Source organism: Kitasatospora sp. NPDC001159 (assembly GCF_053598235.1).
The window spans coordinates 1-111308 of sequence record NZ_JBSFJV010000010.1 but is presented as its reverse complement, the minus strand read 5'-3'; the positions used below and the strand labels follow the sequence as shown (position 1 = coordinate 111308).

Sequence of the window (111308 nt, the reverse complement as noted above, 5' to 3'; positions counted from 1 at the left end):
GAACTTCGGGTCGGGCGGCAGACCGTAGAAGGGGACCACGGCCGCCACCTTGTCCCCGGACCGGGCGGCGAGCAGCAGGGCGAAGCCGCCGCCCATGCAGAAGCCGACCACGCCGACCGCGTCGCCGACCGTGCCGTCCAGGGAGAGCAGGTGGTCGACGGCGCCGGAGAGGTCCTCGACGGCCCGTTCGACCGGGAGTTCGCGCTTGAGGCGGGCGGCTTCGGCGCGGTCGTGGGTGGTGGCGCCGCCGAACAGGTCGGGGGCGAGGACGGTGAACCCCTCGGCGGCGAAGCGGTCGGCCATGTCCGCGACGTGCGAGGTGAGCCCCCACCACTCCTGCACGACGACCAGGCCTGGCCCGACCCCCTGCGGAGGGCGGGCCAGGTACCCGTGCGCGGTGCGGCCGTTGCTCGGGAAGGTGACGTTCTGCCGGGAGCCGCCCTGGTCAGGCATGGCTTCCTCTCGGTGGGTCGGGCCGCGTGCGGCGTGGGTGCGGAAGGGAGCGGCTTCTCAGCCCATCTCCTCCAGGGCGCGGCCCTTGGTCTCCTTGATGCAGAAGGCCACGAACGGGATGGAGAGCAGCGCGAAGGCGGCGTAGATGACGTACGTCGCGGAGAGGTTCCAGTCGGCGAGGTCCGGGAAGCTGACGGTGATCGCCCAGTTGGCAATCCACTGGGCCGAGGCGGCGACCGACAGCGCCAGTGCCCGGATCCGGTTGGGGAACATCTCGCCGAGCAGCACCCAGACCACCACGCCCCAGGAGAAGGCGAAGCACAGCACGAAGACGTGCGCGGCGATCAGGGCGACGGTGGCGTGGGTGTTGTCGAGGGTGGCGGTGTCGCCGGTGCCGTGCCGGTAGGAGAAGGCCCAGGCGGCCGTGCCCAGCGCGACCGCCATGCCGACGGAGCCGGCCAGGGCGAGCGGCTTGCGGCCGATCCGGTCCACCAGGACCATCGCGATCACCGTACCGATCACGTTGATGATCGAGGTGGAGAGGCTGATCAGCAGCGAGTTGGACTCGTTGATGCCGACCGACTGCCAGAGGAAGGAGGAGTAGTAGAAGATCACGTTGATGCCGACGAACTGCTGGAACACCGAGGCGCCGACACCCACCCAGACGATCGGCAGCGGACCGAAGCGGCCGCCGAGCAGGTCCTTCAACCGGGGCTTGTGGGCGGACTCCAGCACCGCGCGGATCTCCGCCACCCGGGCGTCCAGGTCGACGTCCTCGCCCTCGACCTCGACCAGCACCTCGCGGGCCTGCGCCTCGCGGTGGTCGGCGATCAGGAAGCGCGGCGACTCCGGGATGGACAGCGCCATCAGGCCGTACACCAGGGCCGGGACGGCCTCGACGCCGAGCATCCACTGCCAGGCCTGGATGCCGCCGAGGTGGCCGGTGGACTCGCCGCCGGCGGCCTGGTTGAGCGCCCAGTTGGCGAGCTGGGAGACCGTGATGCCGAGCACGATCGCCATCTGCTGGAAGGAGGCGAGCCGGCCGCGGTAGGCGGTGGGGGCGATCTCGGCAATGTAGGTCGGTGCGATCACCGAGGCGATGCCGATCGCGACGCCGCCGACCACGCGCCAGATGGCGAGCATCTCGATGTTCGGCGGGAACATCGAGCCGATGCCGCTGGCCGCGAAGAGTACGGCGGCCAGCAGCATCGTGCGCACCCGGCCGAGGTGGTCGGCCAACCGGCCGGCGACCACCGCGCCGGCGGCCGAGCCGAGCAGCGCGATGGCCACCACGAAGGCGGTGGTGCCGTGGCCCACCCCGAAGTGCTTCTGGATGCCCGTCACCGCACCGTTGATCACCGCGCTGTCGTAGCCGAACAGGAAGCCGCCCATGGCGGCCGCCGCGGAGATGAACACCACGTGCCCGAGGTGGGCCTCGCAGGAAGCCCGCGGACTGTGGACTGTGGACACGCGCGCTCCCCGAGGTGGACGGGCCCGGACTGACGGCGGGGCAGGACTCGTCTCACATTCGAGCAGCGCGGCGGCCGATCTGCCCGAGTTGATGGCCGATCGGGTGATCCGAAGTCAGTCAGCGGCGCGCGCCGTGGCCGTGCGCCGTTGGTGGCGCCGCAGCAGCTGGGTGCGGGCGGCGGCGTCCTGGTCGCGGCGGCGGGCGGGGCCGCTCGCGCGCTCGGTGAGGCGCTCGGCGATGGCGTGCTGCTCCTCGGCGGGCTTCTTGTCGTCGTACTTGAACTTGGCCCGCACCTCGCGGACCGTCAGACGGAGCCCGCGCAGACCGGGCAGCAGCCGGGCGAACTCGCCCTCGCCGGGGACCACCCGGACCTCCGGGGTCTCCGGCTGGAAGTGCGCCAGCTGCCGGTTGAGGATCTCCGCCTTGCCCGCGGCCGACTCGACGATCTCGGCAGTGCAGTGGAAGTGGACCGAGGCGTAGTAGCTGGTGGGCGTGCCGGGTGCGCCGCGCCAGTGGCCGGGGGCGAAGGCGTAGCCGTCGGTTACCGCGAGGGTGACGTTCGGGTCGGCCCGGATGGCGGCGAGCAGAGGGTTGGGCGCGGCGAGGTGGAGCAGGATCTCGCCGAACTCGGCGTCCAGCAGGAAGTGCGTGGGGACCAGCACCGGGCCCTCGTCGGGGCGGCCGTTGGCGGCGAGCAGGCCGAAGTCGCGGCCCTCGGCCAGCCAGGCGCGCCACTCGTCCTCGTCGCCGCGGTCCCAGGACCTGATCAGCATCGGTGCGCCTCTCCTCAGCGGGGGTAGCCGCGCAGGTGCGCGGGCAGCGGAACGGACTCGTCGTGCGGGACGGGGCTGCCGTGCACGGTGGTGACGGGGATCAGGCCGGACCAGTACGGCAGGTCGGCGTCCGAGGGGTCGTCGTCGGCGCCGTCCTCGCGGGTCTTGGCCGAGACCTCGTCCAGCTCCAGCCGGATCACGGCGGTGGCGGCGAGCTCCCTGGCGTTGGCCGGGCGGACCTCGCCGGAGCGGCCAGGGATCGCATGGTCGACCAGGGCGGCCAGTGCGACGTCCAGCTCCTCGGGGTCGGTTACCTGGTAGGCGGTGCCGTGGGCGACCACCGAGCGGAAGTTCACCGAGTGGTTGAACGCGGACTTGGTCAGCACCAAGGCGTCGACCTGGGTCACGGTGACGCAGACCGGCATGCCGTGCTCGCCGGAGGCACCGCGCAGCGGGCGGCTGCCGGTGGAGCCGTGGACGTAGAGCCGGCTGCCGACCCGGGCGAAGATCGTCGGCAGTACGACCGGCGCGCCGTCGGCGACGAATCCGAGGTGGCAGATGTAGGCACTGTCGAGGATGGCGTGGATCGCCTCCTGCTCCCAGGTGGCCCGGTCCCTGTACCGGGTGGGGGTGGTGCGGGGGGTGCGGGAGTAGACGGCGTCGCTGGTCGGCGTCGTGGCGCTGGGTGTCGGCGTGTCCGGCATGACAACCTCTATGTACTAGTGCATAATCTTCTTTGTGCTAGGAGACTATCCGCTGAAAGGGCGACGCGCCAGCGAAATCGCGGCCCACATCGAACAGGGCGTGAGCAGCGGGCGGCTCGCGCCCGGAACCGCGCTGCCCCCGCTGCGCGACCTCGCCGCTGAACTCGGCGTCAACCCCAACACCGTGGCCGCCGCCTACCGACTGCTGCGCGACCGGGGCGTGATCGAGACGGGCGGCCGCAAGGGCAGCCGGATCCTGCCCCGGCCCGCGCTCACCCCCCGCGACCAGATCCGCATCCCGGTGCCGCCGCACGCCCGCGACCTGTCCGCCGGCAACCCCGACCCGGCCCTGCTGCCCGACCTCGCCCAGGCCCTCGCGGCCGCCGCCGAGGCAGCCAAGGCCGAGCCCGTGCTCTACGGGCACCCGAACATCGACGCCGGACTGCTCGCGCTCGCCCGCACCTCCTTCGAGGCCGACGGGCTGCCCGGCGGCCCGATCGTGGTCGCCTCCGGCTCGCTGGACACCATCGAGCGCACCCTCGGCGCCCACCTGCGCCCCGGCGACGCGGTGGCGGTCGAGGACCCGGGCTGGGGCAGCCTGCTCGACCTGCTGCCCGCGATGGGGCTGCGGCCCGCGCCGGTGCGGCTGGACGACGAGGGGCCGCTGCCGGACTCGCTGGCCGCGGCGCTCGCCGAGGGGGCCCGCGCGGTGGTGGTGACCAGCCGGGCGCAGAACCCGACCGGCGCGGCGCTCACCGCGCGGCGGGCCGAGGAGCTGCGGCCCGTCCTGGCCGGGCACCCCGGGGTGCTGCTGATCGAGGACGACCACGGGCACGGCATGGTCGACCAGCCCTACCACCCACTGGTCGGTGCCGGCTCGCGGCACTGGGTGGTGGTGCGCTCGGCGGCCAAGGCGTACGGGCCGGACCTGCGGGTGTCGGTGGCAGTCGGCGACGAGGAGACGATCGGACGGGTGGCCGGACGGCTGCGGCTGGGCGCCGGGTGGGTCAGCCACCTGCTGCAGCGCGCCGTCGCCGAGCTGTGGCGCACAGATGCGGCGCCGGTCGCGCGGGTGGCCGCCACGTACCGGGCGCGGCGGGACGCGCTGCTGGGCGAACTGGTCGCGCGGGGGATCGCGGCGCACGGGGAGAGCGGGCTGAACGTCTGGGTGCCGGTGCCGGACGAGACCTCGGCGCTGGCGGCGCTGGTGCAGCGCGGCTGGGTCGCGGCACCCGGGGCGCGGTACCGGATCCAGTCGCCGCCCGGGCTGCGGTTCACGACGGCCCGGTTGGAGGCGGCCGACGCGCGGCGGTTGGCCGAGGATCTGGCGGAGGTGCTGGGGTCGGGCGCGGCCGGTTCGCGGCTGGTGTGAGCGGGGCGGCCGGGGCTGACGGGGGAGGGTGAATTGCGGGCGGAGTCCGGTGGCGCGGTGAACCGCGGGTGCGGGCTGGTCTGAACCCGTCGGTAACAAATGCGGAAACCTGGCGCAGACGCCTAGCGGTGGGGGGCGAGGCCATGTCATCTTCATCGCGCCACCGGCCGGCGGCCCACCCTCACCTACGCGTCTTCCCGTCCCCACGCCGCGGGGAGACCGAGCCGCAGGAGTTCCGCCGTGCCCGAAAACCGTGCGAGCATCACCCGCAGCGCCCCTCGACTCGGCCGTCGATTGCTTGCCGCAGCCTTCGCCCTGCCGCTGACCGTGGCCGGACTGGCCGTCGCCGCGCCCGCCTCGGCCGCCGCCCCGGCCGGCCCCACCGCGAGCGTCACCCTCGGAGACAGCTACATCTCCGGCGAGGCCGGGCGCTGGATGGGCAACGCCGCCGGCACCAGCGGCAGCCACAACGGCACCGACCGGGCCTGGAACGGCAGTTCGGCCGATCCGTCGGTCGTCTACGGCACCACGGCGGTGAGTGGCTGCGACCGCTCCGACGTCGCGGAGGTGCTCGGCGCCCCCACCGTGGCGCAGAACCAGATCAACCTGGCCTGCTCCGGCGCCGTCACCGCGAACATCTTCCGCGCTTCCAACGGCGGTCAGTCACTCAAGGGCGAGGCTCCGCAGGCCGACCAACTCGCCACCGTGGCACAGCAGAACGACGTCAAGCTGATCACGCTGTCGATCGGCGGCAACGACCTCGGCTTCTCCGGGATCATCTCCAACTGTGTACAGGACTACCTGTTCTGGTACTCGTACTGCCACGACTCGGCGCAGTCCCAGATCGACGCGCAGATGCCGACCGCGATGGCCGGGGTCGGCAAGGCGATCGACGAGATCCGCGCGGTGATGTCCGACGCGGGCTACGCGCAGTCGGACTACCGGCTGGTGCTGCAGTCCTACCCGTCGCCGATCCCGCGCGGTGCCGAGATGCGGTACCCGGAGAGCGGCTGGACCCGGTCGAACACCGGCGGTTGCCCGTTCTGGAACGCGGACGCCGACTGGGCCCGCGACACGATGGTGCCCGAGATCTCCAAGGCTCTGGCCGGAGTCGCGGCGTCCAAGGGCGCGCAGTTCCTGGACCTGTCCGACATGCTGCAGGGCCGCGAGGTCTGCTCGACGGCCACCGGGCAGCCGACCGCGACCAGTGGCCCGTCCGCGACCAGCAGCGAGTGGGCGCGGTTCCTGGACGGTGGGCTCAACACCACCCAGGGCGCGCTGCAGGAGTCGATGCACCCCAACTACTACGGGCAGTTGGCGCTCGGGCGCTGCCTGACCCTGCTGTGGGGCCAGACCAACGGTGACTACGCCTGCCGCAACACGGCCGGGCGGGACGCGAGCGGGATGTACCTGGCCGCGCGCTGACCGCGCGCTTCGGTGCCCCGCTGCGGTGTTCTTCGCAGCGGGGCATCGAGGTGTGCTGCTGTGGTCAGCCCTTGGCGAGCAGGGACTGGGCGTGAGCCCTGACCTGGTCCTTCGTCAGATAGGCATCGGTGTACTCGAAGTCCTGCAGCCGGGCGGGCTGGCGGGCCAGGAATCCGGTGCGGACGAAGTCGTCCCCGGCGGTCGCGTTGAGCAGCCAGTTCGCACCCACCCGGAACTTGGCGGCGTTGGTGCGCATCGCCATCAGGTGGTAGCCACGGGCCACCAACTGGGCCGGGATGCCGTGCAGTTCGACGCCGACCGGCTTGGAGACCGCGTCCTTGCCGCCGAGGTCGACCACCAGGCCCAGATCCTTGTGGTAGTACGGCTCCAGCGGCTGGTTGTGGAGCGAGGCGATCACGTTGTCGGCCACCGCGCGACCCTGCCGGGCGGAGTGCTGGGCGGTGGGCGGGCAGACCGCGCCGTCGCCCTTGGCGAGGTCCGGGACGGCGGCCGCGTCACCGAGCGCGAACACGCCCTCGAACTGCGGCACCCGCATCTCCGCCGTCACGGCGAGCCGGCCGCGGACCGTCTCCGCGTCCAGGGTGCCGATCAGTGGACTCGCCGCCACGCCGGCGGTCCAGATCAGGGTGCGGCAGGGGATCACCCGGCCGTCGGTGAACTTGACCGACTCGGCGCCGACTTCGGCCACCGAGACGCCCAGCGACACCTCGATGCCACGGTTGCGCAACACCTCCAGGGCGGCGGTGCCGAGCACGTCGCCGAGCTCGGGCATCAGCTTGGGGGCGATGTCGACCAGATGCCACTTGATCTGCTGGGCGTCCAACCGCGGGTAGCGGCGGGCGGCGGCGGTGGTGAGGCGCTGCAGGCAGGCGGCCGTCTCGGTGCCCGCGTAGCCGCCGCCGACCACCACGAACTGCAGCCGGGACTCACGCTCCCGCTGGTCCAAGGTGGCGGAGGCGAGGTCGAGTTGGGCGATCACGTGGTCACGGACGTAGGTCGCCTCGGCGAGCGTCTTCATGCCGCGGGCGTAGTCAGTGAGGCCCGGGATGTCGAAGGTGCGGGTGATGCTACCGGGGGCGAGCACCAGGATGTCGTACTTCCGCGCGACCACCTCGTCGGTGATCTTGCGGACGACGCAGACCTTGGAGGCCGGGTCCACCCCGATGGCACCGCCGGGGACGATGTGGGTGCGGCGCAGGGACCGGCGCAGGGAGACGGCCACGGACTGCGGGGTGAGGACGCCGGCGGCGACGTGGGGGAGGAGGGGGAGGTACAACTGGTAGCTGAACGGCGTGACCAGCGTGATCTCGGCCTCCGAGGGCGAGAGCTTGCGTTCGAGGCGGCGGGCGCACTCCAGGCCGGCGAAGCCACCGCCCACGATCAGGATCCGAGGTCGTTCCATCGCTCATCCCTTTGTCGTGCTGGTCGTACCGTGAAGGCCCCCATTACTGTCCGCCACACTCGCACGGAGCAGCGGGGGCTGCCACCGGGGGCGGGCGGCTGAGTGAGCGGGGAGTGGTTCGGGTCGTGAGCAGGGGCGTGGGCACCGATAAGCTGTCGAGCGTGCTCCCCGAGGTGACGGCGGTCCGCTATGTGACGCCACTGCGAGAAGGCGGCTCGATGCCGGGCCTGGTCGAGGCCGACGACCGGCGGTTGTACGCGCTGAAATGGGTCGGCGCGGCACAGGGCCGCAAGGCCTTGGTGGCGGAGGTGCTGGCCGGGGAGTTGGGCCGGCGGCTCGGGCTGCCGGTGCCGGAGCTGGTGACCGTCGACCTGGACCCGGTGCTCGCGCGCAGTGAGCCGGACCACCAGATCCAGGACCAGATGCGGGCCAGCGGCGGTACCAACCTCGGGATGGCCTTCGTTAGCGGCGCGCTCAACTTCGATCCGCTCTGCTTCGACGTGGACCCCGAACTCGCCGGTCAGGTGCTCTGGTTCGACGCGCTGATCGGCAACGTCGACCGCTCCTGGCGCAACCCCAACCTGCTGGTGGCGACCGGTGGGTTGCGGCTGATCGACCACGGCGCGAGCCTGATCTTCCACCACAACTGGGCGGGCGCCGCCGCCTGGGTGCGCCGCCCGTACGACGCCTCCGACCACGCGCTGCTGCGCGCCCGGCCGGACCTGGCGGCGGCGGACAAGGAACTGGCGCCGCTCGCGGAGGCGGCGATCGAGGCGGCCGTGGCGCAGATCCCCGAGGTCTGGCTGCTGGACGAGTTCGGCTTCGACTCGCCCGAGGAGGTCCGCGCCGCCTACCGTGCCCAGCTGACCGAGCGACTGGCCGGTCCGCGTGACTGGCTGCCGGAGGTGCCCGCATGACCGAGCCGCTGTCGGCCGCGTTGCCGGCCGTCGTCGAGCTGTACGACTACGAGTACGCCGTGATCCGCGCGGTGCCGCGGGTCGAGCGGGGCGAGTGCGTCAACGTCGGGGTGCTGCTGTACTGCCGGCAGAACGCGCACCTGGCGGCGCGGACGCACCTGGACCAGGCCCGGCTGCTGGCGCTGGACCCGGTGGCGGACGTGCAGGGGGTACGGCGGGCGCTGCAGGGGATCGAGGCGGTCTGCCTGGGCGGGCCGCAGGCCGGTCCGGCAGCCTCGGACAGTCCCGGGCAGCGGTTCCGCTGGCTGACCGCGCCGCGCAGTGCGATCGTCCAGCCGGGGCCGGTGCACACCGGGCTGACCGCGGACCCGGAGGCGGAGCTGCGGCGGCTGTTCGACCAGCTGGTGCTCTGATCCTGCTGTGGATGGCGGTCCTGTGAGGCGGCTCGCCGACGGTTGCCGTGGTCAAAGCTTGAGTTACTGAAGCACTCGGTCGTACGCTGGCCCCATGGGTTCGACCTCGACGACGACCGTACCGACCAACGCCGAGCTGATGGAGGCGTTGGCCGCCGTCGGTGCCGCGTATTTCCAGGACTTCGCGGCGGCCGCTGCCCGGCACGGACTCTCCTCCTCGCAGGCGAAGGCGCTGGGCGCGGTCCAGGAGCCGGTGCCGATGCGGGCGCTGGCCGGGCGACTGGGCTGTGACGCGTCGAACGTGACCGGGATAGTGGACCGGCTGGAGTCGCTGGGTCTGGCCAACCGCGAGGCGGCGGCTGGTGACCGCCGGGTGAAGATCGTGGTGATCACGGACGAGGGCCGGGAGATCCTGAACCGCATCCGGGGCGAGATGGGCCGCACCCATCAGGCCTTCGAGGCGATGACCGACGAGCAGCGGGTCAACCTCCACTCGATCTGTGCGCAGGTACTGCCGGTGCTGGCCGGCCGGACGGGCGGCGTGCAGCAGTAGCGGGCCGCCCGCCCGGCGACGCTCAGGGCGTCTCAGGTGGCAGCGCCTCGGCCAGTTCCGGCGGCAGCGGTCGGTGGTACAGCAGGGTGAGCGTGCGGGTGGCGCGGGTGAGCGCGACGTAGCGGTCCCGCGGGCTGAGGTCCGCGGGTTCGACCACCACGACGTGGTCGAACTCCAGGCCCTTGGCCGCCGTGACGGTCAGCGCGCCCAGCGCCGGTGCCAGCGCATCCGGCGCGATGACGCCCAAGGTGCCGCCCGGCGTCGGCAGTTCGGCCAGCGCGGTGGCGAAGTCGCGGTCCGGGACGAGGACGGCGCGCGGCCGTTCGGTGCCCGGGTGGACGCACTCGGGCGGCTGCTGGTCGGGTGCGGCGGTGCGCAGCACGGCGGTGGCGAGGGCCATGACCGGCTCCGGCGTGCGGTAGTTGACGGTGAGCCGCTCCTCGCGCCAGCGGCCGGGCAGGTGCGGGTCGAGCATCTCGGCCCAACTGCGGGCGCCGGCGGGGGACCCGGTCTGGGCGAGGTCGCCGACGACGGTGAGCGAGTTGGTCGGGATGCGGCGCAGCACGGTGCGCCAGGCCATCGCGGAGAGCTCCTGTGCCTCGTCCACCACGACGTGGCCGTAGGCCCAGGTGCGGTCGGCGCCGGCGCGTTCGGCGGTGGAGCGGTACGGGCCGTCGTCCTGGAAGCGTTCGGCCAGTGCGGCGGCGTCGAGCAGGGCGTCGTCGGTCTGTCCGGTGATGGTCAACACGCCCCGGGCGAAGTCGAGTTCATCCGGGTCGTGGTCGGAATCGGACTCGGTGGCCGGGTGGGGTTCGCCGAGCAGTTCGGCCGCCTCGTCCAACAGCGGGACATCCTCGACCGTCCAGGGGGAGTCGGCCGGGCGGAGCAGGGCGGCGGCGTGCTCGGGGGCGACCTCGGCGAGCAACTCCCGGTCGGTGAGCAGTCGTTGGACCAGCTGCTGCGGGGTGAGGGTTGGCCAGAGCGGGTCGAGCACGGCGCGGACGTCCTCGCGGGCCCACAGCTCGCGCGGGGCGTAGTGCGCCTCCTCCTCGTCGTACGGGCGGCCGAGGGCGAGCGACTGGCCGATGGCGAGGGCGTCCAGCAGGGTGCGCAGGTAGAGCGCCCGGGCCCGGTTGTGCGGTACCCGCAGGCCGCGCGCGGCGTCCCGGGCCTCGGCGCAGGCGCGGGCGGAGACCCGCAGCCCCTCGCCCAGGTCGAGGCCCTCGGCGGGGGCCGACTGGTGGGCGGCGACGGCACGTCGGAGCACCTCGGTCATCCAGGGACCGCCCTTGGCGAAGGCGGCGGCGGGGGCGTCGCCGAGGGCCGTGGTGGCGTCGGGGAACAGCTCGCCGACCGTGCGCAGCACCACCTCGGTCTCGCCCAGAGCGGGCAGTACCTCCTCGATGTACCGGAGGAAGCCCGGGTTGGGGCCGATGACCAGCACACCCCGGCGCTCCAGTGCGGCCCGGTGGGTGAACAGCAGGTAGGCGGCGCGGTGCAGGGCGGCGAGCGTCTTGCCGGTGCCGGGGCCGCCCTGGACGACCAGGGCGCCGGGCAGCGGGGAGCGGATCACCCGGTCCTGCTCGGCCTGGATGGTGGCGACGGCGGTGCCCATCCGGCCGGTGCGCTCGCGGGCGAGGGCGGCGAGCAGGGCGGCCTCGCCGACCAGGGTGCGCCGGCCGGACTCGTCCAGTGCGGCGAGGTCGAGCGCCTCGTCGTCCAGCCCGGTGAGGGTGCGGCCCGCGGTGTGCAGATGGCGGCGGCGCAGCACGGCACCCGGGCTGGCGGGGGTGGCGGTGTAGAACGGGCGGGCGGCGGGGGTGCGCCAGTCGAGCAGCAACGGCTCGTAACGCTCGTCGGTCAGGCCGACGCGGCCGATGTAGCGGACGGTGCCGTCGCGCTGGTCGAGCCGGCCGAAGCAGAGGCCGCGCTCCACGGCGTCGAGCCGGGCGGCGTGCCGGGCGGCCTCGCGGGCGCGCACCTCGCGTTCCAGCCGGGCCTGGTGGGTGCCGCCGGCGCCCGCGCCGTCGTGGGCGCTGTCCCGGGTGCGGCGGGCCCGCTCTCGGACGGTGTCCAGGCGGGCGTAGAGCCGGTCGAGGTGGGCCTGTTCGGTGCGCAGTGCCTCGGCGAGGGCACCGCTGGAGTTCCATGCAGTCGCTGGAGTTCCGTTCATTGCTGTGGTATCCTTGCGGCGAGAAGTTTGTGCAGTGCTTCCTGACGGGCGTTCAATCGGCCCAGCCTACCCCATCCGCCGACGTCCGGCGTGACCTCGGCTGTTAGGCTTGCGAAGCGTGAGCGCGAAGCCCCAGATCCCCAATGTCCTGGCCTCCCGGTACGCCTCGGCGACCCTGGCCCAGCTGTGGTCCCCCGAGCACAAGGTGGTCCTTGAGCGCCACCTGTGGCTCGCCGTCCTGAAGGCCCAGCAGGACCTCGGTGTCGAGGTGCCGGCCAACGCCGTCGCCGACTACGAGCGGGTGATCGACCAGGTCGACCTCGGCTCGATCGCCGCCCGTGAGCGGATCACCCGCCACGACGTGAAGGCCCGGATCGAGGAGTTCAGCGAGCTCGCCGGCCACGAGCAGATCCACAAGGGCATGACCTCCCGGGATCTGACCGAGAACGTCGAGCAGCTGCAGATCCGTCAGTCCCTGGAGCACGTGCGCGACCGCACGGTGGCCGTCCTGGTGCGTCTGGCCCGGCTCGCCGCCCAGCACTCCGAGCTGGTCATGGCAGGCCGCTCGCACAACGTGGCCGCGCAGGCCACCACTCTGGGCAAGCGCTTCGCGTCGATCGCCGACGAGCTGCTGGTCGCCTTCCGCCGCCTGGAGGAGCTGATCGCCCGCTACCCGCTGCGCGGGATCAAGGGCCCGGTCGGCACCGCCCAGGACATGCTGGACCTGCTCGGTGGCGACACCGAGAAGCTGGCCGAGCTGGAGCGCCGGGTCGCCGGGCACCTCGGCTTCGACAACGTGCTGACCAGTGTCGGCCAGGTCTACCCGCGCTCGCTGGACTTCGAGGTGCTCACTGCCCTCGTCCAGCTGGCCGCCGCGCCGTCCAGCCTGGCCAAGACCATCCGCCTGATGGCCGGCCACGAGCTGGTGACGGAGGGCTTCAAGGAGGGCCAGGTCGGCTCCTCCGCGATGCCGCACAAGATGAACACCCGCTCCTGCGAGCGCGTCAACGGTCTGGCCGTGATCCTGCGCGGCTACGCCTCGATGACCGGTGAGCTGGCCGGCGACCAGTGGAACGAGGGCGACGTCTCCTGCTCGGTGGTGCGCCGGGTCGCGCTGCCGGACGCCTTCTTCGCCTTCGACGGCCTGCTGGAGACCTTCCTGACCGTCCTGGACGAGTTCGGCGCCTTCCCGGCCGTGATCGAGGCCGAGCTGGACCGCTACCTGCCGTTCCTGGCCACCACCAAGGTGCTGATGGGCGCGGTGCGCGCGGGCGTCGGCCGGGAGACCGGGCACGAGGTCATCAAGGAGCACGCCGTCGCCTCCGCGCTGGCGATGCGTGCGGGCGCCCGCGAGAACGAGTTGCTGGACCGGCTTGCCGCCGACGAGCGGATCCCGCTGGACCGGGCCGCGCTGGACGCGCTGCTGGCCGACAGGCTGTCGTTCACCGGTGCGGCCGGGGCGCAGGTCGCCGAGGTGGTCCGCCAGGTGGAGGCCGTCGCGGTGGCCTACCCGGAGGCGGCCAAGTACGCGCCGGCCGACATTCTCTAAGAGCGCAGTGGGCTCTGACGACCGGTCAGCCCCCCGAGGGTCCTGCCGCCGTTCCGGTGGCGGGGCCCTCGTGCGTCCGGGCGTGTCCGGGGTCGAGCGGCGGGGTGGTGGTGGCGCAGGGCCAGTCGCAGTTCGGTTCGGCCACCGGGTGCTCCTCGGGGGCGAGCACATTGCCCCGGACGGTGGCGAAGGCGATCAGCCCGCCGCCGGCCAGCAGGCCCGCGCAGATCAGCATCGCGGTGTGGAAGGCGGAGTCCACCGAGGACGGTACCCGGTAGGCGTCGCCGCTCAGCCCGGCCAGCGCCGGGAGGGCGGCCACCGCGAGCAGGCCGGCCGCGCGGGCGGCGGCGTTGTTGACGCCGCTGGCGATGCCCGCGTGCCGCACCTCGACGGCGGCCAGCACCGTCGCGGTCAGCGGTGCGACCAGCAGGGTCATCCCGCTGCCCATCACCGCGACGGCGGGCAGCACGTCCACCCAGTAGGAGGAGCCGGGGCCGATGCGCAGCATCAGCAGCACCCCGGCGGCGCACAGCAGCGGGCCGACCGTGAGCGGGATGCGCGGGCCGACCCGCTTGCCGAGGCGCCCGGCGCGCGCCGACAGCGTCAGCATCAGCACGGTGATCGGCACCAGGGCGAAGCCCGAGGCCAGCGGGGAGAAGCCGGAGACGATCTGCAGCTGCACGACCAGCAGGAAGAACACCCCGCTGAAGGCCGCGTAGACGCAGAGGGTGACCAGGTTCACGGCGGTGAACAGCCGGGAGGAGAACAGCCCGAGGGGCAGCATCGGTTCGGGCGTGCGGCGCTCGACGGCGACGAAGGCAGCGCCGAGCAGCAGGCCGATCGCGCCGGTGAGCCAGACGGCGGGGGACAGGCCCTCCCCGGCGGCGGTGAGCGCGTAGGTGATCGCGCCGAGGGTGAGCGCGGCGAGCAGCGCGCCGGGTGCGTCGAAGCGGCCGGAGGCGGACTCGTCGCGGCTCTCCGGGACGTACCGGGAGGTGACGGCGACCACGGCGGCGGCCAGCGGCAGGTTCAGCAGGAAGATCCAGCGCCAGCCGGGGCCGTCCACCAGCCAGCCGCCGAGGAACGGGCCGACGGCCGCGGACACCCCGCCGAGGCCGGACCACAGGCCCACCGCCGCCGAGCGGTCGTCAGGATGGAAGACGGCCTGGAGCATGGCGAGCGAGCCGGGGGTGAGCAGTGCCCCGCCGATGCCCTGGACGGCGCGGGCCACGATCAGCACTTCGATGTTCGGGGCGGCGGCGCAGGCAGCCGAGGCAGCGGCGAACCAGACCACGCCGATCAGGAAGACCCGGCGCCTTCCGTAGCGGTCGCCGAGCGCGCCGCCGAGCAGGATCAGGCCCGCCAGGGTGAGCAGATAGGCGTTCAGCGTCCATTGCAGGGACGCCAGGGAGGCGCCGAGGTCGGCGCCGATCCGGGGCAGGGCGACGTTCACCACGGTGCCGTCGAGCATCGCCATGCTGGAGCCGAGCACGGTTGCCAGGAGTACCCAGCGACCCTGCGCGGTGCCCAGGCGCAGGGTGCCGGCTGTCGAGGTGGCCACGGCCCGATCCTGCGCCCGGCGGGGCGTACGTGACAAGGGTCACCGCGTGGCGTGTCCGCCGCGAGCGGTGCGTGAGCGGACGGTCGCGCTGGGGGGTGGAGATCGGCGCAGGGTCGTGGGGCAGTGGCGCTCGGTGAATGGATTGTGTACGCATCGTGTGGCGGATCGTGCGGAGTGTCACCATCCTCCGGGGAGATGCAGCCGGTTCAGGAGATCGACATTGCTTCACCCGAACGGATGGGTTTTAGTTCAGCGACCGCTCGGCCAGCCCGGGTGGATCCACCGGGTGGAACGCCGAGTCCTGCCGCTGCCCGATGGTTCGAACTGAGCTCTGTACGGCAGGAGCGGGGGACCCACAGGTAAGTCGCCGGACCGGAGTTCGCGCTTCTCAGTGCGAACGTCCAGGACCGGCTTGGGGTGAAGCCGTGCATGCGGCCGGGCAACTCCAGCCCGAACCCGACAGCTCACCTCGCAGGCGTCGGAGAGGAAACTTCCATGCCTGCTCAGGCCCGTCGTATCGCCCTGCCCCGCGTCGCCCGCATCGGCATCGGCGTCGCCGTCACCGGTGTCTCCTTCGCGCTGCCGCTCGTGACCGCGATGGGCGCCCAGGCCTACACCGCCCCGGGTGCGCCGGCCGCCTCGGTCGCGCAGCACACCGCCGCCGCGGAGGCCAAGTCGGCCGCCCCGGCCGCCGCGCTCGAGAGCTACCGCGTCGTCGGCGGCGACACCCTGTCCGGGATCGCCGACGCCAAGCAGGTCGTGGGCGGCTGGCACGCGCTGTACGAGCAGAACCGCTCGGTGGTCGGCGCCAACCCGAACCTGATTTTCCCGGGCCAGCAGCTCTCGCTCGCGGCCGACGTCGCTGCTGCGGCCGCTCCGGCCGCTCCGGCTGCTCTGGCCGCCCCGGTCACCCAGAGCGCCTCCGCCGCCGCGGACACCAAGCTGCAGGTCAAGACCGAGGCCGCCAAGCCGGGAGCCCAGGTCCAGACCCAGGTTCAGACCGCCGCCCCGGCCCAGGCCGTGACCGCCGCCCCGGTCGCCGCCACCTCCGGCTACGTCGCCCCGCTGGCCAACCCGGTGCTGGGTGAGGCCTACGGCGTGGCCGGCTCGATGTGGGCCTCCGGCCACCACACCGGCCAGGACTTCGTCGCTTCCACCGGCACCCCGGTGCGCGCGGCCGCCAGCGGTGTCGTGGTGAAGGCCGGCAACGGCGGCGCCTACGGCAACGAGGTCGAGATCAAGCTCGCCGACGGCAAGTACGCGCAGTACGCGCACCTGTCGGTGATCGGCGTGAAGATCGGTCAGACCGTCACCGTCGGCCAGCGGCTCGGCCTCTCCGGCGCCACCGGCAACGTGACCGGCCCGCACCTGCACTTCGAGATCCGTACCGGTCCGGAGTACGGCTCGGACATCAACCCGGTCGCCTACCTGCGGGCGCACGGCGTCGCGCTCTGACCCTGCGCTGACCGCGGGTCTCAGGAACCACCGCTGTTGCGGGGCGAATCGACCACCCGGGATGGTCATGTCGGGTGACCGCTCGACCGGGTGATCGCCGCATCAGCGGACATGGGCGCGGGACACGCCCAAGGCCGGCCCGGCTTCGCGAGGACTCCTCGTGGAGCCGGGCCGGCCGCTGCCGTTTCCGGCTCCGGGCGTGTTCGAGCGGTCGAACTGAGCGTCAACTCCTGCTGTTTTTGGCGAGATCCGTCGTCTTTCGGGTGCGGCCCCGGTCGCGCGATGCTGTCGGGCGGTCAGCGCCCGGCCCTTCTCCGGCGGGCGGACGGGTCTGGGCGGACGAGGAGGCCGGATGGCGGTCGGGAGCGGGGACGCGGTCGGGGAGCGGGCAGGGTCGGGCGGGGTCGACCGGCTGAAGGCGGGCTCGGTGGGCCTGACGGGCGTGGTGTTCATGGCGATCGCCACCGCCGCGCCGATCACCGCGATGACCGGGAACCTGCCGATCGTGGTCGGGCAGGGCAACGGGGTCGGCGCGCCCGCCGCGTACATCGTGGCGACCGTGGTGCTCACGGTGTTCTCGGTCGGGTACGTGGCGATGGCCCGGCACATCACGGCGGCCGGGGCGTTCTACGGGTACATCTCGCACGGGCTGGGCAGGGTCGCCGGGATGGCCGCCGGGCTGCTCGCGGTCATGGCGTACATCGTCTTCGAGGCTTCGATCATCGGTTTCTTCGCCTACTCGCTGCGCGGGCTGGTCCGTTCACAGTTGGGCGTGGACCTCGGCTGGGGCTGGTACGCGCTGTTCGGGGTGGCGGCGATCGGGGTGACGGCCTGGTTCGACCTGCATCTGACGGCCAAGGTGCTCGGGGTGGCGCTGGTGCTGGAGATCGGGGTGCTGGGCGCGGTCTCGCTGGCCGTCCTGGCCTCCGGCGGCGGGCCGGACGGGATCGTGGGCGAGGCCGTGAACCCGCTGAACGCGCTGAGGGGGGTCGGGAGTTCGGGCGCGGCGGCCGCCGGGCTGGGACTGTTCTTCGCGTTCTGGTCCTGGGTGGGCTTCGAGTCGACCGCGATGTACGGGGAGGAATCGCGTGACCCCAAGCGGGTGGTGCCACGGGCGACCCTGGTGTCGGTGGTCGGGATCGGGCTGTTCTACGTGTTCGTGTCCTGGATGATCCTGTCCGGCAACGGAGTCGAGCACGCGATCGCGGTGGCGAGCGGGTCGGTGCCGGGCAAGGACGGGAACAACCTGTTCTTCGACCCACTGGGCGCGCACCTGGGGGCCTGGGCGGTGACGATGTTCCAATGGCTGGTCGTCACCGGCTCGTTCGCCTGCGCGATGGCCTTCCACCAGTGCGCGGCGCGGTACTTGTACGCGATCGGGCGGGAGGGCTTCCTGCACCCGGCGCTCGGCCGCACCCACCCGCGACACGGCTCGCCGTACGTCGCCTCGGTGGTGCAGTCGGTGATCGCGGCCGGGCTGGTGCTGGCTTTCCGGGCGGCGGGGATGGATCCGTACGTTCATCTGTACACGTTGCTGGCGCTGTTGGGGACGATGGCGATCCTCGTCGTGCAGACGCTCTGCTCCTTCGCGGTGGTCGGGTACTTCCATGTACGGCGCAAACACCCCGAGACCGCGCACTGGTGCCGGACGCTGGTCGCGCCGCTGGTGGGCGGGGCGGCGATGGCCGGGGTGGTGGTGCTGCTGGTGGTCAACAAGGACGCGGCGGCCGGGGCGGCTTCGGGCACCCTGCTGTTTCGGCTGATCCCGTACCTGGTGATCGGGGTGTTCCTGGGCGGGATCGGGCTGGCGCTGGCGATGCGGCGCTGGCGGCCGGAGCGGTACGCGCGGATGGGGCGGATCGTGCTGGAGGAGGCCGTCGAGCGCTGAGCCGAGGGCCGGTCAGCCCCGGTGGACCGGCGGACCGAACTGCTGGCCGCCGGTACCGCCGGAGGCGGTCGCGGCGGGGGACTGGGCGGAGATCACCCGGCGGGCCCGGGTTTTCACGGAGGCGTTGGCGTCGTAGCGTGGCGGCCGGGATCGGACGAGAATCGTTGGCGCCCGGCTCAGCCCGGGCAAGCCCGGCCCCTCGGCCCGGCCCGTACGGCCCCCGGACCCGGTAGGAGGACCCACCCCATGACCTCGACCCGCCCTGGCCCGGCCTGGCTGGCCGACGCCGTCCTCTATCAGATCTATCCGCAGACCTTCGCCGACTCCGACGGCGACGGCATCGGAGACTTCGCCGGCATCACCGAGCACCTCGACCACCTCGCCTGGCTCGGCGTGGACACCGTCTGGTTGAACCCCTGCTTCGCCTCGCCGTTCCGCGACGCCGGCTACGACGTCACCGACTACCTCACCCCCGCGCCGCGTTACGGCCGCACCGAGGACCTGGTCGCGCTGGTCGAGGCGGCGCGCCGGCGGGGCATCCGGATCCTGCTGGACCTGGTCGCCGGGCACACCTCCGACCGCCACCCCTGGTTCCTGGCCGCCACCGAGGACCCGTTCGACCACCGCTACATCTGGTCCGACCGGCAGGTGGACGGCTTCGTCGCCTCGCCCGGCAGCCGCCCCGGCTGGTACCGGCCGAACTTCTTCGACTGTCAGCCGGCGCTCAACTTCGGCTACGCGCGTGGCAGTTCCGAGGAGCCGTGGCGCCAGCCGGTGGACGCCGAGGGCCCGCGCGCCAACCGGGCGGCGCTGCGCGGGATCATGGCGCACTGGCTCGGCCTCGGCGTGGCCGGGTTCCGGGTGGACATGGCGTACTCGCTGGTCAAGGACGACCCCGGCAAGGTCGAGACCGCCAAGCTCTGGACCGAGCTGCGCGACTGGCTGGACCGCAGCCACCCGGAGGCCGCGCTGCTCGCCGAGTGGGGCGAGCCCGCCGCCGCCGTCGCGGCCGGGTTCCACGCGGACTTCTTCCTGCACTTCGGCGGGGACGACCACGGCCTACCCCTGCGGTCGCTCTGGAACAACAACGCCGGGACGGTGGAGGAGTTCTGGCAGCAGGGCCCGTGCTACTTCGAGGCCGAGGGGCGCGGCACCCCGCAGCTCTTCCTGGACGCCTGGCGCTCCGCCGCCGAGCTGACCGAGGGCAACGGGCACATCGTGCTGCCCACCGCCAACCACGACTTCTCCCGGCTGGCCACCGGCCCGCGCGCCGGCGAGCAACTCGCCCCCGCCTTCGCCTTCCTGCTCACCTGGCCGACCCTGCCCGCGGTCTACTACGGCGACGAGATCGGCATGCGCTACCTGCCCGGGCTGCCGGACGTCGAGGGCAGCGTGCTCGGGCCGCGCTACAACCGGGCCGGCTCGCGCACCCCGATGCAGTGGACGCCCGGCCCCGGCGCAGGTTTCTCCAGCGGGCCGTCCGAGCGGTTCTACCTGCCGCTGGACCCGGACCCGCAGCGCCCGGACGTGCTCTCCCAGCGCGCCGACCCCACCTCACTGCTGCACACCGTCCGGCGGCTGATCGCGCTGCGCCGGACGTACCCGGGGCTGGGTGCGTCCGGCGGGGTGGAGGTGCGCAACGCCGGGTACCCGCTGGTGTACACCCGGGCCGGGCGGTACCTGGTGGCGGTCAACCCGCGACGGGAGCCGGGGGTGGTGCGGCTGGTGGGCGGCGAGCGCGCGGTACGGCCGCTGGAGGGGCAGGGCGTGCGGGTGGCGGGCGGCGAGCTGCGGGCGGACGGGTTCTCGTACGGGGTGTTCGAACTGGGCTGATCCGGGCCCGGCGGGGTCGTCCCGAGCCTTCCGGAGCCGGCCCGGCTTTCGATCGACGCCAGATGGTTGCAAGCTGCATCCATGGGTGGTTGCATTCAGCAGGGTGACCCGACCGGGCGGGGCCGCGTCGGCGCAGGGTGGGACCGGCGGCCTGCGCCCGGCCTTGGACAAGCCGGGTGCGGGCTGTGGGCGATTCAGGCTGCCCGGACGTCAGCCGTGTGAGGTCTTGGCGGTCTCGCTCAGTGGTCTCGCTTCCCGGGGGCCGGCGGTCGGGTGAAGCAGCAGTCCCCGCAGAGTCCGGCGCCTGGCCCGATCCGGTAGTAGAGGCAGCAGCTGGTGCGTCGGAAGGCCGTGCCGTGCGGGCCGGTGAGCGGGGTGCCGGACCCGGCGAGTGGCGGACGGTCCAGCAGCTCCGCGGCCAACTCCCGAGCGACGGCCGGCGCATGGGCGTCCAGCACCCGTAGGGTTCCGGCGAGGGCGGAGGCGGCGTTGCCGAGCAGCAGGCGGGCGGAGAGCGGGACGGCGGCTCGGACCGCCGCTGCCAGCGGTTCCAACTGGCCCAGCAGGACGGCCTGATGGAGCTGATCGGCGAGACCCGCGGTGGTGACGGCGGCCGGCTCCGGCGGAGTCCAGAGGTCGATCGGGCCCTGGTCGGGGATCCTCACCCAGGCGTGCTCCAGGGTCGGGACCGCCCCCAGCAGGACGGCCGAGCCGAGGCCCACCGACCAGAAGCGGGCGGCCAGCCCGAGGTGCAGGATCGAGGCCGCGACCCGGGGTTCGGCGGTGCCGAGCCGCTGTGCCACCACCCGGATCCGGGCGGCGAGCGGCGCGTCCGTCCCGGTGCCGTACAGCTCCGGCAGCGGTCGGAAGCCGGGCGGCGGGGTTCCCTCCGGGGAGGTGTCGAGTGCGAAGTACGGGCCGACGGCGGCGAGTCGGCCGTAGTCGGCGCGCCGGTCGTCAGGGCGCTGGTCGTCGGGCCGGCGGTCGTCGTCGGGCGCGGGGTTCAACGGCCCTCCCCGGTACGGTCGTTGAATCCCGCGCCACGCTCGGTCGGCCCGGCTGCGGTCGGGCGGTGGTGCAGGGGCATCGAGGCAGGCCTCCAAGGGCGCGGTCGGACACCGATCACGGGCATGAACGGTACCGCCGCGCCCCGGCCGCCCGGCACCGCCGCGTCGGGCGTGCACCGATTCTGCTCCCGGGACCACCGACCGAGCCTCCCTCCCCGGAGGGGAGTTGCCTCCCTCGCTGGGAGGAGTCCGCCTCCCCCGGGAGAGCTGCCCGCAGGCTGGGCCGCATACGCACCGACCACCAGTCCTGGTCCGTCCGGTCCCGGCGAGCGCCCGCCGCCTTCGCCGTACTCCTGCTGCTGGCGCATGGCCCGGTTCATGCGAACAGCGCGTCCACGGAGCCGAGGGGATGCTCCGTGGACGCGCGGAACCTGCGAGGTGGGGGTGGCCTCCGGACGTTGTGTCCTCACAGCCGGTAGTTCGATCGTCGACCGAGGTAGTACCAGCGGCAGACCCTGATCCGTCTCGATCTGTCGCCACTGCCTCCTGCGGTCGAACTTCCTTCAGCTACCTCGCAGGTCCATTTCCCATCATGCGCCTCCTACGCCGCGTGCGCCAGGGGTGAAAGGCTCGAATTCGGGCAAATTTCGCAAGTTGCGAGGCCTTGGCCGGGTACTACCAGCCGTCCACGAAGCTCAGCGTCCGGTGGTACGGCCCCTCCGGCCCGGTGCTGCGGTAGTCCTCGGTGCTGCTGCCGGTCCGTACGGTGCGGTCCCCGTCGTGGCGTTGGGCAGTGGGCCGCAGGGTGTGGTCCACGGTGGAGCGCTCGGTGACGTGGTTGCCGGTTGCCGTGGTGGCCTCGCGGTGGTAACCGAGGTCCATCGCGGTGCGCTGATCGGTGTTCCCGGCCGCGTCGTGGCTCACCTTGTACGTGACGTCCAGCGGCTCGCCCTCGTGCACGGTGGTGGTGCGGTGCGGTCCGCCGCCCCAGGTGGCGGTGGTGCGGGTGAGGTCGGCGCCGTTGTGCAGGGTCACGTCGTTGCCGCTGTCACGCAGTTGCTGGGCGGAGCTGAAGGCGAGGTCGTCGCGGACCTCGGTGGTGATCCGGCCGTGCGAGGTCTGCACCCAGCCCCGGGCGAGGTCGTGCCGGGCGGCGGTGACGGTCCAGTCGCCGCTGCCGCCGCCGTGGTCAGTGAGCTCGGTGCCCACGGTGGCCTCGGGGGCGACCCGGTAGTCGGCGAGCTGCCCGGAGGTGCGGTCGGTGCCGTGGTCGACCTCGGCGAAGAGGTTGACCTGGCCGGTCCAGACGTCGTTGCTCTGCGCCTCGCTCGCGTTGACCGTGATGCCGACGGTGTGCGGGCGCCCGTCCAGCAGCAGGCCGACGTACGGGGTGAGGTCGAGCCGGTAGGCGGGCAGGTCGAAGCCGAAGATGCCGGGGATCGGCCGCCACAACAGCGGGTCCCAGCCGCCGGTGTAGATCACCGGGTAGGGCCAGACCGCGCCGGCCACCCGGCCGTCCACGGTGAGTCGCAGCTCGCGGAACGGGCCCTTGCCGCAGGCGCCGATCGACGGGTTGGCGGCGACGAACGCGTCCGGCGCGGAGGCGTAGGCGAACTCCTCGCAGGCACCGCCGCCCCGGGCGTAGACCTCGGCGGTCAACCGCTCCAGGTTCTGTGGGAAGGTGAGCTCGCGACCGGCGGTCGGGGCGGCCTGGGTGAGTGCGAGCGGGCCGGTGGTGAGCAGCCGGTCGGCGCCGCGGGCCGCGGGCCAGCGGTCGTTCGCGGTGTAGAAGGTCAGGCTCGCTGTGATCTTGTAGACGCCGGTGTAGGTGGTGTCGGTGACATTGGCGAGGTCGAAGGAGAAGGGCTGCGGCCCGGCCGTGAACAGTGGGGCGTACCGGGTGAGATCGCGCTCGACGTTCCACTGGATGCCGTCCTTGGAGGGCTCCGGGGTGGAGGAGAGCAGGACCTGCACGCCGCCGACGCGGACGCTGAAGATCCGGTCGAACTGCCGTCCGGCGACCTGCCCGTGGAGGTCCATGACCACCGCCGACCAGGGCCCGGCGCACTCGGCGGGCGGGGTGAGGATGGTGGTGTAGGGGGTGTCGGGCGGGCTGCCGTACCCGTTGCGGAACTCGCGCTCGTGCATCACCTCGACGGTGCAGGACCGGGTGTCGGGGCGGGTGAGCGGCTTGGTGGCGGTGACCGGGTCGTGGTAGTCGGTGCCGAAGTCGGCGTGGGCAGGCCCGGCAGCGGTGAGGGTGCCGGCGAGGGTCAGGACGGCGGCGCCGACTAAGCGGGCGGCGCGGCGCAGGGCGGTGTGGCGGGCGGCGGTGCCACCGGCGTCGGCGCGGCGGGCGTCGGTGCGGCGGAGCAGCGGGCGCAGGGCCAAGGCGGATCCCCGGGGTCGGGCGGCCCGTCGGCGCGGGACGGGCCGGGTGGGTGATCCGGGCATCCTTCCGGCGGTGGCATGTGAGCGTCAAGAGTCGCGGCCGGGGCTTCTCGTAGGGCTCCCGCGGTTCCTCCGGTGCTGTCGCCGGTGCTCCTACAGCTCCTCCAGCGCCGCCGCCTCCTGCCGGATCAGATTGCGCAGCACCGACAGCGGCGGGCGCCGGTCGTCCGTCCGCCACTGCATCTCCAGCGGCAGGGTGGCGCGGCCCTCCAACCGTACGGTGGCCACGTCCTCGGTGAGGTGGCCGGTCATCGAGCCGGGCACCAGCGAGAAGGCGCGGTTGCGGGCGAGCAGGTAGAGGCGGGAGCCGACGATCCGCGGCGGGCTGACCAGCACCGGCGGGTCGATGCCGTGCTCCGCGCACAGGCCGAGCACGTGGTCGTAGTAGCGGGGATGCTGTTCGCGCGGCCACAACAGCAGTGGCAGGTCACGCAGTTCGGCCAGCCGTAGACCGGTCCAGCCGGCCAGCGGGTGGTCCCGGCCGAGGGCGACCCGCACCGGCTCGTCGGCGATCCGCTCCAGCCGGTAGCCGGGCACGTCCTCCAGGAACCGGCCGAGGCCGATGTCGGCGAGTTCCGCGGCCAGGGTGGTGGACACCTGCCCGGTGTCCACGGCGAGTTCGGCGGTGGCGAGCGTGGGCAGCTCCTGCTCGGCCCGGCTCACCACGGCGGGCAGCAGCCGGTTCACCACGCTCGGGGAGGCGACGATCCGGGCAGTCCCGAGCCGGGACTCCTCGTGCAGCCGGACCCGGGTGAGCAGCGCGTCGGCCTGCTTGAGCAGTCGGGCGCTCTCGGTAGCCATCACCTCGCCAGCCCCGGTCAGGGCGACGGAGCGGCGGCTGCGGTCGAACAGCTCGACGCCGACGGTCCTCTCCAGCCGGGCGACCTCCTGGCTGACCGTCGGCTGTGAGATGTGCAGCCGCTCGGCGGCCCGGCCGAAGTGCAGCGTCTCGGCGACGGTCAGGAAGACCTCCAGCTGGCGCAAGGTGAAACCCATGCCGGTCAGCCTAGTACGAACTGATAGGTGAAAGCCTGTCAGAAGCCCCAGGACTCATTCTGGATTCCGATGTGAACCGTCCATACGCTGATCGCACGTTGCCCCATCGCAGTGGCATCTCACAGGGAGCTCGCATCATGACCGGACTGCCCACCAGCACCCCCGCCATCAAGGTCTCCGAGGAGGTCGAGCAGGCCGTCGCCGGCGGCCGTCCCGTGGTCGCCCTGGAGTCGACGATCTTCACCCACGGCCTGCCGCGGCCGCGCAACCTGGCCGTCGCGCTGGAGGCCGAGCGGCAGCTGCGGGAGGCGGGCGTCGTCCCGGCGACCATCGGGGTGCACGCGGGCGTGCCCACGGTCGGTCTGAGCACCGAGCAGATCACCGAACTGGCCGACACCGACGGCCTGGACAAGGTCAGCCTGCGCGACCTGCCGGTGGTCGCCGCGCTCGGCCGGCACGGCGGCACCACCGTCGCCGCCACCGCCTTCCTGGCCCACCGCACGGGCGTCCGGGTCTTCTCCACCGGCGGCCTCGGCGGCGTCCACTTCGGTGCCTCCGAGAGCTTCGACGAGTCGGCCGACATGACCACCCTGGCCGCCACCCCGGTCACCGTGATCAGCGCCGGGGTGAAGTCCATCCTCGACATCCGGGCCACCCTGGAGCGCTTCGAGACCTTCAACATCCCGGTCATCGGCTACCGCACCACCAAGTACCCCGGCTTCTACATCACCGACTCCGGTCACGAGATCAACTACGCCGTCCAGTCGCCCGAGGAGGCCGCCAAGGTCATCGACGCCCGTGACCGGCTCGACCTGCCGCAGGCCGTCCTGATCGCCAACCCGGTCGACCCGGCCAAGCAGCTGCCGCCGGAGGAGCTGGACGGCATCCTGGCCCGCGCCTGGGCCGAGGCCGAGCGCCAGGGCGTCACCGGCAACGCCTCCACGCCCTTCCTGCTCGACTACATCCAGCGCGACACCGACGGCCGGAGCCTGGAGGTCAACGTCGAGGTCTACCGCGGCAACGTGCGCCTCGGCGGCGAGATCGCGACCGCCCTGGCCGCCGCCGCGTCGACCGGGGCCTGACCCGTGCTCGGGGTACTCGGCGACCTCGTCGAGGACATCGTGGTCTGGGTCGACGGCCCGTTGCGCCACGGCACCGACTCCAGCGCCCGGGTCTTCCGGCGGCGCGGCGGCAGCGCGGCCAACGTCGCCCGCTTCGCCGCCGGGCAGTACCCGGCCCGCTTCCTCGGCTGCGTCGGCCCGGACCCGGTCGGGGACGGCATCGTCGCCGAACTCGGCGGCCACGGCGTGGACGTACGGGTGCAGCGACACGGCCAGACCGGCAGCATCGTGGTCCTCATCGACCAGGAGGGCGAACGGACCATGCTGCCCGACCGCGGCGCCGCCACGCTGCTGGAACGCGTCCCGGACGCATGGCTGACCGGCCTCACCCACCTGCACGTGCCCGCCTACTCCTTCGACGGCGAGCCGGTCGGCGCCACGGCCGTGGACGCGCTCGCACGGGTCCGGCAGGCGGGCGGCACCACCTCGGTGGACGCCTCCTCGACCGGCATGCTGGAGCAGTTCGGACGGGAGCGGTTCCTCGCACTGCTGGCCGAGTTGGCGCCGACCTTCCTGTTCGCCAACCGCTCCGAGTCGGCCTTCCTCGGGCTGCTGGTGGACAGCCTGCCCGGGCCCGAGCGCGCCCGGATGGCGGCCACCACGGTGGTCACCAAGTCCGGCGCCGAGGCGACCACCGTCGACGTGCCCGGCGAGGGCCTGTTCACCGTGCCGGTCCCGCCGGTCGCGGAGGTGCGCGACCTCACCGGGGCCGGGGACGCCTTCGCGGCGGGCTTCCTGGCCGGCTTCCTGGACACCGGGGACCTGCACCTGGCGGCCGGGCTCGGGCACCGCAGCGCGGCCCGGGTGCTGGCCTCGCCGGGGGCCTCGCTCGGCGGGTGTTAGTCGCGGGGCGGGACGGCTGACGGGGTGGGCGGTTCCGCTGCGCGGGCCGCCTGCTCGTGCGGGGCCGCCTACGTGCGCCGGGCCGGCTACTCGCGCAGGGCGTCCTTGCGAAGGAAGCGCTTCAACTTCTGCCACGTCCAGGCGTTGATCACGTCCTCGGTGGTGAGCCAACCGCGCTGCGCCGTGCCGATGCCGAAGCGCGGGTAGGCGAGGTGGCCGGTGGCGTGCGCGTCGCTGTCGATCGAGAAGCGCACGCCGTGCCGTTTGGCCCGCAGGATGTCCTCGTCTCGCAGGTCGAGCCGCTGCGGGGAGCTGTTGATCTCGATCGCGGTGCCGGTGCGCGCCGCAGCCGCGAACACCGCGTCCAGGTCGACGTCGATCGGCCCGCGCCGGCCGATCAGGCGGGTGGTGAGGTGGCCGATGACGTGCACGTACGGGTTCTCACAGGCGCGGATCAACCGGCGGGTCTGGGCGGCGCGGTCGAGGGTGAAGTGCGAGTGCACGGAGGCCACGCAGACGTCGAAGCCGGCCAGGAACTCGGGCGGCCAGTCCACCCCGCCGTCCGGGCCGATGTTCAGCTCGGTGCCGTGCAGAAGGCGCAACTTCTGGTGGCGGTCGGCCAGTTGGTGCAACTGCTCGCGCTGGGCCAGCATCTTCTCGTCGGTCATCCGCTGCATCACCAGGTCCGGCGCGTGGTCGGTGACGGCGTAGTAGGAGTAGCCGCGCTCGGCCGCCGTGTCGATCATCTCGGTGAGGGTGGCCAGTCCGTCGGTCAGGTCGGTGTGGGTGTGCAGGTCGCCGCGCAGATCCGACTCCTGGATGAGGTCCGGGAGCTCACCGTTCAGCGCGGCCTCGACCTCGCCCCGGTCCTCGCGCAGTGTCGGGGGGATCCAGGGGAGGCCGAGCGCGGCGTAGACCTCGTCCTCGGTCTCCGAGACGACCTTGGCGCCCTCCTCCTTGCCGCCCGTCTTCGCTTTGCGGTCCTTCCCGGCTCCGCCGTCGACTTCGAACAGGCCGTACTCGGAGAGCTTCAGCCCGGCCCGCACCGCCATCGTGCGCAGCTTGATGTTGTGCGCCTTCGACCCGGTGAAGTAGACCAGCGCCGCACCCCAGTCCTCCTCGGGGACGACCCGCAGGTCCACCTGGACGCCCTGGGCGGTGCGGACCGAGGTCTTGGTCGGCCCGCTCGCGATCACCTCGGTCACGTACGGGAGTTCGGTGAGAGCGGCCATCAGCGGAGCGGAGTCGGCGGCGGTCGCCAGGACGTCGATGTCGCCCACCGTCTCGCGCATCCGGCGCAGCGAACCCGCGTACGCGCAACGGGTGCAGCCGGGGACGGCGGAGAGCGCCTCGACCAGCTGCTCGGCCAGTTCGGTGGCGGTGTCGAGCAGGGTCCGGCCGCCGGACTGCCGCATCAGTTCGATGCCGTGCAGGATCTTCTCGCCGCTGCGCTCGCCGAACCCGGCCAGGCCGGACAGCCTGTCGGCGCGGACGGCCTCGGCGAGTTCGTCGACCGAGGCGATGCCGAGGTCGCGGTAGAGGGAGAGGGCGCGCTTGGGGCCCACGCTGGGGACGGCCATCATCTCCCGTACGCCGGACGGGATCCTGGCGCGCAGAGTCTCCAGGGCGGCCATCTTTCCGGTGGCGAGGTACTCGGTGATCTTCTCGGCGGTGGACTTGCCGACGCCGGGGATCTGCTGCAGCCCCTTGACGTCCAGGTCGGCCAGGTCCTCGGGGTGGCCGCCGACCGCGCGGGCGGCCTTCTCGTAGGCGCGGGCCCGGAAGGCGTCCTCGCCGGTGATGTTGATCAGGTCGGCGTACTCCTGGAGCAGCTCCCTGACCTGGTCGTTGAGCCGGGGCATGGGGCAAGTCTAGGTTCGGCGGCCGCTGCTCGCCGTGCGGCGGGCGGTCGGTCAGTCGTACGCGACCGTCAGCAGCAGGACCACGGTCAGGCCGCCGCCGGGAGTGGGCTCGACCGCGAGCCGGCCCCCTGCCGCGAGCACCAGGCCGTGCAACGCCGGGCCCACCGGCCCGGTGGCGCGTACGCCCGCCAGCAGCCATTCGCGGGCCTCGGGCGGCTCGTACGACCCGCGGTCGGAGATCCGGATCTCCACCCGCTCCCGCTGGCGCGCCGTGGTACTCCGCCCGGGCGCCGCCCGGGGGGCCGTCGGGCCGGTGCGCGCGGCCTCGGCCTGGACCAGCACCCGGCCGCCCAGCGGGCTGCGCCGGATCGCGTGGTCGACCAGCCCGGCTATCGCGGCCTCCATCCGCCGGGCGTCCCCGGCCACCACCGGCAGCCCGGGCGCCACCCGGACCGTGACCGCCGCCGCCCGGCCACCGCCGCGCACCACCCGGCGCACCACCTCGGCGACCTGGACGTGCCGCGCCTGCGGCTCGCACCCGGCGTGCCGACCGGTCCAGCGCAGCCGCTCCATCTCGGTGCGGGAGAGTGGCCGGGGTGAGGCCATCGCGACCGGAGGGACCTGGCCGAGGCCCTCCGGCGTGACCTCGACTCCCATGCGGTCGGTGCCGCCCGCGCCGCCGAGCGCGCCGAGCGCCCGGGCTCCCGAAGCGACGTAGCCCCAGAGCTTCCCGCGTGCCATCGCCCTGCCCCTCGTGCCTGACCGGCGGCCGTCATCGGTTCCGCGGCCGACCGGGGCGGGCCGCTTCCCGGGCCCTGCTGCCAGCGTGCGCTTCCTCCGCCCGGGTGACAATCCGGCTTCGGGACGCAAACCGGGCACCGGCCCCCGCCGAGCGGCAGGTCGGGCACCCGCCGACCGGCGGGGCCCTCCGCCCCACCGCAAACCGAGCCAGACCAGCGCTTCGACCAGCTGATGCACGCCCAGCACCAGCGGGAGCGCGGCAAGGCGGTAACCGCTGCGGTCGGCGGGAGCGTCGAACACGGACCAGGCGCACCACCCCGACGCCCGCGACCACCCGCCGACCACGGCATCCGCCGGCGCGCTCCAGCACATCGGTTCGCCTACTCGCCCGTCCTGTCCTGGCCCTTCGAGTTCCTGTCCTTCCCGTCCCGGCCCTTCGCGTCCCGGTCCTGCTCGCCCTCGTCCCCGGGCTCGTCCTCCGGCAACGCCCCGACGCTCTCCAGGGTGTCCCGGACGCTGCCCGGCATTGCCGGGTGCCGTCCGATCACGATCACCCCGATCACGATGGCCAGCAGCCCGGCCGCCTGCCAGGCCAGCGCGCCCGGGGTCACCCGCAGCCGGTCGCCGAGGAAGCCGACCGCGCAGGCGATCCCGGCCAGCGGCTGGGCGGCGGTCAACGCGGGCAGGGACATCCGCAGCGGCGCGGCCTCGAAGGCGCTCTGCACCAGCAGCAGTCCGATCACGCCCGCCGCCACCACCGCGTACGGCTGCCAGGTGCGCAGCACCGCTGCCAAGCCCTCATGGCCGAGGTGCTGGGTGGTGGTGCGGGTCAGCGCGTCCTGCAGGCCGTAGAGCAGCCCGGCGGCGAGTGCCAGCAGCGTGGCCTCCTCGAACAACGGCAGCCGCCTGGCGAGCGAGACCAGCAGCAGGGTCAGCCCGACCACCGTGCCGACCACCAGCCAGTGCCGCAGCTCCCCGGCCGGTGGCCCGCCCCCGGGGGCGGGCCACCGGGGGCGGCCGGTGGCCCGCCCCCGGTGGGTTGCCCGGCCACGATGAACGCCGTCACCCCGAGGCCGAGCAGCAGCACCCCGGCCCAGCCGGAGCGGCCCAGCGTCTGACGGGTCAGCACCCGGGAGAGCGCCATGGCGAAGAGCAGGTTGGTCGCCAGCAGCGGCTCGACCAGGGACACCTGGCCCTGGTTGAGCGCGAGCGCGGAAAGGAGCAGTCCGCTGACCATGAACCCGGTGCCGAGCAGCCACTCGGGCATCCGCATCAGGTCCAGCAGCAGACGCCAGTGCAGCAGGTCGGAACGGGGGGCCCGCTGCGCCGCGTGCTGCTGGAGGACGAAGCCGAGTCCCAGACAGCAGGCCGCGCTGAGGGCAAGGAAGAAGACCGCCACGGAGGGACCACCAGGTTGTCGCTGCCCCGCGCCGCGCCGGCGGGTCCGGGTGCGGTCGGCGGTCGCGGCGCGCTTCCGTCAGCGTACCGCCGGGGCGCCGACCAGGCCGGTCGGACGCGGGAAGACCGTGGCTCGGGGCCCGGGAGAGGGAAGGCGGCCCGGGAGGCGGCGGCACTGCGGCTCGGGCTGGCGACACCGCTGGCGCGCGGGGCGGGCGGGTCCGGTCCGGCTCCCGGGTGCCGGACCGGCCGCGGGACCAGGTGCACGGTGGCTCGGGCGTCGCAACGGCCGCGCTTGCCGCTACGGGTGGGGCAGGCGCACGCTGGTGTGAGCGGCCGCCACGGGCCCTCCGTCCGTGCCGGTCCCGACAGGCGCGACGGGGGCCGGCGCCAGGAGGTGTGGCATGCACAACCAGTGGGACGTGGAGCTGAGCTTCGAGGAGGACGGCGTGCACACGGCGTGCAACGCCAGGCTGGTCGGTGCGAGGGCGCCGGGCCTGAGCGCGCACGGCGAGGCAGTGAAGAGCGCGGAGGACCGTCCGCTCGCCAGGATCGGCGAGGAGTACGCGGCCTCCCGCGCGCTGGAGGAACTGTCCCGCAAGCTGCGGGCCCAGGCCACCGGGGAGATCGAGGACGAGGGGCACCGCCCGGGCTACCTGATCTACTGACCTCGGCGGCTCTCCGCCTCATCGACTCATCGGCCTTTCCGAGGGGCCAGGGCGGCCGTGCAGGCGCGGCCGCCCGACCCGGGTACAACGGGGACCGGCTCAGCTCCAGGGGTTGGCGGCTGGTCGGGCATGGCTGCCCGCCGAAGTGGGTGGCAGTGGGGCGGCTGGGGGCATAGTCAGCCAGTGCCAAGTGTCGTGTGCACCAAGATACTTGATAGGTCGGTCGGTTTCCGGCCGCCGCCCGCTCGCTTGCTCCGTGGACTACCGGACCGGCGCCGCGTCGCGCCCCAGCCGCTCGGCGGCCGCGCGCACCGCCGCCTCCCAGACCCGGTACCCCTCGGGCGGCCCGTCCGCGAGGCGCCCGACGTAGTACTCGGGGCCGAGTTCGGCGGTGCGGTCGTCGGGCGGTGCGGTGCCACAGCCGCCGACCCCAGGCCGCGCGGGCCGATGACGCGCGACTGACGAGGGGCCGTCGCAGATGCGCTGTACGCGGTAGCGCGGCTCCGAGATCGGAGCCGCGCGGCATGCTCCGGCGGGCGGTGATCGGCTTGATGCCCCGCTTCCACGGCAGGCTGCGGTACTCGTCGAAGTCCGCAGCCGCCGTTGCCGCACCGGCAGCAGCGGTTCGATCCGACCCCAGTCGTCCGACACCGATGACGGCACCCCCTCCCCGCGGTCTACTCCACGAGCCACCGGATGAACAGGCAGGGGCACGACGCCGCTGATCGGTCGAGGGCGGCCGAACGTCCTCCTGCGTGGGAAGTCGGACCCGCCGACTTCCAGGCGGGCTTCGAGGCGCGGTGACGCGGTGAAGGAGCGCGTAGGGCGCGGCGGCGTCGGTTTGGGGCGTTTGCTCGGCTCGTTGTGATGCTGCTGCCGGGGCCGGGGCCGGGGCCGGGGCCGGGTCAGGGGCGGGTGGGGCGCAGGAAGTTCAGGACGCGGCGGTTGACCTCCGGGGCGGCGGCGGTGGGGAGGGGGTGGTGGGAGGTGTCCGGGAGGATGGCGATGGTGGCGTGGGGGACGGCGCGGCGGGTGGCTTCGGCGGTGTGGTGGGGGTTGTGGGGGCGGGAGTTGGCGGCGTAGAGGACGAGGAGGGGGGTGGTGAGGCTGTGGAGGCGGGCGGGGGCGGGGCGGGCGCCGGTGATGACGGGGGAGGCGGGGAAGTCGGCGTAACCGAGGGCGTACAGGTCGCGCCAGGCGGGGTCGAGGCCGTGGCCGCCGGCGGATTCCCAGTCGAGGTAGGAGCGGGCGCGGGCCGGAGTGCGGCGGGGGAGGAAGAGGGGGAGTGTGCGTAGGAGGTAGCCCGGGCGGAAGCCGGTGAAGCACTGGGTGGGGTCGAGGAGGGCGAGGCGGCCGACCCGGGCGGGGGCGTGCAGGGCGTACTGCAGGGCGATCCAGGCGCCGTAGGAATGGGCGCAGAAGTCGGCCTCGGGGACGTCGAGTTGGTCGAGGACGGCGTCCAGCCAGCCGAGCAGGCCGGGGAGGTCGCGGAGTGCGGCGCCGTCGTGAATGCTGCGGCCCGGGTCGCCGATGAGGTCGACGGCGAGGACGCGGTGGCCGGCCTCGGCCCAGGCGCCGACGTTGGCGAACCACATGGTGGAGGTGGCGCCGCCGCCGTGGAGGAGGACGAGCGGGCGGCCGCCGGTGGGGCCGCAGGCGTTGATCCGGGTGGTGCCGTGCGGGGTGCGGACGGCGAGGGGTTCGACCGGGACGGGCCAGCGGGCGAGCAAGGCGTCGTAGGCGGCGAGGAAGGGGGCGGTGCGGCTGGACATGATGGGCCTCCGCAGTGTGACGTGATCACCGACCGGGTCGGATAATGAATCACTTGTTGGGCGACTATCTCGCTGAACAAGAGAATAATGGCATGCGACTGCCCGAGGAAGGACGACAGGGTGTCCGAGGTTGAGGAGCCGATGCGGCTGGTCCATCTGCTGCGCGGTCTGACGGTCGAACTCGACCTGTTCGGGGCCGAGTTCGCGGCCCGCAACGGTCTGCATCCGACCGATCTGCGGGCGCTGATCCACCTGCTGGACGCTGCCCGGGCGGGGGAGGTGGTCACCCCGGGGCGGCTCGGGGAAGCGCTGCGGTTGAACTCGGCGGGGACCACCGGGCTGGTGGACCGGCTGGAGCGGCTCGGGCTGATCCGCCGTGAGCGCGATCCGCAGGACCGGCGGAAGGTCCGGCTGGTGGTGGAGGAGGGGGCGATGGAACTGGGGCAGGGCTTCTTCGGCGGCCTGATCGGGGACCTGGCGACGGAGATGGGCCGGTTCGACCCGGCGGAGCTGGCGACGGCCCGGCGCTTTCTGGAGGCGATGACCGCTGTCGTGGCCGCCGCCCGGGGCGGGAGTTGAGACGGGCTACGCGGGTCCGAGGGCCCAGCTGATGACGGACAGGGTCGCCATCGACACCAGCGTCGACCAGAGCACCGCGTCCCGGGCGAGGACGGAGCCCTGCCCGTACTCGCGGGCGTAGGTGTAAACGTTCTGCGCCGTCGGCAGCGCGGAGAAGAGCACCACGGTGAGCAGCTGATGGGGCGGCAGGTGGAGCAGCGGGCCCGCCACGGCGAGGGCGGCGAGCGGCTGGACCAGGGTCTTGACCGCGACGGTCAGCCCGACCTCGGTGCGGCGCGAACGGCCGTCGGCGGGCGGGCGGTTGTGCAGGGACATCCCGAGGGCGATCAGGGCGGTGGGTACTCCGGCGCCGCCGAGCAGTTCGCCGGAACGGTTCAGCTCGGCGGGCAGGTGCAGCCCGGTCCGGGAGACGAGGGCGCCGAGTGCGGTGGCGAGCAGGATCGGGTTGCGCAGCGGCAGGGTGAGCAGGGCCCGGCGGCCGGCCGCGCCGCTGTCCAGGACGGCGAGGACGGCGGGGGTGACCAGCAGGATCTGGAACAGCACCACGGGTGCGACGAAGGAGGCGTCGCCGAGGACCTGCAGGGTCACGGGTATGCCGAGGTTGGCGGAGTTGACGTAGCCGGAGGCCATCGCGCCGATGGCCAGTTCGCCGGGCTTGCGTCGGAAGAGCAGGCGTCCGGCGAGCAGGCCGAGGCCGGTCGCGACGGCGGTGCCGGCCGCGAAGGCGAGCATCGAGGGGTTGGCGAAACGGTCCAGCGGGGTGCGGGCGATCATCAGGAAGAGCGCGGCCGGCATCGCGACGTGGAAGACGAACCGGTTCAGCACCACCTCGGCCTGCGGCCCGAGCAGACCGGTGCGGCCGACGAGGTAGCCGATCCCGGTCAGGACCCAGATCGGGGCGAAGCCGGACAGCAGCGGATGCAGGGATGGCATGGTTCCTCGGGTCGCTCGGACGGGTCCGCCCGGTGCGGCGGCGGGGGCCAGAGAGCCGTCAACCCCCGGGGCGGTGAGGCCTGGGCGCGGTCGGAGCCCCAGGGCAGTAAACCAGCAGCCGCCACCGTGAGGATCACGGGCCTACGATGAGCCGGTGGAGCAGCAGTATCTGAGCCTGTCCGAGGTGGAGGCCGTCGCGCGTCGCGCCCACCAGGGGCAGGTCGACAAGAACGGGCACCCGTACAGCGAGCACATCGCGGCGGTCGCCGCCGGGGCGGCCGCACGTGGCGGGAGCGAGGCGCAGATCGCGGCGGGCTGGCTGCACGACACCGTCGAGGACGACCGGCTGAGCCGGGCGTGGCTGGCGGCGGCCGCGCTGCCGGCGGAGACCAAGGCGATCGTGGACGCGCTCACCCGGCGCCCGGACGAGCCGGTGGAGGAGTACACCGCGCGCATCCTGGCCACGCCCGGCGCGCTGCTGGTCAAGCGGGCCGATCTGGCGCACAACTCCAACCCGGCCCGGCTGGCGTCGCTGGACCGGGCGACCGCCGAGCGGCTGGCCGCCAAGTACGCGCGGATGCGCGAACTGCTCGGGCTCACCGGGGAGCTGTGAACCGGCGGGCTGTGAATCGGGAGCCGTGAAACCGGAGAGCCCCGAACCGGGGAGCTGTGAGTGGCACGAAACCACGGGAGGGCCCGGGCCACGCGGATCGCGCGGGCCCGGGCCCTCTCGGGTCACCCCGGTGGTCCCTGTCCGACCCCCGGGGTGAGGGAGGAGTGGTCAGGAGGCGGGTGGGAGTCGGTACGCCGGTGGTCGGTCGGCTTAGTACCAGTGGTGGGTCTGCCAGAAGGCCCAGGCGGCGTTCGGGCTGCCGTAGCGGGTGTTCATGTAGTTCAGCGCCCACTTGATCTGGGTGCGCGGGTTGGTCCTCCAGTCCTTACCCGCGGAGGCCATCTTGGAGGCCGGCAGGGCCTGGCCCAGCCCGTAGGCGCCCGAGCTCGGGTTGGTCGCGTGCACGTTCCAGCTGGACTCGTGGAAGATGATGTGGCTGAACGAGGCCAGCTGGTTCGCTGGGACGATCTGGGCGGCGATGGTCTTCGGGGACACGGTGGCGGCGTTCGCGGTGGCGGGCACCAGAGCCGCGCCCAGGGCGGTCAGACCGGCGGTGCCAGCGAGAATCGCGGCGGAGGTGCGCATACGGAGCTTGAAAGCGGGCATGTAGGGCAGGACCTCAATCAGGTTGGGCCGAGTCACGCCCCACCCGGGACCGCGGCCGGACAGGGCTGTTGCGGTGGTGGGCGTGACTCGGCGGCAAACCGTTCACCGGCGGGACAGGGGCCGGTGCGGCTGACGACGAGAGTCATTGTTGTCAGACCGGGGAGGCCGTCGCCAAGACCCTCTGGTTACGACGCCCGGTCGTACGCGCGGCGGGCGCCGTGGATTCGAAGGGGCGGCGGCGGTGGGTGCCCGGACCGGTGCTGAGCTGGGAGGGCGTCGACCGGGCGGCGTCCCGGACGGTCGCCTGTCAAGTACCCGGGAGCCACCACTACCGCCCGTCGTAGGTTCGATTCGCCTGTGAGCGCACTCACTGTTTGGGCGCGGCGGCTGTCACGGGACGGTCCGGCCGCGCCACTTTGGGTACAGACGATCTGTGCCCGGCGCCACACCGCGGCGTCACGGCCCGGAGGCGTCGCCTCGCCGAACGTCGCCCAGCCGTCGGTGCCGGGCGGCCCGGGCCGCGAGCCGGTCCGTCTCCCCGGTGGCGGCCAGGGCATCGAGCGCCGTACCGATGGCGGCTCCCATCCGGGCGCAGAAGGCCTCCGGCTCCTCGGTGGCGTCCGGCAGCTCCGGGACCACCTGGTCCACCAGTCCGACCTCCGCCAGGTGGTGCGCGCCGATGCCCTGGGCGCGGGCCAGCTCGGCGGCGTGCTCGCCGTCCCGGTGGACGATCGCCGAGGCGCCCTCCGGCGGCAGCGGCGCGAGCCAGGCGTGCCCGGCGGCGAGTACGCGGTCGGCCGGGAGCAGCGCCAGCGCGCCGCCGCCGGAGCCCTGGCCGAGCAGGACGGCGAGGACGGGCGTGCGCAGCGCGAGCAGCGTGGTCAGACAGCGCGCGATCTCCACCGCGATCCCGTCCAGCTCGGCCCGGGCGGAGAGCTCGGCCCCGGCCGTGTCCACCACGGTGACCAGCGGCAGCCCCAGCTGTTCGGCGAGCCGGGCGCTGCGGCGGACGGCCCGCAGGTCGGCGGCGGTGAAGGGGCGCTCGTGCTCCGGGCTCTGCCGCTGCTGGCCGACGACCAGGACGGGCCGGCCGCCGAGTACGGCGAGGGCCCGGACCAGCGCGCCGCCGCGGCCGCCGGGCGCGTCCAGCAGTACCAACTCCTCGGCGGTGCGGCGGAGCAGCTCGCGGGTGCCGGGGCGGTCGGGGCGGCGGGTGCGGCGGACGGAGTCCCAGGCGTCGGGGCGCTCGTCGGCCTCGACCTCCTCGACGTGAGCGGCGTCCGTACGCGCGTCCGTACGAGGGGGAGAGGTCGGGCCGAGGACGGTGAGCGTGCGGCGGAGCAGCTCGCGCAGCTCCTGCGGTGGCACCACGGCGTCCACCAGCCCGTGCTCGGCCAGCGTCTCCGCCCGCTGGACGTCCGCCGGCAGCTCCACGCCGCGCAGCTCCTCGTAGACCCGCGGGCCGAGGAAGCCGAGCCGGGCGCCGGGCTCGGCGAGGACCAGCTGGCCGAGCGTGCCCCAGGAGGCGAAGACCCCGCCCATGGTGGGGTTGCGCAGATAGGTGAGGTAGGGGAGGCCGGCCGCGCGGTGCGCCTGGACGGCGGCGGTGATGCGGAGCATGCAGAGGAAGGCCGCCGAGCCCTCCTGCATCCTGGTGCCGCCGGAGACCGGCAGGGCGAGCAGTGGCAGCCGCTCGGCGGTGGCGCGCTCGACGGCCCGGGTGATCCGTTCGGCGGTGGCGACGCCGATCGAGCCGCCGAGGAAGTCGAACTCGGAGGCGACCAGGGCGACCGGCCGTCCGCCGATCAGGCCGAGGCCGGTGAGCACGGCCTCGTCCAGGCCGGTGCGTCCGCGGGCCCGGTCGAGTGAGGCGCGGTACTCGGGGTCGGCGAGCGGCCCGGCCGGAGGTTCGTCCCAGCTGCGGAAGCCGCCCGGGTCGACCAGCAGTCCGATCAGCTGGTGCGCCGTCAGCGAAGTGCCCGCTCCCGTACCCATGTCCACTCCGTCAGAGATCGTTCCGACCCGACAAGGTGCGCCACTCTATGCGGCGTCGGCGGCGCGTCGTGGACGGGCCGTGAAGGTGTGAGCAGGCCGACAGGGCCGCTCTCGATAGTTCGACGGCGGTCGACTCAAGGGTGGCGCGGACGGTTCGTGGACGGCTACGGGGAAGGTGGCTCCGGGAGTGGGCCTACGGGTGAAGTCGCTGGTGGAACGGGTGAGTTACCCGTGGGTAAAAAGTTGACTGAGGGCTTCCGGAGTTGTCGGTGGCCCGCCACACTAATGAGCATGATCCACACTCTACGCGCGTGGAAGACCCGCGCCGCCGCCATCACCGCCGTCGCCATGATGACCCTCGCCCCCGTTGCCGTCGCCACCGACGCGCACGCCGACGTGAGCGGCACGGTGTGCCTGTCCACCCTTCCGCCGGAGGCCACGGACACCCTCAACCTGATCGCCACCGACGGGCCGTTCCCGTACTCGCAGGACGGCGTGGTGTTCCAGAACAGAGGCAGCGTCCTGCCCAGCCAGTCCTACGGGTACTACCACGAGTACACCGTCATCACCCCGGGCGCCCCGACCCGCGGCGCCCGCCGGATCGTGACCGGCCAGCAGGACCAGGAGGACTACTACACCGGCGACCACTACGCCACGTTCTCCCTGATCGACCAGACCTGCTGACACCTCCCGGCACGACCGTGGCCCCGGCGGACTTCCCCGCCGGGGCCACGGTCGCACCGGGAACGGTCCAGGGCGCGCCCTACAGTTCGGACGGCCCCCAGGCGCTCACCGCCAGCTCGTCCCCGACCCGCAGCGTGCCCGGCCGCAGCACCGCGAACTTGCTGCCGAACGCCACCCCGCCGGCCGCCGCGCGACGGTAGCGGGCCAGCGTGCGCAGCGGCTCCGGACCGGCCTTGGCGCCGGTCGACTGGTCCACCAGCGTCACCGCGCAGCGGATCGCCAGCTTGGTGTACCCCCAACCCCGTGGCCATCAATCCCCCGTACCCTCCGGCCGTTTCGGATCCGACCTCTCCGTTTCCCCTTGGGGTGGTTGTCGGCCCGGAGCGGTCGTCGATGCGGGTGTCGAGCCGCTGAACGCCGGGCGGCCGCCCGGTTGCTAGGGTCGGGGCATGGCACTGAGCAGCGCGAACCCCCCGGGACGGCTCCGGCGCGACGCGCAGCGCAACCGCGACCTGCTGCTCGCCGCCGCCCACGACATGTTCTCCCGCCACGGCCTCGACGCCCCCCTGGACCAGATCGCCAAGGAGGCCGGAGTCGGCAACGCCACCCTCTACCGGCACTTCCCGACCCGCGAGGCGCTGATCGCCGAGGTCTTCGCGGACGCCGGGGCCGGTCTGGCCGCGGCGGGGGAGGAGGCGCTCGCCGCCGAGGACGCCTGGACCGGACTGGAACGCTACCTCGGGTGGATCTTCGAACTCGTCGCTGCCGACCGGGGCATCAACGACCTGGTCACCCAGGCCATCCCCACCATCCCCGGCATGATCGAGATCAGCCGCGGGCACGCCGCCACCGTCGGCGCCCTGATCGCCCGCGCCCAGGAGCAGGGCACCATGCGGCGCGACGTCGTCACCATGGACCTGCTCTTCCTGCTCGGCCCGCTCTGCCGCGCCCTGCCCGCCGCCACCGAGCTGCGCCCCGACCTCTGGCGCCGCTACCTCGCCCTGCTGCTGGACGGCTTCCGCGCGCAGGCCACCCACCCGCTGCCGGTCCCGCCGATCGGCGAGGAGCACCTGGACCGGATGTTCGCCGACCTGTGGGAGGCGGAGCCGCCGGAGGCCTGACGGGCCCCACGCGCATCAGGGACGCGTACGGAACGTCGGGCGCGGCGTCAGAGCCGTGTCAACGGGCGGGGCCGAGCGGGTGTCGGCGGCTTTGCTGGGGTGGCACAGCACGGACCGGTCGGGTGCGGACGACACGGTTCGGTTCGGATCGGTGACGCGGGCGGAGAGGCAAGGGGCGGGCCATGGCGGACACGGGTGCGGACGGGGGCCGGATCGTGGTCGGCGTCAGCGGCTCACTCGGCAGCCTCGCTGCCCTCCACCACGCGGTCGCCGAGGCCCGGCGCGTGGACGTAGAGGTGCTCGCGGTGCTCTGCTGGACCCCGCCCGGCGACGAACTCGGATACCGCCACTCCGTCTGCCCGCCGGTGCTCAACGCTGGCCGCGACGCCGCCGTCGCACGGCTGAGGCAGGCGCTCGACGAGGCCTTCGCCGGGCGCCATGCCGGCGCCCGGCTGCGCTGCCAGGCCGTCCGCGGGGAGACCGGCCACAGCCTGGTGCGCTGCGCCGACCGGCCCGGGGACGTCCTGGTGCTCGGCGCGGGCCGCGAGCGCGGGTGCCTGTCCCGGCTGATCCGGCCGTCGGTCACCGCCTACTGCGTGCGGCACGCCACCTGCCCGGTGCTGACCGTGCCGCGGCCGCCGCTCCAGCGGGACCTGGAGGCTCTGGAACGCGGGTACGGGCTGCGGGAGTTGGTGGCGGGGAACTGAGCCCTGCGGCCGGCGGACCCGTCCTACGGTCGGTGTCCCGCGGTGCGGGCGGCGGCGTGATCCGGCGCAGCGGCCAGAGCGGATGGAGGTCCGGGCGTACCCGCCATGTCAGCCGGCCGCGACGGTTCGGCCACGGCGATCCGGCCACGGCAGTCCGGCGGCCCGGGCGAGGACGGCGGCGGTCCGGCGGCCGGCGGTCAGGGTGTCGGGGTCCGTGGCGGGGAGGCAGCGCTTGGCGTCGGGGCTATAGGTGGTCATGATCACGCCGGCGTGGTCGGTGGGGAGTTCGAGCAACTCGGCCGTCGGTACCACGGCGTGCAATTGGCGGGTGAGCTCCGCCGGAACCACCTCGTCCGCCGTCCCGTGCACCAGCCGGATAGGGACGGGGGAGGGGCTCGCGGCGAGCAGGTCCAGCGGGCGGTCGCCGGTGGTGGCGGCCGGGCGGCCGTAGGCGGAGGCGATGCCGACGGCGGCGGCGGGACGCAGCTCGGCGGGGGTGCCGGGGTGGGTCGCCACGGCGATCGCCTCCCGGCCGCCGAGCGACCAGCCGGCCAGGACGAAGCGCTCCGGGTCCCCGCCGTACGCACCGGCGTTGCGGCGGGCGAAGGCGAGGGAGGCGAGCAGCTCGGCGCGGCCGCCGTCCTCGCGGTCGGAGCGCCAGTCCGGGACGAGCACCAGCAGGCCGAGCCCAGCGGCCTCCTGGGCGAGCGTTCCCATCACGTCGCGCTCGTCGGGGCCCGAGCCGTGCCAGAGCAGCACGACCGGGGCGGGCCCGGCAGCGCCGGCGGTCGGGCGGTGGACGTCCAGCAGCCGTCCGTCCGCGTACGGAACGACCTCAGGTCGAGTGCTCGTCATGCCGGGTTCGCCTCCGATTCGGTGCCTGATCACGGAGCTGGTACTGTACTTCCTGTCGCGAGGGAGATGATTCCTCGTCAGGCGTCAGCGGTGCTACCAGAGCACGTCCTACTTTCAGTAGGGAGAGTCCGTGCAACCCGGGCCTGGCGCTCCACTGTCGGACGGGGTCCGGTACCTGCTCGGGTATCGGGCCCCGTCCGCGTTCCCGGGCGAGGTCGGCGCGAAGCCGGAGTTCGTCGGAGACGAGAAGTCCCGAAAGGCTTTGCAGGGCGCAGGCGGCGCGTTCCGGGCGGGCTCAGTCGACGAAGCCGATGACCCCGTACTCCTCGACCTCCTGCGCCCCGCGGAGCCAGCCGAGGACCTCCGCGACGGCCTCGGCCACCTCGCGCTCCAGCGTCGGCGTGCGGCCCTCGCGCTCGGCGAGTTCGAACTGCCGCAGCGCCTCCCGGCACTGCTCGGGAGACCACTCGCCGCAGGACACCTCGGCGCAGTAGGGGAGTTCGGCGGGGAAGCCGCTGCCGTACTGGAAGTCCGAGACCGAGACGGCGGTGACGCCGTACGCGCGCAGGCCGTGGTCGACCTCGTCCAGCCACAGGCCCCGGAAGGGGCCGAAGGAGCGGCTGTCGAGGACGGACGCGTCGATCCTGCAGAGGCGCTGGTACGCGTAGCCGTACTGGAACGCGTGCTCCTTGTCGAACGGCCCGCCGTGCACCACCGCGCGCAGCGCCTCGTAGGCGGTGGGGGCGCCGTCCGCGATCTGGTCGGCGAACTCCTGGTCGGCGCGGTCCAGATCGGTGCCGAAGAACCCGCGCACCTCTTCGAGCACGTCCTCGCTGGCGCAGCCGGCCAGGGCGTGCTTGCCCTCGAGGTTGGTCAGGTACGCGGTCAGGAAGGAACTCATGGGGGCACCGTAGCGGCAGTGACGGACAGTCCGCTCACGGGCCCCGGTCATCTCAGGCGGCCTCCGCGGACTCGTCGGGTGGGACGGCGATCAGGACGAACTCCGCGCCGGCGCCGTCCCGGACCAGCGCCGAGCGGCCGAAGGGTGTGGGTTCGGGGTCGGTGAGGACGGTGCCGCCGAGGGTGCGGAGTCGGGCTGCGGTGCGGTCGGCGTCGGCCGTCCCGAACTGGATGCGCCAGACGGCCGTGGCCTGCGGCGCGCCGGAGGGGCCGATGCTGCAGGCGGGCAGGCCCGCGACCCGGGCGAGGGTGTGGCCGGCGCGGGGGCGGTCGTAGCCGTAGCCGAAGGCGCGGTGGTAGAAGGCGCGGGCGGCGTCCGGGTCGGGGGAGAGGTGCTCGTTCCAGGTGGGCGTGCCCGGCTCGTTGACCAGTCCGGCGCCCTCGACGGCCTCGCCCTGCCAGAGACCGAAGGGCGCGCCGAGCGGGTCGACGGCGAGGGCGGCGCGGCCCTGGTCGGGCACCTCGTACGGCTCGCGGGTGATCCGGCCGCCGGCGGCCCGGATTTGCGCGGTGGTGCGGTGCAGGTCGGCGCAGGCGAGGTAGGTGGTCCAGGCGGCGGCCGGGGCGACGGGTGACGCGGTGATCGCCGCGACCTGGGCGCCGTACCGGGTGGCGACCGCCTCGCCGGGGCCGGTCGGGACGAACTCCCAGTCGAACAGCGCGCCGTAGAATCGCTCCGCCCGCAGGATGTCCGGGGTCGTCAGCGCGACCCAGCACGGGACGCCCTCGCGGTACCTGCCCGCTTTCGGCATACCGCCCTCCTGGTGCCGTCGGCCCCACCCGCCAGCCTCCGCGCCCGACCGGCGGGTGGCAAGCGGGGCCTCAGGCGACCCCGCGCGGCCGGAACTGGATGCTGATCCGCGGGCCCACCGGGCGGGCCGTCTTCGGAATCGCGTGCTCCCAGGTGCGCTGGCAGGAGCCGCCCATCACCACGAGGTCCCCGTGGCCGAGCGGCCGGCGGACGACGGCTCCGCCGCCGAACCGCGGCCGCAGCGCCAGGATGCGCGGCTCGCCGACCGACAGGATCGCCACCATGGTGTCCTCGCGGGCGCCCCGCCCGATCCGGTCGCCGTGCCAGGCCACGCTGTCCCGGCCGTCCCGGTAGTAGCAGAGCCCGAGGGTGCGGAACGGCTCGCCCAGCTCCTTCGCGTAGTGCCGGCTCAGTGCCGTCCGGGCCTCGCCGAGGACGGGGTGCGGCGGCTCGGCCTCCGCCGGATAGGAGGCGAGCAGTCGCGGCACGTCGACCATCCGTTCGTACATCTCGCGCCGCTCGGCCCGCCAGGGCACGGTCGCGGCCAGCTGTTCGAACAGCCGGTCCGCTCCGTGCAGCCAGCCGGGCAGCACGTCCAGCCAGGCGCCGTCGCCGAGCACCAGCCGCCGCAGGCCGTCGAACCGGCCGAGGCGGATGTCCCCGGTGTCGGCGTCGTCGAACAGCGAGGGCTGGAGGTGGACGGCGCTGTGCATGGGGCCAGCGTACGCCCATAATCGAACACGTGCTCGAACATTGCCTGCGGCCTCGGAGAACCCCGGAGGCCCGGGTGCCGGGCCTGGGTGTCGGGACAGGTCCTAGCCTGCCGGTATGGCGATCAACGGCTTCGGGGTCACCGAGTTCCAGCTCGTTCTGCTGCGCCGGATGGCCGACTACCGCCCCGACCTTGTCGAGGACGCGGTGCGGCGGCTCGGCGCCACCCGTGCCTTGATGCGGGAGGCGAACAAGCGCTGGCAGGCGATGGTCCGCGCGCCCCGGTTCCCGCATGGCGCCGCCCGGTACACCGCCGTGCTCGGGCCGGCGGAGGCGGGCCTGCCGCGCCGGATCGGGGATCTGGCGTGCGTGGCGCGGCAGTGGGCGTTGCCGCTCTGGCCGGAGCTGCGCTTCGAGATCCTGCTCGGCCCGGCCGAGATGGGCGTGCCACTGCTGAACGAGTGGCTGGTCCGGGCGGCGGGCGCCCCCGCGCCCGAACTGCGGACGCTGGCCGACCTGGTGCCGTGGAGCTGTGTGGTGGCCGACGTGGGCACCGCCTTCCCGGGGGCCCGGCCGCGTGAGGGGAGCGCGCCGAACCGGTTCCAGCTGGACTTCGAGGCGCCGGACGTGGACGGGCGGGTGTGCTCGTGTACGGCCGACTTCACCTGGGGGCTGTTGCAGGAGGTCCGACCGAGGTAGGGGCAGTCGAGCCGTTCAATGGGCGAAACAAGGCGATATTCAGTTAATACCTTTGATTTGCAGGTTGAGGCGAGGTAGTGGCAGCATAATCGCAGACACGGAACAGCCTTGGTATCGGAAAGCGAAGGATCATGTCGGACGTCGCGCGCGTCATCGTCGGAGTCAGCGGTTCGCTGCACAGTCTCACCGCCCTGCACCGGGCGGCCGAGGAGGCCCGGGCCCGGCGGGCCGTGCTGGTCCCGGTGCTCGCCTGGACCCCGGTCGGCGGAGAGCGCAACTACCGTGCCCGGCCGTGCCCGCCGCTGCTCCGCGCCTGGCGGGACGCCGCCGAGGCCCGGCTGGATCGCGCGCTGGAGCAGGCCTTCGGCGGTCTGCCGGTCGGCGTGCCGGTGCGGCCGCTGGTCATGCGCGGCGAGGCCGGCCGGGTGCTGGCCGAGCTGGCCGACCGGCCGGGCGACCTGCTGGTGATCAGCGCCGGTCGCCACGGCTCGGCGCGCGGGCGGCTGCGCCGACTGGTGCGCGGCTCGGTCAGCCGCTACTGCCTCGACCACGCGCCGTGCGGCGTGCTCGTCGTCCCGCCGTCCACCCTGCACGATGACCTGCGCGCGCTGCACCGCGGCATCGACCTGCGGGAGCTCATCGCGGCCTGACGGTCCGTCAACTCCGGTGCACGGTCCGGCCGCCGACCACCGTGCGGACGGGCCGCAGCCCGCGCAGCGTGTCCACCGGGCAGCTCAGCGGGTCCAGCGGCCAAAGCGTGAGGTCGGCGAGGTGGCCCGGCCGCAGGCTGCCGCGCCCGCTGCTCTCGCCGGTCAGCCGGGCGGCGTTGACGGTGTGCAGCGCGACCGCCTCGGCCCGCTCGATCGCGTGCTCCGGGCCGACCACCCCGGCCGTGGTGTCGCGGGTGGTCATGCCCCACACCGACACCATCGCCCCGTACGGGCCGACCGGGAAGTCCGAGCCGGCCGAGAGCTGCGCCCCCTCGTCCAGCCACTCCCGCAGCGGGAACAGCGCGGCGGTGCGTTCCTCTCCCCACGCACGCTGCTGGGTGAGCGCGCCGTCGTGCAGCAGCGGGTGCTGCACCGTGACCGGGATGCCGAGCGCGATCGCCCGGGCCCGCTGGTCGGCCCGGGCCAGTCCGCCGTGCTCGACCACCAGCGTGCCGGGCGGCAGGCCAGGGCGGCGCTTCAGCACCTGCTCGAAGACGTCCAGCAGCACCCGCAGGCCGCGGTCGCCCCAGGCGTGCACGCCGACCCGCCAGCCGCGTTCGACCACCCGGTCCACCGCGGCGAGCAGCTCCTCCGGTTCCCAGAGCAGCCGCCCGTGGTAACAGGGCTGCCCCTGGTACGGCTCCTCCAGTGCGCCCGCCTCGAAGCCGCCGTCGATGCCGAACTTGACGCCCCACAGGCGGAGTCGGTCGTCGTCCCGGCCGTTCGCCTGCCACTCGTCCATCCGGTCCAACAGCGCGTCCACCTGCTCGGGCGTCCGCGCGGCGAAGCCGGAGACCAGCACCCGGACCCGGACGGCGAGTGCGTTCTCGGTGCGGGCCGCGTCCAGCACGTCGAGGTCCTCGACCGGGACCAGGCAGTCGCGGACGGTGCCGATCCCGGTCGCGGCGAAGTCCTCGGACGCCGCGCGCAGGCCCGCGATCCGCTCGGTGAGGTCCGGGCGCGGCAGCACCCGCTCGACCAGCTCGATCGCCCGGTTGATTAGCCGGCCGGTCAGCCGCCCCTGCTCGTCGCGCTCGATCACCCCGCCGGGCGGCGCCTCGGTGGCCTCGGTGATCCCGGCCAGCCGCAGCGCGGCGGAGTTGAGCACCATGTTGTACGCGCCGCGGCGCACCAGCACCGGGTGGTCGGCGGTGGCGGTGTCCAACTCCCCGGTGGTGGGCAGCCGTTGCTCGGCCAGCAGCGCCTCCTGCCAGTTGACCGTGGTGCGGATCCACGCCCCGGCGGGGGTGTGGGCGGCGCGCTCGTGGATCAGCCCGAGGAACTCGGCGAGGTTCCGGGCCTGGTGAACGGGGACGCCGTGGACGCTGTGGCCGGCCAGGATCAGATGGGTGTGGGTGTCGTCGAAGGCGGGCAGCACGGTCGCGTCCGGGGCGTCCACCAGCTCGGTACCGGGGCCGATCAGGGCGTCCAGGCCGTCGGGCTCGGGGGAGAGAGCGGTGATCCGGCCGCCGGTGACGGCGACCGCCCGCTGCGGCGGCTCGCCAGGGACGCGCCCGGGGTCGAGGGTGTGGACGGCGGCGGCGCGGATCAGCAGGTCGGCGGGGGTGTGGTCGGTCTTCCCGGCGGACATGGAGACTCCTGGGGCGTGTCTTGTGGGTCTTGTCGGATCAGGTCGCGGCGTTGGGGTGCGTGCATCACAAGGCGGAGGTGGGGCACCTCGGTGCCGAAGGCGGGGGAGCGTCGTGGACCCGGCAAAGATCCGCATGACACGCCCCTAAGAGCGGGACAGCCCGGTGACCTCCTCGACGTACCGCAGACTGGGCTCGGCGAGCCGTTCGTGCAACTCGGTGAAGACGGCGCGGGCCGGGACGGCGTTCCAGTCGGCGGGCAGCAGCGGCTCGGGCAGCCCTGGGTCGAGGTAGGGCAGCCGGCGCCACTCGGTGAGCATCGGCACGTAGTCCCGGAACGCCTCGACCGGGTCGGTCCGCTCCTGCGCGCGCAACTCCTCGGCGACCGGGCGCCAGGTGTCGGTGAAGGCCGCGTACTGTGCCTCGATCGCCGGGAGGTCCCACCAACTCGCCACCGCCGTGCGGAGTTCGGCGAATCCGGCGTACTCGGCGGAGAGGAAGAGGTGGACGTAGGCGCTCAGGCCGAGGCGCTCCAGCAGGCGGCGGGCGTCCGGCAACAGCCGGGCGGGCGCCAGCCAGACGCCGGGGGCGGCGTTGCCGAAACCGAGCCAGCTGAGCCGGGAGCGCAGCTGGTGGCGGTGGGCGCGTTCGGACTCGGGCACCGAGAAGACCGCCACCACCCAGCCGTCGGCGAGTTCGGCGGGCTCCAGGCTGTGGAAGATCCGGCGGTCGCCCTCCTCGAACACCGGGTCCATCGTGGGGGCGAGGCGGTAGCCGGTGCCCGCGCGGCGTTCCTGGAGCAGGGTGCCGGCCTTCTTCAGCCGGGAGATCGCCGAGCGGACGGCCTGGGCGTCGACGTCCAGCTCGGCCATCAGCGCGATCAGGTCGGCGATCGATATCCAGCCGCCGAGGCGGCGGACGTACTCGCCGTAGACGGTGTGGATCAGGGAGCTGGGCCGGGGTGCGGTCTCCGACATGCGTGGGCCCTCCTCCCCGACGACTGGCGGTGATCATAGCGGCGGCGACAGTGCGGGGCGTAGGCACCTACGCGTAGGCGCCGGAGAGCAGGTGCCCGGCGCCGGGGGCGTGGGCGGGCAGGCCGAGGGCGCGCAGGAGTTGGTGGGTGGTGCAGATGGCGGCCGAGACCACCGGCTTGCCGAGTTGCTGCTCGGCCTCCTCGACGGCGGACAGCGAGGGCATCTGCACGCAGGCGGAGAGCACCACGGCGTCGGCCTCGCTGTGTGCGAGGCCCTTGGCGATCGCGGGCAGCCGGGCCGGGTCGTGGGCGGCCACGTCGAGGTTGTCGGCGATCTCCAGGGCCGCGTGGTCGAGTACCTCGATGCCCTCCTGGGCGAGGTAGTCGACCACCGTGCGGGCCAGCGGCCGCAGGTAGGGGGTGACCATGGCGACCTTCTTGGCGCCGAGCGTGTGCAGGCCGGTGACCAGGGCGCCGGCGCTGGTGACCACGGGCGCGGGGGCGCCGTTCTCGACCGTGCGCCGGTGCAGCCGCTGCTCGGCCTCGCGGTGGTAGCCGGGGCCGGTGGCCATCACCGCGACCAGGCAGGCGTAGCCGATCACGTCGACCCGGGCGTCCGAGAGTTCGGCGGCGCAGCGGTCGGACTCGGCGTCCATGGCCCGCAGCTGCTCCGGGGTGACCCTGGTCATCCGCATCCGGCTGGAGTGGAAGGTGAACCGTTCGGGGGCGACCGTCTCGCGGGCCCGCAGCAGGGCGGGGACTTCGGTCTCCATGGTGACGTTGGAGCTCGGGACGATCTGGCCGATCCGGTATGTCGGCATCAGCGGGTGCTCCCTTCGGCGGGCGCCGGTCGCGGGGTCAACGGGCTTCCGTCGCGGGGTCAACGGGCGTCGACCACGGGGTTGGCGAGGGTGCCGATCCTCTCGATCGTGGCCTCGACCAGGTCGCCGGGCTGGAGGAACTGCGGCGGGACCATCCCCGCGCCCACGCCCGAGGGGGAGCCGGTGGCGATCACGTCGCCCGGTTCCAGGGTCATGCCGGAGGAGATGTCGGCGATCAGCCGGGCGATGCCGAACAGCATGTGCCGGGTGTTGGAGTTCTGCCGCAGCTCGCCGTTGACCTTCAGTGAGAGGTCGAGTTGTTGGGGGTCGGGGATCTCGTCGGCGGTGACCACGACCGGGCCGAAGGGCGCGTAGCTGTCCTGGCCCTTGGAGAAGAACCACTGTCCGGAGCGGCGCTGGTCGCGGGCGCTGACGTCGTTGACGATGCTGTAGCCGAACACATGCCGCAGGGCGTCCTGTTCGGCCACCCGGAAGGCGGGTTCGCCGATCACCACCGCGAGTTCGCACTCCCAGTCGAGCTGCTTGGTGAGGTCGGCGTTGTGCAGGATCGGCTGGCCGGGCCCGGTGACGGCGGTGGCGGGCTTGCCGAACAGGACCGGACGGTCCGGGAGTTCGCGCTCGGTGTCCAGGGTTCGGTGTGACTCGGCCACGTGCTCCACGTAGTTGAGGCCGACGCCGATGATCTTGCCGGGACGCAGCGGCGCGCGCAGGGAGACCTCGGCGAGTCGCCGGGTGTCGGGTGCTCCGGCGAGCAGCTCCCGGACGGTGGCCAGCGCGGGCGCCCCAGCCCGGATCAACCCGAGCAGGTCGCCCGGGAGTTGGACCCCGGCGGCGGTGGCCAGGGCGGTCAGGTCGGCGACCCGGTCGGCGCCGATCCGGGCGCCGAGGCGCGGGGTGTCGTCGCCGTCGGCGCGGTAGGTCAGCAGGTGCATGGCTCCAGGGCTCCTGTTACGAGGTGGTGGTGGGCTGGTGTCCGTCGTGGTCGGGGTAGGCCTCCTCGCGGTAGAGGCCGAGCGAGTGCATCACCGGGAAGTCGTTGAAGGAGAACAGGCAGGCGTCCTCGCCCTGGTCGAGGTTCGCGTGCTCGTGCCAGGCCCAGGACGGGACGACGAAGATGTCGCCCTGCTGCCACTCGAAGCGCTGCCCGGCGATCACCGAGACGCCGCGTCCCTTGGCCGCCGTGTAGACCACCGAGCCGGTGTGCCGGTGGGCGCGGGTGGCCTGGCCGGGGCGCAGCAGTTGCAGGTGGGCGGCCATGGTGGGCATCACCGAGCCGCCGGTGACCGGATTGGTGTACTCCATCACCACGCCGTCGTAGGGCGATCCCTCGGTGGCGCGGGCGAGTTGGCACAGCGCGTGGTAGCTGGGCTCCCAGGGCCAGCCGAGCAGCGGCGAGTACGGCCTGGTCCACTTCTCGACACCGTACGGGAGCAGGTTGCCGCCGTAGCTGAGCAGCGAGGAGTTCACCACCGGGCCGGGGCGCTGGTAGAGCTCGGGGTGGACCTCGTAGAAGTTGGCGTCGAGGGTGTTGACCAGCGGGATGTCCAGGCCGTCCTGCCAGATCACCGGGTTGTCCTCGGCCTCGTTGCCGTGCTCGTGCCAGGTGTTGTTGGGGGTGATCGCGAAGTCGCGCGGGCCGACCTTGAGCTTCTGCCCGTCCACGACGGTCCAGGCGCCGGTGCCCTCGTGGACGAAGCGCAGCGCGGATGCCTGGTGGCGGTGCGCGGTCATCGCCTCGCCGGGCCCCATGATCTGTAGGCCGGTGTACAACAGGCCGACGGCGGCGCTGAGTTCACGGCGCCCCGGGTTGACCAGCATCACCACCCGGCGGCCCGCGTCGTCGGCCTTCACCAGCGGGAGCGCCTTGCGTACCAGTGGACGCAGGTCGGTGTAGCGCCAGAGCACCGGGACGGATTTGGGCTGTGGGTACCAGGGCTCGATCTCGTTCGCCACCGTCCACAGGGCGCCGGCCTCGTGCTTGGCCAACTCCTCGTAGTAGGCGAGCAGTTCTGGGCTGTCGTTGACCCGGGCCCGGCCGATCTGGTCGTCGTCGTGGCTGGTCATGCCTGCTCCTCGGGGAACACCAGGGGCCGCAGCGGGCGGTTGTCCACGTGCAGCCGGAAGACGTCGAAACGGTTGTAGTGGCCGACGATGTCGTGCATCTGCTTGGGCTGGATGCAGCGGCCGAGGTCGATCTCGGCGTAGACGATGCCCTCCTCGTCCACCAGCGGCTCGGTGACCGCCCGGCCGTCCGGGCCGAAGACGCCGGACAGCGCGTTGCGCGGGCGGGCGAGAAGCTTCCGTACCTGGTGGTCCTCGCCCGCGATCAGGTCCACCATGTCGGGCGAGATGGTGGAGCAGGAGACCACGGTGAACAGCTTGCCCTCGAAGCAGTGGGCGGCGGCGCGCAGCGCGATGGCCTCCGCCATGTCGTAGTCCTCGGGGGCCACCGGCAGGGCGATGTAGCTCGCGGCGTGGACGAGTTCGCCCTGGGCCAGCAGGGTGAAGCGGGCCAGGGTGTTGGTGTTCTCGCCGCAGGCCAGCGCGCCGAGCGGGCCTACGGCCGTACGGTGCACCCGCAGCGAGCTGCCGTCGCCCTGGGTCCAGGTCAGCTTCTCGGCCCAGGTGGGGACCAACTTGCGATGCACGCCAAGCAGTTCGCCGTCCGAGCCGATGATCAGCAAGGTGTTGTAGAGCACCCCGAGGCTGTGTCGGCCGCGTTCGTTGACGCCGATCACCAGCACCACCCCGGCCTGCCGGGCGGCGGCGCGCAGGGTGTCCACGTACGGTCCGGGGACGTCCACGGCGGAGCGGTAGAGCCGCTCGTACCAGGGCGAGCCCTGCACCGGGGTCATCGTCCAGTTCCAGTAGGGGTAGCCGGGGACGAAGACCTCGGGGAAGACGACCAGTCGGGCGCCGTGTCCGGCAGCCTCGTGGATCAGGGCGACGGCCTTGTCGACGGTGGCGGCCGGGTCCAGGTAAACGGGGGCAGCCTGCACGGCGGCGGCGGTGAAGCGGGGCAGGTCCGGCATGCTCACTCCTCGGTTCGATCGGGCAGCCAGCGGCGGTGGACGGGCGGGGCGGGTTCGCGCAGCAGGTGCAGTCGCGGGGCGACCCGGTCGGCGCCCGGGCCCGGCGGCTTGCGGCTGCCGGCCCGCCAGGGTTCGGGCCAGCGGGCGCCCGGGCCGGTGTGGCCCTGGTCGGCGGCGGCGTGCAGGGTCCAGAGCGGGTCGTGGAGTTGGGCCCGGCCGATCGCGACCAGGTCGGCGCGGCCGGCCAGCAGGACGGAGTTGGCGTCGTCGTGCCCGGAGATCGCGCCGACCGCGACGGTGGGCAGACCGGTGGCGGCGCGGATCAGCTCGGCGAACGGCGTCTGGTAGCCGCGCCCGTACGGCGGCCGCTGGTGCGCCACGACCTCGCCGGTCGACACGTCCACCGCGTCCGCTCCGGCGTCGGCCAGCGCCCGGCAGATCGCCACCGCCTCGGCCTCGGTGGTGCCGTCGGGGGCCCAGTCGGCGGCCGAGATCCGGACCAGCAGCGGCCGGCCGGCGGGCCAGACGGCGCGCACGGCGGCCAGCACCTCCAGCGGCAGCCGCAGCCGGTGGGCGAGCGGGCCGCCGTAGTGGTCGGTGCGGTGGTTGGTGAGCGGGGAGAGGAAGGAGGAGAGCAGGTGCCCGTGGCCGAACTGCAGCTCCAGCACATCGAAGCCGGCCCGGGCGGCGCGCTCGGCGGAGGCGGCGAAGTCGGCGGTGACGGCTGTCAGTTGGATGTCGGTGGCTTCGTGCGGGGTCGGGCTGTCGGCGTCCCAGGGCAGCGGCGAGGCGGCGAGCAGCGGCCAGCCCTCGGCGAGCGGGCGGCCGATGCCGTCCGGTCCGGGGACGGTCGTCGCGGCCCGGCGGCCGGCGTGGGTGAGCTGGAGGCCGACCGGGGTGTCGCTCACCGTCCTTACGGCGTCGCGGAGTTCGGTCCAGGCCGCCTCCTGGCGGTCGCTCCACAGCCCGGGGCAGCGGTCGGTGGCCCGGCCCTCGGGGCTGACGGCCGTCATCCCGGCGATCACCAGCCCGGCGCCGCCGAGCGCGTGGGCGGTCAGCTGGGCCCGGTCGAAGGCGCTGGGCAGCGCGTCGGGGGAGGTGAAGGTGGCGAGCGGAGGCACCACGACGCGGTTGCGCAGCTCCAGCGTGCCGAGCTTCATCGGCCGGAACATCGGCGGTACCCCGGGCGATCCGCCAGCGGCGGCGTCCACCGTGTCGGTGAATTCGGGGTCGCGGGCGCGCAGATTGCCGTAGGTGACGCGACGGCTGCGGGTGAGCAGGTTGAAGGCGAACTGGTCGATGCCCTGCCCGGTGCGGCGCCCGACGGTCTCGAACCACTCCAGGCTGGCCTGGGCGGCCCGCTGGGTGGACTCCACCACGGGCCGCCGTTCGGCTTCGTAGGCGGCCAGGGCGCCGTCCAGGGTGGGCTGTTCGCTCAGCGCGGCGGCCAGGGCGAGGGCGTCCTCCAGGGCCAGCTTGGTGCCCGAGCCGATCGAGAAGTGCGCGGAGTGCGCGGCGTCGCCGAGCAGCACCGTGTTGCCATGGCGCCAACTGGCGTTCCGTACCGTGGTGAAGCGGATCCAGCGGGAGGCGTTGGGGATCAGCCGATGGCCGTCCAGGTGCCCGGCGAGCAGTTCCGCGCAGCGGTCCACGCTCTCGTGGTCGCTCTCGCCGCGCGCCGACTCCCGAGCGGCGAAGGACTCGAAGCCCGCGCGGCGCCAGGCGTCCTCGGCGATCTCGACGATGAAGGTGGAGCGGGTCGCGCTGTACGGGTAGGCGTGCACCTGCAGGACGCCGAAGTCGAACTCCTCGACGATGAAGGTGAAGGCCTCGAAGACCCGGTCGGTGGCGAGCCAGATGTAGCGGCAGTTCCGCTCGTCCAGTTCGGTACGGAAGGTTTCCGGGTGGGCCGCCCGGGTGGCCGAGTGGATGCCGTCGGCGGCCACCACCAGGTCGTATTCGGCCGAGAGCCGGTCGACCGGCGGGGCGGGCGTGCGGTAGCGCACGTCCACCGCCAGCTCCGCGCAGCGCTGTTGCAGGATCGCGCGCAGACGGTTGCGGTCCAGCGCGGCGAAGCCGTGCCCACCGCTGGTGCGGACCTGGCCGGCGTAGCGGATGTCGATGTCGCTCCAGCGGGCGAACTCGGCGCTGATCGCGGCGAAGACCTGCGGGTCGGCCTGGGCGATGCCGTCCAGGGTCTCGTCGGAGAAGACCACGCCGAAGCCGAACTCGTCCTCCCGGGCATCCCGTTCGAACACGGTGATCTCCCGGTGCGGCGCCAACTGCTTGGCCAGGGCGGCGAAGTAGAGTCCGCCCGGGCCGGCGCCGATCACCGCGATCCGGCGGGCCACGGCCGTCATCCGAGCACCTCCGCCCGCTGCGGCCCGGCCTCGGTCAGCGCCCGGCGCACCGGCGCGGGCCAAGGCTCGGCGCCCTTGGTGTGCGGGGCGGCGTGCACCACCGACATGCGGCCGCTGGCGGCCAGCCCCTGCGGGCCGTGCACCTCGAAGGCGTAGTGCAGCGAGGAGCCGCCGACCCGGACCACCCGCAGCTCGGTGCGGACCACGTCCCCGAACCAGAGCCGCTCGCGGTAGTCCGCCTCGAAGTGCACCCGGGGGATCCGCCCGAACAGTTCGGCCAGCCCGAGCCGGCGCAGCAGCGCGGCCTCGGCCGCCTCGGCCCAGCGCTGCACGGCGGAGAAGTGGTAGTGCCCGGCGGCGTCGGTGTCCGACCACTCGACCCGGCGCTCGATGGTGACGCTGGCGGGGTTCAGGGCGGCCCTCCTACGGAGTTCGGTGCGCAGCAGCTTGCCGGTCGCGGTGCGCGGCAGCTCGTCGACGAACTCGACCGCGCGCGGGTACTTGTAAGGGGCGATGGCGCGTTTGACGTGTTCCTGGAGCTCCTTGACCGTCTCCGGCCCGGCCGACACGCCCTCGCGCAGCACCACGTACGCCTTGACCACTGTGCCGCGTCGCTCGTCCGGCGCGCCGACCACGGCGGAGTCGGCCACTGCGGCGTGGGTGGCGAGCGCCTGCTCGACCTCGGGCCCGGCGATGTTGTAGCCGGCCGAGACGATCATGTCGTCGTTGCGCGCCTGGTACCAGAAGTAGCCGTCCCGGTCGCGGAGGTAGGTGTCGCCGGTGAGGTTCCAGCCGTTCCGGACGTAGTCGCGCTGGCGCTCGTCGTCCAGGTAGCGGCAGCCGGTCGGGCCCTTGACCGCCAGCAGCCCGGGTCGGCCGTCCGGCACCGGGTTGCCGTGCTCGTCCAGGATCGCCGCCCGGTAGCCGGGGACGGGACGGCCGGTCGAGCCGGGGCGGACGTCCTGGTCGGCGGCCGAGATGAACACGTGCAGCAGCTCGGTGGCGCCGATGCCGTCGATCAGCCGCTGCCCGGTGGCCGCGCGGAAGGCCTCCCAGACGGCGGCGGGCAGCGGCTCGCCGGCCGAGACGCAGCGCCGGACGCCGGCCAGCCGGTCGGACAGCCCGGCGGCCAGGATCGCCCGGTAGGCGGTCGGCGCGGTGAACAGCACGCTCACGCCGTGGCGGGCCACCTGCCCGGCCAGCTGCTCGGGGGTGGCCTGCTCCAACAGCAGGCTGGCGGCGCCGGCCCGCAGGGGGAAGACCAGCAGTCCGCCGAGGCCGAACGTGAACCCCAGCGGCGGGGTGCCGGTGAACAGGTCGTCGGGGGTGGGCCGGAGCAGGTGCCGGGAGAAGGTGTCGGCGTTGGCCAGCACGTCGCGGTGGAAGTGCAGGGTGGCCTTGGGGCGGCCGGTGGTGCCGGAGGTGAAGGCGATCAGTGCGACGTCGTCGGCGGCGGTCGGAACGGCGGTGAAGCCGGGCGGCCGGGTGGCGGAGCGGACGGTCAGGTCCTCGGGGTCGGTGCCGCCGAAGGGGAGTATGCGCAGGTCCGGGGCGTTCGCCTGGTGGAGCTCGGCGAGGAAGCGGTGGTCGCACAGGGCGACGGAGGGTCTGGCGATCCGGATGAGCTCGGTCAGCTCGGCGGCGCGCAGCAGCGGCATGGTGGTGACGACCACCCCGCCGGCCTTCAGGACGCCGAGCCAACAGGCCGCCAGCCAGGGGTTGTTGGGGCCGCGTAGCAGCACCCGGTTGCCGGGGACCAGGCGCAGGTCGTCGGTCAGCAGGCGGGCGATCCGGTCGGCGTGGTCGCGCAGTTCGCCGTAGCTCCACTGCTCGGTGGGGGTGAGCAGGCAGCGGCGGTCGGGGCCGAAGCGGGCGATCGGGTCGTCGAGTAGGGCGGCCGCGCAGTTCAGGCGGTCGGGATAGGCCAACTCCGGTAGTTCGAAGAGGAGTTCGGGCCACTGGTCGAAGGGTGGGAGATGGTCGCGACAGAACGTGTCCACATGCGCCGAGGGGAAGAGCTCCATGGGCGGGCACCTCATTGTGCGAGCGGGGAGTAGAGCCAGTATGGCGCCCTCGTGACGCCAGTCAAGAGAGCGATACATGCATTCGGGCGACGGGGGCGGCGGGGCGGCGGGCGCGACGGCGTGGCGGGTTGGCAGGTCGGCGGGTCGGCGGGGCGCCGCGGGGAAAACAGAACGCCCCGCGGGCCGGTGGGGCCCGCGGGGCGTTGAGGGTGTCGCGGTGCGGCCGGCGCTCAGCTGGCGTCGGTGTGGAAGGCCGCGTCCGGTGTGCGGCCGTCCTGGGCCTGCTGGGCACGCTCGACGAGCAGGCGGGCGAACAGGACCAGGGCGGGCGTCGCGACCGCCGCGCCCGGGCCGTCGTCGTGCACGTACAGCAGCGTCGGGCCGACCCGGACCAGCGCCTCCGCGTCCGTCGAACCCGAGGTGCGGGCCATGCTCTGGTCGCCGATCGGCGGGATGGCCGCCGCGGCCGTCGGGCCCGCGCCGCTGACGCGGTCGAGGCCCGCGGTGAAGGCCCGGCTGGCCGCCTCGGTGGAGGCGAAGGTGACCACGGTGAACTTCACGGACTGGACGGTCGGGGCGCGGAAGGTCACGGTGGCGTAGGCGAGTTGCCGGTCGCAGGAGTCCGGGAGCAGGCAGGGCACCGCGTACCCCGAGCCGGCCCCGGACTCCGGTGCGCTCTCCACCTGCCAGCCGCCCGGCATCGCCGCTACGTCTGGCAGTACGCCCTGCAGCTGCGCGGGGTCGCGGACGGTCCGGGCAGCGTGGGCGAAGTCGGGGCCGTTGGGGTGCAGCAGCGGGCGCGAGCCGAGGTTGATCCCGAGCGCGACCAGGGCGGCGATCAGGACCAGGGCCAGCGCGACGATGATCCCGGTGTTGCTGCGCCGGGCTGCCAGGGCCTGGGCGTCGGCGACCGCCGGGTCGACCCGGAGCTGGACGGTGCTCGCGTCGGCTGGGGCCGTCGGGTCCATTCGGAGTTGGACGGTCGTCGGGTCGGCGGGTCTTCCGAGTTCGGTGGTGGCCACGTACTGGGCGAACGCCACGTCGCTGGCCAGCAGTCGGGTGACGGCGGCGGTCAGGCCCTCCTGCGCCCGGGAATCGTGCGGGCTCGCCTCCAGTGCCGCCACGGCCTGAGCCCCGTCCGGCATCAGCCGAAGCCGGGCCCGCACCACCCCGGCCACCGCCTGCCCCGGCCCGTCGGCCGTCCCCTGAGCGAGCCGGACCAGCGCCCCCACCACGCCCGGTACCAACTCCCGGCCGTCCCCCATGGCAACTCCCCCCCGCCGCACGAGTCGTTGCCCCCTACGATCCCGGGCCGCCGGCCGCTCCGCACCCCCGTCGAGGCGAACGGAGACGCAACTGCAACCGCCCCCGGACGTGTCGGAGAATCCCGGAGCGCAGGCCACCGATCCGCATGCGGGGACGAATTCCCGTCGTTGACCCGAACTGTCGTTCGGGCCGCAGCGGTTCAATGCCGCGAATTTACGCCGTCGGGGTAATTCCGGACCGCAGATCTGCCGATACCCGTAACGACGTCATTACGCCGTTCGGAGGAGCCAGCATGCCTGAGCTGTGGCTGCCCGGTGCCGAGATCCACGACCTCGGCGACCACGCGCCGACCGACCAGCAGTACCCGCCGAAGGCCATCGCGCACATCACCTGGGACCGCAACGCGACCGCCGCCGCACCGCAGGACTGGTGCACCTACGAGGACCTGGTGGGGTACTTCACCGGCAGCGGCGCCGGCGACGCGCCGCACCTGGTCTGGGACCCGTTCAGCGGCCGGACGGCGCAGCTGTTCCCGGCCGACTCCCGTTCCAAGAGCCTGCTCAGCCCGGCCGAGAGTCCGACCCGCACCAACCGGGCCGGGCGGGTGGTGATCCAGATCGAGGCGGTGTTCTTCCCGTACTGCCGCTACCAGGGGACGGTGTACCCGCGGCTGGTCGACACCCCGTGCGCGGGCTGGGACCGGATCCACGCCTGGATCTCCTCCTTGGGCGTGCCCGACGTGTGGCCGATGGGCCGTCCGACCGACTTCTCCGAACACCGCGACGAGCGGGTGTGGGAGACCCAGGGCGGCTGGTACGCGCACGCCCACGTGCCGTTCAACGACCACGTCGACCCCGGCTCCTGGCCCGTCTTCACCGGCGGCCCCGGCTCGCCGTCCACCCCGCCCTCGCAGCAGCACCCGGGCCCGGCCCGCTACCAGGTCACCCTCAACGGTCTGGCCTACGGCTACGGCGCCCATGGCTACCAGGTGACGGTGGTCGGTCGGGCGCTGGTCGCGGGCGGCTTCGGCGCCCACTACCACTCCGGGCCCGGGCCGGACTGGACGGACGCGGACACCGAGAACTACGCGGACTACCAGCGGAGCCTGGGCTACACGGGGCAGGCGGCGGACGGTGTCCCCGGCGAGGGCTCGCTGCGGCGGCTGCTCGGCTACCTGCCCGGGCCGCGCACTGTCTCGCTGGCGCACGTGGTGGCGGCCGCGCGCAGCGACCCGGGGGCGGAGCAGGGGCACCGGACGTACGGGGCCGAGGTGGCGATCGTCGAACAGGCGCTGGCGGACGAGGGGTTGCTCGAACAGCGCTGGGTGGACGGCTCCTTCGGCAGTCTTACGGTCACGGCGTACGCGGGGTGGCAGCGGCGGTGCGGCTACACGGCGGGGGCCGCAGACGGTATCCCCGGCTGGGACTCGCTCCACCGACTGGGTGCGGCACAGGACTTCGCGGTGACCGACTGACGGACTGGCGGACTGGCGGACGGTCCGGACCGGAGGGCTGCGGCGGGGGACCGAGGCTACGTCCGGGGTGGTTCGCTGCCGGGCGTGGCGCGCGGGCGCGTACTCGCTAGGGAGTAATGAGGTTACCTCCACCGTCAGATGCCCGATGAGGGGAGGGCGGGAGAGCCACGGTCGGGCTGGGCGGGGCGACGGCTCACACCTGCCCGGCGGCCTCGGCGGGCAGTCCGCCCGGCGGGGATTTCTGACCAGGGGTGATGACCTGCTACTGTTCCTTCCGTTGAGAGGGATTGATCTTCAGCAGAGGGGATCTCTCGAACAGGCGTCAGCGGTGCTACCAGAGCACGTCCTACTTTCAGTAGGAAGAGTCCGTGCAACCCGGGCCTGGCGCTCCACCCGAAGGGGCTCGTTCCGTCCAACGGAACGGGCCCCTTCGTCGTTTCCGTCGTGACTCCGGTCGCCGTCGGCGCGAGGGCGACGCTCCATTGCGCGCGTCCTCTTATCGCACTTTCTGGCCCGAAACCCTGTGGCGTGGCCGGGTATCGGCCAAGGTCCCGTACCAGGTGGCCGACGGACGACGTTCCGCTGCGGCCGACCGGCCAGCGGCTTTGTCTGTCGGGCCAGCCTGATGCATCGCCATACCTTGGCCGGAACTCACTGCTACTGGTGTGAATATGCCATTGGAATGTTCGTCATACGGAATCCGGCAGTAGCCTTCCGTGTCGAACCTGCCACTGCTGGTGGCGATCCGGTCGGAACCGCACTGCGCCCGGCCACCCCAGACCCCCGCGAAGGAGCCGGTGTGCCGGGTATCGACGAATGCCTCTCCGGGGCGATGGAGATCGCCGGCGCCCGCGCCGCGAGCCTGGTCGACTGGAGCAGCGGACTCGCCCTCGGCAGCGTCGGCGACAGCCCGACCGGCGAGCACGAGACCTCCGCTGCCGAGGCAACCGACTTGGTGCGCGCGGCCGTTGAGAGCCAGACCTTCACGGTGGCGGAGGACCGGCGGTCCCCGCTGGAGGACATCATCGTCACCGCGGGCCGTAGTTATCACCTGATCCGCTTCATCGACACCGTCTTCGACAGTCGTCTGGTATTGCACCTCTGGATGGACCGCGAGGAGGGCAACCTCGCCGTCGCCCGCTTCCGCCTCCAGGCGCTCGCCGAGGAGCTGGTGCTGGGGTGAGCATGACTCCCGTACCACCTGTCGTATTCCGACCAGCCCGCCGGACGGACGCCCCTCGGCGGTGGCCCGCGTGACCGCAGCGCCCTCCGCGGCCCCGCCCACCACGACCCCGCCCACCACCGCCCCGCCCACGACGGAACCGGCGGGACCGACAGGATCGGCGATGCCAGCCGGTCCTGCCGCACCGACCGACCTGGCCGCACCGACCGACCTGGCCGCGCCGACCGGCCAGGTCGCGCCGACCGGCCAGGTCGCGCCGAGGACCCCCGGCGAAGCGATGGCCCTACTCGCCGCCCGCCGCGCCACCGGCGCCCTGCACGGCCCGCTCGGCAGTCTCCACCTGGTCGACGGCCAGGTGACCGCCGCCGAGTCCCCGCGCGCGCCCGGCCTGGTCGACCTGCTCACCGGCTGCGGCCGGATCGTCCCCGAGGGCTGGGCGGAACTCCTCCGCCTCCACGGCGCCCAGGGCCGGATCGGCGAGGTGCTGGTCGATCGGGGGCTGCTCACCCGGGGCGAACTCGAACTCGGCCATCTGGGAACGCTGTTCGACGCCGCCTACTTCGTCCTCGCCGACCGGGCCGGCGGCACCTGGCGCTTCGAGCCCGACGTCCGGCACTGGCTCGGACCGGTGGCGGCCGTCGACCCGGCGCGGCTGCACCGCGAGGTCGAGCGCCGGGGCCGACTCCTCGACCGGATCTGGCCCTGGCCGCAGCTGGACACCGCGCCCGTCCGCCCGGTCGAGCACAGCTGGCGTCCCTCCCACCGCCCGCCCGGCCGCCGTCGACGCGAACTGCTGGACCACGCCGACGGCCGAAGAACCCCGGCGGACCTGGCCCGACTGCTCGGCCGCTCCGGCTTCGGTGTGACGGCGGACGTCCGCCGCCTGGCCGCCGCCGGACTGCTCGACGTCCCGCGAAAGGACGCCGCCCGACCCGAGGTGCTCCTACCCGAGGCCCCCCGCCGCGCGGCGCCCCGCTCCGACGCCCCGCGGCACGCCGCGCCGCCGGCCGCGACGCCCGAAGTACCCCCGCAGGGACGGCGGGAACCGGCCGGGGGCCTGCACCGCCGGGTCCCCGGCGCCACCCTCCGCAGCCTCGCGGCCACCGGCCACCCGGGTGCCCCGGCCACCGGCCACCCAGGTGCCCCGGCAACGGCAGCAACCGCCCTGATCCGCCCTGACCGCCCGCCCATCACGGCAGCGGCCCACCCGCTGACCGTCCCCGACCCGGACATCGCGCTGCTGACCCGGGTCCGAGACCTTCTGGAGGCCCGACTTTGAGCAACTCTCCGCCCGCGACCCCGCCGTACCGGCCATGAGGCGGGCGCTCAAGCAGCGTGTCGGAAGGAGACAACTGATCGCCTTGGAGACCGAGCTGCTCGCCGAACTCCGCGCCGTCAAGCGGCGCGTCCCGCACCTCGCGGGCGGCCTGGTGGCCAGCGTGGACGGCCTGCTGGTCGCGCACGACACCCACGGGACCGAACCCTCCGGCCTGGCCGCGATGACGGCGGCCTCGCTCTCGCTGGCCCAACGGCTCGCCGACACCACCGGTCAGGGGGACTTCCGCGAGTCACTGGTGCGCGGCGAGCACGGCTACGTCGCCACCTACGCGGCCGGCGGCAGCTGCGTGCTGACCCTGCTGGCGCACCCGGACGTCAACGTCGGCCGGCTCCACCTGGAGGCCCGCCGCTGCGCCCGGCGCATCTCCGGACTGCTCAACGACGCCCTGGTGCCCAAGGACCCACGCGACGCGGTCTGACCCCGACCGCCGAACCGACCGATCGCCCAAGATCGACCGACCGACCACCCGAGACCGACCAACTCACCAAACCCACCAATCCACCAACCCGCAACCAACAGGAGTTGAAAAAATGACCGACGCAGCCGGCGCGCTCAAGCAGGCCATGACCGTCATCGAGGGCGCCATCGGCGCGGCCCTGGTCGACTACAACAGCGGCATGGCGCTCGCCACCCTCGACGGCCCCGGTGGCCTGGACCTCAACGTCGCCGCGGCCGGGAACACCGACGTGGTCCGCGCCAAGATGCGCACCATGGACATGCTGGGCCTCCAGGACGGCATCGAGGACATCCTGATCACCCTGTCCAGCCAGTACCACCTGATCCGCCCGCTCACCGGCCGCACCGGCAAGGGCCTGTTCCTCTACCTCGCGCTGGACAAGGGGCGTGCCAACCTGGCGATGGCCCGCCACCAGCTCACCAAGATCGAGGCCGACCTGGAGGTCTGAGACCGTCCGTGAAGGACGAGGCCCCGGCGGCGGCTCACGCGCCGCCGGGCTCCGTCCATCGCACCTCGCCGCCCGGCAGCCCCGCGCACACCGTCCCCTCGGCGGTCAGCACGCTCCACGGCGCGAGCAGCGCATGCGGCGCGACGGACAGTGCCCCGCCCTCGGCGAAGCCCAGCTCCAGGCCGCCCGCCAGGGTGATCCGGGCGGTGTCGACGGTCCGGCCGACCAGCGCCAGCAGGGTGGGGGTCGGACGGAAGGTCAGCGCCGGGAAGAAGTGCTCGACCTCCTCCGGCGCGGCGAAGGACGGCGCCGCGAAGCGGAACTCGTGCGCCACCCGGACGGTCACCGGGCCGTCGAGCCGCAGGTCGAGCCGTCCGCCGCCGTTGACCGCCGCCACCCGCCGACCGGTCAGCACCTCACTGATCCCGTTCCGCATTCTCTTCCGCACGCCCCCAGTGTCACCCACCGGCCACCTCCTGGCCGACCGATCGCCCCCGCACCAGCTCGACCGGCCCGCCGCCCGCCCGTGCCAGGGCGGCCAGCGCGGCGGCCGTACGGTCCCAGGACGGCCCGGTCAGCAGCGCCCGCGCCTCGGCCGGGTCGCAGAGCCGCCACTCCACCAACTCCTGCTCCTGCAGCGCGATCGAGCCGAGCAGCTCCTCCGTCACCGTGCCGCCGTCGAACACGTACACCAGTACGGCGGTGTCCCGACCGGTCGCCGGGTCGGCCCCCGGGTCGGCGGCCGTCCCCGGCTGCCAGTCCAGCACCAGCAGCCGCCCGGGCTCGACCTCCCAGCCCAGTTCCTCGCGGATCTCCCGCCGCGCCGCGGCCCGGGGTCCTTCCCGGTCCGCCTCGACGCCGCCACCCGGCAGCGTCCAGTGCGGCTCCTGCCCGCGCGGCCCGTCCCAGGGCCGCAGCCGTACCAGCAGCACCCGCCCGTCACCGTCGGTGAACAGCGCCCGCGCCTTCGCCCGGATCCGCGGCCGGGTGGCGTAGTAGGTGTCCCGGTCCATCGGCGGCTCCGGCCGCTGCTCCTGCGTCACCCCCACGTCCGCCGGTCCCAAGCCGGGCGCGGCGGCCAGCCCGGTGTACTCAGGCACCGGCCCGTCGGCGGGCAGCTCCCGAAGCGTGTGCCCGGCCGGCCGGCTGTCCTCCAGTTCCAGCGGCCCGGCCGCTCGCGGCGCCCGCAGACAGGCCGTCACCCGCCGTGACAGCCGGGGCGGCAGCGCATGCCCCGCCTCCTCCGTCGTCAGGCAGACCCATCCGCCGACCTCCGCCGCGTCCGGCCGGATCGCCGCCACCTGCGCCGCCGTCAGCGGCTCACCCCAGTACAGGTACGCCACGATCGGTGGCCGGGTCCGGGACATCGCCCAGTCGACGCAGGCCAGCGGACCCAACCGGGGCGTGAACCCGAGCTCCTCGGCGATCTCGCGTACGGCGGTCTCCCTCGGCGAGCGGTCGGTCGGCTCCCAGCCGCCACCCGGAATCGCCACCGGATGCTTCCGGTCGTACGGCAGCCGCACCACCAGCACCCGCCCGTCCCCGTCCGGGAACAGCACCCCCGCCGCCGCGAGGATCCCCCGGCCCGGCCCACCAGACGCTTCCACCCCAGATCCCTCCACCCCAGATCCCTCCGCCGCGCTGTTCCTGCAGCTGTTCCAGCACGCTGCTCCACCCGGGGACGACACCCCCGACCGCAGTCATGGTTCCCCCGGAACCCCCGCTTCGATCACCGCTTCACCCGTCCCTCGTCCCACACCGGCTCCGCGCTCTCGCGGAACTCCCCGTTCGCGCCGAACACCAGGCCTCCTCGACGGCATCCAGCCGCACGCCGAGGGCTGACGACTCACCCCAGCGAGGCCAGCGCCTGGGCCGCCGCCCGGGCCATCTGCTCGTCGTGCCGCCCGCTCGCCCCGCGCAACCGGGCGAGGCCCTCGGCCGCCGCCAGGGCGAGCAGGCCCGGCAGCAGGTCGGTGCTGCGGGCGACGACCCAGCGGGTGCCCTTGGTGGCCATCCACCACAGGTCGGCGGCCGGGCCCGGCGGGGGTTCGGCCGCCTCGGCGGCGGGCGGCGGGCCGAGCGGGTGGCCGGTCTCGGTGAGGAGGTCGTGGAATCGGCGGGCGATCAGGTGGTGCCCCTCGGCGCTGGGGTGGAGGCGGTCCACGCTCAGCAGCCGGCGCTGTGCGCACCAAGGCAGTTCGGCGATGTGCAGGTGCACCGCCCGGTGCCGCGCGGTGAGCGCGTGCACCACGGTGTTGACCGCCCGCATCCGCCGCGCCAGCGGGCGGGCCAGCGGGGCCGGGAGCCGCAGCAGGGTGCCGGGATCGGGCAGGCAGGCGGTCAGCAGCGCGGCGCCGTGGGCGGAGAGTTCACCCATGGTGGCGTCCAGCTCCAGGGTGGTGCGCCGGATGTCGAAGCCCGCCCGCAGGGTGTCGTTTCCGCCGACCACCACTGCGGCGAGCTGCGGTTGCCGTGCCAGCGCCGCCGGAAGCTGACTAGTCGTCAGGTCGGCTGTCAGCGCCCCGCTGTACGCCAGGTTGGTGAACTCGACCTTCCGGCCGCCGGGCGCCAGCGAGTGCGCCAGCACGGCGGCCCAGCCACGCCACTCCTCGTCGACCTGGTCCCCGATCCCCTCCGTGAGCGAGTCCCCGAGCGCGACGAAGCGCAGCAGCTCGCCCGTCGCCGGCCGCTCCTCCGCCGCCCGGTCAGGCCCGGCGTCCAGCAGGCTCATCCCAACCCCCGTCCATCGCTCCCGAGTTCCGTATCCCGTGGGCCGCCAGGAAGGCCGCCACCGCGGCCGGCCAGCCGTACCGTTCGGCCTGCGCCCGGGCGGCGGCCCGCCGCACCTCCTCCGGTCGCCCGAGCAACTCCCTGACGGCAAGGGCGAATCCGGATCCGGTGTCGACCGCCGCCACCCCGGCGAGCCCGATCAGCCCGGGCAGCGCGGAGGAACGGCTGACCGCGACCGGGGTGCCGCAGGCCAGCGCCTCCATCGCGGCCAGCCCGAAGGTCTCCACCGGCCCGGGCGCCAGCACCACGTCCGCGCAGCCCAGCAGTCGGGCCAGCGCCTCGCGTCGGCCCAGGTGCCCGAGGAAGCGCACCGGCAGCCGGAGCCGGGCCGCCCGGGCGGCCAGCCGCTCCCGCAGCGGCCCGGTCCCGGCCACCACCAGGACGGCGGGCAGCCCCAGCGCCCGCAGCCGGGCCAGCGCCTCGACCGCCCGCTCGGGCCGTTTCTCCGCCGACAGCCGCGAGCAGAGCACCAGCAGCACGTCCTCCGGCGCCGCGTACCGGGCCCGTTCCTCGGCCCGTACGGTCGGCGGCAGCGGCCGCAGAGCCGTCAGGTCCACTCCGAGCGGGGCCCGGACCAGGTTGGGGACACCGATCCGGCGGAACTCCGCCGCCGCCCAGTCGGTGGTGCAGAGCACCGAGTCGTAGGCGCGGGCGGTGGCCGCGTTCAGCCGGGCGGCGGCCGCCGAGGCCAGCGGACCGGGCAGGCCCCAGGTGCGCAGCACCCCGGTGGCGCTCTCGTGCGAGACCATCACCGAGCGGACGCCGTGCCGCCGGGCCCAGCCGCCGGTCCAGCGCAGGGTCGTCCGGTCGGATACCTCCAGCCGGTCGGGGCTGAGCCGGGTCAGCTCGGCTTCCACCGCCCGCCGGTCGGTGAGCAGCCGGTAGCCGCCGCTGGCCGGCAGCACCGGGCCGGGCAGGGTGACCACCAGGCCCTGCTCGGTCTCCTCCACCGAGCGCCGCTCGCCGGGCACGATCAGCACCGCCCGGTGCCCGGCCGCCCGGTACCCGGCGCCGAGGTGGCGCAGCGCGGTGCGCAGGCCGCCCGAGACCGGGGTGACGAAGTTGGCCAGCCGGACGATGGTCAACCCGTCGGAGCGGGGCAGGTCGGTCATGCCGGCAGCTCCTCCGGCAGCACGGGCACCACCGGCGCCGTCGGGGCCGAGGCCGGGCCCGACTCCGAGACTGGGGAAGCGGCCCGCAGCGGCAGCCCCCGGTGCTCGGCGAGCACCTCGTCGTAGTGCCGCAGCAGCAGGTCCCCGACCGCCTCCCAGGTCCGGGCGGTCACCTCGGCCCGCCCGGCCTTCCCGTACGCGGCCCGCCGGGCCGGGTCGGCGGCCAGCTCGGCCACCGCCCGGGCCACCGCCGCGCCGTCCCGGGTCGGCACCAGCAGGCCGGTGCGGTGGTGGGCGACCAGGTCCAGCGGGCCGCCGGCCGCCGGGCCGATCACCGGCACGCCGCTGGCCATCGCCTCCTGGATGGTCTGGCAGAAGGTCTCCAGCGGGCCGGTGTGCACGAACACGTCCAGCGTCGCGAAACAGCGCGCCAGCTCCTCGCCGGTGCGGCGGCCGAGGAACACCGCACCGGGCATGGAGGCCTTCAGTTCCGGCGCCGAGGGCCCGTCCCCGACCACCACCACCCGCACCCCGGGCAGGGTGGAGGCCACCGCCAGCAGGTCCACCCGCTTCTCCGGCGCCAGCCGCCCGACGTACCCGACCAGCACCTCCCCGCCCGGTGCGAGCACCCGGTGCAGCGCCTCGTCCCGGTGCCAGGGGTGGAAGCGCACCGAGTCCACCCCGCGCGGCCACAGCTGCACCCGGGGCACCCCGTGCGCGGTCAGGTCCTGTGCGGCCGGGGTGGACGGCGCCAGGGTGCGGGCGGCCGCCCGGTGCACGGCCCGGATCCGCCGCCAGGCCGCGGCCTCCCCGAGCCCCCGCCCGGCCCGGTAGGCGTGCGCGTAGCCGGCCAGGTCGGTCTGGTACACGGCGACGGCGGGCACTCCGAGCCGCGCCGCGACCTGCATCCCGCGCGCGCCCAGCACGAACGGGCTGGCCAGGTGCACGATGTCCGGCCGGTGCCCGGCGACGGCGGCCGTCAGCCGCCGGCTCGGCAGTGCGATCCGCACCTGCGGGTAGCCCGGCAGTGGCATCGAGGGGATCCGCACCACGGGGATCCGCTCCGCGGCCTCGGTGCCGAAGGTCTGCGGCGGGCACTGGGCGCCCCGCGCCGGCGCGGGGGTGACGACGAGGGGCTGGTGGCCCCGGCGGACCAGGTGCTCGGCCGTCCGCAGCACGCTGTGGGCGACTCCGTTGACCTCGGGCGGGAAGGATTCGGTGACGATGACGACGCGCATGCCAGCGTTCTGTCCGTGCCCGGCATGCTCCCGGCCAAAGGGATCTGTCGTACAAGCGAACGCGGGTCGGCGATTTGCACCACCGACCCGGGTGTTCAGCGCCAGGGCCTGTCTCTCGGGTCCTTGCAGGGTCCGCCGAAGCCACGGAGAGACAGGCCCTGGTCAAGCTCAGGCCGACCCGCCGCAGAGCGTGGCTCCTGCCGGGCTAACGCCAGTGGCCGCCGACCACGCCACTGCCCATGCTCGAACGGAAGGACCGCGTGCCCATGCCGGCCACCGGCTGGCGCCACATGGGCAAGCCACGACCGAAGGACCTCGCCATGGAAATGCCCGTCATCACCGGATGCGCGGTCGAAGGCTGCGCCTACAACCAGGGTCTCGCCTGCCACGCCCTGGCCATCACCGTCGGCGACGCCCGCCACGCGCACTGCGACACCTACCTGCAGGCCCCGCCGAAGGGCGGCGACCCCTCCGCCAACGGCAGGGTCGGTGCGTGCAAGATGTCGGACTGCCGCCACAACGTCGGCCTTGAGTGCCGCGCCACCGGCATCACGGTCGGGTTCCACCAGAGCGACATCGACTGCCTGACGTACGCACCCGCCTGACCGGCGCCACGCCTTGCCCGAGTCAAAGGGACGCGCCGTTGCGAATCGCCGACGCCCACACAGGAGAGCACACCGAGATCCGTCCCCGCCGGGCCGGACTGTGAATCACGACCAGGCCCTGGCCCTCCTCCAGGAGGTGCTGACCGGGATCGTCCCGGACGCCGACTTCGAGCGGATCGGTCCGGACACCGGTGGACGTCCGGTCCGCTCCGCCAGCTCCCCCCGGGCCGACCCGCGGTTCTGCCCGCTCCGGCCCGACTGGCCGTCAACGGTTTCGCCCCGGCCGGGCACCTGGCCGGGTCCGTCCGCGAGGTGTACGTCGGCGGGTTCGTGCTGGTGCTGATCTCCCACCCGACGCCCTCGGTCGGGGTCGGCCTCGGGGCGCAGGCCTCAGCGCGCAGGGTCCGACGCCGGGGCGAGGTGGTCGGTGAACCACTGCGCGGCCAGGTCCGCGGCCTCTTCGAGCGTGCCGGGTTCCTCGAACAGGTGGGTGGCGCCCGGGATGACGGCGAGCTGGTTCTCGCAGTGCAGCCGGGCCTGGGCCTGCTGGTTGAGGTCGAGGACCACGTGGTCGTCGCCGCCGACGATGAGCAGGGTGGGTGCGGTGACGGCGGGCAGGCGGGGGCCTGCGAGGTCGGGCCGCCCGCCGCGGGAGACGACCGCCCGGGCCGTGGAGTCCGGCTCCGCGGCCGCCCACAGCGCCGCGGCGGCTCCGGTGCTGGCGCCGAAGTAGCCGACCGTGAGCCCGCCCACGTCATCGCGGCCGCGCAGCCAGCGGGTGGCGTCGGTCAGGCGGCGGGCGAGCAGCGCGGTGTCGAAGACGTTCGCCCGGTCGAACGCCTCCTCCTCGGTGAGCAGGTCGAACAGCAGGGTGGCAAGGCCCGCCCGGTTCAGCTCGCCCGCGACGAACCGGTTGCGCGGGCTGTGCCGACTGCTGCCGCTGCCGTGGGCGAACACCACGATCCCCGCCGCCCCCTCGGGTACGGTCAGCTGCCCGCCGAGCTGCACCGGCCCGGCGTCCACGACGACTTCCGGATCGTCGGCCCTCGCCGAAACGGACCGAACGGGAAGCCGCGAAGCGGGGTCGGGCGGCCGGCCACCGCCCAGCCGGACGGCGGCCTCGTCCAGGCAGGCGATCACCTCGGCGTCGGTGGTCTGCGCGAAGTCCTCGTAGAACTGACCGATCCCGTAGAACTCCCCGGGCGTCGACAGGGCCACCAGCTCGTCCGCGGCGTCCGCCAGCCTGCGGGTCCAGCCCGGCGGGGCGACGGGGACGGCGAGCACCACCCGGGCCGCGCCCTGGTTCCTGGCGATCAGGCACGCCGCGAGAGCGGTCGAACCGGTCGCGATCCCGTCGTCCACCACGACCGCCGTACGGCCGGCGAGCTCGGAGCGGGGCCGGTCACCGCGGTACCGCCGTGCCCTGCGGTCCAGCTCGACCCGTTCCCGCGCCTCCACCGCGGCCAGGTCCTCCTCGGAGGTCCGCGTCGCGCCTATCACCGCCTCGTTGACGATGCGCACCCCGCCCTCGCCGATCGCGCCCATGCCCAGTTCCGGCTGGAACGGCACGCCGAGCTTGCGCACCACGATCACGTCCAGCGGTGCGTGCAGCACCTTCGCGACCTCGGCCGCCACCGGAACGCCGCCACGGGGAAGTCCGAGGACGATCACGTTCCCGCCCCCGAGGTGCCTGACCCGCTCAGCCAGGCGACGTCCCGCGTCCACACGGTCGACGAAGTACATGACCCGCCCTCCTCCGGATACGGGGGACCACGGCGAGCCCGGGCTCCGCGCCGGGCAGCCCGCCCACTCCCCACGATCCTCCTTCCGCCGGACGTGCGCGAGCGACCGAGTCGAGGTGCCGCCGCCGTCCGTCGACTCCCGGACGCACCCGGTGCGCCGGGGACGGACGTGCCGCCGCAGCAGTGGCGGAGGAGCATGAAAGGAGGCGGGCGAACCGGCGACCGCACGCCCTCGGAGCATTCGGATTCGCCGAACAGATCGTCCACACGCCCACCTTCCCGTCGTCGTGCCGCCCGAGCCGCCTGTCGCGCCCGCCCGAACCGGCGCGTCAGTGGCGGTCGGGGAAGCCGGCCAGCCTGTCGCCGGTCTGAAGCCCACCGCTGAACCGTGGGACAGGCCACCCGGGTCGGACACCTTCGTCGGCTCGGAGCCGACCCGGGCGAGGTCCACATCCCGGTATGGGCCCACCGGCCCATGCCGGGACGGCTCCGCAGGGCCACGATGAGAAGCAGCCGGTCGAGTCTCGGCGGGCACAGGGCCGGTCCGGCCGCCCGTCCCAACTGCCTCGTCGGCCCGGGCACCCCGCAGTAGGAGGCGAATTCTCATGCGACCGGAGATCACCGTGGGCCTCGACGGCTCCCCCGAAAGCCTGTCCGCCGCCCGCTGGGCGGCCCGCGAGGCCCAACTGCGCGGACTGCCCGTACGGCTGCTGCACCTGTGGCTGCTCAGCCCCGTCGCGGTGCCGCAAGTCCCGAGCGAGGGAGCAGGGACCGCTGTGGGACAGCGCATCCTCCGGGACGCGGAGAGCGAGCTGCGCGAGCACTGCCCGGACGTTTCCTTCACCACCGAACTGCTGCCCGCCGCCACTCCCGCCGCCCTGCTGTCCGCCGCGGGTGACGCGCCACTGCTGGTACTCGGCTCACAGGGCATCGGCACCGGCACGGGCTACCTGATCGGCTCGCTCGCCCTGTACACCGTCGCCCGCTCCGAGCACCCGGTCGTGCTCGTCCGCGCCCACGACCACCCCGACGGCACCCTGACCCCGGCCGCGCAGTCCGGGCCGGTCGCCGTCGCCGTGAGCCAGCGTTCCGGCTACGACCGCGTCCTGGAGGTCGCCTTCGACGCCGCCGACCGACGGCACACCTCACTGCTGGCCGTCCACGCCACCAGCCGCCGCCCGTCCCTGACCACCTGGCAGGGCTCGCCCGACGAGACCGTCCAGCAGGCCGACCGCCACGAACTGAGCGCGACGCTGCGCCCCTGGCGGGAGAAGTTCCCGGCCGTGGACGTGGTGGAGCGGCTCAGCCACGACAGCCCCGCCCGGGCCGTCGTCGACGCAGCCACCGGAGCCCGCCTGCTCGTGGTCGGCCGCGGCGGGTACCGAACCACCCTGGCACCCCGGATCGGTCCTGTCACCCAGGCTGCCATCCACCACGCGCCCTGCCCGCTCGCAGTCATCCCCCATGACTGAGCCGGCGGCGCCCGTGCCGGAGAAGGAACGAAGACCATGCACCGCACCGTCCAGGACGTGATGACCCGGGAGGTGGTCGTCGCGCACCGTGACACCGCTTTCAAGGAGATCGCCGACCTGCTCGACCGGAACGACATCAGCGCCGTCCCGGTCGTCGACGCCGCCGACCGTCCGGTCGGCATCGTCTCCGAGGCCGACCTCATCCGCGCGCAGGCCCGCAGACCGGGCGCCCCCGGCCGCCCCGAGGCGCGTCGGCTCCCTCCCCACGGCAGGTCCCGCGCCGAGGCCGAGAACGCCGACACCCTGATGAGCAGCCCGGCCGTCACGGCACGGCCCCAATGGACCCTGGTGGAGGCCGCCCGGCTGATGGACCGCCGCAGCGTCAAGCACCTGCCGGTGACCGACCGCGACGGCCGCCTGGTCGGGATCCTCAGCCGCCGCGACCTGCTGCGGCCGTTCCTGCGCCCGGACGACATGCTGCGGAAGGAGATCGTCGAGGACATCCTCGACCACACGCTCTGGCTCCCGCCGGACGCCGTCGACGTCACCGTCGACAACGGCGTCGTCACCCTGACCGGCACGGTCGAACGCAAGAGCCTCGTCCCCATCATCGAGCGCCTGTGCCGCGGCGTCGACGGAGTCGTGGCCGTCCACCAGACGCTCCACCACACGTCCGACGACAGCCACATCGACCTCGGCGACGCCGTGACACGCGGCATGCCCGGACCGCACTCCGCGGCCACCCACCCGAAGTGACCGCGCGCGGTACCCCTGCCCCGGACCGCCACGCCGGTCGGGCAGGCACGGCGATGCTGACATCCTCCGCCCGCAGGCCGCGCGGACAGGGCCTACGCCTGACGCTGCTGGGCGTGGGCGCCAGTTCGCCGAGGCCGGCGGCTGGGGCCGATCCGCTTCCGCGGCGGCGTCTGGTGTTCGCCCACATAGGCCGCCCCACCCTGCGTGCGATCGACGGCGGCCACCAGCCACCGTGGGGCGAATGGGGGAGCGAGGGCCGCACCTACACACCCGCCCACGTGCGCATCCCGCCGGAAGACGGACGAGCATAGCCGCGGCGCACACGTCCGTCGGCCACGCACCGACTCGGCGCTCATGGGATGGGACGGTTCGGTGCTCCGGGCTCAGGGCACCCCGGTTCGGCGCTCCTCCCGGCGCGGCGGAAGGCCGGGCAGCCGAAGGTGCGGCCTGGCGGACGGCGTAGAGGCCTCGGCCGTAACCGTCCAGCGGTCCGGCTGTCGGTCGGCGAACGCGGCGACCAGGTCACAGGCCGTCACCAAGCCCACCAGCCGCCCCCGCTCGTCGGCCACGACCAGTGCGTCGACGCCGGCCAGGCTGAGGACGACTGCCGCCCGGTTCACCGTGTCGTCAGGGTGGACTTGAGAGGGGCGGCGGCCCTGAGACAGCTCCCGTACGGTCGAGCGCGTCAGCGCGGTGGCCGGTGTGGCGCAGGCGACCGCGAGGTCGGCCCGGTCCAGCAGCCCCGTGCAGCGGCCGTCTGCGCGCACGACCGGTAGGTGCCGGTACCCGGAGCGTTCCAGCACTTCCCAGGCCACCAGCACGCTCTCGTCCTCGGTGACGGCATACAGCACGGTGCACATCACCTCGGCCACCGGCCGTTCGGCCGGCGGCCTCTCCGTGCGGGTCGGCGGTTCCATGGACAACCTCCATCCCTTGTGGCGGTATACGGCGAACCCGCCCCGCGTGTCGGGGGCCGGCAGCACCCGGTACGTCTCGACACTCCCCTGGAAGCGCTCCTGCCGGGCTCGACGCTGCGGTACGGATGCGGTGCGCAAGATCCAGACGGCCCGATTCAGCGTCTTCTGGTCGTCACCATGTATCCAAGGTTCACTCGCCAGCCGGCCTCATGGGTAAGGGACCGCCGGTCCCATTGGTGCAGGGCGCGGGTCCCGTCCGTGTCTTCGGCCCCTGTCCGTTCAGGGCCGGTCTCCGGTGCGAAGTGGGCCTCCTGGACCATGACCGGCGCGGTTCCGGCGTCAAGGATGGAAGACAGCTCAGCCGATGCCTCAGGAACGGTGGGAGGCGGACGCCATGTCCACGCACCCGAACCGGCACAACCCGGTACGGCGGACCTCGGACCGCATCCAGTGGTGGCTCGCCCGCATCCTGCTCGCCGTCGTGGTCGTCGGCCTTCCGGCCGCCGCCAGTGCCGGCCTGCTGACCTACCGGGCCCAGATGCACACCGGGCAGGTCCAGTCCTCAGCCCGGCACCCCGTCACCGCTCACCTGACCACCGACGCGCCCGTCCCTTCGAACAACGACTACAGCAAGGTCCCTGCAACCGCCGCCTGGACGGCGTCCGATGGCACGACCCGCGCCACCACCGTTTACGTGTGGCCCGGAGAGTCCGGCGGAACCCCCGTCCCGCTGTGGGTCGACCACCAGGACGCGGTCACCTCCGCGCCCATCACCCGCAGCCAGGCCGCCGCAGCCGCCTGGACAACCGCCGCCATGACCGCCGGAACCGTCTCACTCCTGTGCCTGGCCGCCTGGAAGGGCTCGGTCCGAGCGCTGGACCACCACCGCTACGCCCAGTGGGACACGGAGTGGAGCCAGGTCGAACCCCGCTGGTCCAAGCGGCTCCCCAACTGAGCGAGTCGGGTGGCCGACGATCCCGAACCCTTGCCGTCCCGGCCGGGACGGGTATCCCATCAGCGGGGGTGGGGAGAACACCCGGAAAAGCGAAGAGAAGGAGGACTCCGTCCGCTTCTCGCGGAACACGATCGCATGGTGCACGGCCGACAACACCGCTGGTCGCCGGGCACCAGGCCGCCCCTTCCGCCCCGCTTGCCCATCGTGTTCAGACGTCGAGCGTCACCTGGCAGGTCCAGCCCTCGGGGCCGCCGGTCAGGTGGAGGCCGTTCAGCGAGACGGCCTTGGGCACCGCCCCGATCTGTTCGGCGGTGTCGGCGTCCGTCATCGTGAAGCGGACCGACACGGCCCGGCCGTCCCCCGTGTCACGGATCGTGTCCACCTCCGTGTCGAGGGGGATCTCGCCGTCGACGTCCATCCGGTAGATGACCTCCTCCAGGACGGACACCAGCAGATCCTCGTCGCTGTCCGCCGTGACCGCGCACACGCGCTCCCCGGCCGACTGTGCCCCGGAGATGTCGGCGAGGCCCTCGACCACCGCGTGCACCGCCTCGCGGATGCAACCCTCCACCGTCGGTGCCCACGCCTCCACCCGTGTGTCCGCCGTGTGCGCCACGGCCCGATGACCGCTCCGTGAACCCCGCCGCCCGGTCACAACCGACAGCTCCCTCATTCCGATCCGCGGCCTCATACCGCCTCGCCCTTCCAGGCTCATCCCGAGCAGCACCGCGGGCAATCCGTGCGGGCGCCGTCGGTGGAGACGGCACGATCGTGGCTGCGGCCCGGCGGCCGGTGCAGCACCCCGCAGTCACGGCCCTGAGGTCGACAGTCGACATACGGCCACACGACTGCGCACAGCACAGCGGCTCCGAGCCACTGGAGCCGCGCTGGACCGTGGCCCGCCGACGGTTCGGCCCGGGCACGTTCCCGAGCGCGGCAGGGCCGGGTGGCCCCATCCGGTGGAGGCGACCGGACCTTGGACCGGGGCGGGTGGGCTGGGCACGGTGGTGTTGTGGGAAAGGCAACGAGGTCCATCGTGGCCGATGAGGACCGGAGGGTGCGCCGCATCGTGGCGGGGGTGACGGTTCGGCGGTCTCCCGGCAGGCGCTGCGATGGGCCGTCGACCAGGCCCGGCTCACGTACACCCGGCGCGCCGGCGCAGGGGATCGGCGGCCTGACCCGCCACACCTGACGCCCGTACGACCACGGCCACGAACAAAGGAACTCCGATGGCAACCGAACCAGTGGCCAGCCAGACACCCGAAGTCGAGATCGAAGCCCAGAGCGACCTCCCGCCCGGCGCGGCGGACCTCGCCCGCACCAAGGTCCTCACCCTCCTCGACGGGGTCCGCGAGCCCGTCCTGTCCGTCCGCGTCCGGCTCACCCGGATGCACAACCCCGCCACCGAGAGACCGTTCATCGCCCAGGCCAATCTGGACGTCAACGGCCGCGCCGCCCGGGCGCACGTGGCCGCCGAGTCCATGTCCGAGGCGATCGACCTGCTGCGCGACCGCCTCGCCCTGCAACTGGCCAGGCTGCGCCGGCATTGGGAGTCCAGGCGCGGCGGCGTGCCGAAGGCCGGTGAGCACGAGTGGCGACACGGTGACGAACCCGCCCACCGGCCCGACTACTTCCCACGCCCGCCCGAGGAGCGCGACATCATCCGGCACAAGTCCTTCTCGCTGGCCCGCGAGAGCGTCGACGAGGCCGCCTTCGAGATGGACACCATGGACTACGGCTTCCACCTGTTCACCGAGATCAACACCGGCGAGGACAGCGTCCTCTACCGCACCGCGTCCACCGGCTACCGGCTCGCCCAGGTCCAGCCCCACCCCGGGCAACTCGGTACCACAGCCGTGCCGTTGACCGTCAGCCCCGTCGCCGCGCCCCGGATGACCTCCGACGAGGCGAAGCGGCGCATGGACACCCTCGGCCAGCCCTTCGTCTTCTACACCGACGAGCTCACCGGACGGGGCAACGTCCTCTACCACCGCTACGACGGCCACTACGGCCTGATCACACCCTCCGAATAGCCCGACCGCCACCCACGAGGAGCCCACGATGAAACCCGACACACCCGCCAGCCAGCCGGACGTAGCCCTCCACCCGACCGGCCGGGACGTCGAGAGCGCCGTCGAACGCGTCGAGCTGCTGGAAGCCCAGGTCCAGGCCCTCGGCCAGGCGATCCGCGCCCTCGTCCAGGGCATGGAGGAGATCCCCGACCAGGAGCCCGACCCCGAGCGCCCCGCCCGCGCGGCCCGCCTCGCCCACGAACTCCTGCTCTCCCAAGGACTCTAGGCGCCACTCAGGTACCAACCATGAAACTGACCTTCCTCGCCCCGCTGTACGCGCGGCCGGGCCCCTACGCCTGCGCCTACGTCGACACCTCGCGCGACCTCGACGACCCCGACCGCGCCATCGAGCTGTGCCGTCACCACTTGGAGGCCCAACTGGTCGCCCAGGGAGCCGACATGGCCACCACCGGGGCGGTCGCCCAGGTCGTCGGCACCGACTGCGACCTCCCGGGCCGGCACGGCCAGGCGGTCTTCGCCGCCCACGGGCGCCTCGCCCTCGCTGAGGAACTGCCCGAGCCTCCCGCACGCGACACCGCCCGGCTCACCATGGTCCCCGACGCGATGCCGCTCGCCTTTCAACACGCCCCGGACATCCCGTACGTGGCCACGGCCGTCCACCGGGTCTCCCAGCCGCCGGGTGCCCGCGTGGCGGAGGCCGAGGTCGAGGTCACCGTCCAGCCCGGGCGCTGGCCCACCGCCCGCGTGGCGCCCGAACACCGCACCCGACGACAGGTCCCGGCAGCCGAGTGGCGGCAGACCGCCGTCGAGGTCGCCGGCCGGATCGCCGACCTGGCCGATCGCAGCGAGGCCGAGGCGATCGTGCTGTCCGGCGATCACCGCGCCCGCAACACCATCGCGCGCGAACTGCCCAAGCGCCTGCGACCGCGACTCGTCGGTATCGACAGCAGCGGGGGTCTGAACGCCGAACCCGAGCGCGCGCTGCTGGAGGAGGAACTCCGCTATCTCTTCCGCGGCCAGCTGTCCGCCCGCGACCACGCCTGCGTGGAGCGGTTCCTGGCCCGCCGTGCCCGCGGCAGCGGCACTGCCGAGGGGCTCGCGGACACGATCGCCGCGCTGCGTCAGGGCCAGGCCGAGGCCGTCCTGATCAACGACCCGTTCGACCTGCACCAGCGGCTGTGGGTCGGCATGGCGCCGAAGCAGATCGCCATCAGCCACGCGGAGTTGAGGAACCTGGGGGTCGAGTCCAGCTGGGAGGAACCGGCCGATGCGGCGCTGATCCGCGCAGTCGTCGGCACCGGTGCGGAACTCGTCGTCGTTCCCCATGACGAACTCCCTCTGCCCGACGGTCTGGGAGCCGTTCTGCGGTATCCCGACGCCGCCGGGTGACCTCGACGCAAGGGCCGGACGAGCGCGACCCAGCCTGGGCGCGAACGGCCCGGGACGGCGGTCCGCAGATTCGGGCGGCGGGTGCGCAGGGCTCCCGGCCTCGGCGGACGGACCGCCGACCCGCTGGGGAACGGGTCTCGGCAGGCGGGGTCATCAGCCGCCAAGCCGGGTGATCCGCACCGCGGGGCAGAGGGACTCGGCCACCTCCCGATCGAACGGTTCGGTGCCGGGGGTGAGCATCGATGCGGCAGCTGCGGCCACCCCGAGCGCGCAGGCGTCGACCGGATCGTCGCCTTCGGCCAACCGGGTGACGATTGCGGCGATCATGCCGTCCCCGGCCCCGGCGTCGCTGAGGGGCTCTCCGGGCAGTGGCGGCGCATGCAGCTCCATGTGCCCCTGACCGGTCGAGCACAGCGCTCCGAGTTCCCCGAGGGTGGTGATGGCGACCTCGGCTGCTCCGGCGGCGAGCAGCTGCTCGTTGACGGCTCGGGCGTCGTCGAAGCCCCGCACGGCCCGGCCGACGAGGTAGGCGGCTTCGCTGCGGTTGCATCTGCGCAGGTATACGGCCTCGTGCAGTGACTCGCGCAGGGCCGGTCCTGAGGTGTCCAGTAGCAGTCTGGAGCCGGCTCCCCTGATCCGGCGGGCGACGGCCGTGTAGAAGTCGTCAGGAAGGCCGTCGGGCAGACTGCCGCTGGCCACGACGTACCGGTGGGCGCCCGCTGCCCGCTCCAGCAGGTCCAGACAGCGCCGTGCCTCCTCGTCGTCGAGTCGCGGGCCGCGCGGCACGATGTGGTAACTGCGGCGTGACTCGGTCTCGAACAGCACGAACGCTTCGCGGGTTTCACCCGCGATCCCGAGGGCGAGGTGGTCGATGCCCTCCTCGTCCAGCAGCCGGTTCAGGCGCTGGCCGATCTCCTGGCCGGCGGTGTGGACGGCGGTCGCCCGCCCCCCGAACCGCGCCACGCCGCGGGCGACGTTTATCCCTCCGCCGCCAGCGGCCACGTACCTGACCCGGGCGCGGGTCTTGCCGATGTCCACCAGGTGGTCGACGTCGCAGCAGATGTCGACCGTAGGGTTCAGCGTGAGGGTGAGGACCGGGGGTGTGGTCCCCGGCGGCGAACTGCTCCCGTGGCTCCCCGCCGCGGGCTGATCCGGTACTTCGGCGACGCTCATCGCAGTGGCCCCGCGGTCGTTGTCACCACAGGCCCCGCCTGGCGTCCCGACTGCTCGGCGCCGGCCCACCCGCCGTCGTACTCGGCCGTGACTTTCAGCAGGCCGTCGGTGACGTTGATGGTGGTCAGCGTGAGGTCGACGATGGATGCCCGGAGGTTCGCCGCGATGCCGATACGCGTCGGCGGGCTGCCGACCGGGCGCGGGAACGAGGACCACCGGCGCAGGCGTCCGTGCAGCAGATCGCCAGCCATCTCCAACCTCCTCACTCAGGCCGGACATGCCTTCCATACTGGTGCGCGAGCCGGGATCGCGCGATCTGGCGTGCGCTCCCGTTGTCGGCAAGGCGTGCTCTGGCCCGTGAACCGGGGTGATTGGCAGCGCGCAGCATCGGGCGGCTCGGTTCCGTCGCTGCTTGGGCGGTGTTCAGTGGGCTCTACCTTCTGAGCCGGAGCTGGTGGACCCTGTTGGCCGGTGCGGCGACGTCGAGTGTCCGTGCTTGCGTCGGCTGTCGGCTGTCGGCTGCCGGCAGACGGAGCGGGCCGGACCGCCGAGCTCGGTTGCCGAGCTCGGGGCCCGGTGATCTACTCGAAGAAGTAGGTTCACCCGTATGGAGCACTCGCCAGGTGCCCGGGAAAGCACGGCGTACGACGCGGCCTGTCGACCATGGGGCCTGGTTCTACCAGCCCACGGTGTGGTGAGACGCCGTGCTGCTCAACTCAACCAGAGGAGAGGAGCGCGGTCATGGCGACCACGGCCACGAGCAGCAGCCCCGCACAGCAACTGCGTCACGACTGGCGCCACGAATACGCCTACACCCTCGGAGAACAGGCCTTCGTCTACGGCTTTCCGTACATTTACAACGCCCGGCTCCGCCACGACTGGGTGACCACCCGGAAGCCCGAAACGGACTTGACCCCGCATTCCGCGGTCAACCACTTCTGGCACGCCCGCAAGCTCTTCGACGACTCCGACCGAGAAGGCCGGGCCCCCAACAACGACACTCTCTACTCGGCTGCCTGGGTCGACCTGAGCGAGGGCCCCGTCATCCTCTCCCACCCGGAGATGGGCGACCGCTACTTCACTTTCGAACTGGTGGCCATCACCTCGGACAACTACGACTACGTCGGCAGGCGCGCGACGGGAACCCGGGCGGGTGACTTCGCCCTCATCGGCCCGGGCTGGCAGGGGAAGCTGCCCGAGGGAGTGCGCCGCACCGCGACGGCCGCCAGCCCCTGGATCATCGTCCTCGGCCGTACCCTCATCGAAGGTGAGCACGACTTGCCCGCGGTCCACGCGCTGCAGGACCAGTACCGACTGACTCCACTCCAGCTGTTCGGCAAGGAGAACGCCACACTGCCGGAGCGCCGCGACGTGCTGGAACCCGTCGATCCGGCGCAGGATCCGCTCGGGGCGTGGAAGACGCTGAACGCGATGCTCGCCGAGAACCCTCCTCCGGAGCACCACGAACTCCTGCTGAGACAGTTCGCGCAGCTCGGTGTCGGGCCCGGCCTGGACGTCGAGTCCCAGCCCGAATCGGTCAAGGAGGGCCTGGTCGCGGCCGCTGCCTCCGGCCTGCCCATGCTCGAACAGCAACTGCTCAGCGGTGACTGGGCCAAGACGATCAACGGCTGGCGTTACCCGCCCCCGCAGATGGGCCACTTCGGGGACGACTTCCTCAAGCGTGCCGCCGAGCAGGCCCTCTTCGGTGTCGCCGCCAACGATCTCGACGAAGCGATCTACCTGGTCGCCTTCCACGACGCCGCAGGCGAGAGACTGTCCACCGGCCGCTACGAGATCCGTTTCGAACCGGGCCGCCTGCCCCCGGTCGACGCGTTCTGGTCCCTCACCGCCTACGACGAGAACCGGAACCTGATCAACAACCCGATCGACCGCTACTCGATCGGCGACCGCACCCCCGGGCTGGCCACCGACCTCGCTGGCGGCCTGACCATCTCCATGCGTCCCGACTCGCCCGGCCCCGGCCGGGAGGCCAACTGGCTGCCGATACCGCCGCAGGACACCTGGTTCGTCGTCCTGCGCATGTACCTGCCGCGTGCCGAGGTCATCGACGCGCACTGGTCCTGTCCGCCGATCACGCGCCTCCCCTGAGGGCGCCCGGACCGGAGATCCGCCGGGCCGAGCACATCGGTGAAGGTCCGGGCGACCTGCCAGCCGCAGCTCGACGGTACCGGACTTCACAGCACGCCGGGGCGAGCACCGCCCCAAGGAACTCCGAGGAACGCCTCTTCTGAGCATCCAGGAGGAACCCGATGTCCGGTCCACCACTGCCACCACCGCGCGGCCCGATCTCCGAGATGGTGTGCGCCCGGCTGTCCGGCGGTTCGCCCGGGATCGGCACGGCCCCGGACGTCCGCGCCGCACAGAAGTCCGATCCGTGGGACGAGGACTTCCAGCTCGCCCTCTACCTCTGCTACGAACTGCACTACCAGGGCTTCGCGGGGGTGGACACGGAGTGGGAATGGGATCACGGACTGCTGCGGCTGCGCCGGGAACTCGAGCGTTCCTTCCTGGCTGGCCTGCGGGAGCGGACACATCCTGTGGGTCCGCTGAACGAGCTGCTGAACCAGTTGCTGGTGGAGTCGCCCGACGGCAGCGGCCCCTCGCACTTCCTCCTCGCCGAGGGGGAGCGCTGGCAGGCCCGCGAATACCTCGCCCACCGCTCGCTGTATCACCTGAAGGAGGCAGACCCGCAGCTGTGGGTGGTGCCCAGGCTGCGCGGTGAAGCCAAGGCGGCCTTCATGAGCATCCAGTACGACGAATACGGGGCTGGCCGGGCCGATCGGGCACACGCCCGGCTGTTCGCGGAGATGATGGCCGACTTCGGGCTGGACTCCGGCTACGGGCAGTACCTGGACGCCGTCGCCGGTCCGGCCCTGGCCGCAACGAACCTGGTGTCGTTCTTCGGCCTTCACCGTGCGTTGCGAGGAGCTCTGGTCGGCCAGTTCACGAGCGTGGAAGTCACGTCGTCGCCGGGGTCGGCGCGGCTGGTAACGGCGTTCGAACGCATGGGCGCCGGGCCGGCGGGAACTCGCTTCTACCGCGAGCACGTCGAAGCCGACGCCGTCCACGAGCAGCTCGTGCGGCACGGTGTCATCCGCCCGCTGCTGCAGGACGAACCGGAGCTGGAGCCGGACATCGCCTTCGGCCTGGCGTCCGGGTGTCTGGTGGAGGCCGACCTCGGCGACCATCTGCTGCAGAACTGGCGGCAGAACCGCAGCTCACTGCGGGGCGGGCCGCTCGACGGACGAGCCCGGCGTCCGGCGGAGGCGGTGGCTGGTGTCGCAGAACGGGTACCGCCGGCTGCGTCGGCAGGTGCACAGCGCCACGACGGGGCGCTCGGAGCGGACCGTCGAGCCGTCAGGCAGGACGACCTCCACCGGCCCCTCGACCAGCACAGGCCCTGACCCGGTCAGCCGCACCAGCCGCGGCTCGCGTTCACCCGAGGCGGACACCGCGCACCACCGCCAGCTCCTCATCGCGCCAGCCGGGCGGTATCAGCCCGCGTTGCTCGAACCATTCGGCCCGGGCGGACATCACCGGCCCGAACGCCTGCCGACGGCGGGCGACGACCGAAGCGGTCAGACCGGACTCCCGGAGCACGGCCGTGGTCCGGTCGATGTCCGCCAGCGACGACTGGACCAGCAGGAGTACGCCCCCGGGCCTCAGCAGGCGCGGGGCCTGGACACAGATCCGGTCCAGCAGCAGTCGACCGTCCCAGCCGGCGTCCCAGGACCGGGCGATGCCGCGTGGCGGCGCGTCCCGGCTCGGTGCGGGGACGTAGGGCGGATTGCTGACCACCAGGTCGAACCACCGTCCCGCCACGGGGGTGCCGAGGTCCCCGTGGCGCGGCCGGATCCGGCAGCGGTTCAGCCGCGCGTTCGCCCAGGCGGTGGCCAGAGCCAGCCATGACACGTCAACAGCGGTCACCCGGGCCCCGGCCTGGGCGGCCGAGACGGCGACTGCCCCACTGCCGGTGCCCAACTCCAGGAGCGCAGTCCCGGGGACGATCCGCTCGCAGGCCAGGCAGTCGATCAGCAGAGCGGTGTCACCCTGCACCGGATACACCCCCGGCGGCCGCAACAGACGCATACAGGACACCTGCCCCGAAAGGATCCGTTCACACCGTCGCCACCGGTCCTACGCCCGGGGCGCCTTGCGCCGGGGCATGACCACATGGGCCGCGACCGCCACCACGAGCGGCAGCAGGCTGACGGTCAGCATGGTCAACCGCAGCCCGTCGGCGACGTCCGGCCCAACGCTCAGCGCGGCCGTCTGCCGGAGCAGATTCGAGTCGTACCCGGCGCTCCCCGGGCTGAGCGTCATTCCGCTGCGCACGGCGTCCACGGCCTGTGCGGCCTGGGTCACCGACAACCCACGCGACTCGGCGTCCGCCAGCAACCGCCGGTGGAAGAAGACGTCGAAGAGCAGCAGATAGACGGTGGGCCCGAACGCGTAGCCGGTCATCCCGAACGCCGACTGCACCGAGGCCACCGTCCCGGAATGCCCGGGTGGCGCGTGGGACAGGACCGTCTCGGACACCGACGTGGCGGTGACCAGCGACCCCAGACCACACAACCAGGTGATCGGCACGAGCAGCCAGAGCGCCATCGCGGGGCTGACGGTGCCCGCCATCAGCAGCCCGCTCGCCGCCATCAGCAAAAGGCCGGCGACCATCACCGGCCGCGGGGTGTACTTCCCGACCAGGCGGCCGGCCAGCACCACGGCGCTGGCGATCAGCAGTGTGCCGGGCAGATACAGCAGGCCGATGGCCTGGGGGGACAGCGACAGCACCATGCTGCCGAACTGGCCCAGGACGACACCGTACCCGGCAGCGAGGAAGTTCAACGTGAGGGTCGCGGCCAGGGCCACGGCGAACGCGGGGCTGCGGAACAACGCCAGATCGACGGCGGGCTCGGCGGCGCGGCATTCATGGAGTACGAAGAGCGCGGCGGCGGCCACGCTGATCACCAGCGGCAGCCAGGTCTCGGGCCGGGAGACGCCGTTCTGCGCCGCGGCCAGGCCGATGACGAGGGCCAGCAGGGCCACTCCGACCAGGGCGACTCCGACCACGTCGAGCCGCCGGCGCTGCTGGACACGGGACTCCGGAACATACCGGGCCGTCAGCCAGAGCGAAACCAGGCACAGCAGCGGGGCGACCAGGAACAGGCACCGCCAACCGACGGCCGCCACCGCCCAGCCCGTGAACGCGGGGGTCACCCCGCACATGATCGTCTCGACCGCCACGAAGACGCCGATCGCCGCCGGCCGCTTCTCCGCGGGCAACGACACCTTCAGCAGGGCCAGCGGCACTCCCAGCAGCGCGGTCATCCCCAGACCGTCCAGGAAGCGCATGGCCAGCAGGAAGCCGTAGCAGGGAGAGAACGCGGAGAGCAGGTTGACGACCGTGACGACGACCAGCCCCAGCCTCAGCAGCCGCTTCAGCCCGTAGACGTCCCCGAGGCCGCCCACGGCGAGGACGGCAGCGGCCATCACCAGCGTCGCCGCTCCACCCAGCAGCCCGACGAGCTGCGGCGGCACCTGGAGCGCCCGGCTCACCTGCGGCAGGTTCAGGTTGAGCACCAGCGGGTCGACGGCCGTGACCGCGTAGGCGGCGGCGAGCCCGAGGATGATCGGCAGGCTCGTCGCACCGGTCCGTGAGCGAGCCGCCGACACCTCAACCTCCCCTGCTCCCCACATCACCTGCCGGTCGACGTTAGCCTGGCCACTGCGTCCCGTCGGGTCTTTCAAGGGCCGACACGCGCGGAGGCCGAGCGTTCGCGTAGCTCGGGGCGCCGCACGACAGCCGGTCGCTGATGTCGGGGGCGGTCGCGGCAGGGCACCCGCCGGTGGCGCCGCCGAGCTCCGACCGGGGTGCGCACAGGCCTCAACCCGGTGTGAGCGTCACCACCAAAACGTCGCGATACGCGGGACGACCTCGGTCCACGGGGCGTACCGGCGACACGCTGTGCAGGGTCCGGCGGTCGTCTCCGAGCAGCAGGGCTCCCGGCTCGCTGAGCGTGGCCGCCAGCAGCAGCCCTCCGTCCGGATCGAACACGGAGCTCTCACCGCCGACGGCGTTCTGCCGGCCGATCAGGAGGGAGGAGGCCAAGGTGACACCGTCGCGGTGCAGGCCCTCCGGTGTGGGCAGTCCGTCCACCTCCGCGGAAGCGACGACCCGGAAGGGGTGCACCTTCGCGTTCCACACCGCCGGGTCGTCCAGTGCCGTCGCCACCTGTCCCAACAGCCGCAGCACCGCTCGGAACAGCGGGTCGGCCACGAAGGAGCCGGTCAGGGGCTCGAAAGTGCGCTCCACGCCGACGTAGAGCGGATTGCTGTCCTCCGGCTGTACGAAAGCGGCCTGAGGCAGCAGCCTGATCCGCTCCACCGCCGGCGTGAGCAAGAACTGCCCGTAACGGCGCAAACGGCGCGCGCCCAGAGCCGAGGAGTAGTTGTCCAAGCTCAGTTGGTCCCAGTGGGTACGGAAGCGTTCCCAGTCCCCCTCCCGCACACCGAGGCACGATGTCATGACGGCGGCGGGCATGAGGTGGGCACCGCCGGAGACCAGGGCTGCTCGGGCGGCCTCCACGGGATGGTCCGAATTCGGTTCTTTCGTGTGCGGCGAAACTTTCCGCGTCATCGGGGACTCCTCGATGGGGCATGCCGGGCTCATCGTCGCTGTGCATGGCGGGGGCGGTCAGGGCCGAGTAGGCGGCGAGGACTTCCAGCAAGTCCCGCTCGGTGACGGCGCGCGCTGGATACGGGGCGCCAGCCGCGTGAGACGGTCGGCGAAGACCAGCGCAATTTCGGCGTCCGCTGCGGAATGGCCGATCCCCATCAGACGCGATGGGCTGTACCGCGGTTCTTCACCGGTTTCACGCGGCCTTCGGCGTCCACCGCGAGCGCGGCGATGTTGTGCCCTGGTAGGTGCCGCCCCGGTAGATGTTGGGAGACCTCGCCAGCAGCTGGTTCGCCCGCCACTGCCCGTAGTCACCGACCTCACCGTACTTGTTGCCGTTCCAGCGGTCGAGGACGATCCCCATGAGGAGCAGCGAGTAAATCCGGTGGCGCTCCTGCATGGGCGCGTCGACCGGTGGTTCGTCAAGCCGCACGAAGGCGCTTCGCATGCTCTTGTCCCAGAACGGCTTCAGGCCGGGGAACTCGGCGGCCATCGGCTCCCGCCACGGGGAGGCCCGCTCCAGCTGACTTCCGGGCCGGTATCGCACAGGCGGAGTCATTGCAACTCACCTCCATCGAGCGATGGATCGGGACTGCTGATCCGCTCTCTCCATGCTGCGCTGCCAGGGCCTGCTGGTCGACCGGGCACGACGCGCGAATCCCCAACACGCGGCGATTCGAACACGACCGCGCGCCACACATGAGCGGCGTTGGCAAGATGATGAGACCCTCTTGGGCGGCGAACCCAGCCCCCGTACCAACCCGGCCGGGGAACGTGTGCGTTGGTGCGGGTGCTCGATCACCCTCGCGATGACGGGTGCGGAGGGTCCGGCTTGTTCGCCGCAGAGGCGGTAGAGAAGGCGAGTTGGGTGCGCCGTGCGCGTCCGTTCATGCTCGCGTCCTCGTGCGCCCGGTGAGGGTGGTGGTGAGCGCGAGGGCGGCGAAGGCGAGCAGGACGACGGCTGCGGCGCGGGGGCCGGTGTCGGTGCCGCCGATGTGGAGGGCGAGGGTGACCGCGGCGACGCCGATGGCCGTGCCAAGACCGCGGGTCATGTTGACCATGCCGCCGGCGGTGCCGGCCGAGGTGGCCGGGACGGCCTTCATGACGAGGGCGTTGTTGGCCGGGATGAACACCCCGAGGGCCAGGCCGAGCAGCGCCAGGGGCCATGGCAGCAGCGCGGGCTGCGCCGGGAGGGCCGCGAGCAGGACGAGGGCGGCGACGCAGCCGGCCGAGCCGTAGCGGCTGCGCCGCTGGTTGGTCCAGGCGGCGGGTAGGAAGCGGTCGGCGGTGGTCGCGGCGAGGGCGAAGCCGAGGGGGAGTGCGGTCAGCACCAGGCCTGTGGTCAGGGGTGGGGTGTCGTGGTGATCGAGCTCGATGGGGACGAGTACCAGGGGGCCGAACAGGACGAGGTAGCCGCACAGTCCGGCCGCCAGGCCGGGGCCGATGGGGCCGCCGCGCAGCAGGGCGAAGTCGACCAGGGGGTGGGGGTGGTCGCGCTGGCGGTGGGTGAAGGCCCAGCCGGTGAGGATTGCTGTGGCGGTGAGGGCTGGGGCGGTCCACGCGGCCAGGTGGAGGCCGGAGGCGATCGAGAGGGCGAGCAGGGCGCAGGTCGTGGTGGCGGCGAGGAGCAGGACGGCGGTGGTGTCGAGGCGGGAGGTGGTGGCGCGCTGGCGGGTGCGGGGCAGGAGGTAGTGGCCGGCGGCGAGGGCGATGAGGCCGATCGGGACGTTGACTCCGAAGACCCAGCGCCAGCCGGCGGTGGTGACGAGGGCTCCGCCGATGGTGGGGCCGAGGGCGAGTCCGAGGGCCTGTCCGGCGGCCTGGATGCCGAGGGCGGTGCGCATCTTGCCGGGTGGTGCGCTGGTGGTGACGAGGGCGACGCTGTTGGCCTGCATGAGGGCGGCGCCGAGGGCCTGCAGGACGCGGAAGGCGATGAGCGCGGTCAGGGTGGGGGCGAGGCCGCAGGCGGCGGAGGCGGCGGTGAAGGCGGCGAAGCCGTAGAGGTACATGAGTTTGCGGCCGTGGACGTCGGACAGACGCCCGGCGGGCACGAGCAGGGCCACGAGGGTCAGCAGGTAGGCGAGGGAGACCCATTGGACGCCGGCGAGGTTGGCGTGGAATTCGGCGTCGAGGGGGCGGTAGGTGAGGGTGACGATGCTCGCGTCGAGTTGCCCCATGAAGGCGCCGAAGCAGACGGTGGCGACCGCGAGGCGCCAGGCGCCGGGGTGGTCGCGTATCACGCCGGGCCGGGGCCGCTCGGTGGTGAGCAGGGCCCGTAGGCGCGGCGTTGGCTGCGCCTGGGTGCTGCGGTCGCGGACCGTCATGGCGGACACCTCGGTCGGCTTGGCCGGCGAACGGTGGGGCCGCCGCCCGTGGGGTTGTGCTTCCAGCGGCGGCCCCGAACCCAGGGTATATCTGTCATGGATATGATCGATAGGGGATGTGATCGATGTCCGACAGGTCGATTTCCGGCGAGGGCGTCGGCGTAGGCGGGCAGGCGGATGCCGTGGCGGCGGCAGCCGATCCAGGCGCCGACGGCGCCGAGGGCGACCGCGCCCCAGATGTCGAGGCCGCCGTCCCGGATGTAGAGTGCGCGGACCGGTTGCCGGCCCGGTTCGAAGTGCAGCTCGGGGTCGGTGATCACGTGGTAGAGCCGGCCGCCGACGATGCCGAACGGCACGGCCCACAGGGCGATGTCAGCGACGTGTTCCGGGTTGCCGCCGAGGGCGGACCAGCGGCGGCGGGTCAGCCAGACCGCGGCGGCGACGCCGGTGATGATGCACAGCGCGTAGGCGCGGATCGGTATCGGGCCCAGGTGCCACACGCCCTGGGAAGGGCTGGGCAGGTACGCCAGATGCATGAGGCCGGTCCCCTCGCGGCCGGGCGCGGCGCAGGTCCTGCCGCGCGAGGGGCACCACAGTGCATCGGTCACAGATTAGCTCGGTAACCGCAGTATCCAAAGGGATCTGCCGTACAAGCGAACGCGGGTCGGCGATTTGCACCGCCGGCCCGCGCCGAGGTCCGTGGGTCAGATCGACCCAGCCGCTTCCTTCAGCTCGGCGTACGGGGCGAGCTTGCGGATCGACTCGATGCTCTTCAGGCAGTCGTCCTTGCTCTCCTGGGGGTCGCCGGTCACCACGATCGATCCGTTGCTCGCCTTGAGGCGGAACCGGTGCATCCCGCTCTCATCTGTGAACAGCTCAAACTTCCCAGCCATGCCAGTGGATACCTCTCCTCGGAGTGACCCCCCTCGATGGAAACGTAGGGTCAAACCTTGTGGAGCGCAGGCCAGATGATTCAGTCGGGTGGCGACCATTCGAGTCACGGAGTGAGGTTGCGCCCCGTTGTGGTCGGGGCTGCGGCAGCCGGCATGCAGCTCGACGATCCGTTCCCGCCCTCGGGGCATTTCCCATCCGCACCGTATGCGCCGTCCTGCCGCCCCGCCCCTGGCCGAGCCGTTCGGGTCAGGAAGCGTCGCCCGCCGAACTCGCGTTCTGGCGGCGTCCGGCGAGCCAGACGTAGACGAGGATGCCGACGAAGAGGAAGAGGACGCCCTGGTAGACGGCGGCGTACCCGGCGCCGGCGAGCAGCCAGAGCGAGAAGGCGAAGGAGCCGAGGCCGAGGACGGCGTCGCGCACCAGGTTGGCGCCGTTGACCTTGTCGGTGGCGCCGCGGACCAACCAGTAGAGCTGGGCGGCGGTGGAGAGCAGGTACGGGACGACCGCGGTGAAGGTGGTGACCAGCACCAGCATGTCGAACGCGCCCTTGGCGCCGCTGGCGAAGTTGGCGACGGTCAGCACCGAGGCCAGGGCCACGCTGACGATCACGCCGAAGGTCGGCACGCCGCGCTTCTCCTTGCCGAAGGCGGCCGGGAACAGGCCGTCCTTGGCGGCCGCGTACGGCGCCTGCGCGGCCAGCAGCGTCCAGCCGTTGAGCGCGCCGGTCATCGAGATCAGCGCCGCGACGGCAATCGCCGTGCCGCCCCAGGAGCCGCCGAACATGCCGTTCACGGCGTCCGAGAACGGCGCGCTGGAGTGCACCAGCTGCTCGTGCGCGACGGTGCCGAACACCGCGAGGGTGCCCAGCAGGTAGACCACGGCCGCGCCGGTGGTGCCGAGCACGCTGGCCCGGCCGACGTTGCGCTCCGGGTCGCGGACCTGACCGGCGCTCATCGCGGCCGACTCCACGCCCAGGTAGCTGAACAGCAGGATCGCCGCGGCGGCCGTCATGCCGCCCGTCCAGCCCTGCCCGCTCGCGTCGAAGGGCCCGAGGTTCTTCGGGTCGAAGAAGAACAGCCCACCCACCGCGACCAGCGCCAGCGGGATGAACTTCAGGACGGTGGAGACGAGTTGGACCGCGCCGACGTACTTCGTGCCGGCCAGGTTGGCCAGCGCGGGCAGCCACTGGAAGGCCAGTGCGGCGGCGATGCTCAGCACGGTGGAGTGGCTGATCGGCACCAGCACGTCCAGGTAGCCGACGGCGGCCACGGCGAGCGCGGCGTTGCTGACCCAGGTGGTGATCCAGTACGACCAGGCCGACAGGAAGCCGGCGAAGTCCCCGAAGGCCTCACGGGCGTAGACGTACGGCCCGCCGGTGCGCGGGTTGCGGCGGGCCAGCTGCCCGAAGACCAGCGCCAGCGCGATCGCGCCCACGGTGAGGACGACGAAGGCGAGCAGGCTGACCGTCCCGAACGGCGCCACGGCGGCCGGGATCATGAAGATGCCGCCGCCGATGATGTTGCCCATCACCAGGGCCGTGGCGGTCGGCAGCCCGAAGCGGCCGTCCTTCGAGGGTCTCGCATCGACCTGGTCCGGGGTTTCCGGGTCGCTCGGTCGGGTCGCCTGCCGGGGTGCGGCGGGGCTGGTCTGCATGAGGGTGGTGCGCCTTTCGTGGTCCTGCACGCGCTCGGTGGAGCGACCGTTCATGCTCGGATGAAACGATACCTTGCACCAAATCGATGGGATTTGTTCTTGCAGCCTGCCGTCGCACCGCAAGACTTGCGGTCGAACGCCGGTCCGACCGGCACTCGTCCGGTGCCCTTCGCGAGACCGTTCGACCGGTATGCGGTGGTTCGGCCGCGCGGGGGAGATGTGTCACCTGGATGCCTCAGCCCGGTTGCGGCGCACGCCCGTGGCGGCGTGTTCGCGTGCCAGCCTTGGCGCGGCGCCTCCCCGGTGGGGCGCGGCCCGGTCCGCCGGGCGGTCGAACTGGCCGTTCGGGGGCTCGGGTTGAGGACCAGAGACGAACCAAAAGGACATCAGATGTCGCTTCGTGGGAATATCCGCAAGCTCGCCGTGATCGTTGCTGTGGCCGGTGCCGTCGTGGCGGCGCCGACCTCGGCGATGGCGTGGGGCCACGCACCGATGCAGTCGTCCGGGCTGAGCCTGGAGGCCGGCTCCGCGGGAGTCGGCCTGTTCGGCCCGCACGCCAAGTGGTTCAACCTCCACGAGCACAGCGAGAGCGACTGCGGCTGCTGAATCCGCTGAACTCCGAGCCCGGAGGCCGCTCGTCGGCCCCCGGGCTCACCGCTGCCCGGCAGCCAGCTGGACGCCTGGTTCTCCTCGGCGCCCATCAGCTTGCCGACCGGTGGGCCGAGCGCGACCAGCAGCACCGGCCACAGGGCGGCCATCACCCACTTGCCGCGGCGTCCGCATGGCCGCGCGGCCAGCTCGGGGACACGGCAGACCCGCAGGAGCGGAGGCCGTGACTCGTTCCAGCCTCCCCTGGCCCCGGCCGGCGGGCAGCTTCAGACCCGGGCCGCCGCCCGCTCGCGCAGATCCTTCAGCACCGCGATGTCCATCGCGTGGCCCGTGCCGTCCCCGCCGTGCTTGCGGTCCGGGGTCTCCACCAGCAGCGGTACCCCAGCCGTCTCCGGGTGCTCGAACAGCTCCCGGAACGGCTCCGCGCCGATCATTCCCGCGCCGATGTTGGCGTGCCGGTCCTTGCGGGCGCCGACCACGTCCTCCGAGTCGTTGGCGTGAATCAGCCGCAGCCGGCCCGGACCGGCGGCCGAGGCCAGCGCGTCGAGCGCGGCCGTCACCCCGCCGGGTACCGCCAGGTCGTGCCCGGCCGCGAAGGCGTGGCAGGTGTCCAGGCAGATGCCCACCTTGGGGTGCGCGTCCAGCGCCTCCACGTACTCGGCCAGCTGCTCCAGCCGCGAGCAGAGCGAGCTGCCCTGCCCGGCGGTGGGCTCCAGCAGCAGCCAGGGCGCGTCCTCGCCGAGCGCGTCCAGCTCGTCCAGCAGCGGCCGGACGTCCGCCCGGACCTGCGCCATCGCCTCGGCCCGGCGCGACCCGCCGCCGGGCGCCGTGCCGACCGCCGAGCCGGTGTGCAGGACGACGCCCAGCGCGCCGATCGCGTGGCCGCGGTGCAGCGAGTGCCGCAGCGAGTCCGCCGAGCGCTCACGGGTGATCGGATTGTCCGATCCGAAGTTGATCAGGTACGGCGCGTGCACCCAGGCCGGGATGCCCTGCTCGGCACAGGCGGTCCGGAACTCCTCGTCCTGCGCCGGATTGCCCGGGGGAGTGGCCCAGCCGCGCGGGTTGGCCACGAACACCTGCACCGTCTCCGCGCCGACCTTCCGCGCGTACGCCAGGCCCGTCCCGGCCAGGCCGCGGGCGGCGACCGGAACGTGGGCGCCGATCGGGTTGCGGACGGCGGCGACGGGCGGTACGGACGCGGTGCTCATGCCCCCGAGGATGTCACGGGACCGGACGGGGCCGGCGCGCGGCCCGTCCGCCCCGGCAGCGGGCGGTCCGACATCCCGGCGGCCATGCACGCCACGCCGGGGCGTCCCTCCGGCGGCCGACGCCCCGTCAGCCCCGTAGCCCAGCCCTGGTGGCGGGCCCACCCGGGCGCCCATACCGTCGATTCGGCCGTACCCACCGGCCGTCACCACCCACACACACCGCGTCAGACGCACCACGTCGGATCACCTCCCCGATCACCCTGACCGGCCCGATCACCCCGAACACCGCCACACCGAGCGCGCCGAAAGACAGGTCACCACTCATGCCCACGCGTCGGGTCCACCACCTCGCCGCGGCCACCGCCGCCGCCACCGCCCTGACCACCGCCCTCGCCACCCTGGCCGCCGCCCCCGCGGCCCACGCCGCCGACGGCACCCTGCACTTCGTCCAGCCGGGCGAATCGATTCAGCGGGCCGTCGACGCCGCGAAGCCCGGCGACACCGTCCAGCTGCTCCCCGGCACCTACCGCGGCAGCGTCCGCATCGCCACCCCCGGCCTCACCCTGCGCGGCGTCGGCACCCTCAGCGTGATCACCCCCGGGGACGGTACGGAGAACGCCTGCGCCACCGCCGGGCACGGCGTCTGCGTGGTCGGCACCGAGCAGGCCCCGCTGCCCGACGTCACGATCGAGTCCCTCGCCGTCACCGGTTTCCGCAAGAACGGCATCGACGCCAGCGGCACCACCCGCCTGACCGTTCGCGCCACCTACGTCCATGACAACGCCCAGCAGGGCATCAGCCAGGAGATCTCCACCAAGGCCGCCATCATCGGCAACCGCTCGACCGACAACGGCCAGTCCGGTGTCTTCCTCGCCAACTACGCCTACCGCGAGGGCGGCGCGCCCGACACCGGGGGCACCGTCGTCGAAGGTAACGAGCTCACCGGGAACCGGGTCGGCGTCACCGTCCGCCGACTGCGCGTGCTGACCGTCGAGGGCAACGAGATCAGCGGCAACTGCGCGGGCGTCTTCGTGGTCGGCGACGAGGGCGTGCCCCGCGCCGGGGACCTGGACGTCCGGCACAACCGGGTGGTCGCCAACAACAAGTTCTGCCCGGCCAACCCGCGCCTCGGTGCCGTCCAGGGCGCCGGCATCGTGCTCACCGGCACCGAGGACGCCCGGGTGACCGACAACGAGGTCCACGACAACATCGGCACCTCGGACTTCTCCGGCGGCATCGTCCTCTTCAAGAGCGTCGTCGGCATCCCCAACTCCCGGGCGACCATCACCGACAACCACCTGAGCGGCAACGGCCCGGCCGACCTCGCCGACCGCGACACCGGCACCGACAACTCCTACAGCCGCAACACCTGCTCGGTCTCCCAGCCGTCCGGCCGCTGCTGAGCCCCGCAGATCCGAAGCCCCCGCAGACCCGAGCCCCGCAGACCCCGAGCCCCCGCAGACCCGAGCCCACACACCCACAGGGACCGCCCATGACCACTGCACCCGCCAACACCTTCTCCCACGCTGAGATGCGCCTGCGCGAGCTCGTCTTCGGCGCCGCCTGCGCTGCCGCCGTCCGTGCGGCCGCCCGGCTCGGCGTCGCGGACGTGCTCGGCGCCAGCCCGGCCAGCGTCACCGAACTCGCGGACAAGCTCGACACCGAACCCCGCCAGCTGCGCCGCCTGCTGCGCGCGCTCACCTGCTACGGGATCTTCGCCGAGACCTCCGACGACCGTTTCGAGCACACCGAGATGTCCCGCCTGCTGCGCGAGGACACCCCCAACTCGCTGCGCTACATCTCCCTCTGGTGCACCGAGCCGTGGACCTGGGAAGCCTGGCCGAAGCTGGACGAGGCGGTCCGCTCCGGCCGCAACGTCTTCCCCGAGCTGTTCGGCAAGGAGTTCTTCGACTACCTGCACAGCGACGCGGGCGACTCGGCCAAGGTCTTCGACAAGGCGATGACCACCTCCAGCCGGCAGTCCGCCCAGGACTTCGCCGATTACCTGGACCTCACCGGCATCGACTCGGTCGCCGACATCGGCGGCGGCCAGGGCCACGTACTGGCTAGCCTGCTGGAGAAGCACCCGGCGCTGCACGGCACCCTGCTCGATCTGCCCAAGGTGGTGGCCGGCGCCGACCCCCGGCTGCAGGACGGCGGCACCTTCTCCACCCGCGCCCGTCTGGTGCCAGGCGACTGCCGGATGGAGATCCCGGTCCACGCCGACCTCTACATCATCAAGAACATCCTGGAGTGGGATGACGAGAGCACCCGCCGCACCCTCGCCAACGTGGTCGCCGCGGCCCGCCCCGGTGCCCGGGTCGTCGTGGTGGAGAACCTGGTCGACAACAGCCCGTCGATGCGTTTCACCACCGCGATGGACCTGATGCTGATGCTCAACGTCGGCGGCGCCAAGCACTCCGAGGAGAGCATGGTCGGCCTGATGGCAGAGGCCGGCCTGGACGTCACCGCCGTCCGCCCGGTCAACCCGTACCTGCACGCCTTCGAGGCCGTCGTCCGCGGCTGACCCGACACGCCGAACGGCCGCTGCTCCCCGTCCCGGGGTGGCAGCGGCCGTTGGCGTTGTCGGTCAGGCCTTGTGCGAGGACACCAGGTGGGCGAAGACCACCACGTTGTCCACGTAGTCCTTCCGTTTCTTGTCGTAGGCGCCGCCACAAGTGATCAGCCGCAGCTGGGCGTCCGGGGTCTTCCCGTACACCTTCTGGTCCGGGAAGGCGTTCTTGGCGAAGGTCTCCACCGAGTCGACCGTGAACACCGCGACCGTGCCGTCCGCCCGGCTCACCTCGACCTTGTTGCTCGGCCGCAGCATGCTCAGCAGCAGGAACACCGCCGGGCCCTTGGTGGTGTCGACGTGCCCGGCGACGACCGCGCTGCCGCGCTCGCCCGGGGTGACGCCGTCCCGGTACCAGCCGACCACGTTCTTATCGTCCGGCGGTGGGGCATTGAGCTGGCCGGCCGGGTTGAGGGTCAACTCGGTGAACGGTGCGTCCACCGCGATCTGCGGGATCCGCAGCCGGGTCGGCTTGGACGGCTTGAGCACCGGCACGCCCGGCACGGCCGCCCGAGAGGCCTTCGCGGTGGCGCCGGCGGATGCCGACGGCCCCGGGACGGCGGGTGCGACGGGTGCGACAGCCGCCGGGGGAGCGGCCTGGCCGGCGACCGAGTCGTCGCTCGGCCGGGTGCCCATCGAGTTGTAGAGCAGCAGCAGACCGACCGTTGCCGCGCCCATCCCCGCGCGCAGCAGCCGGGGCATTCCAGAGCCGGGACCGTCCGTCATTCCTGTCCTCCGCTAGAAGTCCTCCGCTGGAACCGCTGGAACCGCTGGAACCGCTGGAACCGGTTCCGCAACGGCTCGCCGCCCCCGTGCGCCCCACCCCGGTCGGGGAGAGGCGCCCAGAGGCGGCGGTGGCGGGCTCAGACGGCGGCCGCGCCGGAAGCGCGGCGGCCGCGGCGCAGCGCGACGGCGCCGGCCCCGAGGCCACCGAGCAGCAGCACCGCGCCGGAGGCCAGGCCGCCGCCGGACAGCGCCATACCGCCGCCGCCGGTGTGCACGCCGCCGTGCGGGGACTTGTGGTCCTCACCCCGGCCTTCGTTGCCTCGGCCTTCGTTGCCGTGGCCTTCGTTGCCTCGGCCTTCGTTGCCGTGGCCTTCGTTGCCTCGGCCTTCGTTGCCGTGGCCTTCGTTGCCGTGGCCTTCGTTGCCTCGGCCTTCGTTGCCGTGGCCTTCGTTGCCTCGGCCTTCGTTGCCTCGGCCTTCGTTGCCTCGGCCTTCGTTGCCGTGGCCTTCGTTGCCGTGGCCTTCGTTGCCTCGGCCGTCGGAGCCCTTCTCGGACTGCTTCTCCTGCCAGGTGAGGTTCTTGCCCTGGTCGGAGAAGCCGTCGGCGAAGGCCATGGGGGTGCCGACGGTCAGGACGGCGGTGACGGCCGCCCCGGCGAGCAGTGCGCGTGCAGTACGCATGAGGATGATCCTTCCGGCGCAAGGGTCCGCGACCGCCGGCATGGTGCCGGTCAAAGGGACTCGCGGACAGTGGTGCCTGATCTACCGTCAACCACCGTGAGGCCGCCTGCCACCGGAGCGTGGCGGAGCCGGTACGGACAGTGCGCCCTTCGGGTGGAGTCCCGGGAATGTTCACCCGCGTGCCATGGCGATCCGGGTGAATCGGTGTGGGTGCGCAGTGGTATGGACATGGGCCCGCCCCCGGCGCACGGCTGGGGGCGGGCCCATTCGGGGAGCGGGAGGTCAGCGCTCCCAGCGGTAGAACTCACGCGCCATCGCGTCTTTCGGCTCGCGCCAGGTGGCCGGGTCGTAGGCCTGGACGAAGGCGGTCAGGCGGTCGCTGACGGCCCGGAACTCCGGGTGGCCGACGACCTTGGCGACGGCCGGGCCCGGTGGGCGGTCGGCCTCGATCAGGTGCAGGTAGACGTCGCCGAACTGGAAGAGGCTGCGGCCGGTGACGCCGATCAGGTGCGGCAGTTCGCCCCGGTCGGAGTCGGCGAACACCTCTGCGATGTCCGGGGCCGCCTCGGGCTTCATCCGGGCGACGATCAGGGCGCGGTGGGTTCCGGTCATTGCTCGGCCGCCCGCTTCTCGACCTTCTCGCGGATCAGCTGCATCTGGATCCGGGAGTTCCTGTTGATGTGGTTGACCATGCCCTGGTCGTCGACCGGGGCGGTGGGCTTCATCGCGAAGTCCTGGATCCAGCGCATCCTTGTGCCGGCCGGGACCTCCGCGTACTCCCAGCGGATCTCCATGAACTCGAACGGGCCGGGCTCGACCCGGCGGGCGTTGACCGCGAGCGAGGGCTTGTCGGTGGTGCGCTCCGAGACCCAGCTCCACACCGTGCCGTTCTCGTCGGGGTGCATGGTGAGCCGGAACTGCACGCGGTCGCCCTCGCGCTCCAGTACCTCGACCGAGGCGTACTCGCTGAACAGGTCCGGCCAGTTCTCCAGGTCGTTGGTCATCTCCCAGACAAGGTCAAGCGGGGCGTTGATGACGATCTCGTTGTCGGTGTGTCCGGGCATCTCAGGCACCAACCTTCATGGCGAGGGAAGTGTTGACCAGCTCCATGAACTCGGCCGGAGTCTTGGCGGATTCGGCACCGGGAGTGACCTTGAGGCCGTGCCGGTTCTCCAACTCGCCGACGATGCCGAGCAGTCCGAGCGAGTCGACGCCGAACTCGTCGAACTGTGCGCCCGGCTGCTGCAGGTCGCCGGGGTCGACAGTGACGCCGGCCCGCGCCTGGAGCAGGGCGGCCAGCTCGGGATAGCTGAGGGTGTTGTTCACGGGGTGTCCCTTCGAAAGGTGTAGTGGATCAGGGCTGCTCCCCGCGCCGGAGTACCAGCGCGGAGTTGGAGCCCATCAGCCCGCGGCTGAGCACCAGCGCGGTGCGCAGCTCGGCCGGGCGGGCGCGGTCGGTAACCAGGGCGAGGTCGTGGCAGACCTTGGTGACATTGGGGGTGGGCGGCAGCACTCCGTCCTCCATGGCCAGCACGGCGGCGGCCACGTCCAGCATCGGGGCGCCGCAGTAGGCCCGCCCCGTACCGGACTTGGGTGCGGTGACCGGGACGCTCTCGACGGCCGAGCCGAACGCGTCGGCCAGCGCGAGGGCCTCGGCCCGGTCGGCGGTGGGGACGCCGAGCGCGTCGGCGAAGACCACGTCGATCTCCTCGGGTGCCGTCCGGGCCTCGTCCAGTGCGATCCGGATCGCGGCGGCCAGCCCCTCCCGGGACTCCTCCCAGCGGGAGGCCCCGGTGAAGGTGGCGCCGTGTCCGGCCAGGTGCGCCCGGACGTTGGCGCCGCGTCGCAGGGCCGCCTGCTCGTCCTCCAGCAGCAGCATCGCGCCGCCCTCGGCGGGGGCGAAGCCGCAGGCCTGCGCGGTGAACGGCAGGTAGGCCGCGTCGGGTTGGTCGGCCAGGCTCAGTTCGGGGTAGCCGAGTTGGCAGACCATCGAGTACGGCGCCAGCGGGGCCTCGGCGGCGCCGACCACCACCGTGTCGGTGCCGCGCTTGATCGAGCGGGCGGCGTGCGCGAGGGCGTCCAGGCCGCCGGCCTCGTCGCTGGCGACCACCCCGCACGGGCCCTTGTAGCCGCCGCGGATCGAGATCTGGCCGGTGCTGGCCGCGTAGAACCAGGCGATGGACTGGTACGGTCCGACGAACTTCGGCCCCTGGCCCCAGAGTTGCTGGAGCTCGCGCTGCCCGAACTCGCCGCCGCCGGAGCCGGCTGCGGTCACCACGCCGACCGCGAACGGCTGTTCGGAGTCGGGCCGGAAGCCGGCGTCCGCCACCGCCAGGTCGGCGGCGGCCATCGCGTAGTGGGTGAACCGGTCGGTCTGCACGAGGAAGCGGCTGTCGATCACCGACTTGGGGTCGAACTCCCGTACCTCGCCCGCGACTTTGAGCGGTATCTCGGTGCAGCCCTCGCGGGATATCCGGTCGAGGACGCTCACGCCCTGCCTGGTGGCCTTCCAGAAGGCGTCGGCCCCGACACCGTTCGGAGCCACCACGCCGAGGCCGGTGACCACCGCCCGGCGGCCCTGCTGACGTGACGTCATGGAACTCACCCCGTCCTGTTGAGCACGACGGCGGACTGGAATCCGCCGAATCCGCTGCCGACCGAGAGGATGTGGCTCAGCGGCAGCACGCGCGCGGTGCGCGGCACGTAGTCGAGGTCGCACTCCGGGTCCGGAGTCTCGTAGTTGGCGGTCGGCGGCACCACGCCGTGGGCCAGTGCCAGGGTGCAGGCGACCACCTCGATGGCGCCGATCGCGCCGAGCGAGTGCCCGACCATCGACTTGATCGAACTCATCGGCGTCCTGAAGGCGTGGCCGCCCAGCGAGCGCTTGACCGCAGCGGTCTCATGCCGGTCGTTCTGCTTGGTGCCCGAGCCGTGCGCGTTGACGTAGTCGACGTCGGTGCGGTTGACCCGGGCGTGGTCGAGCGCGTGGTCGATCGCCCGGGACATCTCCAGCCCCTCCTTGGTGAGGCCGGTCATGTGGTACGCGTTGCCGAAGGTGGCGAAGCCGCCGACCTCGCCGTAGATCCGGGCGCCCCGGCGGCGGGCGTGTTCCAGCTCCTCCAGCACCAGGACGGCGCCGCCCTCGCCGAGGACGAAGCCGTCCCGGTGGGCGTCGAAGGGGCGGGAGGCGTGCTCCGGGTCGTCGTTGCGCTCGCTGGTGGCCTTGATGGCGTCGAAGCAGGCGACGGTGATCGGGGAGATCGGGGAGTCGGAGGCGCCGGCGACGCAGATGTCGGCGCGCCCCTCCTCGACCGCCTGGAAGCCGTAGCCGATCGCGTCCAGGCCGGAGGTGCAGCCGGTGGAGACGGTCTGCACCGGGCCGTGCGCGCCGACCCGCTCGGCCACCGCGGAGGCCAGCGTGCTGGGGGCGAAGGCCCGGTGCAACTGCGGCTCGGCCTGCCGGTGGTCCACGTCCCAGCGCGCGCCGGCGGAGCTGACCAGGGCGTAGTCGTGTTCCAGTCGGGTGGTGCCGCCGACGGCGGTGCCGAGTGAGACGGCGACCCGCCACGGGTCCTCGGCGGCCAGGTCCAGCCCGGCGTCGGCGATCGCCTCGTCGGCCGCGACCATCGCGAACTGTACGTAGCGGTCCGCCCGTTGGACGTCCTCGGGGGTAAGTCCGTGGGCCGCCGGGTCGAAGTCGCACTCGGCGGCGATCCGGGAGCGGAACCCGGCCGGGTCGAACAGGGTGATGCCCCGGGTGGCGGTGCGGCCGGCGGTCAGGAGATCCCAGAAGGCGGGGATCCCGATCCCTCCGGGCGCGACCACACCGATCCCCGTGACGGCGACCCGCCGTGTCACGAGGCCACCTTGGCGTGTTCCGGCGGGCCGGAGGCGGCGGTCTCCTCGGTGCTCACATGGCCGAGGTCGGGGCGCGGGGCGAGCGGGCTGAGATGGAAGACCATCCGGGCCTCGGTGTCGCCGACGTTGCGGAAGCGGTGCCGCATGTTGATCGGGATCATCAGGCCCTGGTCGGGCTTGAGCCGCCGGGTCTCCCCGTCCAGGTCTACCTCCAGGTCGCCGTGGACGACGAACACGAACTCCTCGGAGTACGGGTGGTAGTGCTCGCCGATCCGCTCCCCGGGCTGGACGATCGCCAGGCCCATGAAGCCGCTGGTCGCCCCGCAGCTGGTCGGGGTGAGCATGGTGCGTAGTTCGGCACCGTGGCGGCGGTTCTCCGGAGCCTCGTCGACGTTGACGATCCGTGGGTACTGCATGGTCATGATGGCTTTCCTCCGGAAGAGTTGACTGGCGTCAGTTGTCCTGCGAGCTGCGGTCGGTGACCGGGTTCATGGCGCGGGCGGCGAGGAACGATCTCAGTCCGGCGACGGTTCGCAGGTCGCTCCGCAGGCCCAGGTCCAGCAGCGGGGCGAGCTCGGCGGCCTCCTGCTCGCCCGCCACGCCGAGGGCGGCGGCCGGCTCGGCCTCGGCCGGCACCCGCAGGTCGACCAGTCGCACCACGGTGTCCTCGCGCTGGAACACGGTGGCCGCCGCCACCGGGCCGGTTGGGTCGGCGGTGGCGAGGTTGTCGTGGTCGAAGAGCAGCTCGGCGACGGCCTGCCCCCGGCCCGGGCGGACCGGGTACAGCACGGCGTGCCGGTGCAGTCGACCGGAGGCGGGGGAGCTGGCGATCGCCTGGTGCTTGGCGGGCAGCGCCGCCTTGGCGAAGAAGGCGCGGGCGGCCATCGGGTCGCCCAGCTCGCGGGCCTCCTCCAGGTACGGGTTGATCTCCTCCTCGACCGCCCGGACCTCGGGCTGCATCGCCACGTGGCGCAGTGCGTCGCCCAGGTTGCCGACCACCTCGACGGCCCGGACCACCCGGTTGCCGTGCATGAACAGCGAGGTGCGGCGCAGCCGGGTGTGCTCGTCCACCTCGGCCTTGGGGGAGGCGTAGCCGGCCAGGATCCGGGCCACCTTGGACTCGCTCCCGGGCTTGACGGTGAAGGTCAGCGCGTGGCGGATCACGCCGTCCGGGCCCGGGTCGGCCTTCGGCGGGCCGACGACGTGCCCGGCGGGCTCGCTGCGCGGCAGCCCGGGCGGGACCTCCATCGGGGCCCGGGTGCCGGTGGAGCCGGCCGCCGAGGTCTCGCGCAGGACGGCGTACCGCAGCGAGCGGAAGCTGTCGCTGACGCAGCCGTGCATCGGTTTGACCATCTCGCGGTGGGCCGGGCTGTCCACCCACTGCAGGAAGGCCTCCTGGTCCTTCCACTCGCTGGTGATCAGCCACTGGCGGGGGTCGTTGATCGACTGGCACAGCTGGTCGCTGACATGGCCGGGCACCGCGGCCACCTGGTGGCGCAGTTGCTCGTAGACGTCGAGGAAGCGCTGCTGGGCGCCGTCCCGGATCTCCAGCATCAGCACCACCCTCAGCCGGGTGTCGGACTCTTCGTGCTGCTTCGGCTGCGGTTCGGACAGAGTTGTCATGATCCACTTTCTGCTCTGGGCCGCACGCGGCGGGCCATGACGGCCGCGTCCGCCGGGGTCCTCCCGGCCTGGGGGAGGGAGGTGCGGTGGCGGTCGGCCCGGGGCAGTCGGCGCCAGGCCTGAGGTCGATCGTGAGCGGCTGACCGGGCGCGGCGCGAGATTTGCGGGCCATCCGGGCGAAGCGGCGGCACAGCCCGCCCAGGGCGGGGGATGGAAGAGCGGGGCCCCCGGCTGAGCGGGCCCCTCGAGGGCGGCACCGAGCCCAGTCGCCGGTCCGCGGAATCCCCTTACAGGGTGGAGCAATTGATGAATCCGAAGGTTGACGACCGGGTGCCGGTCCTGATCGTGGGCGGCTCCCTGGTCGGGCTGTCGGCCTCGCTGTTCCTCGGTCGACTGGGTGTTAGGCACCTGCTGGCCGAGAAGCACGCCGACACCTCGCATCACCCGCGCGGGCGAGGCAACAACGTCCGCACGATGGAGCTGTACCGGGGGGCCGGGATCGAGCCGGCGATCCGTGAGGCGGCCTCGGTGCTGGCCCCCAACCACGGCATCCTCCAGGCGCCCTCACTGACCGGCGTGGAGCAGGAGTGGCTGTTCCGGGAGATCGACCCGGGCGGCAAGCTGGCCCGGTTCAGCCCCAGCTCCTGGTGCCTGTGCAGCCAGAACGACCTGGAGCCGGTGCTGCTGCGGGCGGCCCGCGAGCTCGGCGGGGACGTCCGGTTCAGCACCGAGCTGGTCTCCTTCGAGCAGGACGCGGACGGCGTCACCTCGGTGCTGCGCAGCCGGGAGACCGGCGAGGAGCGGGTGGTGCGTTCGGCGTACCTGGTCGCGGCGGACGGCCCGCGCAGCCCGGTCCGCGAGCGGCTGGGCATCGGCCAGACGGGCAAGGGCGAGCTGTTCCACAACGTCAGCATCACCTTCCGGGCCAAGCGGCTGGCCGAGGTGGTCGGCGACCGGCACTTCATCGCCTGCTACCTGACCAACCCGGAGGCGGACGGCGCGCTGCTGCCGGTGGACAACCAGAGCGAGTGGGTCTTCCACGCGCCCTGGCACCCCGAGCACGGCGAGCCGCTGGAGGCCTTCACCGACGAGCGCTGCGAGGAGCACATCCGCACCGCGGTCGGCCTGCCGGAGCTGGACGTCGAGGTGACGGGCAAGGCGCCCTGGCACGCCGCCGAACGGGTGGCCGAGCGCTACGGCGCGGGGCGGGTCTTCCTCGCCGGGGACTCCGCCCACGAGATGTCCCCGACCGGCGCCTTCGGCTCCAACACGGGCATCCAGGACGCCCACAACCTGGCCTGGAAGCTCGCCGCCGTGCTGTGCGGCTGGGCCGGGCCCGGCCTGCTGGAGACGTACGGGCAGGAGCGCCGCCCGGTCGCCCTGGTGACCAGCGAGCGCGCCTCGGCCCGTTCCGCCGAGCACAGCCACCCAGGTTACGCGGTGGTCCCGGGCGGCGGCCGCCAGGCCGGGGTGCTGGCGGTCGCGCTCGGCTACCGCTACCCGCGGGGCGCGGTGCTCGGCACGGACCCGTCCGGCGCGGTAGTCCCGGAGAAGTTCGAGTCCGCCGGCGAGCCGGGCAGCCGCGCCCCGCACCAGTGGCTGCTGCGCGCGGGCGTCCGGCTGTCCACGCTGGACCTGTACGAGCAGGCGATGGTGCTGCTCACCGGCCCCGCGGGCACGGCCTGGCAGCGGGGCGCCCGGCGGGCGGCCGACCGGCTGGCCGTCCCACTGGACGCCTACCGGATCGGCAACGGCGCCGAGGACGACCTAGCCCCGGAGCCGGGCGCGGACTTCGCCTCCCTGCACGGCATCGGGCCGGACGGCGCGCTGCTGGTGCGCCCGGACGGCTTCGTCGCCTGGCGCTCGCCCGGCCCGGTCGACGACCCGGAGGCCGAGGTGGCGGCGGCGCTGCAGGCGGTGCTGGATCTCTGACGCACGCACGCGGACGGGCCCGCCGGTCAGGGTGTCGACCGGCGGGCCCGTCATGTCGGTTGTCGGGGATCAGTGGCCGCCCGCGTCGACCACCTCGACGTCCGCGACCTCGCGCTCGATCTCCTCGGCCGGCAGGGCGACCCGGATCGCCCAGTAGTAGATGCCGACGGCGAACACCGCCACGAGGCCCATGTCGTACCACATCGGGATCCGGCCGGTGCCGTCGCCGAAGCCGCCCTGCCAGGAGATCAGGCCCAGGCCCAGCAGGTAGACCGGCAGCCACTGGGCGGACTTCCAGTTCAGCCGCGGCGCGTTCGGCAGGCCCTTCTTGATCGCGTACGCCGCGTAGCTGCCGAGCAGCACGTAGCCGAGCACGATGGCGATGCCCAGGCGGGACAGGATGTGCCAGCCGGACCAGTAGATGATCAGGCTGGAGACCACGAAGGCGGTCGGCGAGATCACACCGCCGAGCGGCAGCCGGTAGGAGCGCTCACGGTTCGGCAGGCGGCGGCGCAGCGCGCCGAAGGCCAGCGGGGCACCGGCGTACATCAGCACGCTGGCGGAGGTGATGAAGCCGACCAGCTCCTGCCAGCTCGGGAAGGGCAGGAAGCAGACCACGCCGGTGACGAAGGACAGGATCAGGCCGGCCCACGGCACGCCGTTCTTGTCGAGCTGCTCGAACTTCTGCGGCGCGTAGCCGTTGCGGCTCAGGCCGTAGGAGATGCGGGAGGTGGAGGTGGTGTAGATCAGGCCGGTGCCACCGGGGGAGATGATCGCGTCGACCTTCAGGACCCAGGCCAGCCAGCCGAGGCCGACCAGGGTGGCCAGACCCGCGAAGGGGCCGTCGATGCCGGGGAAGTCGAGCTTGTCCCAGCCGTTGGCGAAGGCGCTGACCGGCAGCGCGCCGATGAAGACCACCTGGAGCAGGGTGTAGATCAGGGTGCCGATGGCGACCGAGCCCAGCACCGCGCGGGGGATGTCGCGCTTGGGGTTGCGGCTCTCACCGGCGATCTGGATGGCCTGCTCGAAGCCCAGCAGGGCGAAGATGATGCCGCTGGAGCTGATCGCGGCGAGCACGCCCTTGGCGCCGAACGGGGCGAAGCCGTGCGAGGTGAAGTTGGAGCCGTGGAAGCTGGTGATCGCCAGGAGGAAGATCGTGAACAGAGGAACGAAGATCTTCAGCCAGGTGGCGATGCTGTTGGTCCGGGCCAGGGCCTTCACGCCGAGGAAATTGACCGCGACGAACACCGCCATCAGCAGGGTCGCGACGATGAACCCGCTGGTGGAGAGGGTGCCGTTGGCGTTCTGCAGCCCACTGGCCCAGGGCATGTCCTTGGCGTAGCCGATCATGGCCTCGACCTCGATCGGCGCCACGGTGGCCGCCTGGAGCCAGGTGAACCAGCCGAAGGACATGCCGGCCAGGCCGCCGAAGGCGTAGTGCGGGTAGCGCGCGGTGCCGCCCGCGACGGGGAAGAGGCCGCCGAGCTCGGCGTGCACGAGGGCCAGCAGCACGATCGCTACGGCACCGATGCCCCAGGAGATGACTGCCGCCGGGCCGGCGGCGACGACGCCGTTCTTCGCGCCGAAGAGCCAGCCGGAGCCGATGATCGAGCCGACCGAGGCCCACATGAGGCCGATGAGGCCGACGTGGCGGTTGAGCGACCGGTGGGTGGTACCGGAGTCGGTGCTCTGGCCGGGCGGCGAAATCTGGTTGAGGGAAGCCATGGACGATCTCTCTGTGTGTGGGGGCTCCGGCAGCCGGAGCGCTGGAGAGTTGCCACACAGTAGGGCTATTCATAGACCTCTGCACAGATTTCATTACTGAATGTTTACTTTCTTTGCCGGATAACCGTGCAGGTAGGGGGCGGTGCAGTTTCCGGCGGATTACGTGACTCGCGAGTAGGTTCAGAATTTGAGCCGGAATTGAGCATCGGCTGACGAGCGTGCATTATTGGTGTCCACGCCGTTTCATAGGAATGGTGATCGCCGCATAGTGATGCGATCGGCCCGGGTCGATGACCGGTCGACAGCCCGCCTCGCCCGACCCCTGTGCCCCGTCCGGTCAGGTCTCGTCGCGCGTGCTGCGGCTGTACGTACGTGCTGCGCGACATCGACGTCGTCCGCCTGGTCGTGCCCGTGCCGGGCTGGAGCCGTGGCCGCCGACGGGCAGGCTCAGCGTGCCGGGTGGGGCGAGCGGGCCGGCGCCGAGCCGGACGTCCCGCTCGGTGGACCGGCTCGGATCGGCGCAGCGCGGCGGCTGCCATGCAGTCGGGCCGTCGGCCGACGGCCCGGCCTGTCGGGGCGCGCCGTGTGCGGCCTCGCGGAAAGCTGATTCTGCATGACGCAACGTCAATGTTGGCGCCATGAAGAGGTCCCGTGCTCCGATAGATCGGAGCACGGGACCTCTTCACAGTCTTCATCAGACGGGCCGTGCGTGCAGCGAATACAGCCGTTCGGCGGCGGGCAGTGGCAGCCGAGGACCGCCTGGATCCGCCGGGCGTCGGCGATCAGCTGCGCGTCACTCTCGAAGTTGGACCACCGGGTGGCCACTATGCGCCACCCCGGCAGACATCACCCGCGTGCAGGACGCGGAAACCTGTAGGACAATGGCCATGTCGGTGCCCCGGCCCGATTTCGGCGGGCCGGGGCTCCAGTCATGCCGTTGGATCAGTTCCGGAAGTTCCGGTCGGGCTCAGTTCCGGAAGTCCCGGTCGGGCTCGGTTACCGGAAGTCCTCGCCGTGGCCCTCGCCGTGGCCCTCGCCGCGGCCCTCGCCGAAGCCCTCGCCGCCGTGGAAGCGGTGGGCGACCCGGAAGCTGCCCACAACGCCGTCGTCGACCTCGACACCCTCGTGCACGCGCTTCGGGTGAACGCCGTCGCTGGAGCTGTGGGGCCCGACGGTGGCGATCGGGGCGCCGTTGTCGCAGACCGCGCCGCTGAAGACCTCGACCTCCCGCCAGCTGTCGTTGCGGATGTTCAGCGACTTGGCACCCAGGCCGCTGACCACAGTGATGCAGCCGAAGTCATCGGCGGAGTACGACCGCTCGTTGACGTGGATCACGCCCCGCTCGCGGTGCTCACGGTGCCCGCGGTGCTCGTGGCGCTCCTCGCGGCCCTCGTTGCCCTTGCCCTCGTTGCCCTTCGCGCCGCCGTCGAACGGTGCCTGGGGGAGGGTGGCCGCGGGAGCAGCCGCCGGGGCCGCCTTCTGGACGACCGGCGCAGCCTTCGCCACCGGCTCGGACGCGGCCGACGCGTAGGTGATGCCGGTGACGGCCACGCCTGCCGTTGCCGCGAGGACAATGGCGGTGGTCATCTTGTTCATGGAACTTCTCCTGTCTCGACTGGATCGGCTTGGTGCCGACACATATGAACGTACTGGCCGCTTGAAGGACTGTCATATCAACCCGTGCCGAATGGTTGATGGTGGGGGCCAAATGGGGGACGTGGGGCTCCCTGACCCTGTTTTCGGGGGTCGAAGTGGTCGGCTATCAGTTTCCTCAAAGTGCCTTATCCAAGCGGGAGTTGACGGCATGGATTGGGTCTTTCGGGTGGCGACTGACTCCTGCTCACCCTTTTGGCGCCCTCTGGCGTGCCTGCGGCGTTGGACCGGAATGACGGGGTGCCAAATTGTCGGCCACGCCGCCCGGGCTGAGGCCCCGGATTCGGGGCGTGTGGCTGCGGCGTTCCTGTCGGGCTCCGCACTGATGAGGGGGGGCTCTCGGCTTCTGTGTGGTCTATCGAGTGAGAACTCTGATGATCTTTTTCCTCGCGCCTGTCAGGAAACAGGTCCCGCGCTCCGAGCGGTCGGAAGGCGGGACCTCTTCGCTCGGAATTCACCAAGTGTGGTGTGGGTAAGGCGAGTTCAGACCTTCAGCCTGCGGGAAGCGGCAGCTGGGGACCGCCCGGACCTGCCAGGCGTCGGCGAACAGCTGAGGCCGCTGGTCGGCCGTCAGGTACTCGCCCCGCTCGCCGTGGACCTCCCGGACGAAGCCGCCGAGCTGGTGGTGGGCCTCCTCGATGAAGCCGTCCTGCGGGCTCGGCGGCCGACACCGGGACCGTGGCGGTGCGTGGGTCCGCCCCGGACCGGCCGGTGACGGTCGCCGGCGTGCCGTTGTCCGTGCAGGACAGGTCGACGACGGTGCCGGAGGTGTCGGTGGCCGAGACGGAGACGGGGATGCCCCCGCCGGCCGCCGCGGGGTCGGCGGCGTTGCGCCCGTTCTGTCCGGCCGGCGGCGTGGGGGCGGTCACCGTGACGACCGGGCCGACCTCCGCCGGGGCGGGGCGGCGGAGCAGGCCGCCACAATCGCGGCCATGGCAGGGTGGCGAGCGCTGTCGAGTGCGTCCTGCCCGCCCCCCCGGGCAGGACGATGAGCCGTTAACTCGTGGACGGCGTAACGGTTCTGCTCCTGCACAAGGTCCGGCGGATGCGTGTTGGCGTACCGACGGGCGGCGTAGGCTGGCCCTCATGCGTCTCGTGATCCTCCCGCCGCCGGTCCGCTAGCGGGCGGCGTACTTCACCCGACCCGGCCGAGCGGGAGTGCCCGCCGTCGCCGGGGCGGTGGTTGCCGCCCGCGTGCCCCGCGGACCTGAACCGGCGATCCATCGTGGAGTACCGACGCATGACCTCCTACGCCGCCGTGCCGTTCCGGCACGGCCTGTTGTCCATTTCCGCCGCGGCCGTCGCCTGGGGTGCGGGCGGAGCCGTGGCCGCGCTGCTGCTGCGCACCAGCGGGCTCGGTCCGGTGGCCGTCTGCAGCTGGCGCTTCGGCGTCGCGGCGTTCTGCCTGGCGCTGCTGCCCTCCGGCGAGAGGAGCGGCGGCCGCCGTGGCGCCGCCGTGCTGACCGGGCTCGGGCTGGCCGTCAGCCAGTGCGCCTACTTCGGCTCCGTGCAGTACGCGGGCCTGGGGCTGGGCACCCTGATCACCATCGGCGCCGGGCCGGTACTCACCAGCCTCGGCGGGCACCTTCTGCTGGGCGAGCGCCTCACCGGGCGGGCGGTGGCCGCGGTGGTGCTGGCGCTCGGCGGGCTGGCCCTGCTGGTGGCGGCACCGGCCGCCGGGCCGCGCCCGGCGCTGGGCGCCGCGCTGGCGGTCCTCGCGGGCGCCGGCCAGAGCGGGCTGACCCTGTGGGCCCGGGGCGGCGGCTCGGCCCGCGCCAGTACCGGAGCCTTCACAACCGGGCTGCTCTGCCTGCTGCCGTTCGCGGCCGTCCAGGGCGTGCTGCCGACCGCCGGGAACCCGACGGTGACCGGGGGAGCGCTGCTGTTCCTCGGGACGGTGCCGACGCTGCTGGCCTACCGCTGGTACTTCCGTGGCCTGACGGCCGTGCCGGGCACGACGGCATCGGTGCTGGTGCTGCTGGAGCCGGCGACGGCGGCGGTGATCGGGGTGCTGTTCCTCGGCGAGCCGTTGACCGCGGCCCTGGTGGTCGGTTCGGCGCTGCTGCTGGCGGCGATCGCGGCGCTGGCGCGGGCGTAGCGACCGAGCTCGGCGGCGTGTACCAGGGCGGGCGAGTCGTGGTCGCCGGGCGCACGCCGCCGTGCTGTCGTGGCCGCATGAACTCCTCACTCCTGGCCCGGGTGGCCGTCACGACCACGACCGCCGTCCTCCTCACCGCCGGCGCCACTGCCCCCGCCGCCTTCGCGGCGGCGAGCGGCAAGCGCGACGTCACCGCCGAGCAGTGCCGGGGTGCGGGAGGGCACGTCGAGGGCAGCGGCTACTGCGTCGACGCCGACGGTGAGGACGCCTGGGGCGCACCCATCGACGGGCAGGCGATCAACCCGGACCCGCGCCCCGGCCAGGAGGTCTGAGGGCGCGGGGCTCTTTGCGGCCGGTGCTCACGGCACCGGCCGCAGGGTCACCGGCTGCGGGGTCAGCACCCGTAGCACCAGGTCGATCCGCACCTTGGCTGCGCCCGCCCGCTGGAGCGCGGCGGCGACCGCCCGTAACTCCTCCGGCCCGGTGCAGGCCAGGCGGAGCTCCAGGTCGGCGTCCCCGGCCAGGGCCAGGCCGCTCTGGACGGCCGGGAACTCCGCCGCCAGCCGGTCGAAGTCGAGCGGGACCGGCCCGTAACTGACCCGGGCGATCGCCTGCAGGGCCCGGGCCTGCGCGGGCCGTCCCGGTGCGGCCTCGGGGCCGGCCGGGACCAGATGGAGCGGGGCCGTCACCGGTGCTGCAGTTGTGCGGTCGGGGCCGGGGTGCGCGGCGCGGCGGGTACGGAGACGGGCGGGGCGACCAGCCGCGGGTCCAGGACCAGGGTGTCGACCCCGAGCGGGGCGGTGAGGTCGCGCAGGGCGGGCTCGCCGATCTCGGTGCAGGCCTGGTCGGGCCCCAAGAGGGCGGCGAGGGCCTCGGGGCTGGAGAATCCGACCGCACAGCGGCGGCCGTCGCGCAGGCGGAACAGGCGGAGGGCGGTGGTGCTTCCGGTACCGGTGGTGGCGGCGGTGACCGGAACGTGCCAGACGACGCGGGCCATGCGAATGCTCCCGAGTGGAGTGATGGTGCCTGCCGGAACTACTTCCTCGACGCTAGGCCGGGTCGGGCGCGGCGTCGCCGGTCCTGACGCAGCGTTGACCGAATGGGGTGGTGCGTTGACGCACTCCTGACACCCGACTCACCCGATTGGACTACACCACTTTCGCGAGAGCCCGAACACCGCCCGGGGGTGACCCGAACACCGGCCGACCGACACCTGATCCGGACGGCCCGGGAGCGCTCCGCTTGCCTCCCGTCCCGCCGCGGACCACGGTGGAGACGGCCGCAGTCGCGACCGTCTGAGCGCCCCCGGATCCGGCCGGCGCGCACTCCGGGGCGGGGGGAGGTGGAGCGAGGGGCCCGGGACGAGATATCTTGACGTCAAGACGTTGGAGACGTGAAGCGGAGTACCGATGACTGACTCGACCATCATCTATACGCACACCGACGAGGCTCCGGCCCTGGCGACCTACTCGTTCCTGCCGGTGGTCCAGGCGTACGCCTCGACGGCGGGTGTGCGGGTGGAGACCCGCGACATCTCCCTGGCCGGACGCATCATCGCCAGCTTCCCGGAGCGTCTGACCGAGGCGCAGCGGATCGGCGACGCCCTGGCCGAGCTGGGTGAGCTCGCCAAGACCCCGAGCGCCAACATCATCAAGCTGCCGAACATCTCGGCCTCCGTGCCGCAGCTGAAGGCCGCCATCGCCGAGCTGCAGGCCCAGGGCTACGCCCTGCCGGACTACCCGGACGACCCGCGGACCGACGAGGACAAGGACGTCCGCGCCCGCTACGACAAGGTCAAGGGCAGCGCCGTCAACCCGGTCCTGCGCGAGGGCAACTCGGACCGCCGCGCCCCGCTGTCGGTCAAGAACTACGCCAAGACCCACCCGCACCGCATGGGCGCCTGGACCGCCGAGTCCAAGACCAACGTCGCCACCATGGGCGAGAACGACTTCGCGAGCACCGAGAAGTCCGCCGTGATCGCCGCCGACGGTGCCCTGCGCATCGAGCTGCTCGGCCAGGACGGCACCACCATCGTGCTGCGCGAGAAGGTCCCGGTGCTGGCCGGCGAGGTCGTCGACGCCTCGGTGATGCGCGCCGCCGCCCTGAACGAGTTCCTGGCCGCCCAGGTCGCCCGCGCCAAGGCCGAGGGCGTGCTGTTCTCGGTGCACCTCAAGGCCACCATGATGAAGGTCTCCGACCCGATCATCTTCGGCCACGTGGTCCGCGCCTTCTTCCCGAAGACCTTCGCCGCGTACGGCGAGGCGCTGGTCGCCGCCGGTCTGAACCCCAACAACGGCCTCGGCGGCATCCTGGCCGGCCTGGACGCGCTGGCGAACGGCGCCGAGATCAAGGCTTCCTTCGAGGCCGAGCTGGCCGAGGGCCCGGCCCTGGCCATGGTCGACTCGGACAAGGGCATCACCAACCTGCACGTGCCGAGCGACGTCATCGTCGACGCCTCGATGCCGGCCATGATCCGCACCTCCGGCCACATGTGGGGCCCGGACGGCCAGGAGGCCGACACCCTCGCCGTCCTGCCGGACCACAGCTACGCCGGCGTGTACCAGGCCGTCATCGACGACTGCCGCGCCAACGGCGCCCTGGACCCGGCCACCATCGGCTCGGTGCCGAACGTGGGCCTGATGGCCCAGGCTGCCGAGGAGTACGGCTCCCACGACAAGACCTTCGAGATCGCGGCCGCCGGCACCGTCCGCCTGGTCGACGCCGAGGGCAACGTGGTGCTGGAGCAGGCCGTCCAGCCGGGCGACATCTTCCGCGCCTGCCAGACCAAGGACGCGCCGATCCAGGACTGGGTCAAGCTGGCCGTCACCCGCGCCCGCGCCACCGGCGACCCGGCGGTGTTCTGGCTGGACGAGGACCGCGCCCACGACGCCGTGCTGATCGAGAAGGTCAAGACCTACCTGCCGGAGCACGACACCACCGGCCTGCAGATCGAGATCAAGTCCCCGGTCGAGGCCACCAAGTTCTCGCTGGAGCGCATCCGCCGCGGCGAGAACACCATCTCGGTGACCGGCAACGTGCTGCGTGACTACCTGACCGACCTGTTCCCGATCCTGGAGCTGGCCCCCGCCCCCTCCTGGCGCCGCTGGCTGCTGCCGCTCGCCGCCCTCGCCACCCTGC

At 72.9% G+C, this 111308-nt stretch carries 99 protein-coding genes, 7 pseudogenes and 1 riboswitch (1 of these 107 running past the window's edge); of the genes and pseudogenes, 40 read left to right on the top strand and 66 right to left on the bottom strand.

The features are described 5' to 3' along the window. From ACWC9T_RS08230 to ACWC9T_RS08215, 4 genes are all read right to left on the bottom strand, one after another. Window positions 1-453, bottom strand: the 5' portion of a protein-coding gene (locus tag ACWC9T_RS08230) for a dienelactone hydrolase family protein (RefSeq protein WP_449820241.1). Its footprint begins 249 nt before the window's first position; only the first 453 of its 702 coding nucleotides appear in the window; it begins with the start codon at window positions 451-453; its stop codon lies off the left edge, out of view. A gap of 57 nt (window positions 454-510) precedes the next feature. Next, window positions 511-1923 (bottom strand): sugar porter family MFS transporter, encoded by a 1413-nt coding sequence (locus ACWC9T_RS08225; protein WP_449820240.1) that lies wholly within the window; start codon window positions 1921-1923, stop codon window positions 511-513. A gap of 114 nt (window positions 1924-2037) precedes the next feature. Beyond that, entirely contained in the window at window positions 2038-2697 is a 660-nt protein-coding gene (locus ACWC9T_RS08220) for an FMN-binding negative transcriptional regulator (protein ID WP_449820239.1), read from the bottom strand. Window positions 2698-2711: 14 nt separating this feature from the next. Beyond that, window positions 2712-3401, bottom strand: coding sequence for a pyridoxamine 5'-phosphate oxidase family protein (locus ACWC9T_RS08215; RefSeq protein ID WP_449820238.1), 690 nt, complete (start codon window positions 3399-3401; stop codon window positions 2712-2714). A 34-nt stretch (window positions 3402-3435) separates the two neighbouring features. On the opposite strand from ACWC9T_RS08215, the gene ACWC9T_RS08210 reads away from it, so the two are divergent. Next, window positions 3436-4773 carry an aminotransferase class I/II-fold pyridoxal phosphate-dependent enzyme gene (locus tag ACWC9T_RS08210; protein WP_449820237.1) on the top strand — a complete coding sequence of 446 codons (1338 nt, stop codon included), beginning with the start codon at window positions 3436-3438 and terminating at the stop codon, window positions 4771-4773. Window positions 4774-5013: 240 nt separating this feature from the next. Continuing rightward, window positions 5014-6198 (top strand): GDSL-type esterase/lipase family protein, encoded by a 1185-nt coding sequence (locus ACWC9T_RS08205; RefSeq protein WP_449820236.1) that lies wholly within the window; start codon window positions 5014-5016, stop codon window positions 6196-6198. Window positions 6199-6262: 64 nt separating this feature from the next. Here ACWC9T_RS08205 and ACWC9T_RS08200 read toward each other — a convergent pair whose 3' ends face one another. Then, window positions 6263-7621: an NAD(P)/FAD-dependent oxidoreductase gene (locus ACWC9T_RS08200; protein WP_449820235.1), complete on the bottom strand. Its 1359-nt coding sequence runs from the start codon at window positions 7619-7621 to the stop codon at window positions 6263-6265. Between the two features lie 161 nt (window positions 7622-7782). Between ACWC9T_RS08200 and ACWC9T_RS08195 the strand changes: the two genes are divergently transcribed. The 3 genes from ACWC9T_RS08195 (at window position 7783) to ACWC9T_RS08185 (ending at window position 9504) form a co-directional block, all read left to right on the top strand. Continuing rightward, window positions 7783-8538: a HipA family kinase gene (locus tag ACWC9T_RS08195; protein ID WP_449820259.1), complete on the top strand. Its 756-nt coding sequence runs from the start codon at window positions 7783-7785 to the stop codon at window positions 8536-8538. Beyond that, a complete protein-coding gene (locus ACWC9T_RS08190; protein WP_449820234.1) occupies window positions 8535-8951 on the top strand; it encodes a DUF3037 domain-containing protein in 417 nt (138 codons plus the stop codon). Before ACWC9T_RS08195 ends, ACWC9T_RS08190 begins: the two co-directional genes overlap by 4 nt. 94 nt (window positions 8952-9045) lie before the next feature. Next, the gene (locus ACWC9T_RS08185) at window positions 9046-9504 is read left to right on the top strand and encodes a MarR family winged helix-turn-helix transcriptional regulator (RefSeq protein ID WP_449820233.1); all 459 of its coding nucleotides are present in this window, start codon (window positions 9046-9048) and stop codon (window positions 9502-9504) included. Between the two features lie 22 nt (window positions 9505-9526). Here the strand turns inward: ACWC9T_RS08185 and ACWC9T_RS08180 are convergent, their stop codons facing one another. Next, window positions 9527-11677: a HelD family protein gene (locus tag ACWC9T_RS08180; RefSeq protein ID WP_449820232.1), complete on the bottom strand. Its 2151-nt coding sequence runs from the start codon at window positions 11675-11677 to the stop codon at window positions 9527-9529. Between the two features lie 118 nt (window positions 11678-11795). On the opposite strand from ACWC9T_RS08180, the gene purB reads away from it, so the two are divergent. After that, window positions 11796-13226, top strand: coding sequence for an adenylosuccinate lyase (gene purB, locus ACWC9T_RS08175; RefSeq protein WP_449820231.1), 1431 nt, complete (start codon window positions 11796-11798; stop codon window positions 13224-13226). A gap of 25 nt (window positions 13227-13251) precedes the next feature. Here the strand turns inward: purB and ACWC9T_RS08170 are convergent, their stop codons facing one another. Then, complete coding sequence (locus ACWC9T_RS08170; protein WP_449820230.1) at window positions 13252-14787, bottom strand: MFS transporter; 1536 nt, start codon at window positions 14785-14787, stop codon at window positions 13252-13254. Between the two features lie 317 nt (window positions 14788-15104). Beyond that, window positions 15105-15280: riboswitch (cyclic di-AMP (ydaO/yuaA leader) on the top strand. A 2-nt stretch (window positions 15281-15282) separates the two neighbouring features. On the opposite strand from ACWC9T_RS08170, the gene ACWC9T_RS08165 reads away from it, so the two are divergent. The 3 genes from ACWC9T_RS08165 to ACWC9T_RS08155 all read left to right on the top strand — a co-directional run bounded on the left by ACWC9T_RS08165 (window position 15283) and on the right by ACWC9T_RS08155 (window position 19963). Then, on the top strand, window positions 15283-16242 hold the full coding sequence (locus tag ACWC9T_RS08165) for a M23 family metallopeptidase (protein ID WP_449820229.1): 960 nt from the start codon (window positions 15283-15285) through the stop codon (window positions 16240-16242). Between the two features lie 352 nt (window positions 16243-16594). After that, entirely contained in the window at window positions 16595-18130 is a 1536-nt protein-coding gene (locus tag ACWC9T_RS08160) for an APC family permease (protein WP_449820228.1), read from the top strand. 246 nt (window positions 18131-18376) lie between these two features. Then, window positions 18377-19963, top strand: coding sequence for an alpha-amylase family glycosyl hydrolase (locus tag ACWC9T_RS08155; RefSeq protein ID WP_449820227.1), 1587 nt, complete (start codon window positions 18377-18379; stop codon window positions 19961-19963). Between the two features lie 239 nt (window positions 19964-20202). On the opposite strand, the gene ACWC9T_RS08150 is transcribed toward ACWC9T_RS08155, so the two are convergent. The 3 genes from ACWC9T_RS08150 to ACWC9T_RS08140 form a co-directional block, all read right to left on the bottom strand. Then, window positions 20203-20970 carry a (2Fe-2S)-binding protein gene (locus ACWC9T_RS08150; protein WP_449820226.1) on the bottom strand — a complete coding sequence of 256 codons (768 nt, stop codon included), beginning with the start codon at window positions 20968-20970 and terminating at the stop codon, window positions 20203-20205. Between the two features lie 675 nt (window positions 20971-21645). Beyond that, on the bottom strand, window positions 21646-23361 hold the full coding sequence (locus tag ACWC9T_RS08145; protein WP_449820225.1) for a peptide-N4-asparagine amidase: 1716 nt from the start codon (window positions 23359-23361) through the stop codon (window positions 21646-21648). Window positions 23362-23514: 153 nt separating this feature from the next. After that, complete coding sequence (locus ACWC9T_RS08140) at window positions 23515-24417, bottom strand: LysR family transcriptional regulator (RefSeq protein ID WP_449820224.1); 903 nt, start codon at window positions 24415-24417, stop codon at window positions 23515-23517. 137 nt (window positions 24418-24554) lie between these two features. Here ACWC9T_RS08140 and ACWC9T_RS08135 point away from each other — a divergent pair, with 137 nt between their 5' ends. Both ACWC9T_RS08135 and ACWC9T_RS08130 read left to right on the top strand, forming a co-directional pair. Beyond that, on the top strand, window positions 24555-25499 hold the full coding sequence (locus ACWC9T_RS08135) for a pseudouridine-5'-phosphate glycosidase (protein ID WP_449820223.1): 945 nt from the start codon (window positions 24555-24557) through the stop codon (window positions 25497-25499). A gap of 3 nt (window positions 25500-25502) precedes the next feature. Beyond that, window positions 25503-26381, top strand: a complete 879-nt coding sequence (locus ACWC9T_RS08130) for a carbohydrate kinase family protein (RefSeq protein WP_449820222.1) — start codon at window positions 25503-25505, stop codon at window positions 26379-26381. Between the two features lie 86 nt (window positions 26382-26467). Here ACWC9T_RS08130 and polX read toward each other — a convergent pair whose 3' ends face one another. The 4 genes and pseudogenes from polX to ACWC9T_RS08110 all read right to left on the bottom strand — a co-directional run bounded on the left by polX (window position 26468) and on the right by ACWC9T_RS08110 (window position 30383). Next, window positions 26468-28243, bottom strand: a complete 1776-nt coding sequence (gene polX, locus ACWC9T_RS08125; RefSeq protein ID WP_449820221.1) for a DNA polymerase/3'-5' exonuclease PolX — start codon at window positions 28241-28243, stop codon at window positions 26468-26470. A 51-nt stretch (window positions 28244-28294) separates the two neighbouring features. Further along, on the bottom strand, window positions 28295-28984 hold the full coding sequence (locus ACWC9T_RS08120) for a hypothetical protein (protein WP_449820261.1): 690 nt from the start codon (window positions 28982-28984) through the stop codon (window positions 28295-28297). A 186-nt stretch (window positions 28985-29170) separates the two neighbouring features. Beyond that, window positions 29171-29356: pseudogene (locus tag ACWC9T_RS08115) on the bottom strand (DUF6629 family protein); the annotation flags it as partial. 8 nt (window positions 29357-29364) lie between these two features. Continuing rightward, window positions 29365-30383 (bottom strand): annotated as a pseudogene (locus tag ACWC9T_RS08110) (DMT family transporter). Window positions 30384-30786: 403 nt separating this feature from the next. Between ACWC9T_RS08110 and ACWC9T_RS08105 the strand changes: the two are divergent. Continuing rightward, window positions 30787-31050: a dsRBD fold-containing protein gene (locus ACWC9T_RS08105; protein WP_396251516.1), complete on the top strand. Its 264-nt coding sequence runs from the start codon at window positions 30787-30789 to the stop codon at window positions 31048-31050. Between the two features lie 905 nt (window positions 31051-31955). Here ACWC9T_RS08105 and ACWC9T_RS08100 read toward each other — a convergent pair. Next, on the bottom strand, window positions 31956-32822 hold the full coding sequence (locus tag ACWC9T_RS08100; RefSeq protein ID WP_449820220.1) for an alpha/beta fold hydrolase: 867 nt from the start codon (window positions 32820-32822) through the stop codon (window positions 31956-31958). 141 nt (window positions 32823-32963) lie between these two features. Here ACWC9T_RS08100 and ACWC9T_RS08095 point away from each other — a divergent pair, with 141 nt between their 5' ends. Further along, on the top strand, window positions 32964-33401 hold the full coding sequence (locus ACWC9T_RS08095) for a MarR family winged helix-turn-helix transcriptional regulator (RefSeq protein WP_449820258.1): 438 nt from the start codon (window positions 32964-32966) through the stop codon (window positions 33399-33401). 6 nt (window positions 33402-33407) lie between these two features. Here ACWC9T_RS08095 and ACWC9T_RS08090 read toward each other — a convergent pair whose 3' ends face one another. Next, window positions 33408-34334, bottom strand: a complete 927-nt coding sequence (locus ACWC9T_RS08090) for an AEC family transporter (RefSeq protein WP_449820219.1) — start codon at window positions 34332-34334, stop codon at window positions 33408-33410. A 154-nt stretch (window positions 34335-34488) separates the two neighbouring features. On the opposite strand from ACWC9T_RS08090, the gene ACWC9T_RS08085 reads away from it, so the two are divergent. Further along, window positions 34489-34947, top strand: coding sequence for an HD domain-containing protein (locus ACWC9T_RS08085; RefSeq protein ID WP_449820218.1), 459 nt, complete (start codon window positions 34489-34491; stop codon window positions 34945-34947). 210 nt (window positions 34948-35157) lie between these two features. Here ACWC9T_RS08085 and ACWC9T_RS08080 read toward each other — a convergent pair whose 3' ends face one another. Both ACWC9T_RS08080 and ACWC9T_RS08075 read right to left on the bottom strand, forming a co-directional pair. After that, window positions 35158-35553, bottom strand: a complete 396-nt coding sequence (locus tag ACWC9T_RS08080) for an aggregation-promoting factor C-terminal-like domain-containing protein (protein WP_449820217.1) — start codon at window positions 35551-35553, stop codon at window positions 35158-35160. A 456-nt stretch (window positions 35554-36009) separates the two neighbouring features. Beyond that, entirely contained in the window at window positions 36010-37548 is a 1539-nt protein-coding gene (locus ACWC9T_RS08075) for a carboxyl transferase domain-containing protein (protein WP_449820216.1), read from the bottom strand. A 291-nt stretch (window positions 37549-37839) separates the two neighbouring features. Between ACWC9T_RS08075 and ACWC9T_RS08070 the strand changes: the two genes are divergently transcribed. Next, a complete protein-coding gene (locus ACWC9T_RS08070; RefSeq protein ID WP_449820215.1) occupies window positions 37840-38232 on the top strand; it encodes a ribonuclease in 393 nt (130 codons plus the stop codon). Between the two features lie 79 nt (window positions 38233-38311). Here the strand turns inward: ACWC9T_RS08070 and ACWC9T_RS08065 are convergent. Next, window positions 38312-38527: pseudogene (locus ACWC9T_RS08065) on the bottom strand (MOSC domain-containing protein); the annotation flags it as partial. A 154-nt stretch (window positions 38528-38681) separates the two neighbouring features. Here ACWC9T_RS08065 and ACWC9T_RS08060 point away from each other — a divergent pair. Together ACWC9T_RS08060 and ACWC9T_RS08055 are read left to right on the top strand one after the other, a co-directional pair. Then, entirely contained in the window at window positions 38682-39353 is a 672-nt protein-coding gene (locus ACWC9T_RS08060) for a TetR/AcrR family transcriptional regulator (RefSeq protein WP_449820214.1), read from the top strand. A 182-nt stretch (window positions 39354-39535) separates the two neighbouring features. Beyond that, complete coding sequence (locus ACWC9T_RS08055; protein ID WP_449820213.1) at window positions 39536-40060, top strand: universal stress protein; 525 nt, start codon at window positions 39536-39538, stop codon at window positions 40058-40060. A 108-nt stretch (window positions 40061-40168) separates the two neighbouring features. Here ACWC9T_RS08055 and ACWC9T_RS08050 read toward each other — a convergent pair whose 3' ends face one another. From ACWC9T_RS08050 to ACWC9T_RS08035, 4 genes are all read right to left on the bottom strand, one after another. Further along, complete coding sequence (locus ACWC9T_RS08050; RefSeq protein WP_449820212.1) at window positions 40169-40915, bottom strand: alpha/beta hydrolase family protein; 747 nt, start codon at window positions 40913-40915, stop codon at window positions 40169-40171. Between the two features lie 295 nt (window positions 40916-41210). Beyond that, window positions 41211-41816 carry a DUF7691 family protein gene (locus ACWC9T_RS08045; protein ID WP_449820211.1) on the bottom strand — a complete coding sequence of 202 codons (606 nt, stop codon included), beginning with the start codon at window positions 41814-41816 and terminating at the stop codon, window positions 41211-41213. Window positions 41817-41868: 52 nt separating this feature from the next. Next, entirely contained in the window at window positions 41869-42627 is a 759-nt protein-coding gene (locus ACWC9T_RS08040) for a VOC family protein (protein ID WP_449820210.1), read from the bottom strand. 70 nt (window positions 42628-42697) lie between these two features. Further along, window positions 42698-43339: an alpha-ketoglutarate-dependent dioxygenase AlkB gene (locus ACWC9T_RS08035; protein ID WP_449820209.1), complete on the bottom strand. Its 642-nt coding sequence runs from the start codon at window positions 43337-43339 to the stop codon at window positions 42698-42700. 115 nt (window positions 43340-43454) lie between these two features. On the opposite strand from ACWC9T_RS08035, the gene ACWC9T_RS08030 reads away from it, so the two are divergent. Then, window positions 43455-44036, top strand: coding sequence for a hypothetical protein (locus ACWC9T_RS08030; protein WP_449820208.1), 582 nt, complete (start codon window positions 43455-43457; stop codon window positions 44034-44036). A 131-nt stretch (window positions 44037-44167) separates the two neighbouring features. After that, window positions 44168-44686, top strand: coding sequence for a universal stress protein (locus ACWC9T_RS08025; RefSeq protein WP_449820207.1), 519 nt, complete (start codon window positions 44168-44170; stop codon window positions 44684-44686). Between the two features lie 7 nt (window positions 44687-44693). Here ACWC9T_RS08025 and ACWC9T_RS08020 read toward each other — a convergent pair whose 3' ends face one another. The 10 genes and pseudogenes from ACWC9T_RS08020 to ACWC9T_RS07975 all read right to left on the bottom strand — a co-directional run bounded on the left by ACWC9T_RS08020 (window position 44694) and on the right by ACWC9T_RS07975 (window position 56834). After that, window positions 44694-46337, bottom strand: coding sequence for an amidohydrolase (locus tag ACWC9T_RS08020; protein ID WP_449820206.1), 1644 nt, complete (start codon window positions 46335-46337; stop codon window positions 44694-44696). Between the two features lie 144 nt (window positions 46338-46481). Next, complete coding sequence (locus ACWC9T_RS08015; RefSeq protein WP_449820205.1) at window positions 46482-47312, bottom strand: PaaX family transcriptional regulator; 831 nt, start codon at window positions 47310-47312, stop codon at window positions 46482-46484. A gap of 67 nt (window positions 47313-47379) precedes the next feature. Continuing rightward, on the bottom strand, window positions 47380-48132 hold the full coding sequence (locus ACWC9T_RS08010; RefSeq protein ID WP_449820204.1) for a maleate cis-trans isomerase family protein: 753 nt from the start codon (window positions 48130-48132) through the stop codon (window positions 47380-47382). A gap of 59 nt (window positions 48133-48191) precedes the next feature. Further along, entirely contained in the window at window positions 48192-49085 is an 894-nt protein-coding gene (locus tag ACWC9T_RS08005) for a fumarylacetoacetate hydrolase family protein (protein ID WP_449820203.1), read from the bottom strand. Window positions 49086-49101: 16 nt separating this feature from the next. Next, window positions 49102-50217, bottom strand: a complete 1116-nt coding sequence (locus ACWC9T_RS08000; protein ID WP_449820202.1) for a cupin domain-containing protein — start codon at window positions 50215-50217, stop codon at window positions 49102-49104. Beyond that, on the bottom strand, window positions 50214-51185 hold the full coding sequence (locus ACWC9T_RS07995) for a carbon-nitrogen hydrolase family protein (RefSeq protein ID WP_449820201.1): 972 nt from the start codon (window positions 51183-51185) through the stop codon (window positions 50214-50216). Before ACWC9T_RS07995 ends, ACWC9T_RS08000 begins: the two co-directional genes overlap by 4 nt. 2 nt (window positions 51186-51187) lie before the next feature. After that, complete coding sequence (locus ACWC9T_RS07990) at window positions 51188-53545, bottom strand: oxidoreductase (protein WP_449820200.1); 2358 nt, start codon at window positions 53543-53545, stop codon at window positions 51188-51190. Then, window positions 53542-53865: pseudogene (locus ACWC9T_RS07985) on the bottom strand (acyl-CoA thioesterase); the annotation flags it as partial. The gene ACWC9T_RS07990 and the pseudogene ACWC9T_RS07985, both read right to left, overlap by 4 nt. A 93-nt stretch (window positions 53866-53958) precedes the next feature. Beyond that, window positions 53959-55569, bottom strand: a pseudogene (locus ACWC9T_RS07980) (AMP-binding protein); the annotation flags it as partial. 230 nt (window positions 55570-55799) lie between these two features. Next, window positions 55800-56834 carry a hypothetical protein gene (locus ACWC9T_RS07975; RefSeq protein ID WP_449820199.1) on the bottom strand — a complete coding sequence of 345 codons (1035 nt, stop codon included), beginning with the start codon at window positions 56832-56834 and terminating at the stop codon, window positions 55800-55802. A 293-nt stretch (window positions 56835-57127) separates the two neighbouring features. Between ACWC9T_RS07975 and ACWC9T_RS07970 the strand changes: the two genes are divergently transcribed. The 5 genes from ACWC9T_RS07970 to ACWC9T_RS07950 all read left to right on the top strand — a co-directional run bounded on the left by ACWC9T_RS07970 (window position 57128) and on the right by ACWC9T_RS07950 (window position 61736). Then, complete coding sequence (locus ACWC9T_RS07970) at window positions 57128-58309, top strand: peptidoglycan-binding protein (RefSeq protein ID WP_449820198.1); 1182 nt, start codon at window positions 57128-57130, stop codon at window positions 58307-58309. Between the two features lie 799 nt (window positions 58310-59108). After that, window positions 59109-59492 carry a hypothetical protein gene (locus tag ACWC9T_RS07965; RefSeq protein ID WP_449820197.1) on the top strand — a complete coding sequence of 128 codons (384 nt, stop codon included), beginning with the start codon at window positions 59109-59111 and terminating at the stop codon, window positions 59490-59492. A 163-nt stretch (window positions 59493-59655) separates the two neighbouring features. Beyond that, a complete protein-coding gene (locus tag ACWC9T_RS07960; protein ID WP_449820196.1) occupies window positions 59656-60771 on the top strand; it encodes a hypothetical protein in 1116 nt (371 codons plus the stop codon). Window positions 60772-60853: 82 nt separating this feature from the next. Continuing rightward, the gene (locus tag ACWC9T_RS07955; RefSeq protein WP_449820195.1) at window positions 60854-61249 is read left to right on the top strand and encodes a roadblock/LC7 domain-containing protein; all 396 of its coding nucleotides are present in this window, start codon (window positions 60854-60856) and stop codon (window positions 61247-61249) included. A 112-nt stretch (window positions 61250-61361) separates the two neighbouring features. Then, the gene (locus ACWC9T_RS07950) at window positions 61362-61736 is read left to right on the top strand and encodes a hypothetical protein (protein WP_449820194.1); all 375 of its coding nucleotides are present in this window, start codon (window positions 61362-61364) and stop codon (window positions 61734-61736) included. 34 nt (window positions 61737-61770) lie between these two features. On the opposite strand, the gene ACWC9T_RS07945 is transcribed toward ACWC9T_RS07950, so the two are convergent. The 5 genes from ACWC9T_RS07945 to ACWC9T_RS07925 all read right to left on the bottom strand — a co-directional run bounded on the left by ACWC9T_RS07945 (window position 61771) and on the right by ACWC9T_RS07925 (window position 66876). After that, window positions 61771-62184, bottom strand: a complete 414-nt coding sequence (locus ACWC9T_RS07945) for a DUF6188 family protein (protein ID WP_449820193.1) — start codon at window positions 62182-62184, stop codon at window positions 61771-61773. Between the two features lie 10 nt (window positions 62185-62194). Beyond that, entirely contained in the window at window positions 62195-63343 is a 1149-nt protein-coding gene (locus ACWC9T_RS07940; RefSeq protein WP_449820192.1) for an NUDIX hydrolase, read from the bottom strand. 239 nt (window positions 63344-63582) lie between these two features. Then, window positions 63583-64467 carry an SGNH/GDSL hydrolase family protein gene (locus tag ACWC9T_RS07935; protein WP_449820191.1) on the bottom strand — a complete coding sequence of 295 codons (885 nt, stop codon included), beginning with the start codon at window positions 64465-64467 and terminating at the stop codon, window positions 63583-63585. Next, entirely contained in the window at window positions 64442-65638 is a 1197-nt protein-coding gene (locus ACWC9T_RS07930; RefSeq protein ID WP_449820190.1) for a glycosyltransferase, read from the bottom strand. Before ACWC9T_RS07930 ends, ACWC9T_RS07935 begins: the two co-directional genes overlap by 26 nt. Continuing rightward, window positions 65635-66876 (bottom strand): glycosyltransferase family 4 protein, encoded by a 1242-nt coding sequence (locus ACWC9T_RS07925; RefSeq protein ID WP_449820189.1) that lies wholly within the window; start codon window positions 66874-66876, stop codon window positions 65635-65637. Before ACWC9T_RS07925 ends, ACWC9T_RS07930 begins: the two co-directional genes overlap by 4 nt. A 239-nt stretch (window positions 66877-67115) precedes the next feature. Here ACWC9T_RS07925 and ACWC9T_RS07920 point away from each other — a divergent pair, with 239 nt between their 5' ends. Continuing rightward, entirely contained in the window at window positions 67116-67481 is a 366-nt protein-coding gene (locus ACWC9T_RS07920; protein ID WP_449820188.1) for a DUF1540 domain-containing protein, read from the top strand. A gap of 390 nt (window positions 67482-67871) precedes the next feature. On the opposite strand, the gene ACWC9T_RS07915 is transcribed toward ACWC9T_RS07920, so the two are convergent. Then, the gene (locus tag ACWC9T_RS07915) at window positions 67872-69224 is read right to left on the bottom strand and encodes a phosphoribosyltransferase family protein (RefSeq protein WP_449820187.1); all 1353 of its coding nucleotides are present in this window, start codon (window positions 69222-69224) and stop codon (window positions 67872-67874) included. 604 nt (window positions 69225-69828) lie between these two features. On the opposite strand from ACWC9T_RS07915, the gene ACWC9T_RS07910 reads away from it, so the two are divergent. Beyond that, a complete protein-coding gene (locus ACWC9T_RS07910) occupies window positions 69829-70695 on the top strand; it encodes a universal stress protein (protein WP_449820186.1) in 867 nt (288 codons plus the stop codon). A 36-nt stretch (window positions 70696-70731) separates the two neighbouring features. Continuing rightward, window positions 70732-71451, top strand: coding sequence for a CBS domain-containing protein (locus tag ACWC9T_RS07905; protein ID WP_449820185.1), 720 nt, complete (start codon window positions 70732-70734; stop codon window positions 71449-71451). Window positions 71452-71834: 383 nt separating this feature from the next. On the opposite strand, the gene ACWC9T_RS07900 is transcribed toward ACWC9T_RS07905, so the two are convergent. Next, complete coding sequence (locus ACWC9T_RS07900) at window positions 71835-72368, bottom strand: CBS domain-containing protein (RefSeq protein WP_449820184.1); 534 nt, start codon at window positions 72366-72368, stop codon at window positions 71835-71837. Between the two features lie 394 nt (window positions 72369-72762). Between ACWC9T_RS07900 and ACWC9T_RS07895 the strand changes: the two genes are divergently transcribed. After that, on the top strand, window positions 72763-73323 hold the full coding sequence (locus tag ACWC9T_RS07895; RefSeq protein WP_449820183.1) for an Rv1733c family protein: 561 nt from the start codon (window positions 72763-72765) through the stop codon (window positions 73321-73323). A 208-nt stretch (window positions 73324-73531) separates the two neighbouring features. Here the strand turns inward: ACWC9T_RS07895 and ACWC9T_RS07890 are convergent, their stop codons facing one another. Then, a complete protein-coding gene (locus tag ACWC9T_RS07890; protein WP_449820182.1) occupies window positions 73532-73939 on the bottom strand; it encodes an archease in 408 nt (135 codons plus the stop codon). A 613-nt stretch (window positions 73940-74552) separates the two neighbouring features. On the opposite strand from ACWC9T_RS07890, the gene ACWC9T_RS07885 reads away from it, so the two are divergent. The 3 genes from ACWC9T_RS07885 to ACWC9T_RS07875 are packed head-to-tail and all read left to right on the top strand — an operon-like array spanning window position 74553 to window position 76745. Further along, on the top strand, window positions 74553-75356 hold the full coding sequence (locus ACWC9T_RS07885; protein WP_449820181.1) for a ribosome hibernation promotion factor: 804 nt from the start codon (window positions 74553-74555) through the stop codon (window positions 75354-75356). A gap of 28 nt (window positions 75357-75384) precedes the next feature. Next, window positions 75385-75621 (top strand): hypothetical protein, encoded by a 237-nt coding sequence (locus tag ACWC9T_RS07880; protein ID WP_449820180.1) that lies wholly within the window; start codon window positions 75385-75387, stop codon window positions 75619-75621. Window positions 75622-75641: 20 nt separating this feature from the next. Beyond that, on the top strand, window positions 75642-76745 hold the full coding sequence (locus tag ACWC9T_RS07875; RefSeq protein ID WP_449820179.1) for a baeRF2 domain-containing protein: 1104 nt from the start codon (window positions 75642-75644) through the stop codon (window positions 76743-76745). Window positions 76746-76898: 153 nt separating this feature from the next. On the opposite strand, the gene ACWC9T_RS07870 is transcribed toward ACWC9T_RS07875, so the two are convergent. Together ACWC9T_RS07870 and ACWC9T_RS07865 are read right to left on the bottom strand one after the other, a co-directional pair. After that, entirely contained in the window at window positions 76899-77918 is a 1020-nt protein-coding gene (locus ACWC9T_RS07870) for a 1-phosphofructokinase family hexose kinase (RefSeq protein ID WP_449820178.1), read from the bottom strand. Beyond that, window positions 77915-78169 (bottom strand): hypothetical protein, encoded by a 255-nt coding sequence (locus ACWC9T_RS07865; protein ID WP_449820177.1) that lies wholly within the window; start codon window positions 78167-78169, stop codon window positions 77915-77917. The genes ACWC9T_RS07870 and ACWC9T_RS07865 overlap by 4 nt, the downstream gene beginning before the upstream one ends. A 490-nt stretch (window positions 78170-78659) precedes the next feature. On the opposite strand from ACWC9T_RS07865, the gene ACWC9T_RS07860 reads away from it, so the two are divergent. Both ACWC9T_RS07860 and ACWC9T_RS07855 read left to right on the top strand, forming a co-directional pair. Continuing rightward, the gene (locus ACWC9T_RS07860; RefSeq protein WP_449820176.1) at window positions 78660-80027 is read left to right on the top strand and encodes a DUF1254 domain-containing protein; all 1368 of its coding nucleotides are present in this window, start codon (window positions 78660-78662) and stop codon (window positions 80025-80027) included. Window positions 80028-80188: 161 nt separating this feature from the next. Continuing rightward, window positions 80189-81088: pseudogene (locus ACWC9T_RS07855) on the top strand (iron-containing redox enzyme family protein); the annotation flags it as partial. Window positions 81089-81157: 69 nt separating this feature from the next. Here ACWC9T_RS07855 and ACWC9T_RS07850 read toward each other — a convergent pair. From ACWC9T_RS07850 to ACWC9T_RS07810, 9 genes and pseudogenes are all read right to left on the bottom strand, one after another. Then, window positions 81158-81415 carry a CDGSH iron-sulfur domain-containing protein gene (locus ACWC9T_RS07850; RefSeq protein ID WP_449820175.1) on the bottom strand — a complete coding sequence of 86 codons (258 nt, stop codon included), beginning with the start codon at window positions 81413-81415 and terminating at the stop codon, window positions 81158-81160. Further along, window positions 81375-82028 (bottom strand): HemK2/MTQ2 family protein methyltransferase, encoded by a 654-nt coding sequence (locus ACWC9T_RS07845; RefSeq protein WP_449820174.1) that lies wholly within the window; start codon window positions 82026-82028, stop codon window positions 81375-81377. The genes ACWC9T_RS07850 and ACWC9T_RS07845 overlap by 41 nt, the downstream gene beginning before the upstream one ends. A 48-nt stretch (window positions 82029-82076) precedes the next feature. Then, window positions 82077-83612, bottom strand: coding sequence for an MFS transporter (locus tag ACWC9T_RS07840; RefSeq protein WP_449820173.1), 1536 nt, complete (start codon window positions 83610-83612; stop codon window positions 82077-82079). A 211-nt stretch (window positions 83613-83823) separates the two neighbouring features. Continuing rightward, complete coding sequence (locus ACWC9T_RS07835; protein ID WP_449820172.1) at window positions 83824-84480, bottom strand: 2OG-Fe dioxygenase family protein; 657 nt, start codon at window positions 84478-84480, stop codon at window positions 83824-83826. Between the two features lie 331 nt (window positions 84481-84811). After that, the gene (locus tag ACWC9T_RS07830) at window positions 84812-85174 is read right to left on the bottom strand and encodes a hypothetical protein (RefSeq protein ID WP_449820171.1); all 363 of its coding nucleotides are present in this window, start codon (window positions 85172-85174) and stop codon (window positions 84812-84814) included. Window positions 85175-85502: 328 nt separating this feature from the next. Then, on the bottom strand, window positions 85503-86939 hold the full coding sequence (locus tag ACWC9T_RS07825; RefSeq protein ID WP_449820170.1) for an MFS transporter: 1437 nt from the start codon (window positions 86937-86939) through the stop codon (window positions 85503-85505). A 146-nt stretch (window positions 86940-87085) separates the two neighbouring features. Further along, a pseudogene (locus ACWC9T_RS07820) lies at window positions 87086-87475 on the bottom strand (prolipoprotein diacylglyceryl transferase family protein); the annotation flags it as partial. A gap of 168 nt (window positions 87476-87643) precedes the next feature. Next, entirely contained in the window at window positions 87644-87832 is a 189-nt protein-coding gene (locus ACWC9T_RS07815) for a YegP family protein (RefSeq protein ID WP_449820169.1), read from the bottom strand. 247 nt (window positions 87833-88079) lie between these two features. Further along, entirely contained in the window at window positions 88080-89486 is a 1407-nt protein-coding gene (locus tag ACWC9T_RS07810; protein ID WP_449820257.1) for an amino acid permease, read from the bottom strand. Window positions 89487-89876: 390 nt separating this feature from the next. On the opposite strand from ACWC9T_RS07810, the gene ACWC9T_RS07805 reads away from it, so the two are divergent. After that, a complete protein-coding gene (locus ACWC9T_RS07805) occupies window positions 89877-90092 on the top strand; it encodes a hypothetical protein (protein WP_449820168.1) in 216 nt (71 codons plus the stop codon). Between the two features lie 269 nt (window positions 90093-90361). Here the strand turns inward: ACWC9T_RS07805 and ACWC9T_RS07800 are convergent, their stop codons facing one another. Continuing rightward, the gene (locus ACWC9T_RS07800; RefSeq protein ID WP_449820167.1) at window positions 90362-91303 is read right to left on the bottom strand and encodes a deoxyribonuclease IV; all 942 of its coding nucleotides are present in this window, start codon (window positions 91301-91303) and stop codon (window positions 90362-90364) included. A 323-nt stretch (window positions 91304-91626) separates the two neighbouring features. Between ACWC9T_RS07800 and ACWC9T_RS07795 the strand changes: the two genes are divergently transcribed. Then, the gene (locus ACWC9T_RS07795) at window positions 91627-92706 is read left to right on the top strand and encodes a right-handed parallel beta-helix repeat-containing protein (RefSeq protein WP_449820166.1); all 1080 of its coding nucleotides are present in this window, start codon (window positions 91627-91629) and stop codon (window positions 92704-92706) included. A gap of 89 nt (window positions 92707-92795) precedes the next feature. Next, window positions 92796-93830, top strand: coding sequence for a methyltransferase (locus tag ACWC9T_RS07790; RefSeq protein WP_449820165.1), 1035 nt, complete (start codon window positions 92796-92798; stop codon window positions 93828-93830). 63 nt (window positions 93831-93893) lie between these two features. Here ACWC9T_RS07790 and ACWC9T_RS07785 read toward each other — a convergent pair whose 3' ends face one another. The 9 genes from ACWC9T_RS07785 to ACWC9T_RS07745 form a co-directional block, all read right to left on the bottom strand. Continuing rightward, complete coding sequence (locus tag ACWC9T_RS07785; protein WP_449820164.1) at window positions 93894-94601, bottom strand: class F sortase; 708 nt, start codon at window positions 94599-94601, stop codon at window positions 93894-93896. A gap of 137 nt (window positions 94602-94738) precedes the next feature. After that, a complete protein-coding gene (locus ACWC9T_RS07780) occupies window positions 94739-95335 on the bottom strand; it encodes a hypothetical protein (protein ID WP_449820163.1) in 597 nt (198 codons plus the stop codon). A gap of 228 nt (window positions 95336-95563) precedes the next feature. Then, on the bottom strand, window positions 95564-95893 hold the full coding sequence (locus ACWC9T_RS07775; RefSeq protein WP_449820162.1) for a TcmI family type II polyketide cyclase: 330 nt from the start codon (window positions 95891-95893) through the stop codon (window positions 95564-95566). Next, window positions 95890-96345 (bottom strand): SRPBCC family protein, encoded by a 456-nt coding sequence (locus ACWC9T_RS07770; RefSeq protein WP_449820161.1) that lies wholly within the window; start codon window positions 96343-96345, stop codon window positions 95890-95892. Before ACWC9T_RS07770 ends, ACWC9T_RS07775 begins: the two co-directional genes overlap by 4 nt. 1 nt (window position 96346) lies before the next feature. Beyond that, entirely contained in the window at window positions 96347-96607 is a 261-nt protein-coding gene (locus ACWC9T_RS07765) for an acyl carrier protein (protein ID WP_449820160.1), read from the bottom strand. Between the two features lie 28 nt (window positions 96608-96635). After that, window positions 96636-97877, bottom strand: coding sequence for a ketosynthase chain-length factor (locus tag ACWC9T_RS07760; RefSeq protein WP_449820159.1), 1242 nt, complete (start codon window positions 97875-97877; stop codon window positions 96636-96638). Between the two features lie 5 nt (window positions 97878-97882). Further along, entirely contained in the window at window positions 97883-99139 is a 1257-nt protein-coding gene (locus tag ACWC9T_RS07755) for a beta-ketoacyl-[acyl-carrier-protein] synthase family protein (protein ID WP_449820158.1), read from the bottom strand. Then, window positions 99136-99561 (bottom strand): cupin domain-containing protein, encoded by a 426-nt coding sequence (locus ACWC9T_RS07750; protein WP_449820157.1) that lies wholly within the window; start codon window positions 99559-99561, stop codon window positions 99136-99138. Before ACWC9T_RS07750 ends, ACWC9T_RS07755 begins: the two co-directional genes overlap by 4 nt. Before the next feature lie 31 nt (window positions 99562-99592). Continuing rightward, the gene (locus ACWC9T_RS07745; protein WP_449820156.1) at window positions 99593-100762 is read right to left on the bottom strand and encodes a SchA/CurD-like domain-containing protein; all 1170 of its coding nucleotides are present in this window, start codon (window positions 100760-100762) and stop codon (window positions 99593-99595) included. Between the two features lie 306 nt (window positions 100763-101068). Between ACWC9T_RS07745 and ACWC9T_RS07740 the strand changes: the two genes are divergently transcribed. After that, window positions 101069-102694: an FAD-dependent oxidoreductase gene (locus ACWC9T_RS07740; protein WP_449820155.1), complete on the top strand. Its 1626-nt coding sequence runs from the start codon at window positions 101069-101071 to the stop codon at window positions 102692-102694. Between the two features lie 69 nt (window positions 102695-102763). Here ACWC9T_RS07740 and ACWC9T_RS07735 read toward each other — a convergent pair whose 3' ends face one another. Continuing rightward, window positions 102764-104419 carry an APC family permease gene (locus ACWC9T_RS07735; protein ID WP_449820154.1) on the bottom strand — a complete coding sequence of 552 codons (1656 nt, stop codon included), beginning with the start codon at window positions 104417-104419 and terminating at the stop codon, window positions 102764-102766. A 996-nt stretch (window positions 104420-105415) separates the two neighbouring features. Continuing rightward, window positions 105416-106015 carry a hypothetical protein gene (locus tag ACWC9T_RS07730; RefSeq protein WP_449820153.1) on the bottom strand — a complete coding sequence of 200 codons (600 nt, stop codon included), beginning with the start codon at window positions 106013-106015 and terminating at the stop codon, window positions 105416-105418. A 1297-nt stretch (window positions 106016-107312) separates the two neighbouring features. On the opposite strand from ACWC9T_RS07730, the gene ACWC9T_RS07725 reads away from it, so the two are divergent. Together ACWC9T_RS07725 and ACWC9T_RS07720 are read left to right on the top strand one after the other, a co-directional pair. Beyond that, entirely contained in the window at window positions 107313-108170 is an 858-nt protein-coding gene (locus ACWC9T_RS07725; RefSeq protein ID WP_449820152.1) for an EamA family transporter, read from the top strand. Between the two features lie 77 nt (window positions 108171-108247). Next, window positions 108248-108502, top strand: a complete 255-nt coding sequence (locus ACWC9T_RS07720; protein ID WP_449820151.1) for a hypothetical protein — start codon at window positions 108248-108250, stop codon at window positions 108500-108502. 27 nt (window positions 108503-108529) lie between these two features. Here ACWC9T_RS07720 and ACWC9T_RS07715 read toward each other — a convergent pair whose 3' ends face one another. Both ACWC9T_RS07715 and ACWC9T_RS07710 read right to left on the bottom strand, forming a co-directional pair. After that, complete coding sequence (locus ACWC9T_RS07715; RefSeq protein ID WP_449820150.1) at window positions 108530-108859, bottom strand: hypothetical protein; 330 nt, start codon at window positions 108857-108859, stop codon at window positions 108530-108532. Next, window positions 108856-109167, bottom strand: coding sequence for an SAV_915 family protein (locus ACWC9T_RS07710; protein ID WP_449820149.1), 312 nt, complete (start codon window positions 109165-109167; stop codon window positions 108856-108858). Before ACWC9T_RS07710 ends, ACWC9T_RS07715 begins: the two co-directional genes overlap by 4 nt. A 412-nt stretch (window positions 109168-109579) precedes the next feature. Between ACWC9T_RS07710 and ACWC9T_RS07705 the strand changes: the two genes are divergently transcribed. Then, the coding region (locus tag ACWC9T_RS07705) for an NADP-dependent isocitrate dehydrogenase (protein ID WP_449820148.1) at window positions 109580-111308 on the top strand (1729 nt) is incomplete at its 3' end.

Excerpts from the sequence above, each read along its gene's own strand:
- ACWC9T_RS08220 (WP_449820239.1), bottom strand. The coding sequence starts at position 2,697 with ATGCTGATCAGGTCCTGGGACCGCGGCGACGAGGACGAGTGGCGCGCC.
- ACWC9T_RS08215 (WP_449820238.1), bottom strand. The coding sequence starts at position 3,401 with ATGCCGGACACGCCGACACCCAGCGCCACGACGCCGACCAGCGACGCC.
- ACWC9T_RS08200 (WP_449820235.1), bottom strand. The coding sequence starts at position 7,621 with ATGGAACGACCTCGGATCCTGATCGTGGGCGGTGGCTTCGCCGGCCTG.
- ACWC9T_RS08190 (WP_449820234.1), top strand. The coding sequence starts at position 8,535 with ATGACCGAGCCGCTGTCGGCCGCGTTGCCGGCCGTCGTCGAGCTGTAC.
- ACWC9T_RS08185 (WP_449820233.1), top strand. The coding sequence starts at position 9,046 with ATGGGTTCGACCTCGACGACGACCGTACCGACCAACGCCGAGCTGATG.
- ACWC9T_RS08180 (WP_449820232.1), bottom strand. The coding sequence starts at position 11,677 with ATGAACGGAACTCCAGCGACTGCATGGAACTCCAGCGGTGCCCTCGCC.
- ACWC9T_RS08165 (WP_449820229.1), top strand. The coding sequence starts at position 15,283 with ATGCCTGCTCAGGCCCGTCGTATCGCCCTGCCCCGCGTCGCCCGCATC.
- ACWC9T_RS08160 (WP_449820228.1), top strand. The coding sequence starts at position 16,595 with ATGGCGGTCGGGAGCGGGGACGCGGTCGGGGAGCGGGCAGGGTCGGGC.
- ACWC9T_RS08155 (WP_449820227.1), top strand. The coding sequence starts at position 18,377 with ATGACCTCGACCCGCCCTGGCCCGGCCTGGCTGGCCGACGCCGTCCTC.
- ACWC9T_RS08140 (WP_449820224.1), bottom strand. The coding sequence starts at position 24,417 with ATGGGTTTCACCTTGCGCCAGCTGGAGGTCTTCCTGACCGTCGCCGAG.
- ACWC9T_RS08135 (WP_449820223.1), top strand. The coding sequence starts at position 24,555 with ATGACCGGACTGCCCACCAGCACCCCCGCCATCAAGGTCTCCGAGGAG.
- polX (WP_449820221.1), bottom strand. The coding sequence starts at position 28,243 with ATGCCCCGGCTCAACGACCAGGTCAGGGAGCTGCTCCAGGAGTACGCC.
- ACWC9T_RS08120 (WP_449820261.1), bottom strand. The coding sequence starts at position 28,984 with ATGGCACGCGGGAAGCTCTGGGGCTACGTCGCTTCGGGAGCCCGGGCG.
- ACWC9T_RS08105 (WP_396251516.1), top strand. The coding sequence starts at position 30,787 with ATGCACAACCAGTGGGACGTGGAGCTGAGCTTCGAGGAGGACGGCGTG.
- ACWC9T_RS08100 (WP_449820220.1), bottom strand. The coding sequence starts at position 32,822 with ATGTCCAGCCGCACCGCCCCCTTCCTCGCCGCCTACGACGCCTTGCTC.
- ACWC9T_RS08095 (WP_449820258.1), top strand. The coding sequence starts at position 32,964 with ATGCGGCTGGTCCATCTGCTGCGCGGTCTGACGGTCGAACTCGACCTG.
- ACWC9T_RS08090 (WP_449820219.1), bottom strand. The coding sequence starts at position 34,334 with ATGCCATCCCTGCATCCGCTGCTGTCCGGCTTCGCCCCGATCTGGGTC.
- ACWC9T_RS08080 (WP_449820217.1), bottom strand. The coding sequence starts at position 35,553 with ATGCCCGCTTTCAAGCTCCGTATGCGCACCTCCGCCGCGATTCTCGCT.
- ACWC9T_RS08075 (WP_449820216.1), bottom strand. The coding sequence starts at position 37,548 with ATGGGTACGGGAGCGGGCACTTCGCTGACGGCGCACCAGCTGATCGGA.
- ACWC9T_RS08070 (WP_449820215.1), top strand. The coding sequence starts at position 37,840 with ATGATCCACACTCTACGCGCGTGGAAGACCCGCGCCGCCGCCATCACC.
- ACWC9T_RS08060 (WP_449820214.1), top strand. The coding sequence starts at position 38,682 with ATGGCACTGAGCAGCGCGAACCCCCCGGGACGGCTCCGGCGCGACGCG.
- ACWC9T_RS08055 (WP_449820213.1), top strand. The coding sequence starts at position 39,536 with ATGGCGGACACGGGTGCGGACGGGGGCCGGATCGTGGTCGGCGTCAGC.
- ACWC9T_RS08050 (WP_449820212.1), bottom strand. The coding sequence starts at position 40,915 with ATGACGAGCACTCGACCTGAGGTCGTTCCGTACGCGGACGGACGGCTG.
- ACWC9T_RS08045 (WP_449820211.1), bottom strand. The coding sequence starts at position 41,816 with ATGAGTTCCTTCCTGACCGCGTACCTGACCAACCTCGAGGGCAAGCAC.
- ACWC9T_RS08040 (WP_449820210.1), bottom strand. The coding sequence starts at position 42,627 with ATGCCGAAAGCGGGCAGGTACCGCGAGGGCGTCCCGTGCTGGGTCGCG.
- ACWC9T_RS08035 (WP_449820209.1), bottom strand. The coding sequence starts at position 43,339 with ATGCACAGCGCCGTCCACCTCCAGCCCTCGCTGTTCGACGACGCCGAC.
- ACWC9T_RS08030 (WP_449820208.1), top strand. The coding sequence starts at position 43,455 with ATGGCGATCAACGGCTTCGGGGTCACCGAGTTCCAGCTCGTTCTGCTG.
- ACWC9T_RS08025 (WP_449820207.1), top strand. The coding sequence starts at position 44,168 with ATGTCGGACGTCGCGCGCGTCATCGTCGGAGTCAGCGGTTCGCTGCAC.
- ACWC9T_RS08020 (WP_449820206.1), bottom strand. The coding sequence starts at position 46,337 with ATGTCCGCCGGGAAGACCGACCACACCCCCGCCGACCTGCTGATCCGC.
- ACWC9T_RS08015 (WP_449820205.1), bottom strand. The coding sequence starts at position 47,312 with ATGTCGGAGACCGCACCCCGGCCCAGCTCCCTGATCCACACCGTCTAC.
- ACWC9T_RS08010 (WP_449820204.1), bottom strand. The coding sequence starts at position 48,132 with ATGCCGACATACCGGATCGGCCAGATCGTCCCGAGCTCCAACGTCACC.
- ACWC9T_RS08005 (WP_449820203.1), bottom strand. The coding sequence starts at position 49,085 with ATGCACCTGCTGACCTACCGCGCCGACGGCGACGACACCCCGCGCCTC.
- ACWC9T_RS08000 (WP_449820202.1), bottom strand. The coding sequence starts at position 50,217 with ATGACCAGCCACGACGACGACCAGATCGGCCGGGCCCGGGTCAACGAC.
- ACWC9T_RS07995 (WP_449820201.1), bottom strand. The coding sequence starts at position 51,185 with ATGCCGGACCTGCCCCGCTTCACCGCCGCCGCCGTGCAGGCTGCCCCC.
- ACWC9T_RS07990 (WP_449820200.1), bottom strand. The coding sequence starts at position 53,545 with ATGACGGCCGTGGCCCGCCGGATCGCGGTGATCGGCGCCGGCCCGGGC.
- ACWC9T_RS07975 (WP_449820199.1), bottom strand. The coding sequence starts at position 56,834 with ATGGGGGACGGCCGGGAGTTGGTACCGGGCGTGGTGGGGGCGCTGGTC.
- ACWC9T_RS07970 (WP_449820198.1), top strand. The coding sequence starts at position 57,128 with ATGCCTGAGCTGTGGCTGCCCGGTGCCGAGATCCACGACCTCGGCGAC.
- ACWC9T_RS07960 (WP_449820196.1), top strand. The coding sequence starts at position 59,656 with ATGCCAGCCGGTCCTGCCGCACCGACCGACCTGGCCGCACCGACCGAC.
- ACWC9T_RS07950 (WP_449820194.1), top strand. The coding sequence starts at position 61,362 with ATGACCGACGCAGCCGGCGCGCTCAAGCAGGCCATGACCGTCATCGAG.
- ACWC9T_RS07935 (WP_449820191.1), bottom strand. The coding sequence starts at position 64,467 with ATGAGCCTGCTGGACGCCGGGCCTGACCGGGCGGCGGAGGAGCGGCCG.
- ACWC9T_RS07930 (WP_449820190.1), bottom strand. The coding sequence starts at position 65,638 with ATGACCGACCTGCCCCGCTCCGACGGGTTGACCATCGTCCGGCTGGCC.
- ACWC9T_RS07925 (WP_449820189.1), bottom strand. The coding sequence starts at position 66,876 with ATGCGCGTCGTCATCGTCACCGAATCCTTCCCGCCCGAGGTCAACGGA.
- ACWC9T_RS07920 (WP_449820188.1), top strand. The coding sequence starts at position 67,116 with ATGCTCGAACGGAAGGACCGCGTGCCCATGCCGGCCACCGGCTGGCGC.
- ACWC9T_RS07915 (WP_449820187.1), bottom strand. The coding sequence starts at position 69,224 with ATGTACTTCGTCGACCGTGTGGACGCGGGACGTCGCCTGGCTGAGCGG.
- ACWC9T_RS07910 (WP_449820186.1), top strand. The coding sequence starts at position 69,829 with ATGCGACCGGAGATCACCGTGGGCCTCGACGGCTCCCCCGAAAGCCTG.
- ACWC9T_RS07905 (WP_449820185.1), top strand. The coding sequence starts at position 70,732 with ATGCACCGCACCGTCCAGGACGTGATGACCCGGGAGGTGGTCGTCGCG.
- ACWC9T_RS07900 (WP_449820184.1), bottom strand. The coding sequence starts at position 72,368 with ATGGAACCGCCGACCCGCACGGAGAGGCCGCCGGCCGAACGGCCGGTG.
- ACWC9T_RS07895 (WP_449820183.1), top strand. The coding sequence starts at position 72,763 with ATGTCCACGCACCCGAACCGGCACAACCCGGTACGGCGGACCTCGGAC.
- ACWC9T_RS07885 (WP_449820181.1), top strand. The coding sequence starts at position 74,553 with ATGGCAACCGAACCAGTGGCCAGCCAGACACCCGAAGTCGAGATCGAA.
- ACWC9T_RS07880 (WP_449820180.1), top strand. The coding sequence starts at position 75,385 with ATGAAACCCGACACACCCGCCAGCCAGCCGGACGTAGCCCTCCACCCG.
- ACWC9T_RS07875 (WP_449820179.1), top strand. The coding sequence starts at position 75,642 with ATGAAACTGACCTTCCTCGCCCCGCTGTACGCGCGGCCGGGCCCCTAC.
- ACWC9T_RS07870 (WP_449820178.1), bottom strand. The coding sequence starts at position 77,918 with ATGAGCGTCGCCGAAGTACCGGATCAGCCCGCGGCGGGGAGCCACGGG.
- ACWC9T_RS07865 (WP_449820177.1), bottom strand. The coding sequence starts at position 78,169 with ATGGCTGGCGATCTGCTGCACGGACGCCTGCGCCGGTGGTCCTCGTTC.
- ACWC9T_RS07860 (WP_449820176.1), top strand. The coding sequence starts at position 78,660 with ATGGCGACCACGGCCACGAGCAGCAGCCCCGCACAGCAACTGCGTCAC.
- ACWC9T_RS07850 (WP_449820175.1), bottom strand. The coding sequence starts at position 81,415 with ATGAGGAGCTGGCGGTGGTGCGCGGTGTCCGCCTCGGGTGAACGCGAG.
- ACWC9T_RS07845 (WP_449820174.1), bottom strand. The coding sequence starts at position 82,028 with ATGCGTCTGTTGCGGCCGCCGGGGGTGTATCCGGTGCAGGGTGACACC.
- ACWC9T_RS07835 (WP_449820172.1), bottom strand. The coding sequence starts at position 84,480 with ATGCCCGCCGCCGTCATGACATCGTGCCTCGGTGTGCGGGAGGGGGAC.
- ACWC9T_RS07830 (WP_449820171.1), bottom strand. The coding sequence starts at position 85,174 with ATGACTCCGCCTGTGCGATACCGGCCCGGAAGTCAGCTGGAGCGGGCC.
- ACWC9T_RS07825 (WP_449820170.1), bottom strand. The coding sequence starts at position 86,939 with ATGACGGTCCGCGACCGCAGCACCCAGGCGCAGCCAACGCCGCGCCTA.
- ACWC9T_RS07815 (WP_449820169.1), bottom strand. The coding sequence starts at position 87,832 with ATGGCTGGGAAGTTTGAGCTGTTCACAGATGAGAGCGGGATGCACCGG.
- ACWC9T_RS07810 (WP_449820257.1), bottom strand. The coding sequence starts at position 89,486 with ATGCAGACCAGCCCCGCCGCACCCCGGCAGGCGACCCGACCGAGCGAC.
- ACWC9T_RS07805 (WP_449820168.1), top strand. The coding sequence starts at position 89,877 with ATGTCGCTTCGTGGGAATATCCGCAAGCTCGCCGTGATCGTTGCTGTG.
- ACWC9T_RS07800 (WP_449820167.1), bottom strand. The coding sequence starts at position 91,303 with ATGAGCACCGCGTCCGTACCGCCCGTCGCCGCCGTCCGCAACCCGATC.
- ACWC9T_RS07795 (WP_449820166.1), top strand. The coding sequence starts at position 91,627 with ATGCCCACGCGTCGGGTCCACCACCTCGCCGCGGCCACCGCCGCCGCC.
- ACWC9T_RS07790 (WP_449820165.1), top strand. The coding sequence starts at position 92,796 with ATGACCACTGCACCCGCCAACACCTTCTCCCACGCTGAGATGCGCCTG.
- ACWC9T_RS07785 (WP_449820164.1), bottom strand. The coding sequence starts at position 94,601 with ATGACGGACGGTCCCGGCTCTGGAATGCCCCGGCTGCTGCGCGCGGGG.
- ACWC9T_RS07775 (WP_449820162.1), bottom strand. The coding sequence starts at position 95,893 with ATGACCGGAACCCACCGCGCCCTGATCGTCGCCCGGATGAAGCCCGAG.
- ACWC9T_RS07770 (WP_449820161.1), bottom strand. The coding sequence starts at position 96,345 with ATGCCCGGACACACCGACAACGAGATCGTCATCAACGCCCCGCTTGAC.
- ACWC9T_RS07760 (WP_449820159.1), bottom strand. The coding sequence starts at position 97,877 with ATGACGTCACGTCAGCAGGGCCGCCGGGCGGTGGTCACCGGCCTCGGC.
- ACWC9T_RS07750 (WP_449820157.1), bottom strand. The coding sequence starts at position 99,561 with ATGACCATGCAGTACCCACGGATCGTCAACGTCGACGAGGCTCCGGAG.
- ACWC9T_RS07745 (WP_449820156.1), bottom strand. The coding sequence starts at position 100,762 with ATGACAACTCTGTCCGAACCGCAGCCGAAGCAGCACGAAGAGTCCGAC.
- ACWC9T_RS07740 (WP_449820155.1), top strand. The coding sequence starts at position 101,069 with ATGAATCCGAAGGTTGACGACCGGGTGCCGGTCCTGATCGTGGGCGGC.
- ACWC9T_RS07735 (WP_449820154.1), bottom strand. The coding sequence starts at position 104,419 with ATGGCTTCCCTCAACCAGATTTCGCCGCCCGGCCAGAGCACCGACTCC.
- ACWC9T_RS07730 (WP_449820153.1), bottom strand. The coding sequence starts at position 106,015 with ATGAACAAGATGACCACCGCCATTGTCCTCGCGGCAACGGCAGGCGTG.
- ACWC9T_RS07725 (WP_449820152.1), top strand. The coding sequence starts at position 107,313 with ATGACCTCCTACGCCGCCGTGCCGTTCCGGCACGGCCTGTTGTCCATT.
- ACWC9T_RS07720 (WP_449820151.1), top strand. The coding sequence starts at position 108,248 with ATGAACTCCTCACTCCTGGCCCGGGTGGCCGTCACGACCACGACCGCC.
- ACWC9T_RS07710 (WP_449820149.1), bottom strand. The coding sequence starts at position 109,167 with ATGGCCCGCGTCGTCTGGCACGTTCCGGTCACCGCCGCCACCACCGGT.